The organism is Klebsiella sp. K-3 (genome assembly GCF_051207495.1).
Taxonomy (GTDB): Bacteria; Pseudomonadota; Gammaproteobacteria; order Enterobacterales; family Enterobacteriaceae; genus Klebsiella; species Klebsiella aerogenes.
Map to the genome: position 1 here is coordinate 111,970 of NZ_JBPNXF010000009.1, position 115,343 is coordinate 227,312.

Annotated in this window: 99 protein-coding genes, 1 tRNA gene and 2 pseudogenes (2 of these 102 only partly in view); 37 read left to right on the forward strand and 65 right to left on the reverse strand. The window is 54.7% G+C overall.

From position 1 onward, the window contains the following. From flhB to flhD, 13 genes are all read right to left on the reverse strand, one after another. On the reverse strand, positions 1-160 hold the start of the coding sequence (gene flhB, locus ACSEMK_RS16395) for a flagellar biosynthesis protein FlhB (RefSeq protein ID WP_430914992.1). Its footprint begins 992 nt before the window's first position; only the first 160 of its 1,152 coding nucleotides appear in the window; it begins with the start codon at positions 158-160; its stop codon lies off the left edge, out of view. Between the two features lie 150 nt (positions 161-310). After that, on the reverse strand, positions 311-955 hold the full coding sequence (cheZ, locus tag ACSEMK_RS16400) for a protein phosphatase CheZ (protein ID WP_087858106.1): 645 nt from the start codon (positions 953-955) through the stop codon (positions 311-313). A gap of 10 nt (positions 956-965) precedes the next feature. Next, positions 966-1,355: a chemotaxis response regulator CheY gene (gene cheY / locus ACSEMK_RS16405; RefSeq protein WP_213793862.1), complete on the reverse strand. Its 390-nt coding sequence runs from the start codon at positions 1,353-1,355 to the stop codon at positions 966-968. A gap of 71 nt (positions 1,356-1,426) precedes the next feature. Continuing rightward, entirely contained in the window at positions 1,427-2,476 is a 1,050-nt protein-coding gene (locus ACSEMK_RS16410) for a protein-glutamate methylesterase/protein-glutamine glutaminase (protein ID WP_045397782.1), read from the reverse strand. Continuing rightward, on the reverse strand, positions 2,476-3,348 hold the full coding sequence (cheR, locus tag ACSEMK_RS16415) for a protein-glutamate O-methyltransferase CheR (protein WP_113374266.1): 873 nt from the start codon (positions 3,346-3,348) through the stop codon (positions 2,476-2,478). The genes ACSEMK_RS16410 and cheR overlap by 1 nt, the downstream gene beginning before the upstream one ends. 28 nt (positions 3,349-3,376) lie before the next feature. Beyond that, on the reverse strand, positions 3,377-4,987 hold the full coding sequence (locus ACSEMK_RS16420) for a methyl-accepting chemotaxis protein (protein ID WP_213317018.1): 1,611 nt from the start codon (positions 4,985-4,987) through the stop codon (positions 3,377-3,379). 83 nt (positions 4,988-5,070) lie between these two features. Further along, positions 5,071-6,741: a methyl-accepting chemotaxis protein gene (locus tag ACSEMK_RS16425; protein WP_047065481.1), complete on the reverse strand. Its 1,671-nt coding sequence runs from the start codon at positions 6,739-6,741 to the stop codon at positions 5,071-5,073. 132 nt (positions 6,742-6,873) lie between these two features. Beyond that, positions 6,874-7,374, reverse strand: a complete 501-nt coding sequence (gene cheW / locus ACSEMK_RS16430; RefSeq protein WP_316424494.1) for a chemotaxis protein CheW — start codon at positions 7,372-7,374, stop codon at positions 6,874-6,876. 33 nt (positions 7,375-7,407) lie between these two features. Continuing rightward, a complete protein-coding gene (gene cheA / locus ACSEMK_RS16435) occupies positions 7,408-9,366 on the reverse strand; it encodes a chemotaxis protein CheA (protein WP_430914991.1) in 1,959 nt (652 codons plus the stop codon). Then, complete coding sequence (gene motB, locus ACSEMK_RS16440; protein ID WP_042892855.1) at positions 9,363-10,286, reverse strand: flagellar motor protein MotB; 924 nt, start codon at positions 10,284-10,286, stop codon at positions 9,363-9,365. The genes cheA and motB overlap by 4 nt, the downstream gene beginning before the upstream one ends. After that, a complete protein-coding gene (gene motA / locus ACSEMK_RS16445; protein ID WP_015704927.1) occupies positions 10,283-11,173 on the reverse strand; it encodes a flagellar motor stator protein MotA in 891 nt (296 codons plus the stop codon). The genes motB and motA overlap by 4 nt, the downstream gene beginning before the upstream one ends. Positions 11,174-11,314: 141 nt before the next feature. Continuing rightward, the gene (gene flhC, locus ACSEMK_RS16450; RefSeq protein WP_045397765.1) at positions 11,315-11,896 is read right to left on the reverse strand and encodes a flagellar transcriptional regulator FlhC; all 582 of its coding nucleotides are present in this window, start codon (positions 11,894-11,896) and stop codon (positions 11,315-11,317) included. A gap of 2 nt (positions 11,897-11,898) precedes the next feature. After that, complete coding sequence (gene flhD, locus ACSEMK_RS16455) at positions 11,899-12,249, reverse strand: flagellar transcriptional regulator FlhD (protein WP_015367348.1); 351 nt, start codon at positions 12,247-12,249, stop codon at positions 11,899-11,901. A 1,236-nt stretch (positions 12,250-13,485) separates the two neighbouring features. On the opposite strand from flhD, the gene ACSEMK_RS16460 reads away from it, so the two are divergent. The 4 genes from ACSEMK_RS16460 to ACSEMK_RS16475 all read left to right on the forward strand — a co-directional run bounded on the left by ACSEMK_RS16460 (position 13,486) and on the right by ACSEMK_RS16475 (position 18,337). Beyond that, positions 13,486-14,409, forward strand: coding sequence for an aminoimidazole riboside kinase (locus ACSEMK_RS16460; RefSeq protein ID WP_430914990.1), 924 nt, complete (start codon positions 13,486-13,488; stop codon positions 14,407-14,409). Positions 14,410-14,523: 114 nt separating this feature from the next. Further along, complete coding sequence (locus tag ACSEMK_RS16465; protein ID WP_430914989.1) at positions 14,524-15,894, forward strand: sucrose-specific PTS transporter subunit IIBC; 1,371 nt, start codon at positions 14,524-14,526, stop codon at positions 15,892-15,894. Then, positions 15,894-17,294: a sucrose-6-phosphate hydrolase gene (locus ACSEMK_RS16470; RefSeq protein ID WP_308958557.1), complete on the forward strand. Its 1,401-nt coding sequence runs from the start codon at positions 15,894-15,896 to the stop codon at positions 17,292-17,294. The genes ACSEMK_RS16465 and ACSEMK_RS16470 overlap by 1 nt, the downstream gene beginning before the upstream one ends. A 29-nt stretch (positions 17,295-17,323) precedes the next feature. Then, positions 17,324-18,337 carry a LacI family DNA-binding transcriptional regulator gene (locus tag ACSEMK_RS16475; protein ID WP_045397754.1) on the forward strand — a complete coding sequence of 338 codons (1,014 nt, stop codon included), beginning with the start codon at positions 17,324-17,326 and terminating at the stop codon, positions 18,335-18,337. Between the two features lie 51 nt (positions 18,338-18,388). On the opposite strand, the gene cynS is transcribed toward ACSEMK_RS16475, so the two are convergent. Next, on the reverse strand, positions 18,389-18,859 hold the full coding sequence (gene cynS, locus ACSEMK_RS16480; RefSeq protein ID WP_015704922.1) for a cyanase: 471 nt from the start codon (positions 18,857-18,859) through the stop codon (positions 18,389-18,391). Between the two features lie 33 nt (positions 18,860-18,892). Then, positions 18,893-19,543 (reverse strand): carbonic anhydrase, encoded by a 651-nt coding sequence (locus ACSEMK_RS16485; RefSeq protein ID WP_113374301.1) that lies wholly within the window; start codon positions 19,541-19,543, stop codon positions 18,893-18,895. Positions 19,544-19,652: 109 nt separating this feature from the next. On the opposite strand from ACSEMK_RS16485, the gene cynR reads away from it, so the two are divergent. The 4 genes from cynR to ACSEMK_RS16505 all read left to right on the forward strand — a co-directional run bounded on the left by cynR (position 19,653) and on the right by ACSEMK_RS16505 (position 23,623). Continuing rightward, on the forward strand, positions 19,653-20,540 hold the full coding sequence (gene cynR, locus ACSEMK_RS16490; protein ID WP_308958558.1) for a transcriptional regulator CynR: 888 nt from the start codon (positions 19,653-19,655) through the stop codon (positions 20,538-20,540). Positions 20,541-20,760: 220 nt separating this feature from the next. Beyond that, on the forward strand, positions 20,761-21,198 hold the full coding sequence (locus ACSEMK_RS16495; protein WP_021463497.1) for a DUF2231 domain-containing protein: 438 nt from the start codon (positions 20,761-20,763) through the stop codon (positions 21,196-21,198). After that, on the forward strand, positions 21,191-22,495 hold the full coding sequence (locus tag ACSEMK_RS16500; RefSeq protein WP_430914988.1) for a PQQ-dependent sugar dehydrogenase: 1,305 nt from the start codon (positions 21,191-21,193) through the stop codon (positions 22,493-22,495). Before ACSEMK_RS16495 ends, ACSEMK_RS16500 begins: the two co-directional genes overlap by 8 nt. A 195-nt stretch (positions 22,496-22,690) precedes the next feature. Then, on the forward strand, positions 22,691-23,623 hold the full coding sequence (locus ACSEMK_RS16505; RefSeq protein ID WP_430914987.1) for a LysR family transcriptional regulator: 933 nt from the start codon (positions 22,691-22,693) through the stop codon (positions 23,621-23,623). 610 nt (positions 23,624-24,233) lie between these two features. Here the strand turns inward: ACSEMK_RS16505 and ACSEMK_RS16510 are convergent. The 3 genes from ACSEMK_RS16510 to ACSEMK_RS16520 all read right to left on the reverse strand — a co-directional run bounded on the left by ACSEMK_RS16510 (position 24,234) and on the right by ACSEMK_RS16520 (position 26,128). Beyond that, positions 24,234-24,740 (reverse strand): SRPBCC domain-containing protein, encoded by a 507-nt coding sequence (locus tag ACSEMK_RS16510; protein ID WP_136343398.1) that lies wholly within the window; start codon positions 24,738-24,740, stop codon positions 24,234-24,236. A gap of 133 nt (positions 24,741-24,873) precedes the next feature. Continuing rightward, positions 24,874-25,782, reverse strand: a complete 909-nt coding sequence (locus ACSEMK_RS16515) for a LysR family transcriptional regulator (RefSeq protein ID WP_136343399.1) — start codon at positions 25,780-25,782, stop codon at positions 24,874-24,876. 220 nt (positions 25,783-26,002) lie between these two features. Next, on the reverse strand, positions 26,003-26,128 hold the full coding sequence (locus ACSEMK_RS16520) for a hypothetical protein (protein WP_259678439.1): 126 nt from the start codon (positions 26,126-26,128) through the stop codon (positions 26,003-26,005). Positions 26,129-26,150: 22 nt separating this feature from the next. Here ACSEMK_RS16520 and ACSEMK_RS16525 point away from each other — a divergent pair. Next, positions 26,151-26,396: pseudogene (locus tag ACSEMK_RS16525) on the forward strand (integrase); the annotation flags it as partial. A gap of 57 nt (positions 26,397-26,453) precedes the next feature. On the opposite strand, the gene ACSEMK_RS16530 reads toward ACSEMK_RS16525, so the two are convergent. The 4 genes from ACSEMK_RS16530 to ACSEMK_RS16545 all read right to left on the reverse strand — a co-directional run bounded on the left by ACSEMK_RS16530 (position 26,454) and on the right by ACSEMK_RS16545 (position 29,360). Beyond that, positions 26,454-26,612 carry a hypothetical protein gene (locus ACSEMK_RS16530; RefSeq protein WP_180807160.1) on the reverse strand — a complete coding sequence of 53 codons (159 nt, stop codon included), beginning with the start codon at positions 26,610-26,612 and terminating at the stop codon, positions 26,454-26,456. 139 nt (positions 26,613-26,751) lie between these two features. Then, a complete protein-coding gene (locus tag ACSEMK_RS16535; protein ID WP_430914986.1) occupies positions 26,752-27,315 on the reverse strand; it encodes a hypothetical protein in 564 nt (187 codons plus the stop codon). A gap of 185 nt (positions 27,316-27,500) precedes the next feature. Next, positions 27,501-27,588 (reverse strand) — tRNA-Ser (locus tag ACSEMK_RS16540). Positions 27,589-27,731: 143 nt separating this feature from the next. Beyond that, positions 27,732-29,360, reverse strand: coding sequence for an ABC transporter substrate-binding protein (locus ACSEMK_RS16545; RefSeq protein WP_430914985.1), 1,629 nt, complete (start codon positions 29,358-29,360; stop codon positions 27,732-27,734). A 265-nt stretch (positions 29,361-29,625) separates the two neighbouring features. Between ACSEMK_RS16545 and yccA the strand changes: the two genes are divergently transcribed. Together yccA and tusE are read left to right on the forward strand one after the other, a co-directional pair. Continuing rightward, positions 29,626-30,285, forward strand: a complete 660-nt coding sequence (yccA, locus tag ACSEMK_RS16550) for an FtsH protease modulator YccA (protein ID WP_430914984.1) — start codon at positions 29,626-29,628, stop codon at positions 30,283-30,285. An 87-nt stretch (positions 30,286-30,372) separates the two neighbouring features. Continuing rightward, positions 30,373-30,702, forward strand: a complete 330-nt coding sequence (gene tusE / locus ACSEMK_RS16555) for a sulfurtransferase TusE (protein ID WP_045360166.1) — start codon at positions 30,373-30,375, stop codon at positions 30,700-30,702. On the opposite strand, the gene yccX is transcribed toward tusE, so the two are convergent. Beyond that, a complete protein-coding gene (yccX, locus tag ACSEMK_RS16560) occupies positions 30,699-30,980 on the reverse strand; it encodes an acylphosphatase (RefSeq protein WP_113374274.1) in 282 nt (93 codons plus the stop codon). The two genes, tusE and yccX, sit on opposite strands and share 4 nt — an antisense overlap. Before the next feature lie 182 nt (positions 30,981-31,162). Between yccX and rlmI the strand changes: the two genes are divergently transcribed. Together rlmI and hspQ are read left to right on the forward strand one after the other, a co-directional pair. Continuing rightward, the gene (rlmI, locus tag ACSEMK_RS16565; RefSeq protein ID WP_430914983.1) at positions 31,163-32,365 is read left to right on the forward strand and encodes a 23S rRNA (cytosine(1962)-C(5))-methyltransferase RlmI; all 1,203 of its coding nucleotides are present in this window, start codon (positions 31,163-31,165) and stop codon (positions 32,363-32,365) included. A 98-nt stretch (positions 32,366-32,463) separates the two neighbouring features. Further along, positions 32,464-32,781 carry a heat shock protein HspQ gene (gene hspQ / locus ACSEMK_RS16570; RefSeq protein ID WP_015367415.1) on the forward strand — a complete coding sequence of 106 codons (318 nt, stop codon included), beginning with the start codon at positions 32,464-32,466 and terminating at the stop codon, positions 32,779-32,781. Positions 32,782-32,837: 56 nt separating this feature from the next. Here hspQ and ACSEMK_RS16575 read toward each other — a convergent pair whose 3' ends face one another. Then, positions 32,838-33,251 carry a CoA-binding protein gene (locus ACSEMK_RS16575; protein WP_087858124.1) on the reverse strand — a complete coding sequence of 138 codons (414 nt, stop codon included), beginning with the start codon at positions 33,249-33,251 and terminating at the stop codon, positions 32,838-32,840. Positions 33,252-33,408: 157 nt separating this feature from the next. On the opposite strand from ACSEMK_RS16575, the gene mgsA reads away from it, so the two are divergent. After that, complete coding sequence (mgsA, locus tag ACSEMK_RS16580; protein ID WP_015367424.1) at positions 33,409-33,867, forward strand: methylglyoxal synthase; 459 nt, start codon at positions 33,409-33,411, stop codon at positions 33,865-33,867. A gap of 30 nt (positions 33,868-33,897) precedes the next feature. Here the strand turns inward: mgsA and helD are convergent, their stop codons facing one another. Beyond that, positions 33,898-35,952 carry a DNA helicase IV gene (gene helD / locus ACSEMK_RS16585; RefSeq protein ID WP_316424485.1) on the reverse strand — a complete coding sequence of 685 codons (2,055 nt, stop codon included), beginning with the start codon at positions 35,950-35,952 and terminating at the stop codon, positions 33,898-33,900. Positions 35,953-36,075: 123 nt separating this feature from the next. Between helD and ACSEMK_RS16590 the strand changes: the two genes are divergently transcribed. Both ACSEMK_RS16590 and yccS read left to right on the forward strand, forming a co-directional pair. Then, on the forward strand, positions 36,076-36,522 hold the full coding sequence (locus tag ACSEMK_RS16590) for a YccF domain-containing protein (protein WP_430914982.1): 447 nt from the start codon (positions 36,076-36,078) through the stop codon (positions 36,520-36,522). 17 nt (positions 36,523-36,539) lie between these two features. Then, positions 36,540-38,675 carry a YccS family putative transporter gene (yccS, locus tag ACSEMK_RS16595; RefSeq protein ID WP_213317011.1) on the forward strand — a complete coding sequence of 712 codons (2,136 nt, stop codon included), beginning with the start codon at positions 36,540-36,542 and terminating at the stop codon, positions 38,673-38,675. Here yccS and ACSEMK_RS16600 read toward each other — a convergent pair. Beyond that, positions 38,663-39,286 (reverse strand): TfoX/Sxy family DNA transformation protein, encoded by a 624-nt coding sequence (locus ACSEMK_RS16600; RefSeq protein WP_435336611.1) that lies wholly within the window; start codon positions 39,284-39,286, stop codon positions 38,663-38,665. The two genes, yccS and ACSEMK_RS16600, sit on opposite strands and share 13 nt — an antisense overlap. 449 nt (positions 39,287-39,735) lie before the next feature. Between ACSEMK_RS16600 and sulA the strand changes: the two genes are divergently transcribed. Then, on the forward strand, positions 39,736-40,245 hold the full coding sequence (gene sulA, locus ACSEMK_RS16605) for an SOS-induced cell division inhibitor SulA (RefSeq protein ID WP_087858128.1): 510 nt from the start codon (positions 39,736-39,738) through the stop codon (positions 40,243-40,245). A 352-nt stretch (positions 40,246-40,597) separates the two neighbouring features. Beyond that, on the forward strand, positions 40,598-41,650 hold the full coding sequence (gene ompA / locus ACSEMK_RS16610) for a porin OmpA (protein ID WP_087858164.1): 1,053 nt from the start codon (positions 40,598-40,600) through the stop codon (positions 41,648-41,650). A gap of 93 nt (positions 41,651-41,743) precedes the next feature. On the opposite strand, the gene matP is transcribed toward ompA, so the two are convergent. Then, positions 41,744-42,196: a macrodomain Ter protein MatP gene (gene matP, locus ACSEMK_RS16615; RefSeq protein ID WP_087858129.1), complete on the reverse strand. Its 453-nt coding sequence runs from the start codon at positions 42,194-42,196 to the stop codon at positions 41,744-41,746. Positions 42,197-42,381: 185 nt separating this feature from the next. Between matP and ACSEMK_RS16620 the strand changes: the two genes are divergently transcribed. After that, positions 42,382-44,139, forward strand: coding sequence for an AAA family ATPase (locus ACSEMK_RS16620; protein WP_430914981.1), 1,758 nt, complete (start codon positions 42,382-42,384; stop codon positions 44,137-44,139). A gap of 69 nt (positions 44,140-44,208) precedes the next feature. Then, positions 44,209-44,727, forward strand: a complete 519-nt coding sequence (gene fabA / locus ACSEMK_RS16625) for a bifunctional 3-hydroxydecanoyl-ACP dehydratase/trans-2-decenoyl-ACP isomerase (protein WP_015704907.1) — start codon at positions 44,209-44,211, stop codon at positions 44,725-44,727. 93 nt (positions 44,728-44,820) lie between these two features. Here the strand turns inward: fabA and rmf are convergent, their stop codons facing one another. The 6 genes from rmf to rlmKL all read right to left on the reverse strand — a co-directional run bounded on the left by rmf (position 44,821) and on the right by rlmKL (position 52,742). Next, the gene (gene rmf / locus ACSEMK_RS16630) at positions 44,821-44,988 is read right to left on the reverse strand and encodes a ribosome modulation factor (RefSeq protein WP_015704906.1); all 168 of its coding nucleotides are present in this window, start codon (positions 44,986-44,988) and stop codon (positions 44,821-44,823) included. A 255-nt stretch (positions 44,989-45,243) separates the two neighbouring features. Next, on the reverse strand, positions 45,244-45,807 hold the full coding sequence (gene pqiC / locus ACSEMK_RS16635; protein ID WP_049051536.1) for a membrane integrity-associated transporter subunit PqiC: 564 nt from the start codon (positions 45,805-45,807) through the stop codon (positions 45,244-45,246). Continuing rightward, positions 45,804-47,444, reverse strand: a complete 1,641-nt coding sequence (gene pqiB / locus ACSEMK_RS16640; protein WP_113374276.1) for an intermembrane transport protein PqiB — start codon at positions 47,442-47,444, stop codon at positions 45,804-45,806. Before pqiB ends, pqiC begins: the two co-directional genes overlap by 4 nt. Continuing rightward, entirely contained in the window at positions 47,434-48,702 is a 1,269-nt protein-coding gene (pqiA, locus tag ACSEMK_RS16645) for a membrane integrity-associated transporter subunit PqiA (RefSeq protein WP_032711301.1), read from the reverse strand. The genes pqiB and pqiA overlap by 11 nt, the downstream gene beginning before the upstream one ends. Positions 48,703-48,716: 14 nt before the next feature. Then, positions 48,717-50,624, reverse strand: a complete 1,908-nt coding sequence (locus ACSEMK_RS16650) for an ABC transporter ATP-binding protein (protein WP_020079244.1) — start codon at positions 50,622-50,624, stop codon at positions 48,717-48,719. A 12-nt stretch (positions 50,625-50,636) separates the two neighbouring features. Continuing rightward, on the reverse strand, positions 50,637-52,742 hold the full coding sequence (rlmKL, locus tag ACSEMK_RS16655; RefSeq protein ID WP_087858132.1) for a bifunctional 23S rRNA (guanine(2069)-N(7))-methyltransferase RlmK/23S rRNA (guanine(2445)-N(2))-methyltransferase RlmL: 2,106 nt from the start codon (positions 52,740-52,742) through the stop codon (positions 50,637-50,639). A 98-nt stretch (positions 52,743-52,840) separates the two neighbouring features. Between rlmKL and ACSEMK_RS16660 the strand changes: the two genes are divergently transcribed. Next, on the forward strand, positions 52,841-53,950 hold the full coding sequence (locus ACSEMK_RS16660; protein ID WP_113374277.1) for a YcbX family protein: 1,110 nt from the start codon (positions 52,841-52,843) through the stop codon (positions 53,948-53,950). On the opposite strand, the gene zapC is transcribed toward ACSEMK_RS16660, so the two are convergent. Continuing rightward, positions 53,947-54,489, reverse strand: a complete 543-nt coding sequence (gene zapC / locus ACSEMK_RS16665; protein ID WP_087858134.1) for a cell division protein ZapC — start codon at positions 54,487-54,489, stop codon at positions 53,947-53,949. The genes ACSEMK_RS16660 and zapC overlap by 4 nt on opposite strands. Positions 54,490-54,658: 169 nt before the next feature. Beyond that, a complete protein-coding gene (gene pyrD, locus ACSEMK_RS16670) occupies positions 54,659-55,669 on the reverse strand; it encodes a quinone-dependent dihydroorotate dehydrogenase (RefSeq protein ID WP_042892893.1) in 1,011 nt (336 codons plus the stop codon). Positions 55,670-55,917: 248 nt separating this feature from the next. Here pyrD and ssuE point away from each other — a divergent pair, with 248 nt between their 5' ends. Genes ssuE through ssuB form a run of 5 tightly spaced genes read left to right on the forward strand, consistent with a single transcriptional unit; the run spans position 55,918 to position 60,162 of the window. Further along, positions 55,918-56,493, forward strand: a complete 576-nt coding sequence (gene ssuE / locus ACSEMK_RS16675; RefSeq protein WP_087858135.1) for an NADPH-dependent FMN reductase — start codon at positions 55,918-55,920, stop codon at positions 56,491-56,493. Next, positions 56,486-57,448, forward strand: a complete 963-nt coding sequence (locus ACSEMK_RS16680; protein ID WP_411325380.1) for a sulfonate ABC transporter substrate-binding protein — start codon at positions 56,486-56,488, stop codon at positions 57,446-57,448. Before ssuE ends, ACSEMK_RS16680 begins: the two co-directional genes overlap by 8 nt. Further along, positions 57,445-58,590, forward strand: coding sequence for an FMNH2-dependent alkanesulfonate monooxygenase (gene ssuD / locus ACSEMK_RS16685; RefSeq protein ID WP_015367446.1), 1,146 nt, complete (start codon positions 57,445-57,447; stop codon positions 58,588-58,590). Before ACSEMK_RS16680 ends, ssuD begins: the two co-directional genes overlap by 4 nt. A gap of 10 nt (positions 58,591-58,600) precedes the next feature. Further along, complete coding sequence (ssuC, locus tag ACSEMK_RS16690) at positions 58,601-59,392, forward strand: aliphatic sulfonate ABC transporter permease SsuC (RefSeq protein ID WP_015367447.1); 792 nt, start codon at positions 58,601-58,603, stop codon at positions 59,390-59,392. Then, entirely contained in the window at positions 59,389-60,162 is a 774-nt protein-coding gene (gene ssuB / locus ACSEMK_RS16695) for an aliphatic sulfonates ABC transporter ATP-binding protein (RefSeq protein WP_430914980.1), read from the forward strand. The genes ssuC and ssuB overlap by 4 nt, the downstream gene beginning before the upstream one ends. Before the next feature lie 97 nt (positions 60,163-60,259). Here ssuB and pepN read toward each other — a convergent pair whose 3' ends face one another. Continuing rightward, positions 60,260-62,875: an aminopeptidase N gene (pepN, locus tag ACSEMK_RS16700; protein WP_087858139.1), complete on the reverse strand. Its 2,616-nt coding sequence runs from the start codon at positions 62,873-62,875 to the stop codon at positions 60,260-60,262. 328 nt (positions 62,876-63,203) lie between these two features. Between pepN and pncB the strand changes: the two genes are divergently transcribed. Then, positions 63,204-64,406: a nicotinate phosphoribosyltransferase gene (pncB, locus tag ACSEMK_RS16705; protein ID WP_430914979.1), complete on the forward strand. Its 1,203-nt coding sequence runs from the start codon at positions 63,204-63,206 to the stop codon at positions 64,404-64,406. A 44-nt stretch (positions 64,407-64,450) separates the two neighbouring features. On the opposite strand, the gene ACSEMK_RS16710 is transcribed toward pncB, so the two are convergent. The 4 genes from ACSEMK_RS16710 to dpaL all read right to left on the reverse strand — a co-directional run bounded on the left by ACSEMK_RS16710 (position 64,451) and on the right by dpaL (position 69,522). Continuing rightward, on the reverse strand, positions 64,451-65,614 hold the full coding sequence (locus ACSEMK_RS16710) for a M20 aminoacylase family protein (RefSeq protein WP_100631484.1): 1,164 nt from the start codon (positions 65,612-65,614) through the stop codon (positions 64,451-64,453). 18 nt (positions 65,615-65,632) lie between these two features. Next, entirely contained in the window at positions 65,633-66,871 is a 1,239-nt protein-coding gene (locus ACSEMK_RS16715) for a Zn-dependent hydrolase (RefSeq protein ID WP_049059584.1), read from the reverse strand. Between the two features lie 24 nt (positions 66,872-66,895). Further along, positions 66,896-68,185: an aromatic amino acid transport family protein gene (locus tag ACSEMK_RS16720; protein ID WP_430914978.1), complete on the reverse strand. Its 1,290-nt coding sequence runs from the start codon at positions 68,183-68,185 to the stop codon at positions 66,896-66,898. A 122-nt stretch (positions 68,186-68,307) separates the two neighbouring features. Beyond that, positions 68,308-69,522: a diaminopropionate ammonia-lyase gene (gene dpaL, locus ACSEMK_RS16725; RefSeq protein WP_228302372.1), complete on the reverse strand. Its 1,215-nt coding sequence runs from the start codon at positions 69,520-69,522 to the stop codon at positions 68,308-68,310. A gap of 369 nt (positions 69,523-69,891) precedes the next feature. Between dpaL and ACSEMK_RS16730 the strand changes: the two genes are divergently transcribed. The 4 genes from ACSEMK_RS16730 (at position 69,892) to ACSEMK_RS16745 (ending at position 74,977) form a co-directional block, all read left to right on the forward strand. After that, complete coding sequence (locus tag ACSEMK_RS16730) at positions 69,892-70,353, forward strand: Lrp/AsnC family transcriptional regulator (RefSeq protein ID WP_045395698.1); 462 nt, start codon at positions 69,892-69,894, stop codon at positions 70,351-70,353. Between the two features lie 174 nt (positions 70,354-70,527). Beyond that, positions 70,528-71,928 carry an asparagine--tRNA ligase gene (gene asnS / locus ACSEMK_RS16735; RefSeq protein ID WP_047045619.1) on the forward strand — a complete coding sequence of 467 codons (1,401 nt, stop codon included), beginning with the start codon at positions 70,528-70,530 and terminating at the stop codon, positions 71,926-71,928. Between the two features lie 592 nt (positions 71,929-72,520). Continuing rightward, positions 72,521-73,600, forward strand: a complete 1,080-nt coding sequence (ompK35, locus tag ACSEMK_RS16740; RefSeq protein ID WP_063447558.1) for a porin OmpK35 — start codon at positions 72,521-72,523, stop codon at positions 73,598-73,600. 186 nt (positions 73,601-73,786) lie between these two features. Continuing rightward, the gene (locus ACSEMK_RS16745; RefSeq protein WP_430914977.1) at positions 73,787-74,977 is read left to right on the forward strand and encodes an amino acid aminotransferase; all 1,191 of its coding nucleotides are present in this window, start codon (positions 73,787-73,789) and stop codon (positions 74,975-74,977) included. 67 nt (positions 74,978-75,044) lie between these two features. On the opposite strand, the gene ACSEMK_RS16750 is transcribed toward ACSEMK_RS16745, so the two are convergent. The 7 genes and pseudogenes from ACSEMK_RS16750 to cmoM form a co-directional block, all read right to left on the reverse strand. After that, entirely contained in the window at positions 75,045-75,692 is a 648-nt protein-coding gene (locus tag ACSEMK_RS16750) for an MBL fold metallo-hydrolase (RefSeq protein WP_015367455.1), read from the reverse strand. A gap of 13 nt (positions 75,693-75,705) precedes the next feature. After that, positions 75,706-76,257 (reverse strand): YcbK family protein, encoded by a 552-nt coding sequence (locus tag ACSEMK_RS16755; protein WP_015367456.1) that lies wholly within the window; start codon positions 76,255-76,257, stop codon positions 75,706-75,708. A 252-nt stretch (positions 76,258-76,509) separates the two neighbouring features. Next, positions 76,510-78,306, reverse strand: coding sequence for a L,D-transpeptidase (ldtD, locus tag ACSEMK_RS16760; protein WP_271032272.1), 1,797 nt, complete (start codon positions 78,304-78,306; stop codon positions 76,510-76,512). Between the two features lie 184 nt (positions 78,307-78,490). Next, positions 78,491-82,939 carry a chromosome partition protein MukB gene (gene mukB / locus ACSEMK_RS16765; RefSeq protein WP_435336609.1) on the reverse strand — a complete coding sequence of 1,483 codons (4,449 nt, stop codon included), beginning with the start codon at positions 82,937-82,939 and terminating at the stop codon, positions 78,491-78,493. Beyond that, the gene (mukE, locus tag ACSEMK_RS16770) at positions 82,939-83,643 is read right to left on the reverse strand and encodes a chromosome partition protein MukE (protein ID WP_015367459.1); all 705 of its coding nucleotides are present in this window, start codon (positions 83,641-83,643) and stop codon (positions 82,939-82,941) included. The genes mukB and mukE overlap by 1 nt, the downstream gene beginning before the upstream one ends. Beyond that, on the reverse strand, positions 83,624-84,946 hold the full coding sequence (gene mukF, locus ACSEMK_RS16775) for a chromosome partition protein MukF (protein ID WP_087858143.1): 1,323 nt from the start codon (positions 84,944-84,946) through the stop codon (positions 83,624-83,626). Before mukF ends, mukE begins: the two co-directional genes overlap by 20 nt. Then, positions 84,943-85,747: pseudogene (gene cmoM, locus ACSEMK_RS16780) on the reverse strand (tRNA uridine 5-oxyacetic acid(34) methyltransferase CmoM). The gene mukF and the pseudogene cmoM overlap by 4 nt, the downstream one beginning before the upstream one ends. A gap of 121 nt (positions 85,748-85,868) precedes the next feature. On the opposite strand from cmoM, the gene elyC reads away from it, so the two are divergent. Then, entirely contained in the window at positions 85,869-86,648 is a 780-nt protein-coding gene (gene elyC, locus ACSEMK_RS16785) for an envelope biogenesis factor ElyC (RefSeq protein ID WP_430914976.1), read from the forward strand. Here the strand turns inward: elyC and ACSEMK_RS16790 are convergent. The 12 genes from ACSEMK_RS16790 to serC all read right to left on the reverse strand — a co-directional run bounded on the left by ACSEMK_RS16790 (position 86,625) and on the right by serC (position 100,724). Continuing rightward, on the reverse strand, positions 86,625-87,518 hold the full coding sequence (locus ACSEMK_RS16790) for a YcbJ family phosphotransferase (protein WP_087858167.1): 894 nt from the start codon (positions 87,516-87,518) through the stop codon (positions 86,625-86,627). The genes elyC and ACSEMK_RS16790 overlap by 24 nt on opposite strands. A gap of 130 nt (positions 87,519-87,648) precedes the next feature. Next, a complete protein-coding gene (kdsB, locus tag ACSEMK_RS16795; RefSeq protein WP_045375627.1) occupies positions 87,649-88,395 on the reverse strand; it encodes a 3-deoxy-manno-octulosonate cytidylyltransferase in 747 nt (248 codons plus the stop codon). Next, the gene (gene ycaR, locus ACSEMK_RS16800) at positions 88,392-88,574 is read right to left on the reverse strand and encodes a protein YcaR (protein WP_042892909.1); all 183 of its coding nucleotides are present in this window, start codon (positions 88,572-88,574) and stop codon (positions 88,392-88,394) included. The genes kdsB and ycaR overlap by 4 nt, the downstream gene beginning before the upstream one ends. 62 nt (positions 88,575-88,636) lie before the next feature. Beyond that, positions 88,637-89,866: a winged helix-turn-helix domain-containing protein gene (locus ACSEMK_RS16805; RefSeq protein WP_308959148.1), complete on the reverse strand. Its 1,230-nt coding sequence runs from the start codon at positions 89,864-89,866 to the stop codon at positions 88,637-88,639. A gap of 54 nt (positions 89,867-89,920) precedes the next feature. Then, entirely contained in the window at positions 89,921-90,901 is a 981-nt protein-coding gene (gene lpxK, locus ACSEMK_RS16810) for a tetraacyldisaccharide 4'-kinase (RefSeq protein ID WP_430914975.1), read from the reverse strand. After that, positions 90,898-92,646, reverse strand: coding sequence for a lipid A ABC transporter ATP-binding protein/permease MsbA (msbA, locus tag ACSEMK_RS16815; protein WP_032707692.1), 1,749 nt, complete (start codon positions 92,644-92,646; stop codon positions 90,898-90,900). The genes lpxK and msbA overlap by 4 nt, the downstream gene beginning before the upstream one ends. 36 nt (positions 92,647-92,682) lie before the next feature. Then, positions 92,683-94,947: a ComEC family protein gene (locus tag ACSEMK_RS16820; RefSeq protein WP_430914974.1), complete on the reverse strand. Its 2,265-nt coding sequence runs from the start codon at positions 94,945-94,947 to the stop codon at positions 92,683-92,685. A gap of 205 nt (positions 94,948-95,152) precedes the next feature. After that, on the reverse strand, positions 95,153-95,440 hold the full coding sequence (gene ihfB, locus ACSEMK_RS16825; protein ID WP_004100704.1) for an integration host factor subunit beta: 288 nt from the start codon (positions 95,438-95,440) through the stop codon (positions 95,153-95,155). Positions 95,441-95,590: 150 nt separating this feature from the next. Next, positions 95,591-97,264 (reverse strand): 30S ribosomal protein S1, encoded by a 1,674-nt coding sequence (gene rpsA, locus ACSEMK_RS16830; protein WP_015367470.1) that lies wholly within the window; start codon positions 97,262-97,264, stop codon positions 95,591-95,593. Positions 97,265-97,401: 137 nt separating this feature from the next. Next, a complete protein-coding gene (gene cmk, locus ACSEMK_RS16835; protein ID WP_045375636.1) occupies positions 97,402-98,085 on the reverse strand; it encodes a (d)CMP kinase in 684 nt (227 codons plus the stop codon). A gap of 193 nt (positions 98,086-98,278) precedes the next feature. Next, a complete protein-coding gene (gene aroA / locus ACSEMK_RS16840) occupies positions 98,279-99,562 on the reverse strand; it encodes a 3-phosphoshikimate 1-carboxyvinyltransferase (RefSeq protein ID WP_213317001.1) in 1,284 nt (427 codons plus the stop codon). 73 nt (positions 99,563-99,635) lie between these two features. Next, on the reverse strand, positions 99,636-100,724 hold the full coding sequence (gene serC, locus ACSEMK_RS16845) for a 3-phosphoserine/phosphohydroxythreonine transaminase (RefSeq protein ID WP_087858151.1): 1,089 nt from the start codon (positions 100,722-100,724) through the stop codon (positions 99,636-99,638). 448 nt (positions 100,725-101,172) lie between these two features. Between serC and ACSEMK_RS16850 the strand changes: the two genes are divergently transcribed. The 5 genes from ACSEMK_RS16850 to pflA all read left to right on the forward strand — a co-directional run bounded on the left by ACSEMK_RS16850 (position 101,173) and on the right by pflA (position 107,803). Further along, entirely contained in the window at positions 101,173-101,400 is a 228-nt protein-coding gene (locus tag ACSEMK_RS16850) for a hypothetical protein (protein WP_015367475.1), read from the forward strand. A 137-nt stretch (positions 101,401-101,537) separates the two neighbouring features. Then, positions 101,538-103,298: a 30S ribosomal protein S12 methylthiotransferase accessory factor YcaO gene (ycaO, locus tag ACSEMK_RS16855; RefSeq protein ID WP_430914973.1), complete on the forward strand. Its 1,761-nt coding sequence runs from the start codon at positions 101,538-101,540 to the stop codon at positions 103,296-103,298. A gap of 381 nt (positions 103,299-103,679) precedes the next feature. Then, positions 103,680-104,537: a formate transporter FocA gene (gene focA / locus ACSEMK_RS16860; RefSeq protein ID WP_015367477.1), complete on the forward strand. Its 858-nt coding sequence runs from the start codon at positions 103,680-103,682 to the stop codon at positions 104,535-104,537. A gap of 51 nt (positions 104,538-104,588) precedes the next feature. Continuing rightward, positions 104,589-106,871 (forward strand): formate C-acetyltransferase, encoded by a 2,283-nt coding sequence (pflB, locus tag ACSEMK_RS16865; protein ID WP_316424472.1) that lies wholly within the window; start codon positions 104,589-104,591, stop codon positions 106,869-106,871. 191 nt (positions 106,872-107,062) lie between these two features. Next, a complete protein-coding gene (pflA, locus tag ACSEMK_RS16870; protein WP_015367479.1) occupies positions 107,063-107,803 on the forward strand; it encodes a pyruvate formate lyase 1-activating protein in 741 nt (246 codons plus the stop codon). Positions 107,804-107,960: 157 nt separating this feature from the next. Here the strand turns inward: pflA and ACSEMK_RS16875 are convergent, their stop codons facing one another. The 6 genes from ACSEMK_RS16875 to rarA form a co-directional block, all read right to left on the reverse strand. Further along, positions 107,961-109,109: an MFS transporter gene (locus ACSEMK_RS16875; protein ID WP_045389472.1), complete on the reverse strand. Its 1,149-nt coding sequence runs from the start codon at positions 109,107-109,109 to the stop codon at positions 107,961-107,963. Positions 109,110-109,382: 273 nt separating this feature from the next. Further along, positions 109,383-110,246, reverse strand: a complete 864-nt coding sequence (locus ACSEMK_RS16880; protein ID WP_271032263.1) for a dimethyl sulfoxide reductase anchor subunit family protein — start codon at positions 110,244-110,246, stop codon at positions 109,383-109,385. A gap of 1 nt (position 110,247) precedes the next feature. Beyond that, entirely contained in the window at positions 110,248-110,865 is a 618-nt protein-coding gene (locus tag ACSEMK_RS16885; protein ID WP_015367482.1) for a DMSO/selenate family reductase complex B subunit, read from the reverse strand. Positions 110,866-110,875: 10 nt separating this feature from the next. Beyond that, on the reverse strand, positions 110,876-113,314 hold the full coding sequence (gene dmsA, locus ACSEMK_RS16890) for a dimethylsulfoxide reductase subunit A (protein WP_430914972.1): 2,439 nt from the start codon (positions 113,312-113,314) through the stop codon (positions 110,876-110,878). Between the two features lie 194 nt (positions 113,315-113,508). Then, the gene (serS, locus tag ACSEMK_RS16895; RefSeq protein WP_015704878.1) at positions 113,509-114,801 is read right to left on the reverse strand and encodes a serine--tRNA ligase; all 1,293 of its coding nucleotides are present in this window, start codon (positions 114,799-114,801) and stop codon (positions 113,509-113,511) included. 92 nt (positions 114,802-114,893) lie between these two features. Continuing rightward, positions 114,894-115,343: the end of a replication-associated recombination protein RarA gene (rarA, locus tag ACSEMK_RS16900; protein ID WP_113374875.1), read on the reverse strand. Its footprint extends 894 nt past the window's final position; the window shows 450 of its 1,344 coding nt (coding positions 895-1,344); the start codon falls outside the window, past its right edge; its stop codon occupies positions 114,894-114,896.

The window sequence follows — 115,343 nt, forward strand, 5'->3', positions numbered from 1 at the left end:
TGATATTGCTGCCGGACATCAGAATAATGGCGAGCCCGGCCACCAGCATCAGCACCGAGGTCAGCTCGCGCGAGCGCGGGATCTGGCCCTCTTCACGCGCCTTCTCCAACCGGTGGGCGGTGGGGGCCTCGCTTTTTTCCAGATCGCTGTCTTCGGCCAAGCCTGCAGTTCCTGTGTCGGGAGGGTAAAGAATGGCGGTCAGCATGCCAAAAAATTGGCGAAGTCATTGGCGGAACAACGGCGAAAAAGAGGGGTTATTTCACGGATGAGGGAAAGGAGGCTGGGGCGCAGCATCCTGCGCCCCGCCTGGTCAGAAACCGAGACTATCGAGCAGATCGTCAACCTGCGCCTGGTTGGCGATGACACCGACGCCGTTCTGGTCAAGCTGCGGGCCGTTGAGCAGGCTATCGTTGGCCCGTTTCTCTTTCACCGGCGGTTCCGGCATGTTTTCCATCAGCACCATCAGCAGCTGCTTTTCAATTTCCTGCACCACGTCCATCATGCGCTTGATAACCTGACCGGTCAGGTCCTGGAAATCCTGCGCCATCATGATTTCCATCAGTTGGGCGTTGGTAAAGGAAGTATGGCCCGGCACCCGATCCAGATACTCACGGGTGTCAGTCACCAGCGCGCGCGCGTCGTCCAGTTCGATCGGATTAGCGAACCACTCATCCCAGCGCGATTTTAGCGCGCTGGCGCCGGACTCCAGTTCGGCCTGGCGCGGCTGCGCCGCCTCCACGCAGCTCAACGCCCGTTCCGCCGCCTGCGCCGTCATGGTGACAACGTAATCAAGACGGTCGCGGGCATCCGGGATCGCCTCGGCCGCCTGGGCAATCGCCTGATCGAGCCCCAGCTCGCGCATGCTGTCGCGCAGCATGCGGGTGAGCTGGCCGATACGGGAGATTATCTCTCCCGCGGTCGCTGCATCGCTGGCAGGCATTGGAATCTCTCTCATCGCCCTCTCCTTACATGCCCAATTTTTCGAAAATCTTGTTGAGCTTTTCTTCCAGCGTCGCCGCCGTAAAAGGTTTCACCACATAACCGCTGGCGCCTGCCTGCGCGGCGGCAATAATATTTTCTTTTTTCGCTTCCGCCGTCACCATTAGTACCGGCATCGCCGCCAGCGCGCTATCTGCACGAATGGTTTGCAACAGTTCCAGACCGTCGACGTTGGGCATATTCCAGTCGGAGACCACGAAATCAAAGCTGCTGGCCCGCAGCTTATTTAGCGCGTCTGCGCCATCTTCCGCCTCTTCGACGTTGTTGAAACCGAGCTCTTTAAGCAAATTTCTGATGATACGACGCATGGTGGAAAAGTCGTCGACGACCAGAAAACGGAGATTCTTATCTGCCATTACTACCCCTGAACAGTGTCATTTTTAACTCACGTCACACCACGCCGCCGGGACATCCCGGCGGCGTGAAATTAAATTCGCAGCGCCTGGCCGCCGGCTATCTGCGCCAGCATGCGTTGGCTCATGCGCTCCAGCTCAACCACTTCGCTGACCCCGCCGCTGGCGATGGCCTCGCGCGGCATGCCGAACACCACGCAGCTCGCTTCGCTCTGCGCCAGGGTATAGGCCCCGGCGCGATGCATCTCCAGCATTCCCTGCGCGCCGTCGTTGCCCATGCCGGTGAGGATCACCCCCACCGCATTGCGCCCGGCGTGGCGGGCCACCGAGCGAAACAGCACATCCACCGATGGGCGATGGCGATTCACCGCCGGGCCGTCGTGCAGCTTGACCTGATAGTTAGCGCCGCTACGCGCCAGCTCCAGATGGCGATCCCCAGGTGCGATATAGGCGTGTCCCGGCAGCACGCGTTCGCCCTCTTCCGCCTCTTTCACCGTGATCTGGCACAGCTTGTTCAGCCGTTCGGCGAACGAGCGGGTAAATCCCGGCGGCATATGCTGGGTGATCAGCAGCGCCGGGCTGGTGGCCGGCAACGGTTGTAGCACTTGACGAATGGCTTCGGTGCCGCCGGTGGAAGCGCCAATGGCGATCAGCTTCTCGCTGCTCAGCAGCGGTCCGTGGCTTAAAATAGCCGGCGGCTGGCCATTGGCGCGCTGCGGCAGCCGCGCCCGCGCGGCGGTGCGGATCTTTTCACCGATCAGTTCACTGTAGGCCAGCATGCCTTCGCGGATCCCGAGCTGCGGTTTGGTGACGAAATCCACCGCCCCCAGCTCCAGCGCGCGCAGGGTAATTTCCGAACCTTTACCGGTCAGCGACGAAACCATCACCACCGGCATCGGCCGCAGGCGCATCAGTTTTTCGAGGAAATCGAGGCCGTCCATGCGCGGCATTTCGACGTCCAGCGTCAGCACCTGCGGGTTAAATTTTTTGATCAGATCCCGTGCGACCAGCGGGTCCGGGGCCACCGCCACCATCTCCATATCGGCGTGGCCATTGACGATCTCGGTCATCAGCTGGCGCATCAGGGCCGAATCATCAACACATAACACTCTGATTTTACTCATTACTTCTCCTTGGTCAGCCCATACACGGTCTGTCCACGCAGGTAGAAATCCCGGCTGATCTGGCTGAAATTCTCGGAGTGACCGGCAAACAACAGTCCCCCCGGTTTAAGCAAGGGGACAAAGCGGCGCAGGATGCGTTCCTGCGTCGGTTTATCGAAATAGATCATCACGTTGCGGCAAAAAATCGCGTCGAACGGCCCCGGCAGCGCCCACTCCGGCGCCAGCAGATTCAGCGGCTGGAAGTTGACCCGCGCCGCCAGCTCCTGACGCACGCGCACCAGCCCCTGATGCGGCCCGGTGCCGCGCAGAAAATAGCGCTGCATCTGGATTGGCGTCAGAGTGCGCAGATCGTCATGGCGATAAATCCCCGCTTCGGCTTTTTCCAGTACCTGGGTGTCAATATCGCTGGCCCAGACCTGGCAACTGCCCGCACGTTCCCCGAGCGCATCGCCGAGCGTAATGGCGATGGAATAAGGTTCTTCGCCGGTCGAGGCGGCGGTGCTCCACACGCTATAGTTCCCGGGACGCGAGCGCGCATGCTCCGCCAGAATCGGAAAGTGGTGCGCCTCGCGAAAAAAGGCCGTCAGGTTGGTGGTCAGCGCATTGATAAACGCCTGCCACTCGGCGCTGTGCGGGTCGCTTTCCAGCAGCGCCAGGTAGTCGCCGAAATCATGAATGCCCAGCAGACGCAAACGGCGCACCAGCCGGTTGTACACCATCTCGCGCTTATGCGCCGCCAGCACGATCCCGGCGCGCTGATAGATAAGCTGGCTGATGCGGCGAAAATGCGCGTCGGAGAGCGGCAGACGCTGGGCCATCTGCGCCAGCGCCGAGCCGCTTTCGCGCGGCGCGGTTGATGTTGTCTGCTTCATGCCGACGCACCGGCAAAATACGAGCGGTTTATGCGGTTTGACAATCCAGGGTCTCCTTTACCGTGGATGAGGTTTCCGGCGCGACGAAGTTGTCGTCCGCCAGACGGAATACCGCCACTGCATCGGCGAGGGTAATCGCCTGCTCTTCCAGCGCAGCGGCGGCGGAAGCCGATTCCACCACCAGGGCGGCGTTCTGTTGCGTGACCTGATCCATCTGGGTAACCGCCTGCGTCACCTGCTCAATGCCGCGGCTCTGCTCGTCAGAGGCGGAGGCGATTTCACCCATGATGTCGGTGACCCGGGTTACCGAGCGCACGATGTCCTGCATGGTGGCGCCGGAATTTTCCACCAGCACCGAGCCATGTTTGACGCGGCTGACGGATTCGTCGATCAGCAGCTTAATTTCTTTTGCCGCCTGGGCGCTGCGGCTGGCCAGGTTACGCACTTCACCAGCCACCACCGCAAAGCCGCGCCCCTGTTCACCGGCGCGCGCCGCTTCTACCGCCGCGTTAAGCGCCAGAATATTGGTCTGGAAGGCGATGCCGTCGATGACGCTGGTAATGGCGCCGATTTTTTGCGAACTGTTGGCGATGTCGTGCATCGTGGTGACCACATCATCCGCCAGCTCGCCGCCTTTGGCGGCGGTTGAAGAAGCATCACGCGCCAGCTGCGATGCCTGGCGGGCATTATCGGCATTCTGTTTTACCGTCGCGGTTAGCTGCTCCATACTGGCGGCGGTTTCTTCCAGCGAAGCCGCCTGTTGTTCGGTACGCGAGGAGAGATCGTTGTTGCCTTCTGAAATCTCCTGCAGGCCGATAAGAATTGACTCCGCACCGTCGCGCACCGCGCCGACGGTACCAATCAGCGAGTGTTGCATGCGCTGCAGGCTGGCAAATAGCTGGCTGATTTCGTTGCGGCCATAGACCTCAATCGGCGCGGAAAGATCGCCGCTGGCGATACGTTCAAAGTGGCCACGAATAATATTCAGCGGCTGCACCAGCATGGTTCGCAGCCACCACATCGCGCTGAGGGTGACCACCAAGAGCATCAGCACCGCCCCGGCAACCAACCAGATTGACCAGCCGTAGGCCCGCTGGCTGGAGGCGCTGGCTTCATCGGTCGTCGCCTTCGCCAGCTGCAGATATTGCACAAAGTCGGCCTCGAAGCGGTCCTGTATTTTCTGCGTCGGCTGGTCCATAAAGGCCTGCAGGTTGCGATTTTCGAGGAACACGATCAGTTCGCGCAGCGCGCCGCGTAGCTTTTCGTAGCTTTCACGCGTGGCATCGGCCAACTGCTGCTCCTGCTCATCCACGCGAGGCGTGTCGAGGAACTGGTTAAAGTAGAGATCGGCTTTTTGCAGCGAGCTGCGGGCGCCGCCCATCAGCGCATCCACCTGCTCCTGCGGCACCTTCAGCGCCGCGCGGGTACCGGCACGGTTAAGGGTATTTCGCGCCTGTAGCAGCGATACCCAGCTGAGGCTAAGCGCATCGCGCTGCTGGCTACTGACGGTAATACGTTCAAGATTGTGGTTGTCGGCGCGCAGCGCGACGTAAGAGAGCCCGGTGCTGATCAGTTGCATGATGCAAAAGGAGATCAGCAGCAGGAAAAGACTGGTAGAGATACGGATTCGGTTAAACATAGCAATCTCCTTGGTAGCCGGTCTTGGCCGGCTTACAACGCAAGAGAGGCCGCCGCGTGTAGGGATGCGGCGGCCGGTACCCGTTAGAACGTCTCCCAGTTATCCTGGTAGTCGCTGGCGCTGGTTTTTTTATGCGTAGCGATGGCGGCAGGCGCGGTTTTATTGCTGACCGGCGCTTTATACTCTTCCTGCCCTTCCGACTTCAGACGGAAGACGGCAACCGACTGCGTCAGCAAGCTGGCTTGCTCTTCCAGCGCGGCGGCGGCGGAGGCCGACTCTTCCACCAGCGAGGCGTTCTGCTGGGTGACGCGATCCATTTCCGCTACCGCCTGGCCGACCTGGTCGATACCGCGGCTCTGCTCATCGGAAGCAGAGGCGATTTCGCCCATGATGTCGGTCACGCGGGTGACCGCATTGACGATGTCGCCCATGGTGTCGCCGGCGCTTTCCACCAGCACCGAGCCCATATCCACACGGTTGACCGAGTCCTCGATCAGCGCTTTGATCTCTTTGGCCGCTTGGGCGCTGCGCTGCGCCAGGTTGCGGACTTCACCCGCCACGACCGCGAAACCGCGGCCCTGTTCACCAGCGCGCGCCGCTTCTACCGCGGCGTTAAGCGCCAGGATGTTGGTCTGGAAGGCGATACCGTCGATAACGCCGGTGATATCGGCAATTTTCTGCGAGCTGCTGGCGATGTCGTGCATGGTTTCCACCACGTTGGCCACCACTTTGCCGCCCTTCTGCGCAGTTTCGGAGGCGCTCAGCGCCAGCTGGCTAGCCTGACGCGCGTTTTCGGCGTTCTGTTTCACCGTCGCCGTCAGCTGTTCCATACTGGCGGCAGTCTCTTCCAGCGATGCCGCCTGCTGTTCGGTGCGCGAAGAGAGATCGTTATTCCCGGCGGCGATTTCCGATGCGCCGCTATAGATGGCATCCGCCCCCTGACGCACGCCGCTTACCGTTTCGATAAGCTCGTTCTGCATGTGCTTGAGGCTGGCGGCCAGCACGCCGATTTCATTACGGCTGGTCACCGGGATAGGCTGGGTCAGGTCGCCGGAGGCAATACGTTTGATGTGTTCAATCATGCGGTTCAGCGGGCGCACCAGGATATGGTGGATGCCCATCCATACGCCGACGATCGCCGCCAGCACCACGATGATGACCACAATTAAGGTCCAGATCGCCGAGCTATAAGAGCTGTTGCTACCGTCAACGGCGATTTGGTACAGCTTGCCGTTTTGCTGCAGATAGGCGTTATAAGTCTGCTCGAAATCGTCCTGGTATTTTTGCGTCGGCTGGTCGAAGAAGGCGTTGATTTTACCCTCGCCCAGCAGCTGGATCAGCTCCGACAGCGCGCCGTACAGGATGCCATACTGCTGCTTAAGCTTTTCCGTCGCCTGCGGATCCTGACGCGGGTCCTGCGGGATTTTTTCATAGGCGGCGTAGTTACGTTCGGCGCGCGCCAGCTCTTCTTTCGCTTTCGCCAGCAGCTCGTCGATAGTCGCGCCGCTGCCGATTTTGTTGGTATCCATCATGTAGCGGATCCCTGCGCGGTTCAGGGAGTTACGCGCCTGCAGCAGATCGACCCGGCTTTCACTTAGCAGCAACTGCTGCTGACGGATGGTTTGCAGAACGGTGAAGTTCTCTTTATCGCTTTTCAGCGACGAAAAAAACAGACCGCCCGAAATCAGCTGCAATGCGCCAAATAGCACCAGCACTAATAAGAGACTGGTGACGACCTTAATACGATTAAACATGTTTCCCCTTCCTGGAAGCCTGAACGGCCAGGCTTTACGTATGTGACTGAAAGGGTTATCGGCGCGCGGGAGGGGAACTTTATGCCAGGCGGGGACTATTTTTACCGGGCGCGGCAGAGCGCGCCCGGTAGATTAGTGGCTTTTGGCGACGTTATCGACCAGCGCCATCTCTTCGCTGCTGAGCAGCTTTTCGATATCCACAAGGATCAGCATGCGCTCGCCGAGCGCGCCAAGACCGGTGAGATACTCGGTCGCCAGCGTCACCGCGAATTCCGGCGCCGGGCGGATCTGTTCAGCGGTGAGAGACAGCACGTCGGAGACGCCGTCGACCACAATCCCCACCACCCGCAGGCCGAAGTTAAGCACGATAACCACCGTGTTTTCATCATAAGAGACGCCCTGCTGGGCGAATTTTACCCGCAGGTCGATAATCGGCACGATCACCCCGCGCAGATTGGTGACACCTTTGATGAAATTCGGGGTGTTGGCGATACGCGTCACCTGGTCATAGCCGCGGATCTCCTGCACCTTGAGAATATCGATGCCGTATTCTTCATTACCGAGGGTAAAAATTAAAAACTCCTGACCTACCGTTTCGCCAGCCAATTTGCTGACGGTTGCTAATCCTGCCATGGTCTGCACCTGTTAATTTTATGAGATGAGTCGTTATGCGGCCGCTGCGCTCAGCAGCTTTTCCCGGTTGAGCATTTGCAGCGCCGACACATCGACAATCAGCGCCACGCTGCCGTCGCCGAGGATCGTCGCCGCGGAAATTCCCGGCACTTTGCGATAATTGCTTTCCAGGTTTTTCACCACTACCTGATGCTGGCCAATCAGTTGATCCACCAGCAGCGCGTAGCGGCGGCCGGCGCTTTGCAGAATCACCACGATGCCCTGAGTAGCCTCGGTTTTCGCCCCGGCGACATCAAACACCCGGTAGAGCTCCACCAGCGGTAGATACTCGCCGCGAACCTGCAGCATCCGCTCGCCGCCGGCCATCGGATGCAGGTCTTCGGCCTGCGGCTGCAGCGATTCCATCACCGCGTTGAGCGGCAGAATAAAGACCTCTTCATTGACCTTGACCGACATGCCGTCGAGGATGGCGAGCGTTAGCGGCAGCAAAATACGAATCGAGGTTCCTTTGCCCGCGCGGGAATGGATTTCAACGTGACCGCCCATCTCCTGGATGTTCCGTTTCACGACGTCCATGCCGACGCCGCGGCCAGAGACGTCGGTCACCTGTTCCGCGGTCGAAAAGCCCGGCGCGAAAATGAGCATTCCGACCTCTTCATCACTCATGCTGTCGCTGACCGCCAGCCCCTGCGCCGCCGCTTTGGCGAGAATTTTTTCGCGATTGAGTCCGGCGCCGTCATCGATCACTTCGATGCAGATATTGCCGCCCTGATGTTCAGCGGAAAGAATCAGATTGCCCACCTCAGACTTACCTGACGCCAGACGGGTTTGCGGATCTTCAATACCGTGGTCGAGGCTATTACGCACCAGGTGGGTTAACGGGTCGATAATGCGCTCGATCAGGCTCTTATCAAGTTCGGTAGAGCTGCCCTGTAGCGTCAGTTCCACCTGCTTATTGAGCTTGCCGGCCAGGTCGCGCACCAGCCGCGGGTAGCGGCTGAATACATATTCCATCGGCATCATGCGAATCGACATCACCGATTCCTGCAGGTCGCGAGCGTTACGTTCCAGCTGGCTCATGCTATTGAGCAGATCGCCATGGGTTACCGGATCCAGGTTACCTGAGCGCTGCGCCAGCATGGACTGGGTGATCACCAGTTCGCCGACGAGGTTAATCAACTGGTCAACTTTCTCCACCGCCACGCGAATGCTGGTCGATTCGCTGGCCTTCGCTCTCGGCGCTTTAGGCGGCTCGACGGCAGCAGGCTGCGGTTGGACGACCGGCGACGGCACAGCTTCGGCCAACGGCGATGGTTTAGCGGCAGTGGTTGGCGGCGTGGTAAAGCTGATCTGTTCCGGCTCAAGAACGAAACAGAGCACCGCGCAGATATCCTCTTCGCTGGCGGTGGTCAGCAGGGTCACCTCAAGGCTATTGTCAGTTTGCAGGGGATCCTGAACCTCGCCGAGGTTGCCAAGCTCTTCCAGCATCAGCGGAATTTCATTGGCTTTAAGCCCGGTTAAGCTCACGCGCATACCGCCAGCGATGGCCGTCGGCGCAGGCTGGGCCACGACGGGCGGCGCGGCAGGCGCGTCCTGCTGCTGCGCTTCCAGCGCCAGCTGCCGCAGCGCCTGGCAGATATAGTCAAAGCTCTCAGCGTCAGGCTGCTGCGAGGTTTTATAGGCGTCCAGTTGCTCCTGCATAATATCTTTGGTTTCCAGAAACAGATTGATAATTTCGGTGCTCAAGCGCATCTCCTCGCGCCGGGCGCCGTCGAGCAGGTTCTCCAGCAGATGGGTGGTTTCCTGCAATACGGAAAAGCCAAACGTCGCCGCGCCGCCTTTGATCGAGTGCGCCGCGCGAAAAATAGCGTTTAGCGGTTCGATATCGGGGGCCTGCGGATCCAGCTCCAGCAGGTGTTGCTCCATGTCTGCCAGCAGCTCATCTGCTTCATCAAAAAAAGTCTGATAAAAAGCGCTAATATCCATGCTCATGGGGTCACCTCAGGGTGTGAATCGCGGTTAACCGGCGCGGGCGCGACCAGCTTTGGCAGCGCATCCGGCTGGCTAATCTCCAGCGCATTGCTTTCGCCATTTTCATGTTCGATGCTCTGCTGGGTCTCTTTGTTAAGCACCAGTACGGTAATGCGGCGGTTGATGGCATCATCAGCGCCGTGCTGCTTCAGGCTCATGGTTGCCGCCATACCGACCACCCGAAGCACCTTCCCTTCCGCCAGGCCGCCGGCAATCAGCTCGCGGCGCGAGGCGTTGGCGCGATCCGCCGACAGCTCCCAGTTGCTGTAACCGCGTTCGCCGCTGGCGTAGGGGATGTCATCGGTATGCCCGGAGAGGCTTATCTTGTTCGGCAAATCATTGAGGATTGGCGCAATCGCTCGCAGGATATCGCGCATATAGCTTTCAACCTGAGCGCTACCGGTTTTAAACATCGGGCGATTCTGGCTATCGATAATCTGAATGCGCAGGCCTTCGTCCATCATGTTGATCAGCAGATGCGGACGAAGTGCCTTCAGGCGCGGGTCTGACTCAATCAACTGATCGAGCTTGTCACGCAGTTTGTTAAGCCGTAGCTCTTCGGCGCGTTTATCCGCGGTATTGATCTGCTTGCTGACCAACCCGACTTCACGGGTCGGGTCTTCGCCGCCGCCGGGGATCGGGCTGCTTTCCGAGCTGCTTTTATCGCCGCTGGTCAGCGCCACTTTCAGCGGCGTACGGAAATATTCGGCTATTTGCGTCAGTTCCTGCGGGCTGGCGATCGCCAGCAGCCACATCACCAGAAAGAAGGCCATCATCGCCGTCATAAAATCGGCATAGGCAATCTTCCACGAGCCGCCGTGATGCGCAGGCTGGTGCGATTTTCGTTTTCTGACCAGTACCACCGGGTGATTATGTTTCATGCTTCTTCGCTTTCCGTCGCCTGCGCGGCGGGCGCTTTGACCTGGCGCACGTGCTCTTCGAGCTCAACAAACGACGGGCGCTCGGTGGTGTATAACGTTTTGCGGCCGAATTCGACGGCGATTTGCGGCGCGTAGCCGTTGAGGCTGGAGAGCAGCGTGACCTTGATGCACTGCATCATCTTGACGGTCTCGGCGCTTTTTTGCCGCAGCAGCGTCGACAGCGGCGAGATAAATCCATAGGCCAGCAGAATGCCGAGGAAAGTCCCCACCATCGCGTTGGCGATAAGCGCCCCGAGCTCCGCCGCCGGGCGGTCCGCCGAGGCCAGCGCATGCACCACCCCCATTACCGCCGCGACAATACCAAATGCCGGCAGAGAGTCGCCGACCATCGCCAGGCTGCCGGCGGGCACTTCGCTCTCCTGTTCGAAGGTTTCGATCTCTTCGTCCATCAGCGCTTCAATTTCAAAAGCATTCATGTTGCCGCTCACCATCAGGCGTAAATAATCGGTTATGAACTCCACCAGATGGTTATCGGCAAGGATGCGCGGATAATTAGCGAAAATTTCACTTTCCTGAGGATTGTCGATATCGAACTCAAGCGACAACATCCCCTGTTGACGGGATTTAGCGAGCAGCAGGAACAGCAGCGCCATGAGATCCATATACAGCGCCTTGCTGTATTTGGAGCGACGTACCATTTTGGGCAACGCCCGCAGCGTGGATTTGATGGCTTTGCCGTTGTTGCCGACGATAAACGCGCCGATGCCGGCGCCGCCGATAATCAGGAATTCCGCCGGCTGGTACAGCGCGCCAAGGTGGCCGCCCACCAGCAAATAACCGCCAAATACCGCTCCCAGGACCACGAGATAACCCAATATCACTAGCACACGCATACCTCAAATTAACAATGTGGATGGCGGGCGAGGCAAACGCGCCCTGGCGTAAACCAGGCGTGGAATGGGGGGCGGCATGCCGCCCCTGCGTATTACACGTCGAAATGGATTGCCGTAAGTCGTCGGAACGGCGACTTACATGACGCGTTTAGCCTGCTCGTCCAGCAGTTGAGAGGTTATATCGGCCAGTTGCGGAGAAAGTTTACGTCTTTTTACGGCGCGTGAAGGCGGTTGGCATAATGTGCAGACGAAATCGTGCTGCGGATGATGCGCGTGGGTGATAAATGAGCCGCCGCAGCTATTGCAGGCGGAGAGCTGCAGCATACCGCTATCAACAAAGCGCACCAGCGTCCAGGCGCGGGTCAACGCCAGTAGCGGCGCTTCGCCCGCTTCTTGCGGACACTGTTCGAGATACAGGCGATAGGCTTTGATCACCGCTTCCACTCCGCTGCATTTACCGCTCTTCAGCAGGAACAAATAGGCGTTGTAGAACATCGACGAATGAATATTCTGCTCCCAGGTCATAAACCAATCGGTCGAGAACGGCAGCATCCCTTTCGGCGGCGGGCTTCCGCGCAGCTCCTTGTAAAGTTTGATTAAGCGCCCACGGCTGAGCTGAGTTTCACTCTCCAGCATCTGCAGACGCGCGCCGAGAGATATCAGCTCCATGGCGAGCTGAATATCCTTCGCTTCCTGAACAATACTTTTCTCAGCCATTATCAAACACTTTTCTTCGCTGCAGCGCCTTCTTTGGCGCGGAGCTCTTGCAGCAGGTGACTGGAAAGCAGGATACCGGTATGGATCTGCTGGAGGTCATCAACGCGCGACTCTTTGGTCAATTGCTCGATAGTCTGATGGTCGCTGAAGCGCAGATTGCACACCAGCTGATTAGTTTCAGCCAGTTTCACCATCTGCGGTAACGTCAGTTGCGCCAGGGTATCAACCATGGTTTCGTCAATTCCCAAACGAAACATCGCGGACACTTTCTCATCGTTGATCAGCCGCTGTGCTAAAAATAAATACGACAGGTTGAAGTCATAAATATGCTTAAGTAATTCGGAGGTACCCATAATCCCTATCCCGATAAGCCATGTTAGAAAACATACACGTGGCGTGTTACTTAATCGCCCGTGACCTCAGTTATTTCCCCAAGAGGCAATTAAAACACTCACTCGCGATAGCTAAAAATTCAGCTAATCGTCAAATTCGCCCCACTGTTAATAGTTTGTTACAGGTGCAAACCGGAGTGGAGGATGTAAAGAATTTGCTTCGAGAGAGTTGAATTGCCATGAAACTATTTTTAGAAATTCTATAAGAATATTCTTAAGGCGGCGCAACTCTACTCCCGAATCATTAGCACACACAATTAAGTATGGGGAAATTTTGAATGTAATGAGATATAGATCACAAAAATAAAAAATAATACCGGTAACAACACCTCATTTCGATCACTTTATAACCAACATTCGATCATTTAACGATCACAAGTAAATGAATTACCTTAAAAAAAGTGTTATCAACCATTACTATTAGTTTTTTTTGGTACATTTAGAACAAAAAAATAACATTATAAAAATTGAAGAATAAAAATCTGAACAAGCGGTAAATTCAACGCAAATCATTAGTTTTCACCGTAAAAAATAACCATGGTGTAATACAGGGATATTAGATCTAATACTCGAATAGCATCTATGGAAAAAGTATAAAAAACGTACAATAAAGCGATGGTATCGGCTAGTCTTTCAGCGCGGATGATTGTACAAAATACAATCTAACAACCTCATATCGCGGCGCCTGACGCTATTTTCCCGCATCTTCTCGTGGCTGAACTCCTGCAGATATGGATAAAATTTCGATAACAATTACGGCCTGGCGCATTACCCAAAATGGGTATTTCCGCCGGGTTACTTTTCTAACATTCCTTTAACGAAACGAGTTTATTAACACGTTGTAATAATAAAAATCGAGAATTAATTAACGACGTTGAGCCCAAGTTTAAAGCCATCAAGAATATATTTTTAAACCGTATAAATACGGCGAAGTAATAATAATAAATAGATATATGAGGATTTTTCCTCGGCAATAAGCGACCTATCGCTCTGCCCCCTCCCCCTTATTATTGGTAGGTGAAAATGACAAAGACATTTGCAGCGCTGTAGTAAAGCGCTAAGCGCGCAATATCGCGGCTGGATCACATTTTATCGTTGCCGATCGCATTTTCATCACTTCCGCGTTCCGTTGGATTTTCGGTTATGTTTAAATTAGCTAAACCGGTTTAACAAAGTTTAGCTAAAAGGATTATAAGTATGACCAGTAAAGTATGGGTACTCGGCGATGCGGTCGTCGATCTGCTGCCTGAGGGCGATGGCCGCTTATTACAATGTCCGGGCGGCGCACCGGCTAACGTTGCGGTCGGCGTCGCGCGTCTTGGCGGCAATAGCGGATTCATCGGCCGGGTCGGCGATGACCCTTTTGGCCATTTTATGCGCCAGACGCTACGACAAGAGAACGTGGATATCAGCCACCTTTCTTTAGACCCCGCACAGCGCACCTCAACCGTCGTGGTGGCGCTGGATGAACACGGCGAACGAACCTTTACCTTTATGGTTCGTCCGAGCGCCGATCTTTTTTTACAACCAGGCGATCTCCCTCAATTCGCGGCCGGGCAGTGGCTGCACGTCTGCTCTATCGCCCTTAGCGCCGAACCCAGCCGTAGCAGCGCCTTTACGGCGATGGAACAGATTAAACGCGCCGGCGGCAGCGTCAGCTTCGACCCTAATATCCGCAGCGAACTGTGGCAGGATCCCCAGCTGTTACGCCGTTGTCTCGAACGGGCGCTGGCATTGGCTGACGTGGTGAAACTGTCGGAAGAGGAACTGGCCTTTATCAGCGGTAGCGATGATATTGCCAGCGGTATTGCGCGAGTCCGCGAGCACTTTCAGCCAAAACTGCTGCTGGTCACGCAAGGAAAAGCCGGAGTACAAGCAGTGTTCCATCAGCAGCATATTCACTTCCCGGCCCGTCCGGTGGTCAGCGTTGATACCACTGGAGCCGGCGATGCCTTTGTTGCCGGGCTACTCGCCAGCCTCTGCGCACACGGCTTTCCTGACAATGTCACCGCGCTGGAGCCGATCGTCGCGCTGGCGCAAACTTGTGGCGCGTTGGCGACTACCGCCAAAGGCGCGATGACCGCCTTACCGTACCAGGCCGATGTGAACCGCCAGTTTTAACGATGCAGGCAGGCAAAATAATTAAAACGTTTTAGCAAAATTAGCAAAGCGGCGGTTCGGGGATTCGGACATCCCCAATTGCCCATGATGATGACAGACTTTGTAGAGGGTACTATGGATTTTCAACAGATTTCTCGCACGCTGCTGCCGCTGCTTGGCGGCAAAGAAAATATCGCCAGCGCCGCGCATTGCGCCACCCGCTTGCGTCTGGTACTGGTCGATGACGCGCTCGCCGACCAGCAGGCCATCGGCAAAATTGAGGGGGTAAAAGGCTGCTTTCGCAACGCCGGGCAGATGCAAATCATCTTCGGTACCGGCGTGGTTAATAAAGTGTATGCCGCCTTTATTCAGGCCGCCGGTATTAGCGAGTCGAGCAAATCCGAGGCCGCAGACCTGGCGGCGAAAAAACTGAATCCGTTCCAGCGGATCGCTCGCCTGCTGTCGAACATCTTTGTGCCCATTATCCCGGCTATCGTCGCCTCCGGCCTGCTAATGGGACTGCTGGGAATGGTGAAAACCTACGGCTGGGTCGATCCGGGCAACGCCATCTACCTGATCCTCGATATGTGTAGTTCGGCCGCTTTTATTATTCTGCCAATCCTGATCGGGTTTACCGCCGCGCGTGAATTCGGCGGCAACCCTTATCTTGGCGCAACCCTCGGCGGTATTCTTACCCACCCGGCGCTGACCAACGCCTGGGGAGTGGCTTCGGGCTTCCACACCATGAATTTCTTCGGCCTCGAGGTGGCGATGATCGGATATCAGGGGACGGTATTCCCGGTGCTGCTGGCGGTATGGTTTATGAGCCTGCTTGAGAAGCAACTGCGACGCCTGATTCCCGACGCGCTGGATCTGATCCTCACGCCGTTCCTGACGGTTATTATCTCCGGTTTTATCGCCCTGTTGATTATCGGCCCGGCCGGTCGCGCACTCGGCGACGGCATCTCCTTTATTCTCAGCACGCTCATTGCCCACGCCGGTTGGCTGGCGGGGCTGCTGTTCGGTGGGCTGTATTCGGTGATTGTTATTACCGGTATTCACCACAGCTTCCATGCCATCGAAGCCGGGCTGCTCGGCAACCCGTCGATCGGCGTCAATTTCCTGCTGCCTATCTGGGCGATGGCTAATATTGCCCAGGGCGGCGCCTGTCTGGCGGTGTGGTTTAAAACCAAAGATATAAAAGTGAAAGCCATTGCCCTCCCCTCCGCCTTTTCGGCAATGCTGGGCATCACCGAAGCGGCGATATTCGGCATCAACCTGCGCTTCGTTAAGCCATTTATCGCCGCATTGATTGGCGGCGCGGCGGGTGGCGCCTGGGTGGTCTCCATGCACGTCTATATGACCGCCGTCGGCCTGACCGCCATCCCCGGAATGGCTATCGTACAGGCCAGTTCCCTGCTTAACTACATCATCGGACTGGCTATCGCGTTTGTGGTCGCCTTTATCGTTTCGCTGACGCTCAAATACAAAACGGATGCTGAATAATGCCGCAGCCTTCTTTGTTACCGATGGTCCTGCAGGCCGTCATGAACCACCAGCCGCGCGCGCTGCGGGATAACCACTATCCGCAGTGGCATCTGGCGCCGGTATGCGGGCTACTGAACGATCCAAACGGTTTTATCCACTTCGACGGTCGCTATCATCTTTTTTATCAGTGGAATCCTCTTGCCTGCGATCACAGCTATAAAGGCTGGGGGCACTGGAGTTCGCCGGATCTGCTGCACTGGCGGCATGAACCGATTGCCCTGCTGCCAGACGAAGAATACGACCGCAACGGCTGCTACTCCGGCAGCGCGGTAGATAACAACGGCGTCCTGACGCTCTGCTACACCGGTAATGTGAAATTTAGCGATGGTAGCCGTACCGCCTGGCAGTGTCTGGCGACGCAAAATCCCGACGGTACTTTTCGTAAACAAGGCCCGGTGCTGGCGCTGCCAGCAGGTTATAGCGGCCACGTGCGAGATCCCAAAGTCTGGCGCGATGGCGAACGCTGGATGATGGTGCTGGGCGCGCGCGATCTGGCCGACCGCGGCAAGGTTCTGCTATTCAGCTCCGCTGATTTGATGCAGTGGAATAGCCATGGCGAAATAGCCGGTAGCGGACTTAACGGCCTGAAAGACGCCGGCTATATGTGGGAATGCCCGGATCTGTTCCCCCTCGGCGATCGATATATTTTACTGAGCTGCCCGCAAGGATTGCCGCGCGAGGCACAGCGCTTCCTGAACACCTATCCGGCAGTCTGGATGCAGGGCCATTTCGACCAAACCGCCGCCACCTGGCGCCATGGCGCGATCGAAGAGCTGGATAGCGGCTTCGAATTCTATGCGCCGCAAACCACCCTGGCGGAGGATGGCCGCCGTCTGCTGGTTGGCTGGATGGGGGTCCCCGACGGAGAAGAGATGCAGCAACCTACGCGGGCCCACGGCTGGATCCATCAGATGACCTGCCTGCGGGAACTCAGCTGGCGCCACGGCACGCTGTATCAAAATCCCGTGCGCGAACTGGCGGCGCTTCGCGGCGAGGCGCAGGACTGGCAGTCCGAACCGCTGGCGCTGCAGCCGATGGAACTCGCCTTCGAGGTTGCGCCAGGCGATGCGCTGACGCTGGATTTCGCGGGTGCGCTGCAGCTTTCGCTGGACAGCCGCGGCGTACGCCTGGCCCGTCGAAGCCTGATAGCTGATACTGTCGATTACCGTTACTGGCGCGGCGCGGCGCATAAACTGCAGATCCTCATCGATCGATCCAGCGTCGAGATCTTTATTAATGATGGCGCGGGGGCGATGAGCAGCCGCTTCTTTGCCGATTATCCAGGTAAACTGGTATTCGGCGGCGCGACGCCGGTGGCATTCTGCTGCTGGCCGCTGCGGCCATGCATGGTAGAATAAGCGTTTTGCTTTCAGGCGCCTGGCTCGTGATGAAACCCAAACGCATTACCATAAAAGATATCGCCGAACTGGCTGGCGTCTCTAAAGCCACCGCCAGCCTGGTCTTGAACGGTCGCGGCAAAGAGCTGCGCGTGGCGCAAGAGACGCGCGAACGGGTGCTGGCTATCGCCCGCGAGCAGCACTACCAGCCGAGTATTCACGCCCGTTCGCTGCGCGATAGCCGCAGCCATACCATTGGTCTGGTGGTACCCGAGATCACCAACTATGGTTTTGCCGTTTTTTCTCACGAGCTGGAAACCCTGTGCCGCGAAGCCGGCGTACAGCTGCTTATCTCTTGCACCGATGAGAATCCCGGTCAGGAGAGCATGGTGGTCAATAATATGATTGCCCGTCAGGTCGATGGTTTAATTGTCGCCTCTTGCATGCATAGCGACGCCGACTATCTGAAGCTCAGCGAACAGCTGCCGGTGGTGCTGTTCGATCGCAATCCAAACGATAGCGCCCTGCCGTTGGTGATGACCGATTCACTGGCGCCGACGGCGGAACTTATCGCCCGTATCGCCGGACAACATCCGGATGAGTTCTGGTTTCTCGGCGGGCAGCCGCGGCTCTCACCCTCACGCGATAGGCTGGCCGGATTTAGTCAGGGATTAGCCCAGGCAGGCGTTGAGTTGCGCCCGGAGTGGATTATCAACGGCAACTATCACCCAAGCTCAGGCTATGAGATGTTTGCCGCGCTGTGCGCCCGCCTCGGGCGGCCGCCTAAGGCGCTGTTTACCGCCGCCTGCGGCTTGCTGGAAGGGGTACTACGCTATATGAGCCAGCATAACCTGCTGGATTCCGGGATCCATTTAGCCAGCTTCGATGACCACTATCTGTATGATTCGCTGTCGCTGCGCATCGACACCATCCAGCAGGACAACCGCCAGTTGGCCTGGCACTGCTACGATCTCATCAGTCAGCTGATCGATGGTAAAACGCCACAGCCGCTGCAGCGTTATCTGCCCGCCACATTGCAAATGCGTTATCAACCCGCCAGATAACAACGGGCCTGGATCGTGGTTCAGGCCCGTGCTGTTAACGATTAATTGTCATCAGAAAGGTTTCGTTGGCAGATACTTTCCATCGAAAGTAATCACCGCACGATGTCCGCCTTCCGGATCGCTGACTTTTTTCACATCCAGCTTAAAATTAATTGCGCTGATAATCCCGTCGCCGAATTTTTCATGAATCAACGCTTTCAGGGTGGTGTCGTAGACCTGCAGCATTTCATAGAAGCGATACATGGTCGGATCCGTCGGCACGCGGTCCTCAATAGAGCCTCTGACCGGAATCGTTTGCAGCAGCAAAATATCATCATCGTTGAGTTCCAGTTTTGCCCCAACCATTTTCGCCACTTCAGCAGGCAGCGGGTGCTGCCCCAACAGCGCGGCCGTGACAAAGGCTTCTGATAAACCAGTGCCTTCAACAAGCTGTGCAAAGGAGAGATCCTTTTTGGCTTTAATCAGCAAAATTTTATTCGCTAACTCCAGACGAACTTCGCGGCTGACTTGTGACTGAATCATGGTGTTACCTCGTTATATCGTAGTGAAATGAAATTACTGACCGTAAACCGGCACCGCTCGGGTATCCGGATGACCGGCCAGCGAAATAAAAGCTCTGGTATTGCCGTCATAAGCGGCAATCTCCCCCGTTTCAATGTCATACACCCAGCCATGTAATGTCAGACGTCCTTCATCAAGCGCCAGGCGTACCGCAGGGTGAGTTTGAATATTCGCCAACTGGGCAATCACGTTTTCATGCACCATCGCCGCGGTTTTGGCCTGCGGGTCGCGATGCTCGCGAGCATCGTTGACCACTTTTGCCGAATCCGCATATTGCAGCCAGTGCTTAACGGCGGGCACATGATCCAGACAGCTACACTGCGCAATTGCCGTCATCGCCCCGCAATCGGAGTGGCCGCAAATCACAATATCCGCGACCTTCAGGACAGCTACGGCATACTCCACCGATGCCGACACGCCGCCGGGCTCCGGGCCGTAAGAAGGGACAATATTGCCGGCATTACGGATGACAAACAGATCGCCGGGTTCACGCTGGGTGACCAATTCAGGAACCATCCGGCTATCGGAACAGGAAATAAACAGCGTACTGGGACTCTGCCGGGAGGCTAAACTTTTAAACAGTTCAGCGCGTTCAGGAAATGCATCACGTTGAAATTTAAGAAAACCATCAATGATTTCTTTCATGATAATGTCTACCTCGCTGTGGAATGACAGGGAGGTTACGCGGCGCATGGCATAAAATAAAAGTCTTGTTTATAATCAAATTCATCCAAAAAACTTATGGATTGAAAGCGTGAATATTCGCTATGTTAGATACTTCCTGGCCGTCGCCGAACATCAGGGTTTTACCCGCGCGGCGGAAGCCCTGCATATTTCACAACCGGCGCTCTCACAGCAAATCAGGATGCTAGAAGAGAGCCTGGATGCGCAGCTTTTTGATCGTAGCGGCCGGCATATTCACCTGACGGATGCGGGCGAGGTGTTTTTGCAGTATGCCCGTCAGGCATTTCAGCTGCTGGATGAGGGCCAACGCGCCATTCATGATGTCGAAGACCTCAGTCGCGGTTCTCTGCGCATTGCCGTGACGCCCACCTTTACTTCTTATTTCGTCGTGCCGTTAGTGGCTGAATTTCATGCGCGTTATCCGCATATCACGCTGGATATACAGGAGATGTCGCAGGAGAAAATGGAGGGCATGCTGCTGGAAAATGAGCTGGATATTGGCATTGCCTTTGCCGAGGGAGTTACACCAGACATTGTTTCCACCCCGCTGCTACAGGAAGTGCTGGCGCTGGTTGTGGCGAACCATCACCCGCTGGCCCGCGAAGAATCCCTTTCGTTGCGCCAGCTGGCCGCGGAGGAATTTATTCTGCTCAACCACCATTTCGCCACCCGGTTGCAAATTGACCACTGCTTACAGCAAGCCGGTTTCCACCCGCGGGTGACCATTGAAATGCATTCGATCAATGCCATCCTCGATATCATCCAGCGAACCCAATTAGTGACCATTCTGCCGCTGAATGTCGCCGCCCAGCGCACTGGCCTGGTGACCCGGTTGTTGGAGGAAGCAACGCTTGAGAGAACCGCGGTGTTAATGCAGCGCAAAGGCACCCGACCAAAAGCCGCGGCGAGGATTTTCGCCGACATGGCCCAGCAGCTGGCTGCCCGAATAGAAAGTTAAGCGTACCATGGCGCGGTCAGCATCTGGCCCGCCTCCTCCCTACTGCAACAATCTTACCGTAGCCGGTATGACCATTTGCGCAAAACAGATTTCCCGCGATTGGCATACTGAAATTGTTAACGATATGTATAATTTTATCTGCTAAGCGGTATTCAATATTCCGGCTTGAACGTCAGCATTATTTTCACCCTACCTTATTCCCCCTGACAAGGAATTGACAATGAGTGAACGCTCTCATGACCGAGGTAATAGCCTTGCGATGGTCATATATAATCTACTCAATCCGGTGCCTTACGGCTTTTTTATCGCCGGTCTTATCTTCGATATTATTTACCTCTACAGCACTAACGTGATGTGGGGGAAATGCGCCAGTTGGCTTATTGCCCTTGGCCTTATTTTTGCCATCATTCCGCGGTTGATTAATCTGGCGCAGGTCTGGTTTTTTACTCCTCGACGCCCGGCTGCAAAAATTGATTTCTGGCTAAATCTCATCGCTATTATTGCCGCGTTGGTCAACTGTTTTGTTCATAGCCGCGACGCATGGGCAATTGCGCCGCAGAACGTTATCTATTCATCGATTACCGTTATCTGTCTGCTTGTCGCCAATATTATCAGCTCCACTTGCCTGGCTAATAATAAGGGGATTCGCCATGAATAAATTACTACTGCCCCTGCCCGTTATGCTCGCCACCGCGCTTGCCCTGTCCGGATGCGATGAGAAAGCGAAACTTAGCCCGGATCAACAGGTAGGGCCCGATCCCGTAATGCCGAAGGCCCAGGATTTCCTGATGCCGCCGATGCAGGTTCCCCGCGGCGTAGGCTGGAAGACAGATGGACAACCGGCGGTTGCCCAGGGGCTGAAAATAGAAAAAATAGCCGACGGATTCCTGCATCCCAGAATGGTCTATGTCCTGCCAAATAACGATGTGCTGGTCGTTGAAAGCAACGGTCCTGGCGAGGAGCCGCTGACTACACCGAAGCAGCTGATTGCCGGGATAGTGAAAAATCAGTCAGGTAAAGGCGGAAAAGGCGGGAATCGCATTACGCTATTGCGTAAAAACGCCAGCGGCTGGGAAAAACATATTTTCCTTGAACATCTGCACTCGCCTTTCGGTGTCCAACTAATCGGCAATAATCTTTACGTCGCCAATACCGGCAACATCATGCGTTATCACTACCAGCCGGGGGCGACACGTATCAGCGATGCGGGGAGCGAGCTGGCGGACCTGCCCAGCACCGTCAATCACCACTGGACCAAAGCGTTACTGGCAAGCCAGGATGGTAAGAAGCTGTATGTGGGCGTCGGCTCGAACAGTAATATCACCGAAAATGGCCTGGATATTGAATATCGTCGTGCCACCGTTCTGGAGGTTGATACGGCCACCGGCGCAAGCCGTATCTTCGCCAGCGGGATCAGGAATCCTACCGGACTCGGCTGGGAACCGCAGACGGGCAAGCTTTGGGCTATTGCCAACGAGCGCGATGAAATCGGCGCCGACCTGGTACCTGATTATTTGACTTCGGTGCAGGATGGCGGGTTTTATGGCTGGCCGTGGAGCTATTTCGGACAGCACGTTGACCGCCGCGTACAGCCGCCGCGCCCGGACATGGTCGCCAAAGCGATCAAGCCGGATTATGCCCTGAGTTCCCACGTTGCGCCGCTGGGAATGCTGTTTTATACCGGAAACATGTTGCCACAAACCTATCAGGGCGGCGTGTTTATCAGCGAGCATGGCAGTTGGGACCGTTCGCCGCTGAATGGCTATAAAGTCAGCTTCGTCGCCTTTAAAGACGGCAAACCCGTCGGTAAACCAGAGAGTGTAGTCACCGGTTTTGTCTCGCGCGATGAGAAAGAACTGTACGGCGCGCCGGTCGGACTCGCGCAGGATAATGAAGGGGCGTTAATCATTGCCGACGATGTCGGTAATACCGTCTGGCGCGTCAGCGCAAAATAAAATATCACTATCAATTATCCGGCTTCCCGCAGTCAGGGAAGCCTTTTTTATACCCTCATAATAATTATCCTTAGATATTGCCGGGAATAATTAGAGAAACAAAGTGATAAGCTTTGCCATCAGGACCGCTATTGTAGTTGGCTACACCAGAACAGGTTGCTGAGAAACATTCATCATCAATGAGACGTAGACCAGATGAACCATTTATCCGCAATCAGAACTTTCGTTAGCGCCGCTGACTATAAAAGTTTCAGCGCTGCCGCCAAAGCCTTAAATATCGAAGTATCCACCGTCTCTCGCCATATTTCCGAGCTGGAAGCGTATTTACAGGTGACGTTGTTTAACCGCTCTACCCGTGGATTAGCATTAACCGAAACCGGGGCATTTTTTTACTCGCACGCCCAACAACTGTTATTACAATGGGAGGAAGCCCGCCAGTTAACTTCCGCACTGGATAAACAGCCTTCCGGCCTGCTGCGGTTAAGCGTACCCAGTACCTTTGGCCGTCTGCACGTGATGCCTTTCGTGGATGAATTTCTTCGTCTGCACCCCAACATTTCGCTGGATATCAGTTTTAACGATGAAGTGCAGGACCTGATTGAAACGCGCATCGACCTGAGTATTCGCATCGGTGTTTTGCCTGACTCCTCGATTCATGCCCGTAAACTGGCTTCGCAAACGCGCTCAGCCTGGGCCAGCCCAAGGTGGATTGCGGAAAACCGCCCTACAGCAACACCAGGCGCCGATCAACAGCAGATCGATATCGTGATGTTTTCTCGTCTGCATGGCGCCGGTTGGTATACGCGTAAGATGGGTTCAGAAGATGAATGGCAGCGCATCCCGATTCACTACCGACTGAGCGTTAGCGATAGCGCCGCCATGCTTTATGCCTGCGTCAATCATACCGGGATTGCGATTTTACCGAACTGGCTATCGCGTCAGGCCGAAGAACAAGGGCTTATTCAACGCGTCTTCCCGGAGTGGGAATTTAGTATGTTCCCCAGCGAAACCGCCATCTGGATGCTCTACCCGCAAAACAGGAGAGTGCCGCATAAAGTCCGGGCATTTATCGACTTTATGGTTGAAAAGATTGGGATGCCGCCCTACTGGGAGGAGGCGATTCATTAATGACGAGAGAGGTTGAAGCAGGGATGTGCCGGAGGAACCCAAAGCAAAAAGGGGTTACCTTTCGGTAACCCCTTTTCATATTTGGCGGAAGCGTAGAGATTCGAACTCTAGAACCCTTTCGGGTCGCCGGTTTTCAAGGTTGTGGAAAAGTTATTTAAAATCAACACATTACCATAAGTCACTGGTATGTTTAGACATTTTCACGCCCATATTTTTCAGTTAGTTATCCACTTCTCTGCAGATAGTATACCTCTGTCATTTTCGGGGTTGAATACGGCTCGTTTTGCCCCAAAATCTGCCCCCAAATACCCCGGTATCGAAGACTATCCCCACCCGGTAACCCCTGCAGACGGTTACTGGGTGATAGCATGTCATTTAATGACATTATTTGTTGTATCTTAGATCTGATCTGACACTCTTAACTCACAGAGCCAAACATAATCTGAAAGTCCGCTCCGTGCCAGGAGGGGACATTACAGATATGGCCGCACGGTGTCACTTGCGGGGGTTACATGATTTACCTGTAATCAAGTGCAATAGCAAACGGGCAAATATTCTTGAGGCTGCGGGGAAGTGCAGCCTCAGTGATATGACTGCGGAAAGCGGTTTATTATTTCTTTGCTGCTCGAATCAGGCCGTCAAGCCATTCCTGATGACCATTAAGCATTGGGTTCGGACGGGTATTTGCCAGATCTTTTGCCGGGACTCCGTTCTGTGTTTCCTGCGTTAGGATACGGACCCTGTGACCGGAAAGATCCTCCAGTAGCCACGCATGATGGACATCGAGTCGTTGAGCGGTATCTTTTTCACCGGCCCATCCGTGCCATGCCAGACGAGCAGGTTTACCTTCAGCAGGTGGAACAAACTCCACAACCTGAGCTTCAACTGGGAAACCAAACGTGCTGAAGTAGAAGCGAACCCCATTTTCCAATTCTGGACCTTTGTTGTCATAAAAGCGCACATCGGCGGAATTTTTATAGTATTCCGGCCATAGCAATGGCTGACTCAGGAGCGGCCAGACATCATGGACGTTCAGACCTGAGATGATCATTTCATTAGAAACAAAGTTATCGGTAAAACCCGGAACAAAGCCTTCTGGCCAGTTAATCGCGTTCATAAATTTCTCCAATTGCTATAGTTGAGTGCACTGCGAGTGTCATTACGGCAGTAACGTAATGACAGTGATTATTGGTGCAATAGAGTTATAAGGCGAATTGTCATTGCTTATATTCTTAATAAGATAAATTATATCAGGACGCGGGATGTTGGCTTACTTCTGCGCATAAAGCACGAATCCACTGATGACTTGGGTCACGATGGGTTCGCTCATGCCAGGCCATGCTCTTGGTAAAGCCGGGTACTTTCAGGGGCAAAGGGAGAATGATGAGATCGTTGTTAGTCAGGACCATGCGGTGAGGTACAACTGCAATCATATCAGTCACTCGCAATATATCAGGTATCACCTGAAAACTATTAACTGACATGCCTACTCGTCGTGTCAGACTGAGCTTAGCAAGTGCTTCATCTGTAACACCGGTGAAGTTACCTTCTGAAGACACCAGAATATGTTCCTGTTTGCAAAATTGTTCGAGCGTCATTTCTGGACTCGCTGCCAAAGGATGATGACGTCGTGCTACGCAGACATAATCTTCTTCATAGAGCGCTCTTCCATGCAGGTCTTCGGGGGTTGTTTGTGGTGTTATCAAAGCCAGATCAACTTCACCCCGAGACAACTGCTGATACATTCGCTCATTGTCCACGGGCCGCACGGCGATTTTAATATACGGTGCACGTTGTTTTAGCTCAGCCATCAACGGAACGACAACAGCCTTAAGTGCATAGTCCGTTGCGACGATGGTATAAGTCAGTTCCACCGTCACCGGATCAAATTTCTTTGGTTTCAGCAGGATAGCGATATCGGTGAGGATTTGTTTTACCGGCGTAGAAAGTTCGTTGGCCCGCATTGTGGGGACCATACCGTGGCTGGTGCGAACAAAGAGTGGATCGTCAAAGTAATCACGCAAGCGAATAAGCATACCACTGACGGCAGGCTGCGTCAGGGAGAGGCGCTGTGCAGCCCGAGTCACGCTTCCCTCATCCAGTAATGCATCAAGGGCCTTAAGAAGGTTAAGGTCGAGGGTTCTGATATCATTTTTCATAATGAACTAGCCTGACAGATATTAAAATTTTAATTCAGGCTAAATGCTCGGGAAAAGGTTGTCTAGAAGGTTTGCGAGTGTTTTCCGTTTGGGGGAACTTCCATTTCTGGATGGTAAGCCTTGTACGGATAAGTCCGCTCTTCGCTCAAAGCGGACTGTCAGATTTGATTGCATTCTGCATGCACAAATTGTCAGTTGGGGTCTGGACAAATAAACACGATTACTGGATTTCTAATGCAGATAATTTCTCCTCCAGTTCGTCTACTCGCTTAATCAACACCTTTACCGCTGCCAGCGAGTCCATCATGATTACGTTGTTATCCAGCTGCAGGCGATCGTCGTTCACCCTCTCACCGTTGCGCATGTATGGGCGGATGAATAAAAAAACATTCAATACATGGTGGAATAATGCGAAAAAGCAAGCCGCGGTGAAACTGGGTCGCCCTGTTCCGGGTACATTCCACGATATTAAAGCCAAAGCAATTTCAGACTATGAAGGTAGTAGTAGAGACAAACAGCTATTCAGCGGACATAAGACGGAACTTCAGGTAACAACATACGACCGAAAAGTGAAAGTAACACCGTCTCTTGATGTCCCCCGCTCGATAAGCCAGATTAGTACATACACAAAAAAGCCCGCGGTCGCGGGCTCAATCAAAGAAACGATACCATCAGGCAGCTTTATGCTCTATAGGAGCACCAGAGTTATCCATCTCGGCGTCACACATATCCTCAAGCTTTTGAGGATCCAAGCTCTGCCAGAACTGTGTTGCCTGTGCAATCAAGGCCAGCGTATCGACAACATCGAACTTAGCGTCTTGATTTCTCATGAGGTGATTCCTTATGCCTACGTAATCAGTTGACGGATACGTCAACATGTTGGTTGCAGTATAAGGTTTGCGGAAATTTTTATCAAATTGCTAATCAACGAAAAATGCGGAAGTGCGGAGGAGTTGAAAGAGCACTTTTTCAGCGAGCTATGTTTCGTGTCATCTCATCGGTAATGGCTTGTTCAATTTCAATGAGATTCGCACATAAATGTGGCATGCAGAACGCATCTTCATAGAATCCGAATTTTCTGTATAGCGGCAGATAACGAGTCTTCGGATTCATGATGTACACTTCATCATGCCTAGTCGCTGTTGCCATCGAGTGAGCAAAAATCAATGTGGATAACCAAACTCGCTTTGTCAAAGGACTATCTTTGCTTTTAAGAAAGTTTTCCACCATACAAATTTCTAAACGATGCCGACGCTGATCAATCCGACATAAAGCTGCTCCACCAGGGAATGCATCATCAACCCCTTTAATTCTCATTGAAAGGTCGAGCACGTCTTCATTTAGCGGATTTCCGTATTGCTCAAAGGCCCATACCCATGGCAAATCTCCATACGAACCAGTCTGAAGCAAACGAAGATCATCTGGCCGTAACTTCCCATACCCTAACCCCCAACCAAATTGATCGGCGATACTTTGGACCGAGTTGATGCAAAAATCATGTATGTGGGAGTAAGTTAATCCAGGCATCTGCATACTTGACCAATCCATTCAAGAAATTACAGACAGTCTATCAAGAAAATAAATATTGGGGTAACTTGATTATGTAAAAGATATGTTAATTAAAGATAGGACACAGAATAGACCAAGTGAATATACCAACACTATACCAACAGCCCAAAGCAACAAGGGGCTACCTTTCGGTAACCCCTTGTTTAATTTGGCGGAAGCGTAGAGATTCGAACTCTAGAACCCTTTCGGGTCGCCGGTTTTCAAGACCGGTGCCTTCAACCGCTCGGCCACGCTTCCGGTATGGGGCGCACTATAAACACCTCTGCCGATGCTGTAAAGCATCATTTTGTTCAACTGCCTTAAAAACAAACAAATCTGTGTTATTCGTCTGAATTTCAGGCAGTTCGCGCAGAAATTCGGCGTTAAGAACGCCCTTTGACTCAGTGTTTTATGATGTACATATCTTTGGTGTAGTAATAGCCCAGCTTATCCGGCTCGAACCCACCGACCCACGGCTTCACTAGATGGGTACGCACGTAGTGATAAACCGGAATCGCGGGCACATCCTCAGCCAACAGATCCTCCGCTTGCTGATAGAATTTGCCTCGCGCGGCGGTATCCGCCGCCTTCGCCGCATCATGCAGCGCTTTATCATAGGCCGGGTTACTGTACTGACTGGTGTTTTCGCTGTCGCCGGTGCGGAAGTTATTGAGGAATGACGCCGCATCGTCATAATCCGCGATCCAGGCATAACGCACAGCATCAAAATTATGCGTATGCATGGTATCCAGCATGGTCTTCCACTCCTGATTCTGCAGCTTCGCCTCTACGCCAAGATTTTTCTTCCACATCGAACTGGCGGCGATGGCAATGCGCTGGTGCGTCTCCGAGGTGTTATAAAGCAGGTTAAAGACCAGCGGATGACTTTCGTTAAAGCCCGCCTCGTTAAGCAGTTTTTTTGCCTCGGCAATGCGTTTGTCGCGCGGCCAGCTGGCGTAATCCGGTTGTTTAAGCGTAACGCCGCCGATATCGGGCTGGCTAATCAGCCATGCCGGACGCTGCCCCTGCCCCATCACCTTCTCGGCGATGATATCTTTATCTAGCCCCATGTTGAGCGCCCGTCGCACTCTGGGGTCATTAAAGGGCGGTTTAGTGGTATTGAGTTCGTAATAGTAGGTCGCCAGCTGTGGAGAAACATTCAGCTGCGAGCCCATCGTTTTCTTGAGTAACGCAAACTGATTCACCGGCAGCGTATAAACAATATCTATCTCACCGGCTTTATAACGATTCACATCCGCCGCTTCGGAAGTAATCGGCAGATAGGTCACTTTATTGATTACCGTATGTTCATTATCCCAGTACTTAGGATTGCGTTGCGCCACGATGCGCTCGTTGACGACCCACTTCGAAAGCGTGTAAGGGCCGCTGGTGACAATATGTTCCGGTTTAGTCCATTTATCCCCAAAGCGCTCCACCAGCACCTTATCAATAGGCACCAGCGACGGGTGAGCAAGCATTGCGAGGAAGGCGGCGTTAGGCTGATCCAACGTGACCTGCAGCGTGGTATCGTCCAGCGCTTTTACGCCGAGAGTTTCCGGCGGCTGTTTTCCCTCCGAAATATCGCGGGCGTTAACGATATGCATATTACCCGGATAGCTGGCGTACGGCGAAGCGGTGGTCGGCGTGACCAGCCGCTGCCAGCTCCAGACGATATCCTGCGCGGTAATCGCTGTCCCATCGGACCAGGTGATGCCAGGGCGCAGATGGAAAGTCCAGACGAGGTTATCTTTATTCTCCCACTTCAGCGCCAGCCGCGGCTGAATCTCGCCCTGCGGCGAAACGCTCACCAACCCTTCGAACAGATCGCTGATGATATTATACTCAACGTCGCTTTCGACCTTATGCGGATCGAGCGAGGCGGGTTCATTACCGTTGTTCCTGACGAGCTCCTGTTTTGCTGCAAGTTCGGTACCCTGCGGGACCTGGGCGGCCATTGCCGCGGCCGCGCTGCCGAGTAACCCCAAAACCAGTAATGCGTGCGTGATGTGGTTATATTGTTGTAGTTTCATTTCCCTTGCCTTTATGCTTCGTTGATACCCCTTCCACACTTAGTCGCTGACTGACATTAAGGCAATATTTTTCAGTGACCTATAAGATTCAGATCTGCTTTCCACCGCTGAACGCATAAACATACTGTCGTAATCCATTTTTCCAGAATAAAAAGCTACCCCACCGGTGCCGGGATCTGAGTAAAGATGGGTAAAAGCATTATGGCTTTCGGCTCGCTTTTCTTATGCTTCATAACTAATTACATCTGTCATAAGAGAGTGACTCATGGAGCGTATAATTACCTCATCGCGTGACCGTTCATCGCTGCTCAGCACGCACAAAGTTCTGCGTAACACCTATTTTCTGCTCAGCCTGACGCTGGCGTTTTCGGCTATCACCGCCACCGCCAGCACCGTGCTGATGCTGCCGTCTCCGGGGCTTATCCTCACCCTGGTGGGCATGTATGGTCTGATGTTCCTGACCTACAAACTGGCTAATAAACCAAGCGGTATTCTGGCGGCCTTCGCCTTTACCGGCTTCCTCGGCTACATTCTGGGGCCAATGCTGAACGCTTACCTCTCCGCAGGCATGGGCGATTTGATCGGTCTGGCGCTGGGCGGCACCGCGCTGGTCTTCTTCTGCTGCTCGGCTTACGTATTGACGACGCGCAAAGACATGTCCTTCCTCGGCGGCATGCTGATGGCGGGCGTGGTGGTCGTTCTGATTGGTATGGTGGCGAACATCTTCCTGCAGCTGCCGGCTCTGCATCTGGCCATCAGCGCGGTGTTCATCCTTATCTCTTCCGGCGCGATTTTGTTTGAAACCAGCAACATCATCCGCGGCGGCGAGACCAACTACATTCGCGCCACCGTTAGCCTGTATGTTTCGCTGTACAACATTTTCGTCAGCCTGCTGAGCATCCTCGGCTTCGCCAGCAGAGACTAACCTTCTCTCCTGCAACACCAGGCCTCGCTTATGCGGGGCCTTATTTTTTGCTACACTGCGCGCAGTTTCCGCATTATGTGAAAAATCATGTTTATCTTTGAAGGCAGTGAAATAGAGACCGATAGCGAAGGCTATCTGAAAGAGACGACTCAGTGGAGTGAAGCGATGGCGGAAGTTATCGCCGCTCAGGAAGGGATCACCCTGTCCGTCGAACACTGGGAAGTAGTGCGCTTCGTGCGCGATTTTTATCTGGAATTCAACACTTCGCCAGCCATCCGTATGCTGGTCAAAGCAATGGCGAATAAATTCGGTGAAGAGAAAGGCAACAGCCGCTATCTGTACCGGTTATTCCCCAAAGGGCCGGCCAAGCAGGCGACGAAAATCGCCGGCCTGCCTAAACCGGTGAAGTGCATTTAATAGAGAATAGCGAATTTTTGCCACTCTCTGGTGGGTTGATGGGGCTCGGTTAACACCCTGTCGACCCTTGCGCTACGCGGACCGCCGGCCTTAAGCCAGGCAATCAGTTTTTCCACCTGTTCCGCTTGTCCGCAGGCCAGCACTTCCACGCTGCCATCATCCAGATTTCGCGCATAACCGGTCAGTCCCAGCTGCAGCGCTTCACGCTGCGTTGAATAGCGGAATCCCACGCCCTGAACGACTCCGTGAACCCACGCCATCGTGCATACCTTCGCCATTATTACCTCCTCAACTGCGCTATCCTGATGCAGAGCATAGCAAATTATCGCCAGCATACTCGCTTTTGCCTGACGCTAAAACATCCGCCCGACGGCGGTAGGAATGGTGCTTGCCCCAGCCAGTTATGCTAATCTACGCGCCATTTTTCGGTGCCGACGCTCCGTCGCTTAAAGGTAGCCCCATGACAGATTCCATTATCCCACGCTTAGTATTAGCCAAAGGACGCGAGAAATCCCTGCTGCGTCGCCATCCATGGATTTTCTCCGGCGCCGTCGCCCGGATGGAAGGTAAAGCTCGTTCCGGCGAGACGATCGATATCGTTGATTCGCAGGGGAAATGGCTCGCTCGCGGCGCCTATTCGCCCTCCTCGCAGATCCGCGCCCGCGTCTGGAGTTTCGATCGTCATGAAGCTATCGATAATGCTTTTTTTGAGCGTCGCCTGCAGCAGGCGCAAACCTGGCGTCAATGGCTGGCCGAACGCGATGGTCTTGACAGCTATCGTTTAATCGCCGGGGAATCCGACGGCCTGCCAGGCGTGACAATCGATCGCTTTGGCGATTTCTTCGTCCTGCAGCTGTTGAGCGCCGGCGCGGAGTATCAGCGTGCGGCTATCGTTAGCGCCCTGCAAACCCTGTTCCCGCAATGCTCGATTTACGATCGCAGCGATGTGGCGGTACGTAAAAAAGAAGGGTTGGATCTGGCGCAGGGCCCGGTAGTAGGCGAACTGCCGCCGGCGCTGCTGCCTATTACCGAACACGGTATGCAGCTGCTGGTGGATATCCAGGGCGGCCATAAAACCGGTTACTATCTCGATCAGCGCGATAGCCGTCTGGCGACCCGCCGCTACGTCGCCGATAAGCGCGTCCTCAACTGCTTCTCTTATACCGGCGGATTCGCGGTTTCTGCGCTGATGGGCGGCTGCCGTCAGGTCACCAGCGTTGATACCTCACAGGAGGCGCTGGATGTCGCCAGACAGAACGTTGAGCTGAATAAGCTGGATCTGTCGAAAGCCGAATTCGTACGCGACGACGTGTTCAAACTGCTGCGTAAATATCGCGATCAGGGGGAAAAATTCGATGTCATCGTCATGGATCCGCCGAAATTCGTCGAAAACAAAAGCCAACTGATGGGCGCCTGCCGCGGCTATAAAGACATTAATATGCTGGCGATCCAGCTATTGAACCCAGGTGGCGTACTGCTGACTTTCTCCTGTTCCGGCCTGATGACCACCGATTTATTTCAGAAAATCATCGCTGACGCCGCAATAGATGCCGGGCGTGATATACAATTTATAGAGCAGTTCCGTCAGGCTGCCGATCACCCGGTGATCGCAACCTACCCGGAAGGTCTGTATCTGAAAGGGTTTGCCTGTCGCGTCATGTAACTTGAAAAGCGGAACATCGCCCACACGTTATTCTCATGACTCAAGAACATTTGAAGATGATGGATACAGTGGGCGCCAGCGTTTCCCGGGAGGTGACTATGATTGCCAGCAAATTCGGTATCGGCCAACAGGTTCGCCATACGCTACTCGGCTACCTTGGCGTAATCGTTGATATCGATCCAGAGTATTCGCTTGACGAGCCCGCCGCGGATGAAATCGGCGCCAACGATGAACTGCGCGCGGCCCCCTGGTATCATGTTGTGATGGAAGATGAGGACGGCCAGCCTGTTCACACCTACCTCGCGGAAGCGCAGCTCAGTAGTGAAGCCAGCGATGAACATCCCGAACAGCCGTCGATGGACGAACTGGCGCAGACTATCCGTAAGCAGTTGCAGGCGCCGCGGCTGCGTAACTGACTGGCCTATGTTCCCGATGCTTTGTTAAAAACCCCGTTAACACGGGGTTTTTTATTTTACTTCGCCAGCCCAAGCCGCGGAATTTCAATCGCAGGACAGCGGTCCATAACCACATTTAACCCCGCTTCACGCGCCATTACCGCCGCCTGTTCATTAATAACGCCAAGCTGCATCCATAGCGTTTTCGCCCCGATGGCGACAGCCTCTTGCGCCACGCCCCACGCCGCTTCGGAATTGCGGAACACATCGACCATATCGACCTTTTCAGGTACCTCCGCCAGGGTGGCATAGCCTTGTTGACCGAGCAGCGTTTTGCCCGCCACCTTGGGCGAAACCGGGATGACGTGATATCCCTGTTCCAGCAGATATCGCATGACCCGATAGCTCGGGCGGTCTGGCTTGTCGCTGGCGCCTACCAGCGCAATTGTCCGGGTGGTAGTCAGAATGCCGGCAATATCGTTCTCTTTCATCATAATCCTCCTGCACTTTAGCCCTAGTGTAAGCTAATCCGGGTAAACCAGCCATCCAGCCTAACTCACAGATACGGCAAAATTTTTCTCCCCGACGCTTGCAGCATCAGTCACTTCCAGTAATCTGTCTGCAAGTTAATATAAGTGGAACCCCATTATGGAACTGACAACACGTACCTTACCCGCACGCAAACATATCGCGCTGGTAGCACACGATCACTGTAAAGATCTGCTGATGAAATGGGTCGAACGTCACCAGGCGCTACTGGCACAGCACCAGCTTTATGCTACCGGGACCACCGGCAATCTGGTTTCACGCGCCACCGGGCTGGAAGTAAAAGCAATGTTGAGCGGCCCGATGGGCGGCGACCAGCAGGTGGGCGCGCTGATTTCGGAAGGGAAAATTGATGTACTGATTTTCTTCTGGGATCCGCTGAATGCAGTGCCGCACGATCCTGACGTCAAAGCGCTCCTGCGTCTGGCGACGGTTTGGAATATTCCGGTAGCCACGAATGCCGCCACCGCTGACTTTATCATCCAGTCGCCGGACTTTAATCAACCGATTGAAATTCTCATCCCTGATTACCAGCGCTACCTTGCCGAGCGCCTGAAGTAATACCCGCGGCGGCCTCAAGGCCGCCGATGCTCAGGGCTTTCGCGCCACCGGCGCGCCCAACTCCTGCAGCATCTCAACAAACGGCGATGGTCGTTCTTTATTGAACAGCAGCCAGACCCGCAGGCGGGCGCGGGTTATCGCCACATACAGTAGCCGACGCTCTTCAGCATCAGGGAAATCTTCCGGCTGTGGCAGCAATGCCTGTTCCATTACCGACTCTCTGGCCGGCGCCGGGAAGGCGTCATCACCCTCCTGCAAGCCCAACACAATAACAAAATCGGCCTGCTGGCCTTTGCTGGCATGAATTGTCATAAAATCTAGCTGCAGATGCGGCCAACGCGTTGCGGCCTTTTCCAGCGCGGCGGGTTTCAGATGGTGATAGCGCGCCAGCAACAAAATCCGCTGTTCGGGTTTAACGTAGCCGCTTAGCTTGTCGAGCAGATCGTCGAGTTTATCATCGGGCAGCAGGGTCACCGCTTTCTTATCGCCAGCGGTCAGGCTATTCAGCGGCTTAGCCAACTGATGCGGGTTTTGCTGAATAAAACCGTTGGCGATCTCGCCGATACGACCGTTAAATCGATAGGTGGTATCCAGCGCGCAACAGTCCCCTTCGCCAAAGTAGTGGTTAAATGCCGTCGTTAAAGAAAGCTGCGCGCCGCTAAAGCGATAAATCGCCTGCCAGTCGTCACCGACGGCAAATAACGTCGTCTGCTTATTTTGCCGGCGCAGCGCCGCCAGCAGCTCAGCGCGCTGTGGAGAGATATCCTGAAATTCATCCACCAGAATATGTTTCCAGGGGCTCACAAAACGGCCTTTATCCAGTATGTTAACGGCCTGGTGAATAAGCCCGGAGAAATCAACGGCATTCTCCTCTTTCAACGCCGTTTTCCAGGCTTTCAGCAGCGGGGCCATCAGTTTCACACGCTTATTAAAGAGGTCGCGTACCTCTTCAGGCGCGCTGGCGATCATCTCCGCCTGCGAGCCGCCATGCATACGCATCAAACTAACCCAGCGGTCAAGACGACCGGCCAGACGACGCAGCAGCGCGCGATCCTGCCAGAAATCGCCTTCGTCAATCTGCCACTCCATCTCATCCATCAACCACTGACGCCAGCCTTTGGCCTGCGCTTTTTTCTCCTGACACTGCTGCTGCCAGGCCTTCAACAAAAGCTTTTGCCGGGCGGCGGTATCGTTTTCCAGCTTACTGATCGCCGGCACCTTCTTGCTGCCCTGCTGAATAATATGTAACGCCAGTGAATGAAAGGTCCGCGCAGCAATCTCGTCGGTTCCCAATCGCTCCTGAATACGTTCATCCATTTCCTGAGCCGCCTGACGGCCAAACGCCAGGAGCAGGATCTGATCGGCTGCCGCCTCGCCGCGATTTAACAGCCACCCTGCACGAGCAACCAGTACCGAGGTTTTGCCGCTACCGGCGCCGGCAAGTACCAGCAACGAACGCTCGCCGTTAACCACCGCCCGCGCCTGCGCCGGGTTAAGTGGCGAAGACTCAATCTTATCGAAGAAACCGCGATACTGTTCCAGCATGGCTTCGGTATAGGCTTGATTATGCGCCAGGCGAGCCTCGTCGATATCGCTAAGCCAGCACTGACACTGGCGCCACAGTTCGCGGCAGTTATCGAATTCATCCAGACGGCACTCAGGAAAAGGCAGTCCGGTTAAGGCCTGGCGTATCTTCGCCTGAACATCGGCGACCTGCTGGCGGGTCAGCCACTTACCTTCGGCGCTGGCGCGTTCAATTTCACTTAACTGTTGGCGCAGTAATTGCGCGGCAATTTCGCTCATCTCCGCGCTCCACTGCTGCCAGAGATTATTGAGATGATGATAGAAATGCTGCGTCTCAGCCCATTCGGTACCATGCAAACGCACAACTTTGCTTTCAGGCAGCGCGAACTCCAGCTCGCCCCACACCAGACCGCGCTTACATTGAACTGACAATAACTGATTGAAAGGTATAAGATACTCATGACGATCGCCGGAGACTTTAACCCCGGCATTCAGCAACTGCACCCTATCATAAGGATGCTGCGCCATGCGTTTGCCCAATGTTGTCGCTTTAAGTTCCATATATCGCCAAATTTCAATCAGTTTGAATGTTTTTAAGTTTAACCGCCCGCGAGCAGGTGCTCCAGCGCAAAAAAACGTTACAATTATCGGGTCTTATTATCCATAGGGTTAAACAGAGGGTTTATGCGTACCATTCTGAATATTTTGAACTTTGTTCTTGGCGGTTTCGCCACCACGCTCGGTTGGCTACTGGCGACGCTGGTCAGTATTATTTTGATCTTCACGTTACCGCTGACGCGTTCATGTTGGGAAATCACCAGGCTATCGCTGTTCCCCTACGGTAATGAAGCCATTCATGTTGATGAACTGGAACCTGAAGCAAAAAACAGCTTACTGAACGCGGGCGGCACTATTTTGAACATTTTGTGGTTCATGTTCTTTGGCTGGTGGCTATGCCTGATGCATATCTTCAGCGGTATCGCCCAGTGCCTGACCATCATTGGTATCCCTGTCGGGATCGCCAACTTTAAAATTGCCGCCATTGCGCTTTGGCCAGTAGGACGCCGCGTGGTCTCCGTTGAAACGGCGTGCGCCGCGCGCGAAGCCAACGCCCGCCGTCGCTTTCAGTAATTGTACGGAACACTGTTATGTTAAGCCCCCTGCTCCGCCGTTATACATGGAATAGCGCCTGGTTATATAACGCCAGGATATTTATTGCGCTTTGTGGCACCACGGTTGCGCCGTGGTGGATTGGCGAAGTCAAACTCACCATCCCGTTAACGCTTGGCGTGGTTGCCGCGGCGTTGACCGACCTTGACGATCGCCTTACCGGGCGGCTACGTAATCTCGCTATTACGCTGGTCTGTTTCTTTATTGCTTCAGCGTCGGTGGAATTATTGTTTCCATGGCCGTGGCTGTTTGCAATTGGCTTAACTCTGTCTACAACTGGGTTCATCCTGCTCGGTGGGCTGGGTCAACGCTATGCCACCATTGCTTTCGGCGCCTTACTGATCGCTATCTACACCATGTTAGGGGTCACTCTGTATAATAGCTGGTACCTGCAGCCGCTCTTTTTGCTGGCTGGGGCCATCTGGTACAACGTATTAACGCTCGCCGGGCATCTTATTTTTCCCATCCGCCCGCTGCAGGATAACCTTGCGCGCAGCTATGAACAGCTGGCGCAGTATCTCGAACTTAAATCCCGACTGTTCGATCCGGATATCGAAGATGAAAGTCAGGCGCCGTTGTACGATCTGGCGCTTGCTAACGGCAAGCTGGTCGCGATGCTTAACCAGACGAAAGCGTCTTTACTGACGCGCCTGCGCGGTGACCGCGGGCAACGCGGTACTCGTCGCACCCTGCAGTACTATTTCGTCGCCCAGGACATTCATGAACGAGCCAGCTCATCGCATATTCAGTATCAGACGCTTCGCGACCATTTCCGCTACAGCGATGTGATGTTCCGCTTCCAGCGGATGCTGTCGATGCAGGCGCAGGCGTGTCAGAAACTCTCCCGCGCCATCCTCTTACGCATTCCGTATCAGCACGATGCGCACTTCGAACGCGCCTTTATGCATCTCGACGCGGCGCTGGATCGCGTCCGCGCCAGCGGCGCGCCGCAAGATCAGGTCAAAGCGCTGGGTTTTCTGCTCAATAACCTGCGCGCCATTGATGCGCAATTGGCAACCATCGAATCGGTGCAAACCAGCGTGCTGGCCAGCAACCACCCCGAAAACCTGCTTGCAGACGATCGCCCCAGCGGGTTTAGCGACATTTGGTTACGGCTGCGCAGTAATATGACCCCGGAATCGGCGCTTTTCCGCCACGCGGTGCGGATGTCGCTGGTGCTGTGCGCGGGCTATGCCTTTATTCAGTTTACCGGCCTCAACCACGGTTACTGGATTTTGCTCACCAGCCTGTTTGTTTGCCAGCCTAACTATAACGCTACCCGGCATCGCCTGGCGTTAAGGATCATCGGTACATTGATTGGCGTCGCGATCGGTCTACCGGTGCTGCTGCTGGTTCCTTCGGTCGAAGGCCAGCTGCTGCTCATAGTACTAACCGGTGTGCTATTTTTCGCTTTTCGCAACGTCCAGTATGCGCATGCCACTATGTTTATCACGCTGCTGGTACTGCTGTGCTTTAACCTGTTGGGCGAGGGATTCGAAGTCGCTTTACCGCGTATCCTCGATACATTAATCGGCTGCGCTATCGCCTGGGCGGCAGTGACCTTTATCTGGCCAGACTGGAACTTCCGTAATTTACCTCGCGTACTGGATCAGGCTATCAACGCTAACTGCCGTTATCTGGACGCTATTCTTGAGCAGTACCATCAGGGGCGCGACAACCGTCTTGAGTATCGCGTCGCCAGGCGTAATGCACATAACCGGGATAGCGAGCTGGCATCAGTGGTATCCAATTTATCCACAGAGCCCAAAGCCGATAACACAATGCGTGAAACGGCATTCCGCCTGCTGTGCCTGAACCATACTTTTACCAGCTATATTTCCGCATTGGGGGCGCACAGGGAAAAGCTGACGACTCCGGAAATACTGGCGTTACTCGATGATGCCGTCTGCTACGTTGATGATGCGCTGCATCATTCTCCCGCGGACGAACAGCGCGTTCAGCTGGCGCTCAGCAATCTGCAATCGCGAATTCAGCATCTGGAACCGCGAGCCGACAGTAAGGAACCATTGGTCCTGCAGCAGATTGGGCTACTGCTCGCACTGCTGCCCGAAATATGTCGCCTGCAGCGCCGGATTGCCGGTCAACCGGAGTAATCCTCCACGCCGTATCCTTGCGTATTAGCCCACTCCCGTAGCTCCTGGCGCCGCTGCGCCGGGAGCGCGGCGGAATGGGTGCCGGCAATCGCGCCCGCCAGGGACTCGAGGACATTGATTGATATTCCTTTATTATGCTCCCTCAATTTTAACCAGCTTTTTTCCGCACCGATTGTACGCAGCATTTTCACATCGGTTATTCCAGCATGAATCAACATCAATTCCATGTGGAAGCTGATATTAGGCAAATCCTTTAGCCTGCAGGAATCACGCTGATGCTGCTTTTCGCTACGCGCCGTATGCAATGACAGTTTAGAGAGATGAAACAGCATTTTACTGTCCTGCCATAATGCTTCATCTATACGGTAATATTTTAGCGCCACCGGCCGACCATTTTTGCGCATGATTAGCATTGGGCTATGATGCTCGACCCGATATTCTGCGCTTTGCTCACACACTCTAAGATAGATTTCGCCCTCGGCCACCATGGCAAACACGGTATTCTCTATCGCCAGGCTGTATCCGCCAAATAAAGGCCGGCTACTGATTTTGCCTAAGGGGGAAAGGCACTCCTGAAACTGGAGGAACCGTAATTTTGAAATTTTCTTCATGATCATTCCTTTGGTAATCATGGACATAAAAGTAATTTTATTAACGGATCCGTTATTGAAGAAAATAAGTGAGTTCGTTTTGTGCAGCAAGATGAATTTTGGCTTCATTTCAACCAGCTCGCCGTTTTGCGAGGCGCTTTCAGGAAAAAGTTATTCTGCAAATCCTGTTGCAGAGACTCGCTGAATACTTAAGCAATGTTAATTGATGAACAGCATATCGGCCCCATTGACGACATGGTCGGCAGCCGTGAAGTAGAGATTAATGGAGGAGAATGTCTCCAGCGGGTTCAGCACAGAGACCGTGAATTCATATAAATAAGTCGCTGCGGCTCTGATTCATAGGCGAGGAGAGTGAATAAAATATATGCGAAAATGGGAAAATGAGGTTGACGTTAACCCCTGGCAGATATACTGTATATGCATACAGTAACTCACAGGCGGGATAGACTATGTTTACTTCAGCTCACGCAAATCGTTCACCACTGACTTCGGCTTCAGTACGTCGCCCTTCGCACAGCGTCGTCGAACATTCAGCCACTGGGCTGATTAGTGAAATCGTCTATCGCGAAGATCAACCCATGATGACGCAGCTTTTGTTGCTACCTTTATTACAACAGTTGGGCCAGCAGTCGCGCTGGCAACTGTGGCTCACGCCGCAGCAAAAGCTGAGTAAAGAATGGGTACAGTCGTCCGGCCTGCCGCTATCAAAAGTGATGCAAATTAACCAGATGTCGCCCTGCAACACTCTGGAATCGATGATTCGCGCTTTACGTACCGGGAATTATAGCGTGGTTATCGGCTGGCTGGCGGATGAACTCACTGAACAAGAGCATGAACGTCTGGCGCAGGCTGCAGAAGAAGGTCATGCGATGGGCTTTATCATGCGTCCGGTGAGAAATACAAGCCAGCCTGGGAGACAATTAAGTGGGCTAAAAATTCACTCAAATTTATATCATTGAGTGAAATTAGGATTAATCCTGGAATTTTTTTTGCCTCATCAAAAACCATTCTCACAAAGTGGTTAATTTCACTGAGATCCCGGTGTGGTGCGGTTTTGCGACTTTTTACCGTGTTCACAAATTAACCATATTTGTTAAATATTGTGTATACAACCCTTTTTTTTCATATGCCTGACCGAGTTCACACTTGTAAGTTTCTAACTAAGTTGTAGACTTTACATCGCCAGGGGTGATCGGCTTACGCTGCATGTATCAGCATAGTTAACAACGAGTCACGCCCCCGGTGAAGGATTTAACCGTGAGGTCTTATGTACCTTCATGGCGAATTTTGGATGATAATGAGGCGCAAAAAATGAAAAAGACAGCTATCGCGATTGCAGTGGCACTGGCTGGCTTCGCTACCGTAGCGCAGGCCGCTCCGAAAGATAACACCTGGTATGCAGGTGGTAAACTGGGTTGGTCCCAGTTCCATGACACCGGCTGGTACAACAGCAACCTGAACAACAATGGCCCGACCCACGAAAGCCAGCTGGGCGCTGGTGCGTTCGGTGGTTATCAGGTTAACCCGTACCTCGGTTTCGAAATGGGTTACGACTGGCTGGGCCGTATGCCTTACAAAGGCGACAAAGTTAACGGCGCATTCAAAGCTCAGGGCGTTCAGCTGACCGCTAAACTGGGTTACCCGATCACTGACGATCTGGACATCTACACCCGTCTGGGCGGCATGGTATGGCGCGCTGACTCCAGCAACAGCATCGCTGGCGACAACCACGACACCGGCGTTTCCCCAGTATTCGCTGGCGGCGTTGAGTGGGCTATGACCCGTGACATCGCTACCCGTCTGGAATACCAGTGGGTTAACAACATCGGCGACGCAGGCACTGTAGGCGTTCGTCCGGACAACGGCATGCTGAGCGTTGGTGTTTCCTACCGTTTCGGTCAGGAAGACAATGCACCGGTTGTAGCTCCGGCTCCAGCTCCGGCTCCGGAAGTCACCACCAAGACCTTCACCCTGAAGTCTGACGTACTGTTCAACTTCAACAAAGCAACTCTGAAACCAGAAGGTCAGCAGGCTCTGGATCAGCTGTACACCCAGCTGAGCAACATGGATCCGAAAGACGGTTCTGCAGTTGTTCTGGGTTACACCGACCGCATCGGTTCCGAGCAGTACAACCAGAAACTGTCTGAGAAACGTGCTCAGTCCGTTGTTGACTACCTCGTAGCTAAAGGTATCCCTTCTAACAAGATCTCTGCTCGCGGTATGGGCAAATCTGATCCGGTTACCGGCAACACCTGTGACAACGTGAAAGCTCGCGCTGCACTGATCGACTGCCTGGCTCCGGATCGTCGCGTAGCGATCGAAGTTAAAGGTTACAAAGACGTAGTAACTCAGCCGCAGGCTTAAGTTTTCTACGATAAAAAACCCCGCTTATGCGGGGTTTTTTTTGGCCTGATTTTGAGTTCAAAGGAAAAATAAAGAGCGACATCGTAGCGGGACTTACTCTTTTCCTAAGAGCACCTGCAGATCGTGCTTCAGGCTCGACATCTTGCTGGCATATTTTTCTTTATGCTCGGCGTCTTCAATCAGCTGTACGATGGTTTCTGATAATGTCTTTCCTCGCCGTTGGGCAAGCCCGGCCAGGCGTTGCCACACAACGAACTCCAGATCGATGGACTTTTTCCGCGTATGCTGATGCTCGGCGTTGAAATGACGCTTGCGTCGTGCGCGAATAGTCTGCTTCATCCGGTTAACCAGCTCCGGATTCATATGCTGATCGATCCAGGTATTCACCAGAACAGGTTCATTTTCGAGCGTCAGCAAGACATCGACCGCGGCTTGCGCAGCGCTGGCTTCAATGTAGCGGGTAATCAGCTCACCTTCCCGGTGCTTCTTTACCAGATATTTCCATTTCCAGCCGCTTTCAAGGTTTTCCAGTTGTTGATATTTCATTGCGATCTCAATGTGACCGTGTAACTCATTTCAGGATATCAGTTTTTTCTGGATGTGCTGAGAATAAATCATCTTTCGTGATGTGGACGATTCCATTATCAGCGTGATAAACGCAATCCTCCGTGTGCTCAGACGCGGCTTCGGGTATAATCGCTCGTTTTACATCTGACTAAAAAACAGCGACTTTGACCATTACGAAACTTACCCGAAACGACCTCGCTCCTGATACGGAAAGTTATCAGGCGCTGTTTACCCAGGTCAAACTCGCCGAGACAGAGGCATCCCTCGCCGGCGATCTACAGCCCCGTTTATTTTATGCGCTGGAACAGCTTCTGATCACGCCAGCCATTTCATCTTTTATGCTGGTAAAGGCGCCGGAAGAACCGGAATATCTGCATTGGGTAGCCGAAGCCGCCCGCAGCCTGCAGCAATCCACAACAGCGCTCTTCGGTGTACGCTATCAGGTCAACGGCGGCAACGTAACCATGTCGCCGGCACAAAGCGCGGAAGACAATTTTGCCAGCAGCGGTCCGGTTGAATCCGCCGACTGGATTGAAGCGGAGCAGCTCTTTGGTTGCGTACGCCAATTTAACGGCGAAATTTCGCTGCAGCCGGGTCTGGTGCACCGCGCGAACGGTGGCGTCCTGTTGCTCTCCCTGCGTGCGCTACTGGCCCAGCCGCTGCTATGGATGCGCCTGAAGAACATGGTGACCCGTCAGCGTTTTGATTGGTTGTCCATTGACGAATCCCGCCCTCTTCCCGTTAGCATTCCCTCCATGCCGCTGAACCTGAGGATCATTCTGATCGGCGAGCGCGATGCGCTGGCTGACTTTCAGGAGATGGAACCGGAACTCGCGTCGCAGGCCATTTACAGCGAGTATGAAGACAACCTGCAGATAGCCGATGCCGACACCCTGAAACTCTGGTGCCAGTGGGTCTGGCAGAATGCTCGTCAGCTTTCGCTGCCGGGGCCGGCGGCGGACGCATGGCCGCTGCTGATTGCAGAAGGCGCGCGAGACACCGGCGATCAGGAGACGCTTCCGCTTTCCCCTCTCTGGATTAGTCGCCAGCTGCGTGAAGCGGCAGCCTTCTGCGAAGGCGAATTGATTAGCGGCGCGGAGATGCAAACCATGCTTGAGCGCCGTGAATGGCGTGAAGGCTATCTTGCCGAGCGGATGCGCGATGAAATTCTTCTCGATCAGATAATGATTGATACCGAAGGCGAATGCATCGGTCAGATCAACGCCCTGTCGGTAATCGAGTTTCCAGGCCACCCGCGCGCCTTTGGCGAACCTTCGCGCATCAGCTGCGTAGTGCATATCGGCGATGGCGAATTTATTGATGTTGAACGCAAAGCTGAACTGGGCGGCAATATTCACGCCAAAGGCATGATGATCATGCAGGCCTTTATCATGTCCGAGCTTGAACTTGAACAGCAGCTGCCGTTTAGCGCATCACTGACCTTCGAGCAGTCCTACAGTGAAGTGGATGGCGATAGCGCCTCAATGGCTGAACTGTGCGCTCTCATCAGCGCGCTGGCCAATGTGCCAATCAACCAGAGTATTGCAATTACCGGTTCGGTCGATCAGTTCGGTCGCGTCCAGCCGGTCGGCGGACTAAACGAAAAGATTGAAGGTTTCTTCACCATCTGTCAGCAGCGCGGATTAACAGGCAAGCAAGGCGTCATTATCCCATCTGCCAACGTCCGCCATCTGAGCCTCGCCCAGGAACTTCGCCAGGCCGTGGCTGATGAGCAGTTCTTTATCTGGGCCATTGATGATGTTACCGAAGCCCTGCCGCTTCTCACCCAGCTGCAATGGGATGGTGAAGGACAAACGCTACGACAAACTATTCAGGAACGGATTGCGCAGGCGATGCAACAAGAGACTCGCCACCGTTTTCCATGGCCGCTACGCTGGTTAGGCGGATCAAATTCGAACTGATCGGACTTGTTCAGCTTACACGTGTTAGCTATCCTGCGTCCCGAACTCAAAATAAGGCTTACTGAAAACATGGTAGATAAACGCGAATCCTATACAAAAGAAGATCTTCTTGCCTCTGGTCGTGGTGAACTGTTTGGCGCGAAAGGCCCGCAACTGCCGGCGCCGAGCATGCTGATGATGGACCGCGTCGTCAAGATGACCGAAACCGGCGGCAACTACGACAAGGGTTACGTTGAAGCTGAGCTCGACATCAACCCGGACCTGTGGTTCTTCGGTTGTCACTTCATCGGCGACCCGGTAATGCCTGGCTGTCTGGGTCTGGACGCAATGTGGCAACTGGTTGGCTTCTATCTGGGCTGGCTGGGAGGTGAAGGGAAAGGCCGTGCGCTGGGCGTAGGCGAAGTGAAATTTACCGGTCAGATTCTGCCGACGGCGAAAAAAGTCACCTATCGTATCCACTTCAAACGCATTGTAAACCGTCGCCTGATCATGGGCCTGGCGGATGGCGAAGTGCTGGTTGATGGTCGTCTGATCTACTCTGCAACAGACCTGAAAGTAGGTCTGTTCCAGGATACTTCCGCGTTCTGATTTACCTTCCGTACTTATTCTGAAGTACAAAAGGTCCTGAAGCACAAAAGGCGAAGCCTTCGCAGAGCGAAGGCTTCTTTTTTAAAGAGACAGTCAGGCAGTTTGCACCCTGTCCTCCATGGCTTCTCGCCAACCTCCTAGCCAATGGGACCTCTGATTAAGGGTCTGGTAGGGACACATTTCTTTCGATCTGCCGGTAATGCCGGCCTGATATCCACGCTGATGTGCCCGTTCCAGGCGATCTCGTTTTTGTCTCTTCATGCCTCGTTTCCCTCATTATTTGATCTGGTGGAAAAGAAAACAGTGGTCACTAAATATGCAACCACGTATAACCTTTACCGCGAAACGCAGGCAGCGTCAATGCGCAAAATTCACGCCAGTGTCATATTTGTGAGCTATATGAAAGTTCATTTGTACAAAAATCGTGAGCCAGCACAACTATCAATCTGAAGCGACAAATAAAAAAAGCCGCGGCGATTTTTCAGGTCGCGGCGGCTTTAATTTTATTAATTTTACTTATGGCAGGCGGTTCAGCTCACTCGCAATCGCGGTGGCTTCCTGGCTCCAGGCCTGCGCCAGGGTCTTAACCATCGCGTCGTAGCCATCCTGCTGTTGCTTAAGTTCAATATTGAACGGACGCTTAATCAGCTGCCCCTGATGCTTAAGCAACCATTCACCGCTCACAATGACCCGGCCATCATAGCGGCCGTGGAAGCCGCTAACGGAGACATTAAGCGTATCCTGCTCGCTGCCTAATGGCTGTGATGCCACCACCCAACCCGGCAGTTGGTTACTCAGATTCGCCACCAGCGTGGTACGTAACTGCTGATCCAGCGGGCTGGCCCACAGGTTGTTATTAGCAATCACATACTGCACATCGGTCGTCTGATAAACCACGCCATTCCCGGCCAGATAATCAGGGATACTGACCTGCTCAACCCACAGCAAATTCTTGCTCTGATGGGCGGCGCTTTGCGCGCCGCTCTTTGCTACCGGTAATTGATAGTAAGTTTTACTCTCACCACCGCTGCTGCAGGCCGTCAGTACGCATACCGCTGCCGCCACTAACCACTTTTTCATTGTTTCGCTCCCTTCGGCTGCGGATCTTTTTTATCCTTGGCCTCAAATACCAGCGCATTGCTCTTGTCGTTGAGGGTTTTCAGTACCGGCTGCAGTTCACGAAGTACCTGATCCAGTCGCTGCATATCCGCAACCATCTTATTGTAGGCCGCCGAGCCCGGCTGGAAGCCCTGCATACTGCGGTTCAACTCGCGCAACGTGCTCTGCATATCGGCAGGAAGCTGCTGCATCGACTGGCTTGAGGTGATCTTATTCAAGTTGTCGAGCGTAGTCTGGACACGCTGCATGGTTTTCTGGCTCTGCGCCAGGGTACTGGTCGCCTGCTCCAGCAGTGGGTTAATCGGCAGATTGTTGATCTTATCGAGCGCATCCATCAGACGCTGCTGGATTTGCGCCAGACCGCCGCTGACGGTTGGAATGATCGGATAGCCGCCGAACTCCTGAATCTTGCCGCGCGGAGGCGCTTTCGGATAGAAGTCGAGATCGATATACAGCGCGCCGGTGACCAGGTTGCCGGTTTTCAGCGAACCGCGCAGGCCGCGATTGATCAGATCGTCAATATGCGCGCGAATATTAGGGTCGCCGCCCAGCTGGTTGATTAGACGTTCCGGCTCAATACGCACTTCTACCGGGATACGATAATCATCGTTCAGGCTCTGTTTCAAACCAGGGATAAAGAACGGTACTTTGCCGACGGTACCAAGGCGAATACCGCGGAATTCAACCGGCGCCCCCGGCTGGAGGCCACGCACAGAATCTTTAAAGAACAGGACGTAATCGATATGCTGGGTGAACACCGAATCCTGGATACTCCTCTGATCGTCAAACAGGTGGTATTCCGTTTTATTCGCCACCGGCTCGCCGAGATCTAATCCTTCCGGAATGTCAAAGCTTACACCGCCGCCAAACAGCGTCGACAGCGATCCCATCTCAACGCGCATCCCCGCGGACGTGAGGTCAACCGCGATACCGCTATCTTTCCAGAAGCGAACGTTAGTCGTCACCAGGCGGTCGTTCGGCGCGTTGATAAACAGCTGGTAAGTGATGCGACGCTTCTGCGTATCAAAGGTGCTGGTTTCAACAGAACCGACGCGATAGCCGCGGAACAGCACCGGATCGCCAGGCGAGAGTTGCCCGGCTTTGCTACTTTCCAGCAGAACACGGATACCTTTGGCATCCGGTGAAGCCAGAGGCGGCGAGTCCAATAATGGATACTGCGGCGCCACAGAACCTGCTTTACCTGGCTGCAATTCGATATAGGCGCCGGAAAGCAAGGTGCCGAGGCCGCTGATCCCCTCGCGCCCCACCTGCGGTTTCACCACCCAGAACACCGAATCTTTATGCAGTAGCTTCTGCATCCCCGAGTTCAGACGCGCTTTAATTTCTACGTGTTTCAGGTCATCAGTCAGGATAGCGCTTTCCACTACCCCGACATCAACGCTGCGGCTCTTGATACGCGTTTTACCCCCTTCAATGCCTTCGGCGTTGGTGGTGATAAGCGTCACCTCCGGCCCCTGATGGCTATAGTGGTAAAACAGTATCCATGCGCCGATGAGCACAGTCACAATCGGAAAGATCCAGACCGGTGACCAGTTCTTCACCTTCTGCACTTTCGCTTCTCCGCTCTTATTTTCCATGCTGTTGCATTTCCTCATGGCTTGGATCTGGTTCACGGTCCCACAATAGACGTGGGTCAAACATCATGGCCGAGAACATGGTCATAACAACGACCAGCGCGAACATCACCGCGCCTATCGCCGGATAAATATTCATCAAGCCTCCCATGCGCACCAGCGCCGAGAGTACCGCGATGACAAAAACGTCGATCATTGACCAACGGCCAACAAATTCAACCACTTCATAGATTAGGTGCATACGCTCTGAATCACGCGCGCCGTTACCATTCGCGCTCCAGCACAGCCAACCGATAGCGATCATTTTTAACGTTGGCACCATGATACTGGCGATAAAGATAACCAGCGCAACCGGGTAAGAGCCCTCACTCCACAGCAGAACGACGCCCGCCATGATCGTCGACGGCATTTTATCGCCCAGCAGATCGGTAATCATAATCGGCAGAATATTGGCGGGTAGATAGAGCACAAACGATGTCATCAGCAGCGCCAGCGTCCACTGCAGGCTGTTTTTACGCCGCGGGGTACCTTTGGTGTGACAGCGCGGACACTCTTTCTCATCCGCTGGCAGCACCGCCGTACAGCACGAGCAGGAGCGTAACCCCTGTCGCAGCCCCGGCACGCCAGGGCGAAGCGGCTGCTTAATGACCGGCATTGGCGCAATGTCGTCCCATAACCAGCGGCGATCGACGCACTGAAACGCCCGCAACTGCAGCAGGCAGAACAGACACCAGGGAACAAAGCTCAGCCCTACGCCGATATCACCGTAGGCCATAAGTTTAACGAAGCTGACCAGCACCCCGGCGAGGAAAATCTCGGCCATCCCCCAGCTTTTGAGGTGAAACAAAATCCGCGCCAGAAACGCCTTCAAGCGTGAAGGCATATGAACGCGATTGACCAACAATAAGATGGTTACCAGACAAAACGCCGGGACCAGTTGGACAAACAGTAAAAAGAACGTACCGAGGCTGGCGTAATCCTCGGTGAACAACACATTAGGTATTTCCAGCAGCTCAATTTCGCTGCTGATCCCGCCGACTTTCATATAAACAAAAGGAAACAGGTTTGCCAGTAGCAGCATGAACAGCGCCACCAGCGCATAGGCCGTGGGACGCTGCCGGGGCGCGTCCCACGATGTGGTGAGCGTGGTGCCGCAGCGTGGGCATGCGGCTTTCTGGCGATGCTCCAGCGGCGGCAAAGCCACCAGCAGATCACATTGTGGGCACAATATGTGCCGCGCAGCATGATGATGATCGCACATGAACACTCCTCAGCTTAAGCGCCGTTTTTGAGTCCTTCGAGATATTCCCAGCGTTCAAAGGCCGCTTCCAGGGCCTGTTCCGCTTCCGCTAACTGCGCCAGCACCTGCTGGGTCTGGTCATGCGGCTGGCCGAAGAACGAAGGATCGGCAACTTTTTCCTGCAGCGTCTGCAGTTGAGTTTCCAGATCTTCCAGCTTCTGCGGCAGCTGTTCCAGTTCGCGCTGCAGGTTATAGCTTAGTTTGCTGGCGGCGCGTTTGACACTTTCTGCTTTCGGTTGAGCGACTTCCGCCGTTTTTTTTACAATCGGCTGTTTATTCGCCAGCGACTGCGCTTGCTGTCCACGCGCGTCGTGATAACCACCGATATATTGGCCGATACGCCCGCCGCCCTCGAAGATCCAGCACTCGGTCACGGTGTTATCGACAAATTGACGATCGTGGCTCACCAGCATCACGGTGCCCTGGTAGCCATCGATCAGCTCTTCCAGCAGTTCCAGCGTTTCGACATCAAGGTCGTTAGTCGGTTCATCGAGAATCAATAAGTTACTGGGTTTCAGGAACAAGCGCGCGAGCAGCAGACGATTACGCTCCCCGCCGGACAACGCGCGTACCGGGGTCATCGCCCGTTTTGGATGGAACAGGAAGTCCTGCAGATAGCCCAGCACGTGACGCGGCTTACCGTTTACCATCACCTCTTGTTTACCTTCCGCAAGGTTATCCATCACCGTGCGGTCCGGATCCAACTCCGCGCGGTGCTGGTCGAAGTAGGCGACTTCCAGCTTGGTACCGACGTGGATACGCCCGCTATCGGCCTGTAGCTGGCCGAGCATCAGCTTCAGCAGCGTGGTTTTACCGCAACCGTTCGGGCCAATCAGCGCAATCTTGTCGCCACGCTGGATTTGCGCGGAGAAATCTTTGACCAGCACTTTGCCGTCAACCTGATAGTTGACGTTTTCCATCTCAAAGACGATTTTGCCGGAGCGAGAAGCCTCCTCGACCTGCATCTTCGCGCTGCCCATAACTTCACGGCGCTCGCCGCGTTCGCGACGCATGGCTTTCAGCGCGCGGACGCGTCCTTCGTTGCGGGTACGACGCGCTTTAATCCCCTGGCGGATCCACACCTCTTCCTGCGCCAGCTTGCGGTCGAATTCAGCATTCTGCAGCTCTTCAACCCGCAGCGCTTCTTCTTTATCCAGCAGATATTGATCGTAATTGCCCGGATAGGTCACCAGCTTGCCGCGATCGAGATCGACGATGCGCGTTGCCATATTGCGGATAAAAGAACGGTCGTGCGAAATGAAGATGATGGTGCCTTTGAAAGATTTGAGGAACCCTTCCAGCCAGTCGATAGTTTCGATATCGAGGTGGTTAGTCGGTTCATCCAGCAGCAGTACGCGAGGCCCGCTAACCAGCGCGCGGCCCAGCGCCGCTTTACGCAGCCAGCCGCCGGACAGCGACGCAAGCTGCGCGTCGGCGTTAAGGCCAAGCTGCTCGATCACTTCGTTGATACGGCTATCTAACTGCCACAGCCCCAGGTTATCCAGCTGTTCCTGCAGGCGGGCCAGTTCATTTAAATTTTTGTCGCTCGGATCGGTCATCACCTGATGCGAAACGTCATGATAGGCCTTCAGGTACGCCGCCTGTTCAGCGATCCCTTCCGCGACAAAATCGTACACCGTACCGGCGACGTTACGCGGAGGATCCTGCTGCAGACGCGCGACGATCAGATCCTGTTCATAAATAATACGCCCATCGTCAAGACCCTGCTCGCGGTTGAGGATTTTCATCAGGGTCGATTTACCCGCGCCGTTACGCCCAACCAGGCAGACGCGTTCGTTATCTTCGATATGCAGTTCAGCATTATCCAGCAGCGGCGCATCGCTGAACGAAAGCCAGGCGCCGTGCATACTAATCAGTGACATTCTTTATTCCTTTCAGGCCGCGGTAATCAGCCAGCAGTTGTGGATCTGACGGTTGCGAGCAAAATCCTGCGACAGCGTTTTTTGCGAAATTTCTTGCGCCTTCAGGCCAAGCGCCGCCAGCCCGTCATGATCCATACGGAAACCGCGTTTGTTATTCGAGAACATAATCGTGCCGCCTTTACGCAGCAGACGTTTTAGATCGGTCATCAGACGGATATGATCGCGCTGCACGTCAAAGGCGTCTTCCATTCGTTTGGAGTTGGAGAAGGTCGGCGGATCGATAAAGATCAGATCGAACTGCTCGGTACTTTCCCGCAGCCAACCCAGCACGTCCGCCTGCATCAGGCGATGCGCGCGGCCGGTTAAGCCATTGAGACGCAGGTTGCGTTCCGCCCACTCCAAATAGGTGCGCGACATATCGACGGTGGTGGTTGAACGCGCGCCGCCCAGACCGGCGTGGACGCTGGCGCTGCCGGTATAGGAGAACAGGTTGAGGAAATCCTTACCCTTACTCATCTGGCCCAGCATACGACGGGCGATACGGTGGTCGAGGAACAGACCGGTGTCGAGATAGTCGGTAAGGTTAACCCACAAACGCGCGTTATACTCCTGTACCTCAATAAAGTCGCCCTTCTCTGCCATCTTCTGGTACTGATTTTTACCCTTCTGCCGTTCACGGGTCTTCAGCACCAGTTTATTCGGCGCGATCCCCAATACCGCGATAGTCGCGGCGATAATATCGAACAGACGCTGGCGCGCTTTGTGCGCATCGACGGTTTTCGGCGGCGCGTACTCCTGCACCACCACCCATTCGCCGTAGCGGTCGATAGCCACGTTGTATTCCGGCAAATCGGCATCGTACAGGCGATAGCATTCAATACCTTCCTGACGAGCCCACTTTTCAAACTTCTTCAGATTTTTGCGCAAGCGGTTAGCAAAATCTTCCGCCAGCATCGCCGGCTTGCCGCCTTCGCTTTCCGCCAGATGATAGTTCTTCTGTACGCAGTCCAGCGGGCCGTTTTTGGCTTTAAACTGTTTATCGGCGCGCAGCTGCAGGCAGCTCAGCAATTCCGGCGAGGCGCTGAAGACCGACAGGTTCCAGCCGCCAAACTGGTTTTTCATAATCCGTCCCAGCAGGCTGTGCAGGGCAATCAGCGCCGGTTCGCTTTCCAGACGCTCGCCGTACGGCGGGTTGCTGATAACGGTGCCGTACGGGCCTTTCGGCAGCGGATTATTGAGCTGCGCGACGTCTTTCACTTCGAAATTGATGAGCTCGCCAATACCGGCGCGGCGGGCATTGCGGCGCGCGCGTTCAATTACGCGCTCGTCGACATCAGAGCCGTAGAAGCGTGATTCATAAGCCGCCAGCCCCTGGCGAGCGCGCGTTTGCGCCTCAGCTTTTACCTCTTTCCAGATAGCGTCATCGTGCTGCGCCCAGCCGCCGAAGCCCCAGTGGCCGCGGTGTAAGCCCGGCGCGCGATCGGTCGCCAGCATCGCCGCTTCAATCAGCAATGTGCCGGAGCCGCACATCGGATCGAGCAGCGGCGTTCCCGCCATCCAGCCGGAGCGCATGACGATTGCCGCCGCGAGGTTTTCTTTGATAGGCGCCATGCCGGTACCATCACGGTATCCGCGCAGATGCAGACCTTCGCCGCTCAGATCCAGCGAGATATGCGCCGTCTCTTTGTTCAGCCAGACGTTGATACGCAGATCGGGATTTTCACGATCGACATTCGGACGCGGCAGGTTTTTACGCGTGAAGCTATCGACGATAGCGTCTTTGACTTTTAATGCGCCATACTGACTATTGCGGATCTCATCATTGAGGCCGCTAAAATGCACCGCGAAGGTGGCGTCAGTGGTAAAGATCTCCGTCCACGGAATCGATTGAACCCCCAGGTAGAGATCCAGATCGCTATACACGCTGCACTCACCCAGCGGCAGCATGATGCGCGAGGCCAGCCGGCTCCACATCAGGCTTTGATACAGCAGGCGCGTATCTCCCTGAAAATGAACCCCGCCCTGGACGACCTGGCACTCCGTGGCGCCAAGTCCTTCCAGTTCAGTTTTTAACAGCTCTTCGAGACCGCGAGCCGTGCTGGCAAACAGAGATTTCATATCGTCACTTTTACTTAAAGAAAATTGGTGCGCATTATAGCCAATATGTGCCCTATGTCATAAAGTTAAAGGCTTATTTTTGAACCCAGGGGCAGCGTATGGTAACGCTATCGAAACTTTTTATTCATCCCGTCAAATCCATGCGCGGAATTGGCGTCACCCATGCCTTTGCCGATATTAGCGGCATGGCCTTCGACCGCATCTTTATGCTGACTGAAACCGACGGTACGTTTATTACCGCGCGCCAGTTTCCGCAGATGGTGAAATTCCTGCCTTCGCCGCTTCATGACGGCCTGCACTTGACCGCGCCAGATGGCAGCAGCGCGCTGGTGCGCTTTGATGATTTCGCTCCCCAGGGCGAGCCGACGGAGGTGTGGGGCAACCATTTCACCGCCTTAATCGCGCCAGCCGCCATCAACCAGTGGCTCAGCGGCTTCTTCAACCGCGACGTCCAACTGCGCTGGCTCGGGCCGCAGCTAACCCGGCGAGTAAAACGCCACGACGCGGTACCGCTCTCCTTCGCCGATGGTTATCCCTACCTGCTCGCCAACGAGGCCTCGCTTCGCGACCTGCAGCAACGGTGCCCTGCCAGCGTAAGCATAGAACAGTTTCGCCCTAATCTGGTGGTCACCGGCGCGGCGGCGTGGGATGAAGATAGCTGGAAAGTCATACGTATCGGCGAGGTGGTATTTGATGTTGCCAAACCCTGTAGCCGCTGCATTTTCACCACCGTCAGCCCGGAGCGTGGGCAAAAGCATCCGTCCGGCGAGCCGCTGGAAACGTTAAAGCGTTTTCGTACCGCGCAGGATAACGGCGATGTCGATTTTGGCCAGAACCTAATCGCCCGCAACAGCGGCGTAATCCGCGTGGGTGATGAGGTGGAAGTGCTGACGCGCGGCCCGGCTAAAGCCTATGGCGCTGGCGATAGCGACGATACGCTGGCGGCCGATGCGCAGCCAAAAGCGACGGTTGAGATTGAGTGGCAAGGGCAACAGTTTACCGGCAACAACCAGCAGGTGCTGCTGGAGCAGCTGGAACAACAGGGCATTCGTATCCCTTATTCCTGCCGCGCCGGGATCTGCGGCAGTTGTCGGATCCGCCTGGAAGAGGGTGAAGTGAGTCCGTTAAAGAAAAATGCGGTCGCCGCGGATGGCACCATTTTATGCTGCAGCTGCGTACCGAAAACCGCGCTGCGCCTGGCGCCTTAAACCGCCTGCCCCAGGCTGTAGCTGGCCGTGTTCTGCGCCGGCTGCAGTCTGTCATTCATAATTTTAATCACATCGCCCAACTGCATTACCCGGCCAGCCAGAGTTAGTCCTGGCTGCGCCAGCAGGCAAAGCGTGGCGTTTTCACCCGGTTCGACCACCAGCAAATTGACCTGCTCGCCGGTATCGCTGATCCACACGCTGGCGGCGTCGCCGCTGGCGGGTTGCCAGTTCTGCTGATGCGTGGTGAAATGCCAGCTCTTCGGCATCTGTGGTTTCAGAAAACGGATCGCGGTTAAGGCATTTAATACTAATTCGGCACGCTGCTCTTTGTTTAATTCAATTTCGCGGCATTTTTCTTCAAAAGAAAAATAGAGCGCCGCGTCATCGACGCAAAATCCCGATGGCGCGAAAGCATCAGGCGTTAACATGCGCCGGGCAAAACGTGAGCGAAATAACATACCATTGGCCAAGTCGAGCATCATGCGGTCATGCTCTTCGTCATAATACCAACGCCAGTTATCGTCAGGTTTAATCCGCATTTCTACCCCCGTCCTCTTCCACTTCCTTCTGCAAAGCAATGGCATCCTGCTACAGAATAATTTCTAAAATTAAGAAAAGACTAAAATGTCTAAATAAGCAACAATGAAGGAATATAAAACAACCAGGGCTGGAAATAAAGCCCTGGGGAAGATTCAGAGGCGGAAAAGATTAGATGTGTGTAACAATTTCTTTAATCAGCGGCGGGCCTTTAAAAATAAACCCGGAATAAATCTGTACCAGCGTGGCGCCAGCAGCCAGCTTTTCACGAGCGGCAATCACCGAGTCAATACCGCCAACTCCGATAATTGGCAAACGACCATTTAATTCCGTGGCCAGCATACGAATAATTTCGGTGCTTTTTAATTGTAATGGACGACCACTCAACCCACCGGTTTCATCACAATGCTTCATCCCCTGAACCAATGAACGATCGAGGGTGGTATTGGTAGCAATGACGCCATCAATATTATGGCGGACTAAGCTGTCGGCTACCTGGATCAATTCTTCGACAGAAAGATCCGGGGCGATCTTCACCGCCACAGGAACATATTTTTGATGTTTCTGTTGAAGTTCGAGCTGCTTATTTTTAATACCGCTGAGTAAATCATCCAGCGCTTCGCCATATTGCAGAGTACGTAACCCTGGGGTATTCGGCGAGGAGATATTAATGGCGATATATCCAGCGTATGGATAGACTTTTTCCATACAAATCAGATAATCATCTTTACCCTGCTCTACCGGAGTATCTTTATTTTTACCGATATTAATCCCCAGCACGCCGTCAAAATGCGCTTTTTTCACATTCTCGACCAGGTTATCAACGCCGTGGTTATTAAAGCCCATGCGGTTGATCAAACCTTCGGCATCGACGAGACGGAAGATCCTCGGCTTGTCATTGCCCGGCTGCGGACGCGGAGTCACGGTACCAATTTCGATTGAGCCGAAGCCCATCGCACCGAGCGCATCAATACACTCGCCGTTTTTATCAAGCCCGGCCGCCAGCCCCAGCGGATTCTTGAAAGTGAGCCCCATGCAGGTAACGGGTTTCGACGGTACTTTTTGTCGAACCAGCATTTCCAGCGGCGTGCCGGTGACGCGGCGTAATTGTTGGAAGGTTACTTCATGAGCGCGCTCAGGATCGAGCTGAAAAAGAGCTTTACGAACGAAGGGATAGTACATGAACTCTCCTGGATTCCCGGTGTGCAAACCGGGGGCGTATTATGTTCGATCCGCGCCCGAAAGGGAATTGACCTGCGACAAAAAATCACGCGACCAACGCAAACGTTTACTTCTCAGCCGCCTGTTATGCGCATTTTGGCAATTTAACGCCGGAAAAATCATTTAGGGAAATAAACGCCCTCTGTCACACTGCCATAAAATGTTATCAATTATAGATAAATGCAAACATTTGGTTATAAGGAGAGTGTATGCGCGTTATTACAATCGCGGGCAGCCCCCGCTACCCTTCTCGCTCAAGCGCATTGCTGGAGTACACCAGAGAGAAACTTACCGCGGCCGACATCGAAGTCTATCACTGGCATTTACAGAATTTCGATCCCGAAGATCTGCTTTACGCCCGCTTCGATAACCCCGCTCTGCATACCTTAAATGAACAACTGGCCGGCGCTGATGGCCTGATTATCGCCACTCCCGTCTATAAAGCCTCTTTTTCCGGCGCGCTGAAGACGCTACTAGACTTGCTCCCCGAACGCGCTCTGGAAGGCAAAATTGTCCTGCCGCTGGCGACAGGCGGCACCATCGCCCATATGCTGGCGGTCGATTACGCGCTTAAACCAGTGCTTAATGCTCTCAAAGCGCAGGAGATCCTCCACGGCGTATTCGCCGATGACAGCCAGGTCACCGATTATCAACACAAGCCGCAGTTCACACCGAATCTGCAAAACCGTCTCGACCAGGCGCTGGAGACCTTCTGGCAGGCGCTGAATCGCCGCAACAGCCGCATCCCCGGACTAAAGACGTTACAGGGGGTTGAGCATGCTTAATCCTCTGCGTGCCCTAACCCTCGGCGGGCTACTCATGCTTTCCTTTATTACGCATGCGGCCCCGCAGGCGCCGGAAGCGTTACGCATCGGCTACCAGAAAGGCAGCGTCAGTATGGTGCTGGCGAAGAGCCATCAACTGCTGGAGCAACGCTATCCGCAAACTAAGATTTCATGGGTCGAGTTTCCCGCCGGGCCGCAAATGCTGGAAGCGCTGAACGTCGGCAGTATTGATATCGGCAGCACCGGCGATATCCCACCGATTTTCGCTCAGGCTGCCGGCGCCGACCTGGTCTATATCGGCGCTGAACCAGCGAAACCGAAAGCGGAAGTGATTCTGGTTGCCGATAACAGCCCAATCAAAAGCGTGGCTGAACTGAAAGGCCGTAAGGTGGCGTTCCAGAAGGGCTCAAGCTCGCACAATCTGCTGCTGCGCGCTCTACAGCAGGCAGGTCTGAAATTCAGCGATATCCAGCCGGTGTATCTCGCCCCCGCCGATGCCCGCGCCGCTTTCCAGCAGGGTAATGTCGACGCCTGGGCCATCTGGGATCCCTATTACTCTGCGGCGCTGCTGCAAGGCGGGGTACGGGTACTGAAAGATGGTAGCGACCTAAAGCAGACCGGTTCGTTCTATCTTGCCGCTCGTCCTTATGCCGAAAAGAACGGCGCCTTTATCGAAGGGGTGCTGGAGACCTTTAGCCAGGCGGATGCCCTGACCATTAGCCATCGCCAGCAAAGTATTGCCCTGCTGGCCAAAACGATGGGTCTACCCGAAGCGGTGATTGCCAGCTATCTAGACCATCGTCCGCCCACTGCGATATCACCGGTAAGTGCTGAAACGGCCGCTCGCCAGCAGCAAACCGCCGATCTCTTCTATGAAAACAAGCTGGTACCGAAAAAAATCACTATTCAAAACCGTATCTGGCAGCCTGCCCCCGCACAAGGAGCGAAATCATGAGTCTGAATATGTTCTGGTTCTTACCCACCCACGGTGACGGCCGCTATCTGGGCACCGATGAAGGCGCGCGCCCGGTAGATTACAGTTATCTGCAGCAAATCGCCCAGGCCGCCGACCGGCTCGGCTTCACCGGCGTACTCATTCCTACCGGACGCTCGTGCGAAGATGCCTGGCTGGTTGCCGCTTCAATGATCCCCGTCACCCAACGGCTGAAGTTTCTTGTCGCGCTGCGCCCAAGCGTGGTATCCCCCACCGTCGCCGCGCGCCAGGCTGCCACGCTTGACCGGCTCTCTAATGGCCGGGCCTTGTTCAATCTGGTCACCGGCAGCGATCCAAATGAATTAGCCGGCGATGGCGTATTCCTCGACCACACCGAACGCTATGAAGCCTCCGCCGAGTTCACCCATATCTGGCGCAAACTGATGGAAGGTGAAACCGTGACTTTCCACGGCAAGCACCAGCACGTGCGCGGGGCGAAACTGCTCTTCCCGCCGCAGCAACAGCCGCGACCGCCGCTCTACTTTGGCGGCTCCTCGGACGTTGCACAGGATCTGGCCGCCGAACAGGTCGACCTCTACCTGACCTGGGGCGAACCGCCAGCGCAGGTGGCGGAAAAAATTGCCCAGGTGCGTGAGAAAGCCGCGCGCCTCGGCCGCAGCGTCCGCTTTGGTATTCGTTTGCACGTCATCGTTCGCGAAACCAATGAAGAGGCATGGCAAGCGGCGGAAAGCTTAATCTCCCATCTGGATGACGAAACCATCGCCCGCGCGCAGGCAGCCTTCGCGCAAACCGATTCTGTTGGCCAGCACCGCATGGCGGCGCTGCACAACGGCCGTCGCGACAAGCTGGAAATCAGCCCGAATCTGTGGGCGGGCGTCGGTCTGGCGCGCGGTGGCGCGGGCACCGCGCTGGTGGGCGATGCGGCTACCGTCGCCGAACGTATTAATGAATACGCCGAACTAGGCATCGACAGTTTTATCTTCTCCGGCTACCCGCACCTTGAGGAAGCCTGGCGAGTCGGCGAACTGCTGTTCCCGCTGCTCGATGTCAACGTCCCGACGATCCCTCAGCCGCAAAACTTGCGCCTGCAGGGCGAAGCGGTGGCGAACGAATTTATCCCGCGTAAAGCGGCGCAAAGTTAGGGAGCGAACTATGGCAGCCTCTTCGCAAAAACTTCTATTACGCCTCGCTCCTTGGTTTTTACCGGTGGGCACCGTGCTTATCTGGCAATTGGCGTCATCAGTAGGCTGGCTCTCAACCCGTATTCTCCCCTCTCCGGAGGGGGTACTGAAAGCCTTCTGGACGCTCTCCGCCAGCGGCGAGCTGTGGCAACACCTGGCGATCAGTTCCTGGCGCGCCTTACTCGGCTTCGCCATTGGCGGCTCCATCGGCCTGACGCTCGGACTCATCAGCGGCCTCTCGCGCTGGGGCGAACGCCTGCTGGATACCTCCATCCAGATGCTGCGCAATGTGCCGCATCTGGCGCTAATTCCATTGGTGATTTTGTGGTTTGGTATTGACGAAAGCGCCAAAATATTTCTTGTCGCGCTGGGGACGATGTTTCCGATTTATATCAATACCTGGCACGGTATCCGCAATATCGATCGCGGTCTGGTGGAAATGGCGCGTAGCTATGGCTTATCCGGGTTCGCCCTCTTCCGCCACGTAATCCTCCCCGGCGCCCTGCCCTCGATTATGGTCGGCATTCGCTTCGCTCTCGGATTAATGTGGCTGACGCTTATCGTTGCTGAGACCATCTCGGCTAATGCCGGGATTGGTTATCTGGCGATGAACGCCCGCGAATTTCTGCAAACCGATGTGGTGGTGGTCGCCATTATTCTTTACGCCATTCTCGGCAAGCTCGCCGATTTTAGCGCGCAACTGCTGGAACGCGTCTGGCTGCGCTGGAACCCGGCGTACCGTCTTCAGGAGGCTAACGCATGAATACTGCTCGTCTTAATCCCGGGATCCCGCTGTTACTCAATGGGGTCAGCAAACGCTACGGCGACAATGTCATTCTCAATGAGCTGGATTTACATATTCCTACCGGGCAATTTGTCGCAGTGGTCGGCCGCAGCGGCGGCGGTAAAAGCACCCTGTTGCGCCTGCTGGCCGGGCTGGAAAAACCCAATGGCGGCGAACTGCTGGCAGGCGCGACGCCGCTTGCGCAGATCCAGGAGGATACGCGCATGATGTTCCAGGACGCGCGGTTGCTGCCGTGGAAAACGGTTATCGACAACGTTGGACTTGGGCTGAAGGGCCAGTGGCGCGATGCCGCCCGCCAGGCGCTGGCCAGCGTCGGGCTGGAAGAGAGAGCCGATGAGTGGCCGGCGGCCCTCTCCGGCGGGCAAAAACAGCGCGTTGCGCTGGCCCGCGCGCTGATCCATCGCCCGCGTCTGCTGCTGCTGGATGAACCGCTGGGAGCGCTTGACGCCCTCACCCGTCTGGAAATGCAGGAATTGATTGTTTCGCTCTGGCAAGAACACGGCTTTACCGTGTTGCTGGTAACTCATGATGTGAGTGAAGCGGTGGCGATGGCCGACCGGGTGCTGTTAATAGAAGAAAAGAAAATTGGCCTCGATTTGAGCGTGGATATTCCGCGTCCGCGGCGGTTCGGCTCGGCGAAGCTGGCGGAACTGGAAGCACAGGTGCTCGATCGGGTGATGAAGCGCAGCGACAGCGAGCGTGCGCCGCGTTTGTTTAGTCATGGCTAACTAATGTCCCCGGTCCGCGCTTCGCTCGGCCGGGCTACCAAATCGCACAGCGCTGTAGCCCCGGTAAGCGAGAGCGCCACCGGGGATTTTGCGGCCGTTACGCCAGCGCTTTGGTAATCTTCTCGAACAGATCGCCGGAGAGATTCTCCAGCCCTTTCAGCTGTTCCAGCGCCGCACGCATCTTGGCCTGACGTTTCTCATCGTAGCGTTTCAGACGAATCAGCGGCTCAATCAGACGCGACGCCACCTGCGGGTTGCGGCTATTGAGCTCGGTCAGCATTTCCACCAGGAACTGGTAACCGCTGCCGTCTTCGGCATGGAACGCCGCCGGGTTGCTACTCGCGAAGGCGCCGATCAGCGAACGTACCCGGTTCGGGTTACTCATCGTGAATGAACGGTGCTTGAGCAAGCCGCGTACCGTCTCAACCACATTGGCCGCCGGGCTGGTGGACTGCAGAATAAACCACTTGTCCATCACCAGGCCGTCCTGGTGCCACTTATCGTCATACTCCTGCATCAATGCATCACGGCACGGCAACTCCGCCGCCACCGCCGACGACAGCGCAGCCAACGCGTCGGTCATGTTGTCAGCATGATGATACTGGGCTTGCACCAGCTTATCTGCCAATTCAACATCGCCAAAAGCCAGATAGCGCAGGCAGGTATTGCGCAGGGAACGTTTACCGATATCGGCATGGTCTACGCGATAGCTGTCGAGCTTGTTGGCGTTGTAAACCACCAGCAGCTCATCGGCCAGTTCTTTCGCCAGCGTACGGGTCAGCGCTTCGCGCACCGCCGCGATGGCAATCGGATCGATGATGGCGAACAGTTCAGCAATTTCGTTGGCCGACGGCAGCGTTAAAATTTCCGCCGCCAGCGCCGGATCGATTTTCTCATCGAGCAGGATCGCGCGGAAGGCGTCAGCGACGTGGATAGGCAGCGACAGCGGCTGCCCCTGCTGATGACGGTTAACGTTGAGTTTGATGTAGGTCGCCAGCAGGCTCTGCGCGGCATCCCAACGCGAGAAGTCGTTACGCGCGTGGCGCATCAGGAACGTCAGCTGCTGGTCGCTCCACTTATATTCAAGCTTGACCGGCGCGGAGAATTCACACAGCAGCGCCGGTACCGGCTGGAAGTAAACGTTATCAAAGACGAATGTCTGTTCCGCCTGGGTGACATTCAATACGTGATGTACCGGATGACCGCCCTTCTGCAGCGGGATCGCTTTGCCTTCGTTATCGTACAGCTCGATACTGAACGGGATGTGCAGCGGCTGCTTGTCGGCCTGTTCCGCGGTCGGCGGCGTACGCTGGCTGATAGTCAGGGTGTACTGCTCGGTTTCCGGGTTATAGTCGTCATGCACGGTAACGACCGGCGTGCCGGACTGGCTGTACCAGCGACGGAAATGCGACAGATCCACGTTCGAAGCATCTTCCATCGCCTGCACGAAATCATCGCAGGTGGCGGCGCTGCCGTCGTGGCGTTCAAAGTACAACTGCATCCCTTTCTGGAAATTGGCTTCGCCCAACAGGGTGTGCAGCATACGGATCACTTCGGCGCCCTTTTCGTAGACCGTCAGGGTGTAGAAGTTGTTCATTTCGATAACCATATCCGGACGGATCGGGTGCGCCATCGGGCTGGCGTCTTCGGCAAACTGTAGCCCGCGCATGGTACGCACGTTATTGATACGGTTTACCGCACGCGAGCCGAGATCGGAACTGAACTCCTGATCGCGGAATACGGTCAGCCCTTCTTTCAGGCTGAGCTGGAACCAGTCGCGACAGGTCACACGGTTGCCGGTCCAGTTATGGAAATATTCGTGACCTATGACGCGCTCGATATCGAGGTAGTCTTTATCGGTCGCGGTATCGGTACGGGCCAGCACGTATTTAGAGTTAAAGACGTTGAGGCCTTTGTTCTCCATCGCGCCCATGTTGAAGAAGTCGACGGCGACGATCATATAGATGTCGAGGTCATATTCGAGACCGAAACGAGTTTCGTCCCACTTCATCGAATTCTTCAGCGAAGTCATCGCCCACGGCGCGCGGTCGAGGTTGCCGCGGTCAACGTACAGTTCAAGGGCGACTTCACGCCCGGAACGGGTGGTGAAGGTGTCACGCAGCACATCGAAATCGCCGGCTACCAGCGCGAACAGGTAACAGGGTTTCGGGAACGGATCCTGCCATTGGATCCAGTGACGGCCATTGTCCAGCTCACCCTGGGCTACGCGGTTACCGTTAGAAAGCAGGTAGGGGTATTTCGCCTTATCGGCGATGATTTTGGTGGTGAAGCGCGCCAGCACATCCGGACGGTCGAGGTACCAGGTAATATGGCGGAAGCCCTCTGCTTCGCACTGGGTACATAGCGCTTCGCCTGACTGATACAGGCCTTCCAGCGCGGTGTTCGCCGCCGGGCTAATTTCATTGACGATAGTCAGGGTGAAACTGTCCGGCAAACCGCCAATCACCAGCTGATTATTTTCTTCTTTATAGTCGTTCCACGGCTGGCCGTTCACCTGTAGTGAAATCAGAGTCAGGTCTTCGCCATCCAGACGCAATGGCACATCAGACGCAGCCGCGTGACGGGAAACCTTACTCTCGGCCGTGACAACGGTTTTCGCGGCATCCAGGTCAAAGGTCAAATCAATATCGCTAATCAGATAATCCGGCGCACGGTAGTCGTGGCGGTATTTGGCTTGGGGCTGTTGTGTCATAAAAAACCTTTAGCGTGTCTGTAAAGTATCGGCTCCAGTCTATTCCTGTTGCGCAGATCGCGCTATGCAGAATCTTCATCTTTTCAACGTTCAACACGAAAATCGCTACATTTTGATAACACATGAGGCACGAAATGCGCTCGACCCGGCGCAAAGCTTGTGGTGTGATCCGTGTTCAATATATTAAACTAGGCCTCGCAAATGACCGTCAGCGTTACCGTCGAGCCATCGCAGCAGGACAGCACCGGGTATTAAAGGTATACTCCGCCTCCTTTTTTCTGCTTTGGTTTGAATGGAACGCCCCAGTGAGAGGATGCTACTGCGCACCATGACACAATTCACTTCTCCTGTACTGCACTCGCTGCTTGATACGGATGCCTATAAGCTGCATATGCAGCAGGCCGTCTTCCACCGCTACTACGATGTGGAGGTAGCGGCAGAGTTCCGCTGCCGCGGAGACGATCTGCTCGGCATCTATGCCGACGCGATTCGCGAGCAGGTCGAAACCATGCGCGACCTGAAGCTGCAGGACGATGAGTATCGCTGGCTGTCCACCCTGCCGTTCTTCTCGCAGGACTATCTCGACTGGCTACGCGACTTCCGTTACGACCCAAGCCAGGTCACCGTTATCAACGATCATGGCAAGCTGAATATTCGCCTCGCCGGGCCGTGGCGCGAAGTGATCATGTGGGAAGTGCCGCTGCTGGCGGTCATCAGCGAACTGGTGCACCACTACCGTTCGCCGGAAATCGGCGTCGATCTGGCGCTGGAGACGCTCGAACATAAGCTTGCCGACTTCGCCGACATGACCGCCGACATCGATATGTCGGCATTCCGCCTGATGGATTTCGGCACCCGCCGCCGCTTCTCCCGTGAAGTACAGCAGGCTATCGTGCAGCGCTTGCAGCAGGAGCCGTGGTTTGTCGGCACCAGCAACTACGATCTGGCCCGCCGACTCAATTTAACCCCGATGGGCACCCAGGCGCACGAATGGTTCCAGGCCCACCAGCAGATCAGTCCAAACCTTGCCAGCAGCCAGCGCGCGGCGCTTGCTGCCTGGCTGGCGGAATATCCGGATCGGCTGGGTATTGCTCTGACCGACTGCATCACCATGGACGCTTTCCTGCGTGATTTCGGTCCTGAATTCGCCACCCGCTATCAGGGACTGCGCCATGACTCCGGGGATCCGCTGGAGTGGGGCGAGAAAGCTATCGCCCATTATCAGAAATTGGGTATCGACCCGATGAGTAAAGTGCTGGTGTTCTCCGATAACCTCGACCTCGGCAAAGCGGTCGATCTGTATCGCCACTTCTCCTCGCGGGTGAATCTCAGTTTCGGTATCGGCACCCGGTTAACCTGCGACATCCCACAGGTGAAACCGCTGAATATCGTCATAAAACTAGTAGAATGTAACGGCAAGCCGGTGGCGAAACTCTCCGATAGCCCGGGTAAAACCATCTGCCACGATAAGGCGTTCGTCCGCGCCCTGCGCGAGGCCTTCGACCTGCCGCCGATTAAAAAGGCGAGTTAAAAAAACGGCCCGGCGGCGTTACGCTGCCGGGCCGACCAACATCTCTACTGCGGCAATCTCGTCCTGATCACCTCGGCAAAATACTCCGCGCCGGTCAGTAAAATTTCATCATTAAAGTCGTAGCAAGCGTTATGCAGCGGCGTATTGCCCTGAGTATCAGACGCATCGCCGTTACCTAAAAAGATGAAACAGCCGGGAATCTCCTGCAGGAAGGCGCCGAAGTCCTCCGAAATCATCATCTGCGCGACGTTGCCGTCGACATTTTCCGCCCCCACGACGTTCACCGCCGCATTGACCGCGACATCAACGCATTGCTGCCAGTTCACCGTCGGGGCGAATTCATGGGTATAGCTAAACTCGCACTGCGCGCCGTGCATCGCGCAAATCGCTTCGCTGATGGTCCGCATGCGCGCTTCCAGCAGCGCCTGTACGTCAGCGGAGTAGCTGCGGGTATCCCCTTTAATTTCCACATGCGTGGGGATCGCATTGCGGATACCGTCAGTATGAAGCTCCGTACAGGAGATCACCGCCGGCACGTTCGGGTCGATATTGCGTGAAACGATGGTCTGCAGCGCCAGAATAATTTCTGCCGCAATCACCAGCGGATCCTTCGCCATATGCGGCCGGGCGGCATGCGCCCCCTGCCCCTTAATACGGATAATAAAGTTATCTTCGCTGGCCATAATGCCGCCGACACGGGTGGCGATGGTCCCGGCTTTCATACCCGGCATATTGTGCAGGCCGTAAATCTCCTCGATGCCGAAACGCTCGATAACGCCGTCCGTCATCATCGCATTGGCGCCATAACCGGGTTCTTCCGCAGGTTGAAAAACAAAACAGACGGTTCCGTTAAAGTTTTGCCGCTGCAATAGCAACTGCGCCGCGCCCAGCGCAATGCAGGTATGGCCATCATGCCCGCAGCCGTGCATCCGTTCGGCGGTCGTGGAGCGGTAAGGCCGTTCGCCCTGTTCGTTCAATTGAATAGCATCGATGTCGGCGCGGATGGCGATAACACCGTTACCGTCGCCGCATTTCAACACGCCCACCAGCCCGGTTTTACCTATATTACGGTGAACCTCAATGCCCATCGCTTCGAGTTTCTCGGCGATAAACTGCGAGGTTTTGACTTCTTCAAAGGCGCTTTCCGGATTGGCATGCAGGTGATGGCGCCAGGCAATAAGCTGCTGCTTTAACTGTTGTTGATTCATTCTTCACTCCTGTAAAAATTATGCCGCACGCTGCGCGCGCTGTAATACCACCTGCAGCAGCACATTGGCGCCGGCAATGAGATCTTTGGCTTCGCTATGTTCATTGACGTTGTGGCTAATGCCGTCAACACAGGGGACAAAAATCATCCCTGCGGGGCATACCGAAGCCATAAATTGCGCGTCGTGGCCGGCGCCGCTCGGCAGGCGCCGATAACTGAGGGCTTGACGTTTCGCCTCCGCTTCAACGGCATTGACGATTTCATCGGCAAAAATGACCGGGTTAAAACGCACCAGTGAACGGCTGGCTATCTCCACCCCCTCTTCCTGCGCCGTTGTGACGACAAACTCGGCTAAGCGCCGTTCCGCCTCAATTAAGATAGTGTTATCGGTATTGCGTAAATCCACCGACATCACGACGTGATTTGGAATGACGTTAATCAGGTTGGGTTTAACGCTCATATGCCCGACGGTAGACACCTGATTGCCGCCGAGGCCCATCGCCAGTTCACGGGCGAAAACGGCGATTTTCGCCGCTGCAAGGCCGGCATCGCGGCGCATGGACATAGGTGTCGTACCGGCATGATTCGACACGCCTGTTAGCGTAAATTCTTGCCATGAAATACCCTGCACGCCGGTGACGACGCCGATATCAATCCGTTCCTTATCGAGGATAGGTCCCTGTTCGATATGTAGTTCGACGTAGCTATCTACCGGCAGATTGCCCGGCTGATGTTCGCCTTTATAGCCAATCTCCCGCAGCGCCTCGTCAAGAGTAATGCCGTTGTGGTCTTTTGCCGCCAGGGCCTGCGCCAGTGGATACTCCCCGGCAAACACCACGCTTCCCATCATATCGGGCTGGAAGCGCACCCCCTCCTCATTGGTAAAGAAGGTTACGGCTAACGGACGTCGCGGACGAATCCCGGCATCCTGAAGGGCGGCAATCACCTCGAGACCGGCCATCACGCCGTAGTTGCCATCGTACAGGCCGCCAGTACCCACGGTGTCGATATGCGACCCCATCATCACCATCGGTAGCGCCTCTTCTCCGCGATAAACACCGGTAACGTTGCCGATAGCATCGATATAGATAGTCAGCCCCAGCGCTTTCATCCGGGCAACAACAAAGTCCCTACCGGCTTTATCTTCCGCGGTCGCCGCAAGGCGGCAGACGCCGCCGCCTTCCAACGCGCCGCATTCACCAAGCGCGAACAGGGAATCGATCAGCCGCTGGCCGTTTATCTGTAGATCATGACTCATAAAACATCTCGCTATTGTTCGGGGTTACTGGAACATGCCGTAAAAAATGGCGGATACGGTAATTAACCCAATCAGGGTGACGAAAACGTTGCTGGCTTTGCCGCGATACGGCGCCAGCACCGGTAACTTATGAATGGCATACATCGGCAACAGCAGTAGAATCGCCGCCCCGGTCGGGCCGCTGATGCACTCGATAATGCCGAGGATGCTTGGGTTCTTATAGGCGGCGAACCAGCAGGTGAGGACCATAAAAACCAGAATAACGGCGTCAACTGCGCGGATAGTCGGTTTTTTCCCCCGCGCGGCGGCGGCCTCGATAATCAGATCGCGCAGCGATTCATAAGCGCCGATATAGTGGCCAAGAAACGATTTCGTAATCGCGACAAACGCAATGATTGGCGATAGCCAGGCAATAATCGGCGTCTCAAACTGGTTGGCGAGGTACGACAGGATCGACAAATTCTGCGCTTTTGCTTCCGCTAACTGCTGCGGCGACAGGCTCAACACGCAGCTGAGAACGAAAAATAGCACCACCACGGTCATTAACAGGATGCCATAGCGCTGGATCTGCGCGCATTTGCGCTCGGCAAGCGCGAGTCCGTAGCGCTGCTTCTGGCGCACGACCATCGGCGAGACGATCGGATAGTGGTTAAACGACATAACCAGCACCGGAAATGTCATCCACAGCGTTAGTAAAATGCCGCGCCCATCGCCCATTGCGCTGAAGTTCACGGTGTGCAAAATCGCGCCGTTCCAGTGCGGGAACAAAAACAGCGCCATAAAAATAAGTGAAATAATGAAGGGATAAACCAGGGTGCTCATCACGCGCATAATCAAACGCTGCCCGAGGCGGACAATAAACATCAGCCCGAGGATCAGCACGATGGACACCACTGCCCGCGGCGGCTCCGCCAGTCCCAACTGATGGCTGATAAAACTCTGCGCTGTATTCGTAATAGCTACCGCATACATAATCAAAATGGTGTACACGGCGAAGAAATAGATAACGGTAAACACCTTCCCCGCTAGCGCGCCAAAATGCTCGCCAATGACATCGGTGATCGTGCTTTCCGGCGTGTTGGAAGAATAAATAAATCGCGCCAGCCCGCGATGCGCCAGATAAGTAATCGGAAAAGCGAGAGCAAAAACGATAAGCAGCGGCCAGAAACCGCCAATCCCGGCGTTAATCGGCAGAAACAACACCCCGGCGCCAATTGCCGTGCCGAACAGGCCAAGCACCCACACGGTATCTTCGCTATGCCACTTTGCGGCATCGCAACATCCTCTTTCTGTCACAGCATTTTCAGTATTCATCGGTCAGGTTCTCTCTATGCATTACGCGAATCCGCGTATGTTTTCGTTATTAGTCAGAACGCATGTCATACCGAGGGCTCGTAGGGTAGGTAAGATGGCCCTCTTGTTATTGCCGATGGCGATTAGCCATTACGGCCAAACCAGACGATGTCTTCATAGACATCCGGTGACGTGTCTCCTTCAGTGCTGATTAACAGGACCTGCGCATCGGCATTCAGGCGCAGCGCTTCGGCAAGTTCTCGGTATTCCGGCTGGGTCATCAGCGCATAAAGCACTCCCGCGCCGATGGCGCCGGATTCGCCGGAGATAAAGGGTTCATCGGTACCTGGCCGCGGCGCGGCCAGCAGGCGCATGCCGTTAGCGGCAAGACAATCATCGGCAGAGATAAAACAACGGGCATGGTCACGCAGCATCGGCCAGCTGGTGATATTGGGTTCGCCGCAAGCAAGGCCGGCCATTAACGTCGCCATGTCGCCGCCGACGCTGTGCGGTTGCCCGTCATTGATGGTTGCCGAACGGTACAGGCAGTTCGCTTTATGCGGTTCAAGGATCACTATCGTCGGCGCATCCTGCTGCATCTTCTCAACGAAATACCCCATAATGCTGCCGGCAAAAGAGCCGACGCCGGCTTGTAAAAACAGATGCGTAGGCATCCTGGCGCCGCTTTGCGCCAACTGCTGCCAGGTTTCAACGGCGAGCGTCATATAACCTTGCATGATCCAGGTAGGGATCTGTTCATAGCCCTGCCAGGCGGTGTCCTGCAGCAGTACCCACCCCTGCTCTTTGGCGGTTTTATCCGCCAGACGGACGGTATCGTCATAATTGAGTTCGGTTATTGTGCACTCAGCACCATGCTGGCGAATATTCTGCGCGCGTACCGGCGAGGAACCTTTAGGCATATAAACAACCGCCCGTAGCCCAAGCTGCTCCGCCGCCCACGCCACGCCGCGGCCGTGGTTGCCATCGGTGGCGGTGACAAACACAATATCTTTAATACGGGCTTTAATTTCTGGTGAATTAAGATCGCTAAAGCTCAAAGTATTAATATCGCGCCCAAGCTGTTCAGCGAGATATTTTCCCATCGCATAAGAACCGCCTAATCCTTTAAAGGCGTTAAGGCCGAAACGCTGCGCTTCATCCTTTATATGCAACGATCCCAGCCCGAGACGCTGGCTTAAATAATCCAACTTGCGCAGCGGCGTTACCCGATAGGCGGGGAATTTTTGATGGAATGCCAGCACTTCGTCGCCAACGTTTTCATTGAGCAGACTGAGGTCCACCCCCTGTTCATACGGCAGATGCCGGGCGTTGAGTTGATATTTAATCGTGTCCGTCATAAATAAACCTTTTATCCATATCGTCGTACGACGATGAATTAATCAACGACCAGCCCGGCCAAATAAAGGGCGCAGGGATCCGCGCGGCCAATAAAGAGATGGTCGAATAAATCGATGTATACCCGTCATACTCCAAGTTGCATGTGCGTTGGCTTTCTGCAACTCGAATTATTTAGGCTATAGAAATAACGTCAGTGGCTTTCTGTAGCGATTTCACGCTTTACCACTGTCTGAGATGGTACACTGCCGCCGATGGTTAAATGGCGCAAAATTGCCCATAGCTTCGCAATTTTCACTCTGATTCACCTCTATCACGCAACAAAGTTGCATACGTGAGGTCGATCACAGGTATTTAGGGCGACAAAGATAATGAAACTGGATAGTTGGGATAAAAAAATTCTCACCCTGCTACAGCGCAACAATCGCCTGTCGCAGCGGGAAATCGCCGATCGCGTCAGTCTTTCCGCTTCAGCGGTCAACCGGCGAATTGCCGCGCTGGAAGAGGCTGGCATCATTAAAGGCAGCGTGAGCGTGGTTGATGCCAGTAAAGTGGGCCGCCCAACCACCATCATGGTGCAGGTTACGATCGAGAATGAACGCCTTGACCTACTTGAAGAGGATAAACAGCGGTTTGTCAGTTGCCCGCAGGTGCAGCAGGTTTATTACGTCACCGGCGACTTCGATTTTCTACTGGTGATCAACGTCCGCGATATGGCGGAATACGAAGCCTTGACCCGTGAGCTCTTCTTTGCCTCGGGGAATATCAAATCCTTCCGCACCATCGTATCGATGCAAAACGCGAAGCAGGAAATGACGGTCATTATCGAATAATTCGCGTAAAAGAGGTAAACGGAAGGTAAAGAACGGCCCCGCGGCTAATTTATTTCCGAAATCCGCCCTCCCATGTGCGAATTCTGCTTGTCTGATGGAAGATGACAGGTAACATAGATATCCCCCCGTTGAAGGGGAAGAGACTTTTTTATTGGACTATATAGAGAGAATATTATGAGCGTTGTGCCTGTAGCCGACGTACTCCAGGGCCGCGTTGCCGTTGACAGCGAAGTCACCGTGCGCGGATGGGTGCGTACCCGCCGAGATTCTAAAGCTGGCTTTTCTTTCCTCGCCGTCTATGACGGTTCCTGCTTTGATCCTGTACAGGCCGTTATTAATAATTCTCTGCCCAATTACAATCAGGAAGTATTACGCCTGACCACCGGCTGCTCGGTTATCGTCACCGGCAAAGTCGTGGCCTCCCAGGGTCAGGGCCAGAGCTTTGAAATCCAGGCCTCCAGCGTGGAAGTCACCGGCTGGGTTGAAGATCCGGACACTTACCCGATGGCGGCGAAACGCCACAGCATCGAGTATCTGCGTGAAGTGGCGCACCTGCGTCCGCGCACCAACCTGATTGGCGCGGTAGCGCGCGTACGTCACACCCTGGCGCAGGCGCTGCACCGTTTCTTCGACGAACAGGGTTTCTTCTGGGTATCCACCCCGCTTATCACCGCTTCCGATACCGAAGGCGCCGGTGAAATGTTCCGCGTATCAACGCTGGATCTGGAAAACCTGCCGCGTAACGACCAAGGTAAAGTCGATTTCGATAAAGACTTCTTCGGTAAAGAGTCGTTCCTGACCGTTTCCGGTCAGTTGAACGGTGAGACCTATGCCTGCGCACTGTCCAAAATCTATACTTTCGGCCCAACCTTCCGCGCCGAAAACTCCAACACCAGCCGCCACCTGGCGGAGTTCTGGATGCTGGAGCCAGAAGTTGCCTTCGCGAGCCTCAACGATGTTGCCGGTCTGGCGGAAGCCATGCTGAAGTACGTCTTCAAGGCGGTACTGGAAGAGCGTGCGGATGACATGAAGTTCTTTGCCGAGCGTGTAGATAAGGACGCCATCGACCGTCTGCAGCGTTTTGTCTCTGCTGATTTTGCCCAGGTTGATTACACCGACGCCGTCACTATCCTGGAAAACTGCGGCAAGCAGTTTGAAAACCCGGTGTACTGGGGCGTGGATCTCTCCTCCGAGCATGAGCGTTATCTGGCCGAAGAGCACTTCAAAGCGCCGGTGGTCGTGAAAAACTATCCGAAAGACATTAAGGCGTTCTACATGCGCCTTAACGAAGACGGTAAAACCGTCGCCGCAATGGACGTTCTGGCGCCGGGCATCGGCGAAATCATCGGCGGCTCCCAGCGTGAAGAGCGTCTCGACGTGCTGGACGCGCGTATGGCCGAAATGGGTCTGAATAAAGAAGACTACTGGTGGTATCGTGATCTGCGCCGTTACGGCACCGTACCGCATTCCGGCTTCGGTCTGGGCTTCGAGCGTCTTATCGCCTACGTAACCGGCGTACAGAACGTTCGCGACGTGATTCCTTTCCCACGTACGCCACGTAACGCCACATTCTAATCGCGTTTCGTAAAAACACTGACAAGGTCGGCGCAAGCCGACCTTTTTTTATGTCAATTTTCGTGAACGAATTTCAACAAACTTAAACATCAACCTTCACATTTCGTAATTATGTTACTCACTATTTCCTTACCCTTAGTACGTAGATTTCGCACCTTATGTTAAGACACAAGTGAATACGCTGATTGAATTGGCTATTTTTTAATCATTCTGCGCACGTTATGCAAAAATAGCGCCTGAGCGAAAATGGGACGTAATTGAGTCAAAAAATAATCAAATCTGGCTTTATCGAAAATATTCATAACTAATTCATATAGATATATATGAGAAGGTGACAATCTTCGCAAAGTGGAACGGAATTTTGATTGAGTTCACAAAGTTCCTAAAAATACATATTTAGTTACATGTTTTTTCTTTTTGTAACCAATTTACGATATTGGTAGCATTTTCCGGCTAGCGAAACGGCACCACCGATGGAAAGATGCCTTCAGACACCAAACTATCTTCAATAGTTCTGTAAATTTTCATTGACGGAATTTATTGCTGGCGGTGGCAAGTGTCATATAAAAAATATTAATGAGGGTAATAAATAATGATGAAGCGCAATATTCTGGCAGTGGTGATCCCTGCCCTGCTGGTAGCCGGTGCGGCCAACGCTGCGGAAATCTATAACAAAAATGGTAACAAACTGGATTTCTACGGAAAAATGGTTGGCGAACATGTCTGGACCACCAATGGTGACACCAGCAGCGACGACACTACCTATGCCCGTATCGGCCTGAAAGGCGAAACCCAGATCAACGACCAGTTGATCGGTTACGGCCAGTGGGAATACAACATGGATGCGTCCAACGTTGAAGGTTCCCAGACCACCAAAACCCGTCTGGCCTTCGCCGGTCTGAAAGCGGGCGAATATGGTTCATTCGATTACGGCCGTAACTACGGCGCCATCTACGACGTCGAATCCGCAACCGATATGCTGGTTGAGTGGGGCGGCGACGGCTGGAACTACACTGATAACTACATGACCGGCCGTACCAACGGCGTGGCCACCTACCGTAACTCAGACTTCTTCGGTCTGGTGGACGGCCTGAGCTTCGCGCTTCAGTATCAGGGCAAAAACGATCACGACCGCGTTATTCGTAAACAGAATGGCGACGGTTTCAGCACCGCGGCAACCTACGCGTTTGATAACGGTATCGCGCTGTCCGCAGGTTATGCTAACTCCAACCGCAGCGCCGACCAGAAGCGTGACGGTAACGGTAACAAAGCTGAAGCATGGGCAACCTCTGCTAAGTACGATGCTAACAACATCTACGCCGCTGTCATGTACTCCCAGACTTACAACATGACGCCGGAAGAAGATAACTACTTCGCGGGCAAAACTCAGAACTTCGAAGCCGTGGTTCAGTATCAGTTCGATTTCGGTCTGCGTCCGTCCCTCGGCTACGTGCAGACAAAAGGTAAAAACCTGCAGGCTCGCGGCGGCTTCGGCGGCGGCGATGCTGACCTGGTTAAATACATTGAACTGGGTACCTGGTACTACTTCAACAAAAACATGAACGTGTACGCGGCGTACAAGTTCAACCAGCTGGACGACAATTCCTATACTCGTGAAGCTGGCGTTGCCACCGACGACCAGGCTGCGGTTGGTATCGTTTACCAGTTCTAATCTGTAGTACACCCCTTCGTGATATGCCTAAAAAGCAGGACTTCGGTCCTGCTTTTCTGCGTTACTAAGACGAAGATCGTAACTTGCAAAAACCTTCTCGCTTTTTGTCGCAAACGGTTGGCAATTTGTAAATCTACCGTTACCCTGATAGCGGATTTCCCTCAGTAATCACAATGGAACCTCGTCATGTTTGAGAACATTACAGCCGCCCCTGCCGACCCTATTCTGGGCCTGGCCGATCTGTTTCGTGCCGATGACCGCCCAGGCAAAATTAACCTCGGAATTGGTGTTTACAAAGATGAGACAGGTAAAACACCTGTTCTGACCAGCGTAAAAAAAGCCGAGCAATATCTGCTGGAAAATGAAACCACCAAAAACTACCTCGGTATTGATGGTATTCCGGAGTTTGGTCGCTGCACTCAGGAGCTGCTGTTCGGTAAAGCAAGCGCAATTATCAGCGATAAGCGCGCCCGTACCGCCCAAACCCCAGGCGGCACCGGCGGCCTGCGCGTAGCGGCTGATTTCCTTGCCAAAAACACCGACGTTAAACGGGTATGGGTAAGCAACCCAAGCTGGCCGAACCATAAAAGCGTTTTCGGCGCAGCCGGGCTGGAAGTGCGTGAATACGCTTACTACGATGCCGCTAACCACCAGCTTGATTTCGACGGTCTGCTGGCCAGCCTGAACGAAGCGCAGGCGGGCGACGTTGTGCTGTTCCACGGCTGCTGCCACAACCCAACCGGTATCGATCCGACGCTGGAGCAGTGGCAGCAGCTGGCGCAAATGTCCGCCGAAAAAGGCTGGCTGCCGCTATTTGACTTCGCCTACCAGGGCTTCGCCCGCGGTCTGGAAGAAGACGCTGAAGGCCTGCGCGCCTTTGCCGCACTGCATAAAGAGCTACTGGTCGCCAGCTCTTACTCGAAAAACTTCGGCCTGTATAACGAGCGCGTTGGCGCCTGTACGCTGGTTGCCGCCGATCAAGACACCGTCGATCGCGCGTTCAGCCAGATGAAAGCGGTTATCCGCGCCAACTACTCTAACCCGCCGGCGCACGGCGCCTCGGTGGTGGCGACAATTCTCAGCAACGACGCGCTGCGCGCCATCTGGGAACAAGAACTCACCGATATGCGCCAGCGTATTCAGCGCATGCGCTTACTGTTTGTGAATACTCTGCAGGAAAAAGGCGCCAGCCGCGACTTTACCTTCATCACCAAACAGAATGGGATGTTCTCGTTTAGCGGCCTGACCAAAGAGCAGGTACTGCGTCTGCGTGAAGAGTTCGCTATTTATGCGGTCGCGTCCGGGCGTATCAACGTTGCCGGCATGACGCCTGATAATATGGCGCCGCTGTGCGAAGCCATCGTCGCGGTGCTGTAATTCTCAGCCCTGACGCATAAGAAAAAGGCCGCAAACGCGGCCTTTTTTACTTCCTTGAGGTCAGGTATTACCAGACCGGCATTTCATCCTGCAGGAACGGATTATGCAGGCGCTCATATCCCAGCGTCGACAACGGGCCATGACCGGGGATAAACGTCACGTCGTCGCCCAACGGCAGCAGTTTACGTTTAATCGCATCAATCAGTTGTCCATGGTCGCCGCGCGGGAAGTCGCTGCGCCCTACTCCGCCTTTGAAAATCACATCGCCGGAAATCAGCAGACGAGAGGCATCGTCAAAGAAAACCACGTGCCCCGGCGTATGGCCAGGACAGTGCAATACCTGCAAAGCGATATTGCCGACGGTCACCACATCGCCTTCATTCAGCCAGCGGTCCGGTTGCAACGGCTGACACTCATCCAGCCCGAACATGCGGCTTTGCGCCGGCAATCCTTCCAGCCAGAACTCATCTTCTTTTTCCGGTCCAATAATTGGCACACCGTAATGTTGCGCCAGCTCGGCTGCCGCGCCGACGTGATCCAGGTGACCATGCGTCAACAGGATCTGCATCAGGCTGACGCCTGCCGCCGCCACTTCTTCCTTGATGCGCTCGGCATCGCCGCCAGGATCGACCAGAGCGGCAAGCCGGGTTTGTTCACACCAAATTAAAGAACAGTTTTGGGCGAACGCCGTGACCGGAATAATACGATAGTTCATGATGCTCCTTTCGTTACCAGTGCCGTACCGGACCGGTATCAATATGCACAAAGTTGCTACGTGGGTAGTATCCTACACCACCTGAGCGCATAGATAACGCCGCTTTGCGAATATTGCTTAAGGCAACGCCTTCAATGTGGAAATCCATCGCCTGGCCTTTGGTGTGATAGCTGTGTTTCGCTACACCACGGCTTCGTGCGCGAAGTTCATCGTTGGTATCGACGGAGCGATAACCGGAGATGAGCTGGACAGGCTTGTTGGTGCCGAGTAGTCCCTGCAGGCGGTAAAGCTGATCGAACAATCCTGGGTCAATAGACTTAATTTTGTTCGCGCGGAAATCACGGAAAAAGTGGTTAAGTCTTGCTAATTCATCCTGAATATAGCCTCTACCATCGAAAAACTCCGCCTTGAGTGATTCACCGGTGTGCAGGTTATTCAGCGTCAAAATACGCGGTCGGGGGGTCGAGAGGGTGGCAAATGCCGGCGCAGGGAGAATGGCGGCAGCACCGAGGGCAGCGCCACCCAACGCCAGCAATCTGCGGCGATTAGCGTCAAATTTGTCCATGATAATCAGGTCTACAGGTAAATGAATCGTAATATACTTTTCCGCTAAAACATTTTTGGCTGGGTCGTATTGACCGCCGCAATACATTTTTGCGGATTATATGTATATGCACTTCTGGCGCACGAAAGGCACCTTACCGGGCATTATTGCCAACGTCAAGGCAGCCTCACCCCAGGAAATACGGGCCTTGTAGACGACCAGGGCCCGATTTCGTTCAGTGCTAGGACAACATTTTTCGCAGAACTACTTCATTTACCTGATTAATTGTTCCGCTTTTGGCAGAATTTGTGCGCTGGATCGCGCGGTGAGATCGTAATTGTAAATATCTGTTCGATATTGTGTACGTCCATCAGCGCCAACAAAGGCGGTCAAATAATATAAATTAACCGGAATATTTTGCCGAATATTGACGTAGCGCGTATCCCCCTGCTTCAGCGCGTCGGAAATGCGTGAATCATTCCAGCCAGCATCCTGCAAAAGCATATTCGCCAGTTCAGAGGCTTTATTGACGCGAACGCAGCCCGAGCTCAACGCGCGAACATCTTTCTGGAACAGATTGTGGTTCGGCGTATCGTGGAGATAAATAGCATCCGAGCTTGGCATATTGAACTTATAACGTCCCAGCGAGTTGCGCGCGCCCGGCGCCTGCTGGAAACGGAACGGTAGATTCTTCTCGGTGATGGTAGACCAATCGACGCCATACGGATCGATAGCTTCTTTGCTGTTCCAGCCGCGCATCAACGTATAACCATGCTGTTCCAGATAGCCTGGATTGTTGCGCACCTTCGGCAGAATATCTTTGCGCGCCAGCGTCGGCGGCACGTTCCACGGCGGGTTGACTACCACGTTGTTCAACGCGCTGCTCATCATCGGCGTTTTACGATCCGGACGACCGACAATGACTCTCGATGCCAGCACCTGACTGCCGTCCTGGTAATAGACCAGCGAGAACGCCGGAATATTGACCATGATGCCGGTGGACAATTTACTCGGTAACAAACGCAGACGCTGGATATTCAGCGCCAGTACGCCGGCACGCTGCGCCGAAGAAACGTTCAGCCAGTCGCGGGTGGACTGGCCGATGACGCCATCAGCGCCCAGCCCTTGCCAGGCCTGAAAGCGCTTCACGCCTTCTACCAGTTGGCGATCGTAAACGCCGCGCGCGGCAGGTTTTGCTTTCGATTTCGGTTTCGCCGATGGGCTTACCACATCGCCCGGTAGGGCGATTTTCGCCGAATCATCCAGCATGCCGGTACGCTGCAGAATTTCACGCAGGGCGCCAATATCGTTGCTCCACTCGCCCGGACGCAGCGAGGCATTACTGGTCAGCTGCGGCCACGGACGGTTATCCGCCACCAGCGTCAGCAGCGCCTGATGCATTGCTTCATATTGTGAATGTTGTGGCGCCAGTCCGGCAATAAACTGCGGTAGCGAACCGTTATCCAGCGCCAGCTGCCACTGGTTAATCACCGACAGCGGCGGCGTCGCCATTTTGTACGGCGTTGAGCCATACAGCCAACGGTTCCCCTGCATCGGAATACCGCTAATAAAATGCAGATATCCCATCATGGCGTCGGAGAGTACGACATCGCGAGCCATGCCGCTGATGGACGGGTCCGTGAGTAAGCTTACCCATGTGGTGAACTGCGGCTGGAAGCCGGCGATAGCGACCTCTGCCAGCTGCTGCTGGAAGGCCTGTACCGCATCGCGGTTCTCCCACATTGGCTTCATGTCGCGGGCGGCGTATAGCGCCACCAGCGGGTTGATATAAACCGGGTGATAACCCGACGGCAGTAAGGCCTCGATTTCAGCGCGGCTTTTCGCCACGGCATCCGCCGCCAGCGGCTGCTCGCCGGCCATTTGCGCGACCGCAACAGACTGCCCGTCGCTTTGGACTAATGCCGACGAAAGATCGCCCACCGTCGCAGAGCTGTCGGTGGGTATAACTTCAGGCTCTGCGGCCTGGACATTGAACAGTGGAGCAAATGCAAAAGCCAGGCTCAAGCTGAGCACCGACAATTGTCGACCATACCGTTTCTTTAGCAACATCCCTTGCCCCCTGTTAACACATTGCTGCCCGCCTGATGGGGCTTATTCTCAGTATATAAAGGCGAAAACGCTTTTGCCTTACCAAATGTAAAGAAGTTTAAAGGCTATACCTTGTTAGCGTACTGTACAGAAAAACAAAAAGGGCGACAAATTGTCACCCTTTTTCCTATTAATCGACGCCCTTTCAGGAGGCGTCAGCGGTTCCAGGCAGCGCTTCCGGTACCGGCGCGGCAAAACCGCGCAGGCCGACAACGTGTACGTGTTCGTGATTATTAAACACTTTACGCACCAGTTTATAGGTGGTGCCTTTTTCCGGGCTGATATTTTCCGGGGCCGCGATAATCAGCTGCATCTCCAGACGTTCACACAGTTCGAACAGCGTGGCGATAGAGCGGGCATCAAGACGCGCTGCTTCATCGAGGAACAGCAGACGGCAAGGCGAGATATCCTTCCCGCGCAGACGACGGGATTCATCTTCCCAGCTCTGCACCACCATCACCAAAATCGACATCCCGGTACCGATCGCTTCACCGGTCGACAGCGCGCCGGACTCCGCGCGCAGCCAGCCGTCTGAACCACGGTTAACTTCCACTTCCATCTCCAGATAGTTGCGGTAGTCGAGCAGTTCCTCGCCGATGGTTTGCGGCGTACGTTGCCCCATATCAATCTGCGGGTTCAGGCGTTGATACAGTTTTGCCAGCGCTTCCGAGAAGGTCAGGCGATTGCTGTTAAACAGATCCTGATGCTGCTCATGCTGTTCAGACAGGACATCAAGCAGCGTCGAGTGGGTCTCGCGCACGTTGACGTTCAGACGCACGCTGTTGACCTGGCCGAACGACACGCTCTGCAGCCCCTGGTTGAGCATGCGAATACGGTTCTGTTCACGCTGGATGGTCTTGCGAATGATATTCGCCACGCTGCGGGAGCTGATCGCCAGCTTCTGTTCACGGTTGGTCAGCTCTTCGGTCAGACGGCTGAGTTCGATTTCCATCTGCTCGATCGCTTCTACCGGATCATCGGTGCGAATAATATCCTGGCGGATTCGCTCGCGCAGATGCTGATAAACGGCAACGAAGAACTGAATTTTGCGCTCCGGACGTTTCGGATCTTCCGAAATACGCAGGACGTCGCGCAGGTGTTCGTTATCGGCGACCGCCAGACGCAGCGCGCCCAGCGCCTTATCCGACATCGAACGCAGTTCGTCGGCGGAGAGATAGGCCAGCTCGCGGCGGTGAAGACGACGTTCCACGCCGTTGTCTTTCACCAGACGCATCACCGCGCACCATCCCGCTTTAGCGCTCACTACCTGCTCGCGCATTTCGCAGTAATCGCGCTCCAGCTTGCGCAGTTTGCGGGTCAGGTTGTCCATCTCCGCTTCGCAGAAGGTCAACGCTTTCTCCAGCTGATTACGGCGGGAGCGGTTGTTGCTCAGCTGCATATGCAGTTCATCACGACGCGCACGCGCACGCTCTTCCGCGCCGGCATCGGCGCGCACGCCGATATCCTGCAGCTCTTTATACAGATCGTTGAGCAGCTCTTTCTTGGTGTCATACGAGCTTTTCAGCGACGCCAGCACCTGGTTGTACTGGTTCAACTGCGCAACGTGGCTACGCATCGCTTCGCGAGCGCGGCTACGCTCAGATTCTGCTTGTTGCAGGCGCTGGCGCAGCTTCTCGTTGAGATCGCTGTTGCCGCTGAGCATCTCCGCCGAGTCAGAGTAGCTGAAGTGGGCGCGGCGCTGCACGACTTCCGCCAGCGCGAAAGCCTGCTGGCGCGCATCGCGCTGGATTTGCTGCGAATAGGCGTAGTCTTCTTTCAGCTGTTCAAACTGTTCCGGGTCGCTCTGCAGTACCGAGACGATCGGTTCCAGTTTCGCCAGCTGATTGCCATGCTGCTGGATAAAGCGCGCCGCTTCCTGCGCTTCGTCCAGGCGCTCCTGGATTTCATCTACGCGATCGGCCAGCGTCTCATCGGCCAGCAGATTCAGGCGCGGCAGCAGGCGGTTAAGCGCCGACACACCCTCTTTCGCCTGCTCGTACTGGACGCGGTTCTGTTGGTTATCGCTTTCATGCGCATTCAGCGCGCGCTCGAGTTCGCCGCGGCGGCTATTGAGTTTGCGGATCTCTTCTTCCGGGTCGTCATCAAAGGCAACCGCCAGATGGCTACCGATGAAGCGGCTGAAGGCCTGATGCAGGCGCTGCGTTTTCTGCACGTCAAACGACAGCGTAGCAAAACGCTCGGAGAGGCTTTCGCGCTCTGCGTGCAGCGTTTCGATGCGGTTTTCACGGGCGGCGCGGCCAAACAGCGGCAGCGTCGGGAAGCGCGAATAGCGCCACTGGCGGTCGGCAATTTTCACTACCACCGCTTTTTCCAGCTCATCGACGCTGAAAACGCTGTCATCGAAGGACTGCGGATCGCCTTCGATCAGATACAGGTCTTCCGGGCAATCTTCCAGCCCTTCGAGCTGCTCCGCCACCTGTGACAGATCCGGAACCACGATCGCATGGCGCGATGGGCCATAAAGCGCGGAGAAGTACGGGGCATCTTCGAGGCTAACGTCGTCGTAGATTTCCGACAACAGCACACCGCCAAAGCGCTCCGCCAGCGCGTTCAGACGCGGGTCTTCAGAACCGCCCGGCTGGCTGAGACGCTCGATTTCTTCGTCGATGGCGCGCTTGCGGGCGCCGACTTCATCACGCTCAACAATTGCTTCGCGCTCGCGCTCCAGCAGTTGCTGCAGGTACTCGGTGACATCCTGGCTTGATTCAAACTGCTCGCCGCTCTGCTCGCACAGCTGGTTGAGGCTGTTTTGCGCCGCCAGCCAAATCGGCGCCCGGCGCATCAGCGTCTGGGTACGCGACTGCAGCTGTTCCAGCTCCTGACGCAGAGCCATGCGCTGTTCCTGAGCGTTAGAAACGCTATCGGCTAACGAAGCGATACGCGCTTCCAGCTCCTGATGCAGCGTTTCCAAATCGTCGATATCGTAGCGTTTGCCCTGGCGCTTACAGAACTCGGCCAGCTGGCGCTCGGCGTCCTGTTGTTCACGCAGACGCTGTTCCAGCTCGTTGAGACGGCTACGCAGCCCATGAGCCTGCTCCGCCAGGTGGCGCTGGTTGACGCCGTCGCGTAATAATTCACGCGCCACATCCCAGGCTTCATTACGCGCCAGCGGACCGTTGATCGCCGCAACAAGCTGATACGCTTGTTCAAACTGGCTGTGCGCGGTTTGCGCCACGCTCATTTTCTGTTCCAGCGACAGCATTTTTTCCGTCGCTTCCAGCTCTTTCGCCTGGAAAGTTTCCAGCCATTCGTCGGCGCTGTCGGCGGTTAAATCCGGCAGGTGACACAGCGCACGCGCGCGTTCCAGCGCCTGTAGCGCCTGATTGTATTGAATGGCGCGAGTCTGCTGCACGTCGAGCGCCTGCTGGTAATCGGCGAGCTGGCTTTTCAGCTCATCCACTTCCAGTTCGGCGGCCTCGGCGCGGGCTTCGTTTTCTTCCTGCTGGTCGGCGGCTTCCGCCACCACTTCATTTTGCTCTTCCAGACGAATCTGCAGTTCGTCGAGATCCGCCTCGTAGCGCTCGATTTTTTCCTGCTGACGCAGCGCGGTTTGTACCAGGTTCAGGTGATCGCTGGCGGCCTGATAATCAGCTTCCAGATCGCCTTCTGCGCCGTTGTGTTCCTGCAGCTCGCGCGCCATATCGACATGTTTGTACTGCTCTGCCGCCAGCTGCGAACGCGAGGTAAAGAGCTCGCGACGGTACTCCAGCGCTTTATCCAGATGGATTCGCCGCTCGTTGGCGTGGCGCATGTAGTCCGCCGCCACGTAGTTGGTGGCTTCGCTGATAAGGTGCTTAAACAGATCGCGATCGGACTGAGTAACGCGAATCGCTTCCAGGGTCATACGGTTTTCACGCAGCGCCGCTTCCATATCCTGGAACGCCTTACGCACGCCGCTGTTCTCCGGCAGCAGGTAATCGCGCAGGGAGCGGGTAATGGTGCTGGAGATCCCGCCGTACAGCGAGGCCTCAATCAGGCGGTAGTATTTGCTACGATCGGATGCTGAACGCAGACGACGCGCTACCACGCCCAAATCAAACATCAGCGAGTGATATTCGGTAATCGAGTTGAACTGTTTGAATTGCACCCCTTCCATCGCGTCGAGCTTGTCTTTCAGCTCGTTGAGGCTCACGACGCGCGCCTGGCGCTCGTTAAGGGTTTCGGTCAGCAGTTGGGTCGGCTGGATCGAAGTTGGCAATCCCTGGATGGCAAATGGCTTAATATCGACTTTACGATCGCGCCCGGCAACCTGCTGCAGACGTACCCCGACGACCACGCGCTGGTGGCGTGAGTTGATCACATCGAGCACCGAGTAACAGACCCCAGCGCGCAGTTTACCGTGCAGGCCTTTATCGCGCGAACCGCTGGTGGCGCCCGCTTCGGTGGTGTTACGGAAGTGCAGCAGGGTTAAATCCGGGATCAGTGCCGTGACGAAAGCCGCCATGGTCGTGGATTTACCGGCACCGTTGCCCCCGGAAAGGGTGGTTACCAGCTCATCAAGATCGAAGGGCCGGGCAAAAAAACCGTTCCAGTTAACCAGCGTCAGCGAGCGAAACTTACCGCGTTCAATCATTATTCTTCCTCCCCGCTATCCGGCTGATTCTCTTCATTCTCATCATTGAGCTGCAGGTGATTCTCCAGCGCCATCGCTTCGCCGTCGCGGATCATGCGCAGCTGCGCTTCGCGCGGATCGTCGCCAACGCGCACGTCAGCGCCAAAGCGGAACACCGATTCGGTGATGCGGAATTTACTGCTGTCGTGGCCCATAAACCACACCATGCCGAGGCGGCGCAGGCGGTTGAGGGACGCGCGCATTTTTTCCTGCAGCTTCTGGCGGTCGAGGTCGGAACCGGTGGAACGGTTGTTCACCAGCTTCAGTAATTTACTTTCGTCCGCCAGCGTCAGCAGCTCATCGTAGAGCTCCTGCTGGGTGAAGATGCCTTCATTAGCCAGACGTTCGGGGCTGAGATAGAGGTAGCAAAGAATTTTGCCGACCATCATATCCAGCTCTGACAATACCGAGCGCGGGATCAAGGTCGTGGAGCGCGGGCGCAGGTAGAAGAACCCCTCCGGCGCGCGGATCAGCTCAACGTTGTAGCGAGCGTAAAACTCTTCCAGGTAATCCTGAAAATCCATCAAAAATGCGTGATTATCCAGCTCATCGAGGCCAATGTGACGGCCTGCGCGCAGGGCGCTATCCAGCGCCGGAAATAACGGATTGGCCAACGCCTGCGCCAGCTTAGCTGGCATCACTTGTTCAATATTTGTCAATGACATGCGCCTGTACCTTGGCTCCGTAATCATTAATCGGCTGCCATTTTGCCGGCAGTCCGGTGAAATCTGCCTGGGCGACGCCCAGCTGTACCGCCTGGTCAACGACGATTCGCGCGACGTCAAAGTGACGCGCGCGCGGATACTGCGCCAGGAACTCTCGCGCCACCAGGCCGAGATCCAGCGGCATACCCTTCTCTTTGTAAACCACCAGCTGCGCTTCAATCAGCGCGGCCAGCTGCTCGCGAATTTCGTTGAACTCTTCGAATTCGAGGTCTGCCGGCAGCTCGCCGGTGACTTCTTCATCGCGCAGCGCCATCTCTTCATCGCGCATATCCAGCAAACGGTCGGCGCTAGCGTAGGTCAGCGCCCACGGAGCATCGAAGTAGGTCTGCACCGACTGACGCAAACGCTGGGCGAAAACGCGGTTTTTATCCATATCGATGGCGGTACGGATAAATTTATGTACGTGACGATCGTAACCGATCCACAGGTCGATAGCCTGTTGGCCCCAGCTGACGATACGGTCGAGCTTGCTTTGCAGGTCGAACACCAGACGGTCGACAAAATGCAGATCGTCGCGCGCGATGGTGGCGTCCTGGATACGCAGCAGGTTGGCCTGCAGCTTGTCGCCCGCCGCATCCAGGGTATCCTGCAATTCGCGCAGGGTGCCGGAGGTTTCGGACAACAGCAGTTCACAGCTGGAAATCGCCGCGCGCCAGTCTTTGTTCAGCAACTGGGCGATATCATCTTTCACCTGCTGCTGCTGCTCATCCATGATGCGTTGAGTCAGATCGATACTATCGAAGATTTCCGCCACCGAATATTTCAGCGGCGCAAAAACGTTGCGATGCCAGTGGAATTCATCGCCGCCCTCATCCGCGGAATCTGCCGCCCGCTTCAGTTCGCCGGCCACAATCGACAGCTGCATCGACAAACGCAGGGTAGAAAATTCGCGCTGGCGAATGTAGTAGTCGGTAATGCCGATACCTAACGGCGTCAGGCGGTAGATCGCATTCCCTTCCGTTATTTCGCTGGTAAAGCGGTTCAGCAGACGCTGGCGCACCATATCGTTGATGGCGTTATTGGCGCGCTGGCTGATGGTTTCGCTGGTCTGCTCAAACGCATCACTAACGTGGCGGAACGCGTCCACCAGTTCTCCCTCGGTCATTTCCCCTTCCAGCCGCTCGCCGTTCAGCGTGGCGACAGCCAGCAGAAAAGAGAGTCTGTCGACCGGCAGCGAGATGGAAAAATCATTTTTCCTGGCCCAGGCAACCAGTTCGGGGACTGTCTGGGAAAATTCACTCATAGTTTATCCTTGCATCTGCGGCTGTGCGCCTGGATCTTTCTTAAGCGCGGTGACATGAATATAGCGGCCCAGGCTGATATACGGCTCCTGGCGACAGTAGCGCGTTTCCAGCTCCAGCAGCGCCGCAAAGCTGTCATGCTGTTTACGTTTCTCACGCAGATAATCATGAAACACCCGCACGCCGGTTTTACCGGTTATCTGCCAACCGAGATCTTCCAGCCAACCGTAAACCTGCTGCGGATCGCGCGGATAATCCGGCGATAGCGTGCGTTTTTTCTTTTTCGGCATGCCAATTTGCACGTAGTCGAAGTTTCCGGCGACCATATTGTGCATCAGCAGGCCGTTAGCATTGTAGAACATTAACGACAGCGCGCCGCCCGGGCGCAATACCGACCACAGCGTGCGCAACATTTCCTGCGGTTCCGCGACCCACTCAAGCACCGCATGAAACAGTATCAGATCGACGGGGCTTTCCAAATGCTGAGCAATATCCTGCGCCGCGCATTGTACAAAATGCATGTTGTCGATCACACCTTTATCGCGGGCCGCCTGCTGAGCGCGAGCCACCATTTCGGCGGAAAGATCGCATAGCGTGACGTGGTGGCCTAATTCCGCGACGCGGATCGCCGTTTGCCCTTCGCCGCCGCCGGCATCAAGCACCCGCAACGGCCCTGGCCCCATCTGCGTTAGCAGCGGTTCCAGATCCTGCCAAAGGATCGCCTGGCGCAGTTGGCCCTTGGTGGTGCCATAAATATTGCGCGAAAACTTTTCAGCGATGTCATCAAAATTGCGATCCTGCACGGACGACTCCACAAGCCAACACAAAACCGCTATTTTGTCATACCCACGGCGATAATGAAGCGATCTGTTATAAGATCCACGCAGAACTTTGCTTATATGGTTAAAAAAGGAACCATTTGGGATGCTTTTCACACTGAAAAAGGTATTGGGCGGCATGATGCTGCCGCTTCCTCTGCTGTTATTGCTGATGGCGATCGGCATCATCCTGCTATGGCGCAGCAGTTTTCAGAAAACCGGCAAAGCGCTGGTTACTCTGAGCTGGCTGTTGCTGGCGCTATTAAGCCTGCAGCCGGTGGCTGACGGGTTGTTAAAACCGATCGAGAAAAGCTACCCGACCTGGCGCGGCGGCAAATCCGTTGAGTATATTGTGGTGCTGGGCGGCGGTTATACCTGGAATCCACAGTGGGCGCCAAGCTCGAACCTGATCAACAACAGTCTGCCGCGGCTGGCTGAGGGGATACGCCTGTGGCGGGAAAACCCAGGCGCGAAAATGATCTTTACCGGCGCGGCGGCCAAAACCAACCCGGTTAGTACCGCCGAGGCGGGGGCGCGCGTCGCCGAAAGCCTCGGCGTACCGCGTAGCGCGATTATCGTCCTTGACCGACCAAAAGATACCGAACAGGAAGCGGCTGAAGTCAAAAAAGCCATCGGCGCGGCGCCATTCCTGCTGGTGACGTCCGCCTCGCACCTGCCGCGAGCGATGATATTTTTCCGCCATGCCGGACTGAATCCGTTACCGGCGCCTGCCAACCAGCTGGCGGTGGAATCGGCGCTTAACCCCTGGGAGCGCGCCCTGCCGTCACCGTATTGGCTGATGCACAGCGAACGCGCGATTTACGAGACCCTGGGACGAAGCTGGCAGTGGCTGAAGGGAGCGTCAGGCGATCCAGGGCAGGATTGATTTCGCGGCAAGCGAGAAACGGGCGCGATCGAAGCGCCCGGTATTCACCAGACTTTCGACTTCATCCCATAGCTGATACAGCCAACGCCGCCAGACGAAAGACTCCGCGACCGGCGCCCGCTGCAGGTAGCGCCAGAGTAACTGCTCCCCTAACCCGCCGTCGGCGAGGCGGAACAGTTCGTACTCGCGCGGCGCCCACAGCATCATCCCCGGACCGACCATCGCCAGCAGCTGATCGCTGCGCGCGTCTTTGAGCATACTACGTAGCGTAAAGCAGCCATGAACCAGCACGCAGTTATCGCTAAAATCACTAAACAGCTGCGGCAGGCTCTCACGACTGCGGAATAAAATGCGCTTATCCTGCATCGTCAGCCCGGTGTCGTGATAGAGGTTGAGCGTGCTCCACAGCATTTCTACCCGCTGGCGATACCAGTGAGGCCAGAGGTTTTCCTGAGTGCTATCGACCATCCCCACACAGCCGCCGCTATCGTGGCGATGCCACGCCAGTAACCCTTCGACAATCTGATCCTGCAGCTGCTCCCACCGCTCGGGCGTACGCGCCGGCGCTTCCACTGAAACGCCGCGTAACCGTTCAATCAGCAATACGTCAGGTCCAGGATGTTCTTCATGCGTCATGACGCCGTATACCACCGGCATACGAACGGTGCCGCTACGGGCAAGCAGCGAAATTTTCCACGCCAGCTGGCGCGCTACGCCGGGCGTAGTAAAGCTTTTCGCCAACAGCGGCATTGGGTTTCCCTGCGCATCATACAGCGACCATAGCGCTGACGAGGGTTTCTCGCTAACGCACTCCACGCGACTTAGCTTCTCGCCAAGCAGGTGGCTCAGTTCGGCTCGCAACTGTTCCATCATAGATACCCTCATGAAAACTACTGTTTTCATAATGAGCGTATGGGGGCGACTTGTCAGCGGATAAGATCAAAAATGGGCTAATTAGCGGCAGAAATATGTCCCCTCCAGGCGAAGGGGACGGTAAGGATTAACGCAATTCGGCGCGGACGCGCTCCAGATCTTCCGGCGTATCAACGCCGGTGCCAGGAACCACTTCCGCCACCGCGACGTGGATTTTTTCGCCATACCACAGTACGCGCAGCTGTTCGAGCATCTCAATTTGCTCAAGCGGGCTTGGCGCCCAGCTAACGTAACGACGAATAAAACCAGCGCGATAACCGTAAATACCAATATGGCGTAGCAGGGAATCACCAATTTCTTCGCGCGATTTTGCAAAACGATCGCGATCCCACGGAATAGTCGCGCGAGAAAAATAGAGCGCGTAGCCGTCGGCATCCATGACCACTTTGACCGCATTCGGGTTAAATGCTTCTTCGGCATCGTGGATAGGTACCGCCAACGTTGCCATCCCGCTGGTGCTGGCCGCGAGGTTTTCCGCCACCTGTCGCACGATCGCCGACGGGATCATCGGTTCATCACCCTGAATATTGACGATGATGGTGTCATCGCTGAAAGCGCATTTTTCAACGACTTCCGCCAGACGTTCGGTGCCGGATTGATGGTCCGCGCGGGTCATGCAAACCTCGCCGCCCGCGGCTTCAACCGCACGCGCGACATCTTCATGATCGGTGGCGACGATAATGCGATCCGCGCCAGATTCGCGGGCGCGCTCCAGCACGTGGACTATCATCGGTTTACCGTTGATATCCTGCAGAGGTTTTCCCGGCAGACGCGTGGAGGCAAAACGAGCAGGAATAATGACGACGAAACTCATGGCTGGCTCTCTTCTACCGCGAGTGAGCGCGCTTCGTTTTCAAGTAGTACCGGGATGCCTTCGCGCAGCGGGAAGGCCAGGCTGTCGGCTTTGCAGATAAGCTCTTGCTTATCCTGGCTGTAGTACAGCTTACCGTTGCAAACCGGGCAGGCGATAATTTCAAGTAAACGGTGATCCATGATTCCTCCTGATGGACCGAATAGATTTGGCAGCAGCATATCACAGGATGGTCGCCCGCGTATCACGCGGCATCAACGCCCCAACCTTGCCGCTGGTTAGCAAATAGCGTCGCGGGTAACTGGCGCAGCACAACCTCTTCTGCACCTTGCCAGCGCGCAAAATCATTAATTGCCCGCTGGAGCCCGCTTTCCAGCCCGGCAGTCACTTTCACGCCCTCTTCCAGCCACAGCGAAAAGATCTCCAGCATGCCTCCCTTACGGTGCAACTTGCTGTCCATCCTGCCAACCAGTTTGCCCTGATGCAGCAACGGTAGCACAAAGTAGCCATATTGCCGTTTCGGCGCCGGGGTATAGCATTCCAGCCGATAGCTGAAGTTGAATAACTGCTCGGCGCGTTTACGGTCCCACACCACCGGGTCAAACGGCGAGAGCACGGCGCTGTGGCTGGCGGTTAACTTCCCGCCGGGTGCCGATTCCAGCACAGCTTGCAGATCGCGATGCAGCCACATTTCACCCAGTTCCTCAACTATGACCGGCGTCACCAGCCCCTCATCCTGCCAGCCCTTCAGCAGCGCCGGTAATGCAGGCTGGCGTAGGCGATAATAATCGGCCAGCCACTGTGGGCGAAAAATGCCGAGGCTGCGCGCGCTGTTGCGCAGCATAATGGACTCGGCCTCCAGGCGGGAGAGCGCGTCGCGCTCATCATCCCAGTGCGGCATTGCCCGATGTGTTAAATCATAGACGCGATGAAAGTTACGCCGCTCAACGACCATCAGTTTGCCGGCGGTGAATAACCCTTCAAGATGACGTTTATGCGGTTTCCATTCCCACCAGCCGCTGGCGCCTTTACGCGGATGGGAAAAATCCGCCGAGCGAACCGGGCCATTTTGCGCGATATGCGCCAGCAACTCTTCTATGCTGGCGGCATGTTCGTGCATCCACTCTTTATGGTATTTCCAGCCCATCTTGTCGGGATTCAACATCCGATGGCGTACGAGGGCGAAATCGCTGCGCGGCAAAAAACAGGCCTCATGAGCCCAGTATTCCATCAGTTCGCCGCTACGCAGAGAATCATCCAGCCAGTGCTGCGGATAGCTGCCAAGACGGCTAAACAGCACCAGATAAGGGCTACGGGCGACCACGTTGATCGTATCGATTTGCAGCAGCGACATCTGCTGGATGGTAGAAAGGATGTCAGTCTGGCGTGCGCGACGCCGGGGCTTTTTTAGTAACCCTTGCGCCGCGAGATGAAGATGGCGAGCTTCTTTTAGCGACAGTTGCAATACCGACATGCAGGTTCTCCGTAGGGGATTCAAGCACAGCGGCGAGCAAAACCAGTACGCAGGTTAACGTTGCGCCAGCGTCACTAAGTCCGCGAGCAACCGCTGTGCGCGATCATCGGTCATTATGGCGTCAACCGGCAGATACCACCAGTTAGCGGCGGCGAATTCACGACATTTCACCGCGTCTTTCTCGGTCATCAACAGCGTCTGTCCCGAGGTTGCCAGTGCGGCGACTGCGCTTTGACTCAGCGCCTGATGATCCGCCAGCGCTACGGTTTTCACCGGCCGTACGCCGCAGCTTTCAAGCGTCGCGAAAAAGCGCGGCGGATGGCCAATACCGGCCATCGCCACTACGTTGTCGAGGGTCGCAACATCGCGACGCTCGCCGGTAAGCAGGTTCACCGCCATGCCGGGACGCAACTGCATCGGGATTTCCCCCGGGCGCGAGACGCCGCCGTTGACGATAACGGCATCGACGCTTTTCAGGCGGGATGCGCGCTCGCGCATCGGCCCGGCCGGCAACCACCAACCGTTGCCAAAACGGCGTACACCGTCTATCACGACGATTTCTTTATCCCGCGCCAGCTTGTAGTGCTGTAGACCATCATCGGTGACGATAATTTGCAAATCGTGAGCGGCTAATAAGGCTTTTACCGCCTCGCTACGCAGTGGAGCAACCGCCACCGGCGCGCCGGTGCGTTGATGAATTAACACCGGCTCATCCCCCGCCTGCGCGGTACTGGTTACATTATCCAGCAACAGCGGGTAGCGGTCGGCTTTGCCGCCATAGCCGCGAGACACCACGCCGACGCGAATGCCTCGCTGCTGCAGTTGCTCCACCAGCCATACCACCACCGGCGTTTTACCGTTGCCGCCGGCGGTCAGATTACCGACCACGACGACCGGCACCGGCGCGCGCCAGGCTTTTTTCCACCCTAGCCTATAGCTAAGACGAATGAAAGCGCTCACCAGGCCATACAGCCAGGAGAACGGCAGCAATAGCCGCCATAGCGGCGATTCGCCGGACCAGATGCGCGCTATCATTGACCGAATTGCATCTTGTGTAGCTGCGCGTAAACGCCTTTATGTTCCAGCAGATCAAGATGGCTGCCGCGTTCAACGATGCGACCATCTTCTACCACCACAATTTCGTCAGCCTGTTCGATAGTCGACAGACGGTGGGCGATAACCAGCGAGGTACGGTTTTTCTGCAGTTCATCCAGCGCCGCCTGAATCGCACGTTCCGACTCGGTATCCAGCGCCGAGGTGGCTTCATCGAGGATCAGGATAGGGCTGTTGCGCAGCAGCGCGCGCGCAATAGCGATACGCTGACGTTGACCGCCGGAGAGCATCACGCCATTCTCGCCGATAATCGTGTCCAGTCCATTATCCATCTTGTTGATAAAGTCCATCGCATAGGCCATACGCGCCGCTTCTTCAATTTGCTCGCGGGTGTACTCTTCGGTACGCGCATAGGCGATGTTATTGGCGACGGTGTCATTGAACAGGTGCACGTTCTGCGAAACCAGCGCCACCTGATCGCGCAGGGAGCTCAGTTTGTACTCGCGCAAATCGTGGCCATCCAGCAGAATCTGCCCCTCGTCGACGTCGTAGAACCGGGTAATCAGGCTGGCAATGGTGGATTTACCTGAGCCTGAACGCCCTACCAGCGCAACGGTTTTCCCTTCCGGGATGCTCAAATTAATGTTACGCAGCGCGGCAACTTCGCGGCCTGGATAGCTAAAGGTGACGTTGTGGAACTCCAGGTTACCTTTGGCGCGCTCAATCACGCGAGTGCCTTCGTCTTTCTCCTGTTCGGAATCCAGAATGGAGAAAAGCGTCTGACATGCGGCCATACCGCGCTGGAACTGCGCGTTGACGTTAGTCAGGGATTTCAGCGGGCGCATCAGCGCGATCATCGACGAAAAGACCACGGTGATGGTACCGGCAGTCAGGGTTTCCATGACGCTTGGGAAACTTGCCGCGTAGAGCACAAAGGCCAGCGCCAGAGAGGCAATCAGCTGAATGACCGGGTCGGAAATGGAGGACGCGGAGACCATTTTCATCCCCTGCAGACGCATCTTATTACTGACCTTGTCAAAACGCTTGGTTTCAACGGCCTGGCCGCCGAACATCAGCACTTCTTTATGCCCTTTGAGCATCTGTTCCGCGCTGGTGGTCACCTGGCCCATGGTGTTCTGCATATTCTTACTGATATTACGAAAACGCTTCGAAACCACCCGAATCGCGACTGAGACGATAGGCGCCAGCACGATAAGAATGAGCGACAGTTGCCAGCTGTAATAGAACATCATGGCGAACAGGCCAATAATTGAGGCCCCTTCACGCACTACGGTTATCAACGCGCTGGAGGAAGATGAAGCAACCTGTTCGGAGTCGTAGGTGATACGCGACAGCAACGTCCCGGTGGACTGTTTGTCGAAGAAGGCGACGGGCATGCCCATCATATGACCGAACAGGCGGCGACGCATCGTCATTACCACTTTGCCGGAAACCCAGGAGATACAGTAGCTCGATATATAGCTACTGATGCCGCGAAGCACCATCAAACCGATCACCACCAGCGGCATCCATAACAGCACTGAGCGATCCGTTTTACCAAAACCATCATCCAATAACGGTTTAAGAAGCGATAACATGAAGGTATCACTTGCCGCGTTAAGCACCAACGCCACGGCCGCTACGATTAGCCCGGCTTTAAACGGCGCTATCATCGGCCAAAGTCGGCGGAAGGTCTGCCACGTGGAGAGATCTTTATCGTTCTGCATTCAATAAACCAGCTTATGTTGAAATAGCCGCATATTCTACCCGTTCTGCGCGTCCCCGCCAAACCACTGATGATACCAACGAGGTAAAAGTTGATCTCGTAAGCTATGGATTTGCCAACCATCTGGAGAAAAAACAATCGTTATTTGCCCCGAGTGCGGTGTATCAAACCACTGATACCCTTGCTCACGATAACGCTGCTCGACTTTACTGGAAGGCATCTTCCATGCATTGTAACGCGCTGCCGAGGCGATAGCCGCCTCTCCTCCTACCCTCTGCAGCAACGTCAGACCAGATGAGGTATTGCTGCCGTGGTGCGGAACCTGAATAAGTGTAGACACAAGATGCTGCCAGTAATGGCTTATCATCCGCTGTTCGGCCGGGATTTCGATATCGCCGGTAAGTAAAACGCTACGCTTGCCGTCATCGACCCTAACTACACAGGAACCATTGTTCCCTTTATGTTCACCCGTAGGCAATGGCCAAAGTGCCTGAAATCGGAGCCCTCGCCAGCGCCAGGTTACCCCTCTGCGACAGGGTAGATGCCCGCGCGCTTTAAGCGGACTACGAATCACGAGATTTGGCCACGCCTGAATAATCGCATTCAGGCCACCGCGATGATCAAGATGCTCGTGGCTCAATATTACGCCTTCCGGGCGGAGGCCGCGCCAGCGTAACCAGGGTACGATAAGCTGCTGGCCGCTATCTCCTCCCGGCCAGGCAGGACCGGTATCGTAGAGCATTGCCGCCCCCTGACGCTCGATGACCACCGCCAGCCCTTGGCCGACATCCAACATCGTCACCCGCCACTCGTCCGGTGAGGCGGCGCGCCAGAAGGGCCAACTAAGGAGCGCCACGCCGCTAATACAGAGTAACGGCATCTGACGCCAGGCCTGAAAACGCCATACCAGGAACGCCAGCCACGGCAGTAAACTGACCGCCAGCCAGCGTTCGTCGAGCGATACCCATCCCGCAGGCAAATGGTGTAAGAACCAGAATAATATTGCCAGCAACCGATCGGCGAGTTGCCATAACGCCATTTCAAGCAACGCCGGACCGCTAAGATGCAGTAGCATGGCCGCTAAAATCAGCGGGACTATTAGAAATGTCACCAGCGGAACGGCAACCAGGTTAGCTATCAATGAAGTCAGGCTAATACCATGAAAAAGGGCTATCTGCAGCGGCGCAAGCAGTAACATCAGGCCGCATTGTAGGTGGCTTAGCGCCAGCAGCTGCCGCCACGGTGAACGACAGCGGTGCCGGCGAAGCGGCGCGAGCTGATACCAGAAAATCAACGCAGCAACCGCAAACACTGATAACCACAGGCTTTCTGAAATCATCGCCAGTGGATCGGCCAGCAGTATTGCCGCAATACAACAGCAAAATATTTGCCAGGGCGACCAGCGCCTGGCCTGTAGCCGCAACAGACATCCTGCGGTTAAGGCCGCACAGGTACGAAGCGCCGGGGGTTGCATGCCGGTAAGCCAGGCGTAAAATAGCGCGCAACTTAACCCGACAAGCAGCGGTATCCGCCAACCTATCCAGCGGCACGGAAGAAAGAACTGTATTCCGCGAACCAGCAACCAGCCAAGTGACGCCCCCAGCGCAATATGCAGGCCGGAGATAGCCATTAAATGGGACGTTCCCGTCTCCTGCATTAACTTTTTTATCTCATCCGCCACCGCGAGGCGCTCCCCCATTCCCAGCCCGAGCATCACCGTTCTCCATGGATACTCAGCGAGTGCGCGGTTCAACGAGGCCAGATAGCGGGCCCGGGAGCTACAACGTGAATCAAGCGATGAGGCATTTAGAAAACGTCCGCTAAGCGGACGATGCTGCGCAAGGGCGTAACGCTGGCTATCAAAGCCGCCCTCATTTAGCTGCCCATGTACCGGACGGGCGCGGATGGTCATCAGCCAGCGCTGCCCAACGCAGCCTGCTTCAGGCAGTTCGCCGCCGTAGAGGGTAATCCCAACCGCGGGATATAAACGCCGCCCCTCAAGACGGATTATCTTACCTTGCCAGCTCGTCAGGCCATCACCGCCTACCAGCTCAATAACGGCCTGCCGGCTGCGACCGGGAATATGCTCAGTGGGCCACAGCGCTTGCCGGGCATGTAATATTCCCCACGCGAACAACAGCAACGTCAATGCGGCATACGTTGTGTAAGGTTTGCGCAGCGTGGCAATAATTAGCGCAGCGCCAATAAGACACCAAACGCTTAACATATTCGGTAGGGCCGGTAGCCAAAGCAGCGGCGAGATTCCGATTATGGCGCAGCCTGCCAGATGTGGTAATCGCATAACTCCTCCCTGTTATCGGGGAGTGTCAGACAATTCGCCGCCGTGGTCATATTGAAAAGAATGGCGTTGCGTCGCGCTGTCCGGGAAATATTGTCTCTTGCTTTCAGATGACAAAAGTTTTGCGAGCGGACACGGAAAACGGGCATAAAAAAAGCACCCTCAGGTGCTTTTTTATTAAGTAAGTCTTTGCCTGATACGGTAAAACTTACTCTTCGTAAATATTGGCGCGGTCGCGTAGTTCTTTCCCCGGCTTAAAGTGCGGAACGTACTTACCTTCCAGTTCCACTTTATCGCCAGTCTTCGGGTTACGCCCGGTGCGAGGTGCTCGATAGTGCAGAGAGAAGCTGCCGAAACCGCGGATTTCAATGCGCTCACCTTGAGCAAGCGTTGAGGCCATATGTTCCAGCATTTCTTTAACAGCATCTTCCACCGCTTTCGCCGGGATATGAGATTGCTGGCTGGCAAGTCTTTCTATCAATTCTGACTTGGTCATTTTTCCTCCGGTTTCCTTCAAGGCAAAGTTAGCTTACAGCTTAAACAAGGGCGGCCGTAGCCGCCCTTTGTGCTTGATTACAGGACGAATCCTGCAATCTGTCAAGTAAACTCGTCATTATTCAGACCGTTGTGGCCTGAATAACTAAGATTACTCGCCTTTAGCTGCTTTGAAAGCTTCAGCCATTGCGTTGTTAGAGAAGTTTGCATCTTCCTGTTTGTTAACAGTTGCGATTGCATCTTTCTCGTCAGCTTCGTCTTTCGCACGAACAGACAGGCTGATTGCGCGGTTTTTACGATCAACGCCGGTGAATTTAGCTTCAACTTCGTCGCCAACGCTCAGAACCAGAGTTGCATCTTCAACGCGGTCACGGGATGCTTCAGAAGCACGCAGGTAACCTTCAACGCCGTCAGCCAGTTCTACGGTTGCGCCTTTAGCGTCAACTGCAGTTACTTTACCGGTTACGATAGCGCCTTTCTTGTTCAGAGCAACGTAGTTGTTGAACGGATCTTCCGCCAGCTGTTTAACGCCCAGGGAGATACGCTCACGTTCTGCGTCAACCTGCAGTACAACTGCAGCGATTTCGTCGCCTTTTTTGTATTCACGAACTGCTTCTTCGCCTGCAACGTTCCAGGAGATGTCAGACAGGTGAACCAGGCCGTCGATGCCGCCGTCCAGGCCGATGAAGATACCGAAGTCAGTGATAGACTTGATTTTACCTTCAACACGGTCGCCCTTGTTGTGGGTTTCCGCGAACTGCTGCCATGGGTTAGATTTGCACTGCTTCAGACCCAGGGAGATACGACGACGTTCTTCGTCGATATCCAGAACCATAACTTCCACTACATCGCCAACGTTAACAACTTTGGACGGGTGGATGTTTTTGTTGGTCCAATCCATTTCGGAAACGTGAACCAGGCCTTCAACGCCTTCTTCGATTTCAACGAAGCAGCCGTAGTCGGTCAGGTTGGTCACGCGACCGGTCAGTTTGGTACCTTCCGGATAACGCTTAGCGATAGCTACCCACGGATCTTCGCCCAGCTGTTTCAGGCCCAGAGATACACGGGTACGCTCGCGGTCGAACTTCAGCACTTTAACAGTGATTTCGTCGCCAACGTTTACGATTTCGCTCGGATGCTTAACGCGTTTCCAGGCCATATCGGTGATGTGCAGCAGGCCGTCAACGCCGCCCAGATCAACGAATGCACCGTAGTCAGTGAGGTTCTTAACGATACCTTTGACTTCCATGCCTTCCTGCAGGTTTTCCAGCAGCTGATCGCGCTCTGCGCTGTTTTCGGATTCGATAACGGCACGACGAGAAACAACGACGTTGTTACGTTTCTGGTCCAGCTTGATGACTTTGAATTCAAGCTCTTTGCCTTCCAGGTGCAGCGTGTCGCGCACCGGACGAACGTCTACCAGGGAGCCCGGCAGGAACGCACGAATACCATTCAGCTCAACAGTGAAGCCACCTTTAACTTTGCCGTTGATAACACCGACTACAGTTTCAGCGTCTTCGTAAGCTTTTTCCAGCGTGATCCAAGCTTCGTGACGTTTAGCTTTCTCACGGGACAGCAGGGTTTCACCGAAGCCGTCTTCTACTGCATCCAGAGCAACGTCAACTTCGTCACCAACCTGGATTTCCAGCTCGCCCTGGGCGTTTTTGAACTGCTCAGCCGGGATGGCGGACTCAGATTTCAGACCAGCGTCAACCAGTACGATATCTTTGTCGATAGCAACAACAACACCACGAACGATGGAACCCGGGCGGGTTTCGATTTCTTTTAAGGATTCTTCAAATAGTTGAGCAAAAGATTCAGTCATGTTTAATCTTCAGGTTTCATATTTAACGTCCACCTGGCTCCGTGCCGGATGGGGTTGTTTAACATACCCGCTAACACTCCGTTGCTGCGGGGGTACTGCTATAATTCGGAGGCTCGCAACGCTTTACCGGTTAACGGCTAAGCGACAGCCAGTTTTTCGCGCGCATATTGTAGCGCTTTTTCAATTACTTGCTCAATGCTTAGTTCGGTGGAATCAAGAACTAAAGCATCAGCGGCCGGGATAAGCGGCGCCACGGCGCGATTACGGTCGCGATCGTCACGCTCTTTTATCTCGGACAAAAGACGTTCAAAGTTAACACTAAAACCCTTTTCCTGCAACTGTAGCAGGCGGCGCTGCGCACGTTCTTCCGCCGACGCATCGAGGAAAATTTTAACCGGCGCATCGGGGAAAACGACGGTGCCCATATCGCGGCCGTCGGCAATCAGGCCAGGCAGTTCGCGAAAGGCGCGTTGACGGCGCAGCAGCGCTTCGCGTACCCGCGGGAAGGCAGCGACTTTCGAGGCGGTATTGGCCACTTCCTGGGTACGGATCTCCGCACTGACATCCTCACCTTCCAGCACCACTTCCAGATTGCCGTCAGTAGAAATAAAACGTACATCGAGATGGGCTGCCAGCGGAACCAGCGCCTCTTCTGACTCGACGTCAACGTGATGATGTAAGGCCGCCAGCGCCAAAACGCGATAGATGGCGCCGGAATCAAGCAGATGCCAGCCAAGCGCTTCCGCCATTGCCTTGCACAACGTGCCCTTACCCGCACCGCCAGGTCCATCAATGGTGATTACCGGAACATTTGCCGTCATCTTTTTCTCCTTTAGCAAGGCGCATGAATATAAACGCCGCGCATTATACGCATCAATGCGCCAGAAAGTGAGCCTTGCGTGCAAATTACGGAATAGTTGAAATTAAATGTAGAAGAATTGCGCAATTATAGCGGGCTGGCAGAATACCAGCCCGCAAGATGACAAAGCTTTACCTTATCGGACGAGACAGAATTTACGCCAGGGTACTAATTCGCGCCAGCTGCTCGAAATAGTCCGGGAACGTTTTCGCCGTGCATTTTGGGTCAAGGATAGTGACCGGCGTCGCCGACAATGCCACCAGCGAGAAACACATCGCCATGCGGTGATCGTTGTAGGTGCCGATTTCAGCGAATTTCAGCGTCGCAGGCGGCGTAATGCGAATATAGTCTTCGCCCTCTTCCACTTCGGCGCCGACTTTACGCAGTTCAGTTGCCATCGCGAACAGGCGGTCGGTCTCTTTCACCCGCCAGTTATAAATATTGCGCAGCACCGTGGTGCCTTTCGCAAACAACGCCGCGGTAGCAATGGTCATGGCCGCATCCGGAATATGGTTCATATCCATATCAACGGCATTCAACTCACCGCGGGTACAGGCGATAAAATCGTCGCCCCAGACAACCGTCGCGCCCATTTTTTCCAGCACGTCGGCAAAGCGAATGTCGCCTTGTACGCTATTGCGACCAATACCGGTCACTTTTACCGTCCCGCCCTTGATAGCGCCGGCAGCGAGGAAATAAGAGGCTGAAGAGGCATCGCCCTCCACCAGGTAATCGCCCGGCGACTGATACTGTTGCCCGCCGCGCACGACAAAGCGCTGATAGTTGTGGTTTTCAACGTCAACGCCGAAGGTTTTCATCAGGTGCAGCGTGATATCGATATAAGGTTTAGATACCAGCTCGCCTTTAATCGCAATCGTCGTATCCTGCGGCGCCAGCGGCGCAGTCATCAGTAAAGCGGTAAGGAACTGGCTGGAGACGCTGCCATCGACTTCTACCTGGCCGCCGTTGAAACCACCGCGCAGGCGCAGGGGCGGATAGTTTTCCTGCTCCAGATACTCAATCTGCGCGCCCCCCTGGCGTAACGCATCGACCAGGTGGCCTATCGGCCGCTCTTTCATCCGCGGTTCGCCGGTCAGCACAATATCGTTGTGGCCGAGACACAACGCCGCCGCCAGCGGGCGCATCGCCGTACCGGCATTCCCGAGGAACAATTCCAGCGCGCCGCTGGCCTGTAACGGGCCGCCGTTGCCGGTGACTTCACAACGAGTGCGGTCGGCGGACAGGGTGTAGTGAACTCCCAGGGCGTTAAGCGCATTAAGCATATGGCGAACATCATCGCTGTCCAACAAATTGGTCAGCACGGTGGTGCCGTGGGCTAATGCCGCCAGCAGCAAAGCGCGGTTAGAAACACTTTTTGACCCGGGCAGGTTTACGGTGCCATCAACGCGCGCAATGGGTTGTAACGTCAGGGATTCCATGGAACTCAACTCTCAAAATACAGAATAAAAACCCCGCAGACCAGCCGCGGGGATGAAAATAAGCGCTCAGCAATTAGCCGCGGCGACGTTCGAAGTCCTGCATGAAGTCGGTGAGCGCCTTGACGCCAGCCAGCGGCATCGCATTGTAAATAGAAGCACGCATACCGCCTACCACGCGATGGCCCTTCAGCGCATGCAAACCGGCCGCAAAAGACTCTTCGAGGAACAGTTTATCCAGCGCGCTATCCGCCAGCTGGAACGGCACGTTCATCCGCGAGCGGTTCGCAGCGGCTACATCGTTACGATAAAAATCGCTGTTATCAATCACGCCATACAGCAGATCCGCTTTTTGACGGTTGATTTTATCCATCGCGGCCACGCCGCCCTGCTCTTTCAGCCATTTGAATACCAGCCCCGCCAGATACCAGGCGAAGGTCGGCGGCGTGTTGAACATTGAATCATTGGCGTTCAGCACGGTGTAATCAAGAATCGATGGGCAGGCGATACTGGCTTTACCCAGCAGGTCTTCACGCACGATAACCAGCGTCAACCCTGCCGGGCCGATATTCTTCTGCGCGCCAGCGTAAATCACGCCATAGCGGCTGACGTCGATTTCATGGGACAGAATACTGGAGGAGTAATCCGCGGTGACGACGACATCTTCGTTAAAATTCGGCGTTTCATGGATAGCAATACCATCGATGGTTTCATTTGGGCAGAAGTGCAGATAGGCTGCGCCCGGCGTCAACTGCCATTCGCTCATCGGCTTAACGGCCCGCAGGCCGTCAACGGTGGTTTTCGCATCGATAACGTTAGGCGTGCAGTATTTTTGCGCTTCTTTCACCGCACTTGCCGCCCAGTAACCGGCGTCCACATAATCTGCTGTCGTTTTATCACCCAGCAGATTTAACGGGATCCCGGCAAACTGACCGCGACCGCCACCATGACAGAACAACACTTTATAGTTGGAAGGGATATTGAGCAGATCGCGGAAATCCTGTTCTGCCGTTTCAGCCACCTGGATAAACTCCTTACCACGGTGGCTGATTTCCATTACCGACGTCCCCAGACCGTGCCAGTCGCACAGCTCCTGTTGCGCCAGTTTGAGAACTTCTGCCGGCAGCATTGCCGGGCCCGAACTAAAGTTATAGACCTGAGCCATTTCCCCTCACCACGTTGCTATATTGTCTGCACGCGAACCGTCGCGGGCATAAGTTATTCCTGTGGCTATCGGTTTTATCATTCAGTGACACACACCGCAACGAGTAAAACTAAGCGGCCCATAAACGAGGCCATCGTCACACAAAAGAATCAACCAGCTTGACGTCATTAAACCGACATAATTGCTGCAAGAGAATCGCTTTTAGCCTGCGTTCCGTCACCCATTCCGGATTTGGACCCACGGCATTAAATAGTTATCCACTACATTCACAGGTAACGATCTCGCCATAGCGCAATCCGTCAACTCATTTAATACTTGAATATTATCTTAATTCTTCATGAATTCTGTTTCCGCGAGAGCATGGCCATTTACCGCCGCATTCCCCGATCATTAAAATTTTTAAACCAGCCGATGAAGACTGGTATTAATCACTTTTAAAGGAATATTTATGCGTGAATTAACCTATAACGAAATGTCTGATGTGAGCGGCGGCTTTGGCCTGTTATCCATTCCGGCGGCAATTGGTTTGCTGGTCAGCATCCCGACAATTGTCATCGGCGCGATTACCGGGCCCTTTACGCTGGGTGCAGGCTTCGCAGTGATGGCGGCAGGCATCGTCGGTACCAGTCTTGCCGGCGCCGCGATGATCGTTAGCATTTGTACGCCTATCCTGTAACTTGCTATGGCATGTGGAGTTTCTCCGCATGCCATTTACCGCTCTTCTCTTTTTATCCATTGCCGCGGCTAACGACATAGCCACTTACCGGTAAAACCCGTATCATTGCCCATCCTGCCAACAATAAACGAATTGCTATGACCCAGACATTTATCCCCGGCAAAGATGCCGCCCTGGAAGATTCCATCGCTCGCTTCCAGCAGAAACTGCTCGACCTCGGATTTGATATCGAAGAGGCCTCGTGGCTGAACCCGGTACCACACGTGTGGTCCGTTCACATTCGCGATAAAGAGTGCGCGCTGTGCTTTACCAATGGTAAAGGCGCAACTAAAAAGGCGGCGCTGGCTTCCGCGCTGGGCGAATATTTCGAACGTCTGTCTACCAACTACTTCTTCGCGGATTTCTGGTTAGGCGATACCATCGCCAATGGTCCATTCGTTCATTATCCGAACGAAAAGTGGTTTCCACTGACCGAGGACGATGAAGTACCAGAAGGCCTGCTGGATGCCCGCCTGCGCGCCTTTTACGATCCGGACGATCAGTTGACCGCCAGCATGCTCGTGGATCTGCAATCCGGTAACGACGAGCGCGGCGTTTGCGGCCTGCCGTTTACCCGTCAATCAGACGGCGAAACCGTCTATATTCCGATGAACATCGTCGGCAACTTGTACGTCTCCAATGGCATGTCAGCCGGTAATACCGCAAATGAAGCGCGCGTGCAGGGCTTGTCTGAAGTCTTTGAGCGTCATATTAAAAACCGCATCATCGCAGAAAGCATCAGCCTGCCGGAGATCCCGGCTGAAGTAATGGCGCGCTATCCGGGCGTCGTTGAATCTATCGCCAAACTCGAAGCCGAAGGTTTTCCGATCTTCGCCTACGATGGCTCCCTTGGTGGTAAATACCCGGTTATCTGCGTGGTTCTGTTTAACCCGGCTAACGGTACCTGCTTCGCCTCTTTCGGCGCCCATCCGGATTTCGGCGTGGCGCTGGAGCGTACCGTTACCGAACTACTACAGGGCCGCAGCCTGAAAGACCTCGACGTCTTTACCCCGCCGACCTTTGATGACGAAGAAGTTGCCGAGCATGCCAACCTGGAAACTCACTTCATTGATTCCAGCGGCCTGATCTCCTGGGATATGTTTAAACAGGATGCCGACTATCCGTTCGTGGACTGGAATTTCTCCGGCACAACTGAAGAAGAGTTCGCCACCCTGATGGCTATCTTCAAAGCTGAAGATAAAGAAGTCTATATCGCCGACTACGAACATCTAAGCGTCTACGCCTGCCGGATCATCGTTCCGGGGATGTCAGATATTTATCCAGCGGAAGACCTGTGGCTCGCCAATAACAGCATGGGCGCGCACCTGCGTAGCACCATTCTCTCCCTACCGGGTAGCAAGTGGGAAAAAGAAGATTATCTGGCGCTCATTGAACAGATGGACGATGAAGGCCTTGATGATTTCACACGCGTCCGCGAGCTGTTAGGCCTGGCAACCGGCAAAGACAACGGCTGGTATACCCTGCGCATCGGCGAACTGAAAGCAATGCTGGCGTTGGCCGGCGGCGATCTGGATCAGGCGCTGATTTGGACGGAGTGGACCATGGAATTCAATGCCTCCATCTTCAGCCCTGAGCGCGCCAACTATTATCGCTGCCTGCAAACGCTGCTGCTGCTTAGTCAGGAAGAAGAACGCCAGCCGCTGCAGTATCTGAATGCCTTCATCCGTATGTATGGCGCAGATGCGGTGGAAGCCGCGAGCGCCGCTCTGAGCGGCGAAGCGCCGTTCTATGGCCTTCAGGCGGTCGATAACGATCTGCGCGCTTTCCCGGCGCATCAGTCTTTACTGAAAGCCTACGAAAAGCTACAGCGTGCCAAAGCGGCCTTCTGGGCCAAATAATCCTTTAGGGGTAAAAAAATAATGTACGGAGCCGCCAGCGGCTCCGTTTTCTTATGATTTGTGGCAAAACCACGCCATTTTGTAGGATCAAAGTTAAATATACGTAAAAATCAAACTTTGGTGATATTTAGATTGTTAATTTTAATAAAAATACTCCATTTTAATTAACCGTAATCAATGGTCACCCATGGAAATTTTCAACATTATTTGCAAATATTAAAATTTAGTTTTTCCTTTAAAATCAAAAAGATAAGTCAATAACAAGCTAATTCCACACGCAAAATGGGCCTATGACTCCGGTAGGATATGATCTACATCAAATTCCCTTCTATAATGCTTTGTTAGTATCACACCGCCAACTTATATAAAGAGAGAGTTAGTGTGAAAGCTGACAACCCTTTTGATCTTTTACTCCCTGCCGCGATGGCGAAAGTCGCCGAAGAAGCAGGTGTCTATAAAGCGACGAAACATCCGCTGAAGACGTTTTATCTGGCGATTACCGCAGGTGTCTTCATCTCCATCGCTTTTGTGTTTTATATCACGGCGACCACCGGTACTGCCGCAATGCCTTTCGGGATTGCCAAACTTATCGGCGGGGTATGCTTCTCACTAGGTCTGATTCTTTGCGTCATCTGCGGTGCTGACCTTTTCACCTCGACCGTACTGATCGTCGTGGCGAAAGCCAGCGGACGTATTACCTGGGGTCAGCTGGCAAAAAACTGGCTTAACGTCTATGTTGGAAACCTGATCGGCGCGCTGCTGTTTGTACTGCTAATGTGGTTATCCGGCGAATATATGACTGCCAACGGCGGCTGGGGCTTAAATGTTCTGCAAACTGCAGACCACAAAATGCACCACACGTTTATTGAAGCCGTCTGCCTGGGTATCCTGGCTAACCTGATGGTATGTCTGGCCGTCTGGATGAGCTACTCCGGCCGCAGCCTGATGGACAAAGCGATGATCATGGTGTTGCCGGTTGCGATGTTTGTCGCCAGCGGCTTTGAACACAGCATCGCGAATATGTTTATGATCCCGATGGGTATCGTAATTCGCAACTTTGCGAGCCCGGAATTCTGGACCGCTATCGGTTCAACTCCGGAGAGTTTTTCTCACTTAACCGTTATGAACTTTATCACTGATAACCTGATTCCAGTCACTATCGGAAACATCATCGGCGGTGGTTTGTTGGTTGGGTTGACGTACTGGGTCATTTACCTGCGTGGCGACGATCATCACTAATGGTTGTCTCAGGCAGTAAATAAAAAATCCACTTAAGAAGGTAGGTGTTACATGTCCGAGCTTAATGAAAAGTTAGCCACAGCCTGGGAAGGTTTTGCGAAAGGTGACTGGCAGAACGAAGTCAACGTACGTGACTTTATCCAGAAAAACTACACCCCATATGAAGGTGACGAATCCTTCCTGGCTGGCGCAACTGATGCGACCACCAAGCTGTGGGACAGCGTAATGGAAGGCGTTAAACAGGAAAACCGCACTCACGCGCCTGTTGATTTCGACACTTCCCTCGCATCCACCATCACTTCTCACGACGCGGGCTACATCGAGAAAGCGCTCGAGAAAATCGTTGGTCTGCAAACTGAAGCTCCGCTGAAACGTGCGATTATCCCGTTCGGCGGTATCAAAATGGTTGAAGGTTCCTGCAAAGCGTACAATCGCGAACTGGACCCGATGCTGAAAAAAATCTTCACCGAGTACCGTAAGACTCACAACCAGGGCGTATTTGATGTTTACACCAAAGACATCCTGAACTGCCGTAAATCCGGCGTCCTGACCGGTCTGCCAGATGCTTACGGCCGTGGCCGTATCATCGGTGACTACCGTCGCGTTGCGCTGTACGGTATCGACTTCCTGATGAAAGACAAATACGCTCAGTTCCAGTCTCTGCAAGAGAAACTGGAAAGCGGCGAAGATCTGGAAGCAACCATCCGTCTGCGTGAAGAAATTGCTGAACAGCATCGCGCTCTGGGTCAGATCAAAGAAATGGCAGCGAAATACGGCTGCGATATCTCTGGTCCGGCGACTACCGCTCAGGAAGCTATCCAGTGGACCTACTTCGGTTACCTGGCCGCCGTTAAATCTCAGAACGGCGCGGCAATGTCCTTCGGTCGTACTTCCAGCTTCCTGGATATCTACATCGAACGTGACCTGCAGGCGGGTAAAATCACCGAGCAAGACGCTCAGGAAATGGTTGACCACCTGGTCATGAAACTGCGTATGGTTCGCTTCCTGCGTACCCCGGAATATGATGAGCTGTTCTCCGGCGACCCGATTTGGGCAACTGAATCTATCGGTGGTATGGGCGTTGACGGCCGTACTCTGGTAACCAAAAACAGCTTCCGCTTCCTGAACACCCTGTACACCATGGGGCCGTCTCCGGAACCGAATATCACCATCCTGTGGTCTGAAAAACTGCCGCTGAGCTTCAAGAAATTCGCCGCTAAAGTATCCATCGATACCTCTTCTCTGCAGTACGAGAACGATGACCTGATGCGTCCGGACTTCAACAACGACGACTACGCTATCGCATGCTGCGTAAGCCCGATGGTTGTTGGTAAGCAAATGCAGTTCTTCGGCGCTCGCGCTAACCTCGCGAAAACCATGCTGTATGCCATCAACGGCGGCGTTGATGAAAAACTGAAAATGCAGGTTGGTCCGAAATCTGAGCCGATCAAAGGCGACGTGCTGAACTATGACGAAGTCATGGAGCGCATGGACCACTTCATGGACTGGCTGGCTAAACAGTACGTCACCGCGCTGAACATCATTCATTACATGCATGACAAGTACAGCTACGAAGCCTCTCTGATGGCGCTGCACGACCGTGACGTTATCCGCACCATGGCGTGTGGTATCGCAGGTCTGTCCGTTGCTGCTGACTCCCTGTCTGCTATCAAATATGCGAAAGTTAAACCGATTCGTGACGAAGACGGTCTGGCTGTTGACTTCGAAATCGAAGGCGAATACCCGCAGTTTGGTAACAACGATGCTCGCGTCGATGACATGGCCGTTGACCTGGTTGAACGTTTCATGAAGAAAATTCAGAAACTGCATACCTACCGCAACGCTATCCCGACTCAGTCTGTTCTGACCATCACCTCTAACGTCGTGTATGGTAAGAAAACCGGTAACACCCCAGACGGTCGTCGCGCTGGCGCGCCGTTCGGACCAGGTGCTAACCCGATGCACGGCCGTGACCAGAAAGGTGCTGTTGCCTCTCTGACTTCCGTTGCTAAACTGCCGTTTGCTTACGCTAAAGATGGTATCTCTTACACCTTCTCTATCGTACCGAACGCGCTGGGTAAAGATGACGAAGTTCGTAAGACTAACCTGGCCGGTCTGATGGATGGTTACTTCCACCACGAAGCGTCCATCGAAGGTGGTCAACATCTGAACGTGAACGTCATGAACCGCGAAATGCTGCTCGACGCGATGGAAAACCCGGAAAAATATCCGCAGCTGACCATCCGCGTATCTGGCTATGCGGTGCGTTTTAACTCCCTGACTAAAGAACAGCAGCAGGACGTTATTACTCGTACCTTCACTCAGACCATGTAATTCCCTGTCTGACTGAAAAAGCGTACAATAAAGGCCCCACATCAGTGGGGCCTTTTTAACAAGTGATTCCCTGCCCCAGCCTGCTTTGCCAGTTATCTATACTTTGGGTACCTGTCAAAACAGACTTAACACAGCCGGTTTGAGCTGTGCATCACAGGCCCTGGAGGGCCGAACCCGGAGATATCACCGCAATGTCAACTATTGGTCGTATTCACTCCTTTGAATCCTGTGGCACCGTCGATGGCCCAGGCATCCGCTTTATTACCTTCTTCCAGGGCTGCCTGATGCGCTGCCTTTACTGCCATAACCGCGACACCTGGGATACCCATGGCGGTAAAGAAATCACCGTTGAAGAATTGATGAAAGAAGTGGTGACCTATCGCCACTTTATGAATGCCTCCGGCGGCGGCGTCACCGCATCCGGCGGCGAAGCGATCCTGCAGGCGGAATTTGTCCGCGACTGGTTCCGCGCCTGTAAAAAAGAAGGCATTCATACTTGCCTCGATACCAACGGATTCGTGCGCCGCTACGATCCAGTGATTGACGAGCTATTGGAGGTCACCGATCTGGTGATGCTTGATCTCAAACAGATGAACGATGAAATCCACCAGAACCTGGTCGGCGTTTCTAACCATCGTACGCTGGAATTCGCGCAGTATCTGTCAAAGAAAGGGATTAACGTATGGATCCGCTACGTTGTCGTTCCCGGCTGGTCCGATGATGACGATTCCGCGCATCGCCTGGGTGAATTTACCCGCGATATGGGCAACGTCGAGAAAATCGAACTCCTGCCCTACCATGAGCTGGGTAAACACAAATGGGTAGCGATGGGCGAAGAGTACAAGCTTGACGGCGTACACCCGCCGAAGAAAGAGACCATGGAGCGGGTGAAGGGTATCCTTGAGCAGTATGGTCATAAGGTGATGTACTAAACCGGCAGCGGGCCGGAGGTACTCTCACCACGGCCCGCAACTATAATAGTATCAATCCCGCCGATAACGCCTCATCATGAGCGCAATACCGTCTGCCCGCAGAAATATTCATTAATCAAAACGGACTACGCGCGGCCTTCGCCGCGCGCCAGATTGGTTACGCATGTGCCACCGGCGTCGGGTGATGTCCGGCTTTGCGCAGCAGCGTCAGCAGGTAGATAAACGATACGCTGGCGATCATGATAAACAGCAGGTTATCAGAAAAGTTCTGCATCAGCATTGCCGTCAGGGTCGGTCCCAGCAGGCTGCCAATGGTATAACTCATCAGCAGCGCCTGGTTCATCGCCACCAGTTGATGGTGTTCAACCTTCTCGCAGGCCCAGGCCATCGCCACCGGATACAAAGTAAAACCGGATGCGCCGAGCACAAAAAGCGCCGGCGCCATTGCCGCCTGGCTGAGCATCGCCAGACAGCCCAGAATCACCACAAAGACCTGAACGCGCAACACCAGAAGGCGGCCATAGCGGTCAGCCAAACGCCCTACCGGCCACTGCCCAAGGATCCCGGCGCTGACCATCACCGCCATCCAGAAACCAATACCGGAATCGCTGACGCCCTGGTGGTTCAGCCACAGCGGCATCAGGCCGTATAGTGAACCGAGTACAATACCGGATATAATGCAGCCATTCACACCGTGGCGAGCCTGACGCAGCTTCAGCATCGGCCAGATACGTACCGTTTCATGCGGCTCGTCGGCCTGGCTCATGATACGCGTAAACAGCAGCGGCAGGATCGCCGCCAGCGCCAGGCCGGTAACCCACGGCAACACGCTCATTAAATCGGTCGGTAATTTACTTACCATCAGTTGACCCAACACGGTACCGACGTAATAGACCATCATGTACGCCGCCAGCAGCCTACCGCGGCTGCGGGAAGTACCGCTGCACACCAGCGCGCTTTCCACCACCACCCAGATCATCGCGCAGCCCACGCCGGCGATAAAACGCCAGCTCAGCCATGTCCAGAAACCGAGTGTAATACCCAGGCCAACGCAGCCGACGGCAAAAATCAATGACGCCAGGTAATAGCTACGATTAAACCCCAGACGTTTAATGACCCAACCGGCAAATAAGGTTCCCACCAGGTTACCGGTGAAATAAGAGGAGCCGACCATCCCAACCTGCCAGGTTGGCATATTTTCATGGGCGAGCCAGAGCGGGACAAGCGTATTTAAAACCGCGATTGCCAGCGTCAACAGAAGCAGGCCACAGAGCAACATTTGCACTGGGCGAGTGTAGATGGTCATGGGTGTTAACCGTGAGGAAGTTCAGATTTCGTGCGCATCATGCCACTGCTGTAAACATTGTCAATCCGCCAGAATTCAGGCCTGACGCGGTTTTCAGAGCAACGATAGAAGTTTTTTATCCAGCGCAGCGGCAACGGAATTATTCTTTATATTATTCCATTGTTTTTATTAATTTATTGGAAAACCAGGAAGGAAATATCAGTAGAAAAATTTCATCAATCAACCGCATTTTTTCATCACGCCGGAATAGGCTTCCGGCGTGATTTCACGTTATTAACTGGCGATAGCCATACCGACGGTCATATGTAGACCATAGAATACGCCGCGGCCAATCATCTCGCCGGCCAGCACCAGCACAAGCGCCAGCCCCAGCAGCGGCAATGCGGGTTGATAACCTTTAAGCTGCGGTACAATCCAGCAGACCAACGCCAGCACTAACGCGACCGTCCGCCATGCCATTAAGGAACCGTAATTCGGCACCAGCGCCGAAGCCTGCTGAATCGAACTATGGATCGTCGCCAACTCGCTGCCCTGAATCAACGCGACGGTCACGCTAATCACCAACGCCACCAGCATAATCACCGGCAATAAACGCATCGCCCAACCGTCCACACCCGCGACACGCAGCAACAGGTAGCCCAACAGCGGCCCGCCGATAAACACGGTCAAGAAGAAGTTGAGCGGCGTCCAGATGGTATACCAGGTGGGTACGGTATCGATGGTGTTATATACGCGGATCATCATCCAGACAAAGATGACGCCGAGGATCATGGTGACGACCAGCCACAGATTGCGCAGCACAGACGGCAGTTTGTTTACCACCGCCAGCAGCCAGCCAATCCCGCCGACGGCAAAGAAAAGCGCGCCGCTGGCGATTTCATTGCTTAACGATGATGCGCCAACGCGGTTCAGCGAATTAAACGCGCGCATTGGAGAACCAAGGTGCATGGTGGAGGCAATAAAACCGATCCCCATTAGCACCCACAGCCCGAACATGCTCATTACCACCCGCTGCTGCCGCTCGCGCGAAAGTTCGCCCTTCATCAACGCCAGCGCGAGAACGATAAAGCCCCCGGCGACGCACTGCCCGAAGACCGTGAAAATCATCAGCGGCCATTCATGCCATCCATTTCCCATTTTAGACCTCCTTCGGATTGGCCAGATAGCCAGTGGTATCGCCGCACGGACGGCTGTTGGCGTTTGGTTTTATCACAATGCTCGGCCTGGTGAAGTGCGCTGACGGCAGCGGCGCCACGGCGGCCAGTTGGCCGTGCTTTTCACGCAGTTCGGCAATCGGCCCGAAGTCCAGCGCCCGCAGCGGGCAGGACTCGACGCAAATCGGCTTTTTGCCTTGTGCCACACGCTCGTGACAGCCATCGCATTTGGTCATATGCCCTTTAGCGGCGTTGTACTGCGGCGCGCCGTACGGGCAGGCCATATGGCAGTAGCGACAGCCAATGCACACCTCTTCATTAACCACCACAAAACCATCTTCGCGCTTGTGCATTGCCCCGCTCGGGCAGACCTTGGTGCACGCCGGGTCTTCGCAGTGGTTACAGGCGATAGAGAGGTAGTAGGCAAAAACGTTCTGATTCCAGACGCCGTTGTCCTCCTGCCAGTCGCCGCCGGCATACTCGTAGATACGACGGAAGCTGACGTCCGGCGTCAGGTTCTTGTAGTCTTTACAGGCCAGCTCGCAGGTTTTGCAACCGGTGCAACGGGCGGAATCGATAAAAAATCCATACTGAGTTGTCATCGGTTACTCCTTACAGCTTTTCAACCTGGACGAGGTTGGTATGCGATGGGTTGCCTTTCGCCAACGGCGACGGTCGTTGGGTGGTCAGCACGTTAATGCTGCCGGCCTGATCCACGCGTGAGGCATCCGGGTTATACCAGGCACCCTCGCCCAGCGCGACGACGCCAGGCATCATTCGCGGCGTCACTTTCGCTTCGATATGCACTTCACCGCGGTCGTTGAAAATGCGTATGCGATCGCCGTTGGCGATGCCGCGCCTCTGCGCATCGATCGGGTTAATCCACATCTCCTGACGGCAGGCTGCCTGCAGGACATCAACGTTGCCATACGTTGAGTGGACGCGAGATTTATAGTGGAACCCCGTCAGCTGTAGCGGATATTTAGCGGTCAACGGATCGTTGTAGTTTTCAAAACCAGGGGTGTAGATCGGCAGCGGATCGATCACATCGCCTTCAGGCAGTTCCCAGGTCGCGGCGATTTTGGCAAGCTCCTGGGAGTAGATTTCGATTTTGCCCGATGGCGTGGTCAGCGGATTGGCCTGCGGATCGTCACGGAAGGCTTTATACGCCACATGATGACCTTGTGGGTCACGCTGCTTGAAGATGCCCTGCTGGCGGAAAGTATCAAAATCCGGCAGTTCGGGAATCGCTTTACGCGACTGCTCATACAAATAGCGCATCCAGCCTTCCTGAGTGCGCCCTTCGGTAAACTTCTCCGCCACCCCCATACGTTTCGCCAACTCGGTGGTCATCTCATAGATAGTTTTGCATTCGAAACGCGGTTTAATAGCCTGGTCGGCAAAGATGACGTAAGACATATTGCCGCAGGAGGCATCCAGCGCGAAGTCCATCTGCTCCGAGGCGGTACAGTCCGGTAGCAGAATATCGGCGTATTTCGCAGACGACGTCATGTGGCAGTCGATTACCACAATCATTTCGCACTTCTTATCGTCCTGCAGAATTTCGTGGGTGCGGTTGATCTCGGAGTGTTGGTTGATAAGGCAGTTACCCGCGTAGTTCCAGATCATTTTGATCGGCACGTCGAGCTTATCTTTGCCGCGTACGCCATCACGCAGCGCGGTCATTTCCGGACCGAGTTCAATCGCGTCGGTCCACATAAACATGGAGATGCTGGTCTCTACCGGGTTTTCCAGCGTCGGCATGCGTTCGAAAGGCAAGCTATATGAACCTTCACGCGCACCGCTATTACCGCCATTGATGCCAACGTTGCCGGTCAGAATGGCGAGCATAGAGATGGCGCGGGTGGCGATTTCGCCGTTGGCGTGACGCTGAGGTCCCCAGCCCTGGCTGATATACGCCGGTTTCGCCGTCGCAATCTCACGGGCCAGCTTCACAATGCGCTCACGCGGGATCCCGGTAATGGTGGATGCCCACTCCGGCGTTTTAGCGATACCGTCGGAGCCCTGACCAAGAATGTAAGCTTTATAATGCCCATTAGCCGGCGCATCGGAAGGTAAGGTTTTCTCGTCGTAGCCGACGCAGTATTTATCGAGGAAGGGTTGATCGACCAGATTTTCAGTAATCATCACCCATGCCAGCGCTGAAATGAGCGCCGCGTCGGTTCCCGGACGAATCGGGATCCATTCATCTTCACGCCCGGCGCCGGTGTCGGTATAGCGCGGATCGATAATGATCATGCGGGCGTTGGATTTCTGCCGCGCCTGCTCAAGGTAGTAAGTGACCCCGCCGCCGCTCATTCGCGTTTCGCCAGGGTTATTGCCGAACAGCACCACCAACTGACTGTTTTCGATATCTGACGGACTGTTACCGTCTGCCCAACCGCCATAGGTGTAATTCAACCCCGCCGCAATCTGCGCCGATGAATAGTCGCCATAATGATTGAGATAGCCGCCGCAGCAGTTCATCAGACGAGCAATCAGGGTTTTACCCGGCGGCCAGGAACGAGTCAGAGTCCCGCCTAGCGTCCCGGTTCCGTAGTTCAGATAGATAGATTCGTTGCCATAATCTTTAATCAGGCGCTGCATATTGCTGGCGATAGTATCGAACGCCTCTTCCCAGCTAATTTGTTCGAATTTTCCTTCACCGCGTTTGCCAACGCGCTTCATCGGATATTTCAGCCGGTCAGGGTTATAGACGCGGCGGCGCATAGAGCGGCCGCGCAGACAGGCGCGGACCTGATGCAGGCCGTCGTAGTTATCGTCACCGGTATTATCGGTTTCTACGTACTTAATCGCGCCGTCAACCACGTGCATACGCAGCGGACAACGACTTCCGCAGTTTACGGTGCAGGCGCTCCAGACGACCTTCTCATTTTCCGGGGCCAACGTATCAGCGGCGTGCGCAATACGCGTAAAGGGCAAGGTCAATGCGTTACTGGCCATCGCCAGGCCGCCTATCGCCGTGGTTTTCATTAAACCACGTCGGCTAACTTCGGCAGCCAGTAAAGCATCGGGGGCTTTGATTTTCATAGATACTCGCTTTGGTTGCTCACAATAAGCTGACAATCGTTATATAATTTTATATATATCGGATTTTATTGGCTTTTTATGCTGTATTAATCCAAAGGGAGTATCACCGGATTCACTGAATGGATTATTGCCCGGTATCAATAAGGATATAAAAAAAGCGCCCACAGGCGCTTTTAAGGAAAGAGTAGAAAAGATTAACCGATATATTCGAGGCCGCGCATATACGGGCGCAGGACTTCCGGGATCTCGATACGGCCATCGGCCTGCTGATAGTTTTCCATCACCGCAACCAGCGTACGGCCAACCGCCAGACCAGAACCATTCAGAGTATGAACGAGACGAGTCTTTTTGTCGGACTTGCTGCGGCAACGCGCCTGCATACGACGCGCCTGGAAATCCCAGACGTTGGAGCAGGAAGAAATTTCGCGATAGGTATCCTGCGCCGGAACCCACACTTCGAGGTCATAGGTTTTACAGGCGCTGAAGCCCATATCGCCGGTGCACAGCGCTACCTTACGGTACGGCAGACCCAGCAGTTGCAGAACCTTCTCAGCGTGGCCGGTCATCTCTTCCAGCGCCGCCATGGAGTCTTCCGGACGTACGATCTGCACCATTTCAACTTTGTCGAACTGGTGCATACGGATCAGACCGCGAGTATCACGACCATAGGAACCCGCTTCAGAACGGAAGCACGGCGTATGGGCGGTCATTTTGATCGGCAGATCGTCTTCGTCGATGATTTCGTCGCGGACCAGGTTGGTCAGCGGCACTTCGGCGGTCGGAATCAACGCGTAGTTGCTGCTATCGGCTTCTTCTTCCAGCGGACGAGTATGGAACAGGTCGCCGGCGAATTTCGGCAACTGGCCAGTACCATACAGCGTGTCCTGGTTCACCAGATACGGAACATAGTTCTCGCTATAGCCGTGCTGTTCGGTATGCAGATCCAGCATGAACTGCGCCAGTGCGCGGTGCAGGCGGGCCAGTTGGCCTTTCATCACCACGAAACGGGAACCGGTCAGCTTAACGGCGGCGGCGAAGTCCAGACCGCCATGCATTTCGCCCAGCGTAACGTGGTCGCGCACCTCGAAATCGAACTGGCGCGGCGTACCCCAGCGGCTGACTTCAACGTTGTCGTTTTCGTCACGGCCAACCGGAACGTCATCGTGAGGAATATTCGGGATCGCCAGCGCGATATCGCGAATTTCCGCCAGCAGCGTTTCCAGCTCGGACTTTGCGGCATCCAGCTGTTCGCCAAGTTTGTTCACTTCCAGGCGTAATGGCTCGATATCTTCCCCGCGCGCTTTCGCCTGGCCAATGGATTTCGATCGGGAGTTACGCTCCGCCTGCAGGTTTTCGGTTTGAACCTGCAGAACTTTACGACGCTCTTCAAGAGCGCGCAGTTTATCTACATCCAGCTTAAAGCCCCGGCGTGCCAGTTTTTCTGCGACTGCGTCTGGCTCGGTACGCAGCAGATTGGGATCGAGCATGCTTATCCTGTGCTTATCGAATTTAAATAGGAAAAGTGGCCGCAAACTACGGCCACGGAAATATAGGTAATAACCTTACCGCAACGCCACAATTAGCGGTAGCGTTTTATCTGGCTATTTTGATCCAGTTCGGCAAGCCAGGCGAGCTTTTCAGCGATTTTGCCCTCGAGCCCCCTGTTTGTTGGCTGATAATAGCGCGTTTGCGCCATTTCCTGCGGGAAATACTGCTCGCCGGCGGCGTAGGCGTTAGGCTCATCGTGCGCGTAGCGGTATTCCTGACCATAGCCCATCTCTTTCATGAGTTTGGTCGGCGCATTGCGTAAATGAACCGGCACGTCGTAATCAGGGCGATCGCGGGCGTCGGCCAGCGCGGCCTTAAAGGCGGTGTACACCGCATTACTCTTCGGCGCGCAGGCCAGATAAACAATCGCCTGAGCGATAGCCCGTTCGCCTTCCGCTGGCCCGACGCGGGTAAAACAATCCCACGCGGAAATGGCCACCTGCATGGCGCGAGGATCGGCGTTGCCAACATCCTCAGACGC

Coding starts and splice junctions, on each gene's coding strand:
- lpxK (WP_430914975.1), bottom strand. CDS start 90,901: ATGATAGCGCGCATCTGGTCCGGCGAATCGCCGCTATGGCGGCTATTG.
- yccS (WP_213317011.1), top strand. CDS start 36,540: ATGTTAAGCCCCCTGCTCCGCCGTTATACATGGAATAGCGCCTGGTTA.
- ACSEMK_RS16485 (WP_113374301.1), bottom strand. CDS start 19,543: ATGAAAGAAATCATTGATGGTTTTCTTAAATTTCAACGTGATGCATTT.
- ACSEMK_RS16545 (WP_430914985.1), bottom strand. CDS start 29,360: ATGAAACTACAACAATATAACCACATCACGCACGCATTACTGGTTTTG.
- rpsA (WP_015367470.1), bottom strand. CDS start 97,264: ATGACTGAATCTTTTGCTCAACTATTTGAAGAATCCTTAAAAGAAATC.
- ACSEMK_RS16805 (WP_308959148.1), bottom strand. CDS start 89,866: ATGTCGGTATTGCAACTGTCGCTAAAAGAAGCTCGCCATCTTCATCTC.
- ACSEMK_RS16470 (WP_308958557.1), top strand. CDS start 15,894: ATGCCGCAGCCTTCTTTGTTACCGATGGTCCTGCAGGCCGTCATGAAC.
- fabA (WP_015704907.1), top strand. CDS start 44,209: ATGGTAGATAAACGCGAATCCTATACAAAAGAAGATCTTCTTGCCTCT.
- pncB (WP_430914979.1), top strand. CDS start 63,204: ATGACACAATTCACTTCTCCTGTACTGCACTCGCTGCTTGATACGGAT.
- elyC (WP_430914976.1), top strand. CDS start 85,869: ATGCTTTTCACACTGAAAAAGGTATTGGGCGGCATGATGCTGCCGCTT.
- mgsA (WP_015367424.1), top strand. CDS start 33,409: ATGGAACTGACAACACGTACCTTACCCGCACGCAAACATATCGCGCTG.
- ACSEMK_RS16660 (WP_113374277.1), top strand. CDS start 52,841: ATGGTAACGCTATCGAAACTTTTTATTCATCCCGTCAAATCCATGCGC.
- mukB (WP_435336609.1), bottom strand. CDS start 82,939: ATGATTGAACGCGGTAAGTTTCGCTCGCTGACGCTGGTTAACTGGAAC.
- ACSEMK_RS16475 (WP_045397754.1), top strand. CDS start 17,324: ATGAAACCCAAACGCATTACCATAAAAGATATCGCCGAACTGGCTGGC.
- ACSEMK_RS16500 (WP_430914988.1), top strand. CDS start 21,191: ATGAATAAATTACTACTGCCCCTGCCCGTTATGCTCGCCACCGCGCTT.
- ACSEMK_RS16410 (WP_045397782.1), bottom strand. CDS start 2,476: ATGAGTAAAATCAGAGTGTTATGTGTTGATGATTCGGCCCTGATGCGC.
- ACSEMK_RS16790 (WP_087858167.1), bottom strand. CDS start 87,518: ATGGAACAGTTGCGAGCCGAACTGAGCCACCTGCTTGGCGAGAAGCTA.
- ACSEMK_RS16875 (WP_045389472.1), bottom strand. CDS start 109,109: ATGACCATCTACACTCGCCCAGTGCAAATGTTGCTCTGTGGCCTGCTT.
- ACSEMK_RS16720 (WP_430914978.1), bottom strand. CDS start 68,185: ATGAATACTGAAAATGCTGTGACAGAAAGAGGATGTTGCGATGCCGCA.
- ACSEMK_RS16715 (WP_049059584.1), bottom strand. CDS start 66,871: ATGAGTCATGATCTACAGATAAACGGCCAGCGGCTGATCGATTCCCTG.
- ACSEMK_RS16820 (WP_430914974.1), bottom strand. CDS start 94,947: ATGCGATTACCACATCTGGCAGGCTGCGCCATAATCGGAATCTCGCCG.
- ACSEMK_RS16420 (WP_213317018.1), bottom strand. CDS start 4,987: ATGTTTAACCGAATCCGTATCTCTACCAGTCTTTTCCTGCTGCTGATC.
- asnS (WP_047045619.1), top strand. CDS start 70,528: ATGAGCGTTGTGCCTGTAGCCGACGTACTCCAGGGCCGCGTTGCCGTT.
- ACSEMK_RS16750 (WP_015367455.1), bottom strand. CDS start 75,692: ATGAACTATCGTATTATTCCGGTCACGGCGTTCGCCCAAAACTGTTCT.
- ssuC (WP_015367447.1), top strand. CDS start 58,601: ATGGCAGCCTCTTCGCAAAAACTTCTATTACGCCTCGCTCCTTGGTTT.
- ACSEMK_RS16755 (WP_015367456.1), bottom strand. CDS start 76,257: ATGGACAAATTTGACGCTAATCGCCGCAGATTGCTGGCGTTGGGTGGC.
- aroA (WP_213317001.1), bottom strand. CDS start 99,562: ATGGAATCCCTGACGTTACAACCCATTGCGCGCGTTGATGGCACCGTA.
- ACSEMK_RS16495 (WP_021463497.1), top strand. CDS start 20,761: ATGAGTGAACGCTCTCATGACCGAGGTAATAGCCTTGCGATGGTCATA.
- ssuB (WP_430914980.1), top strand. CDS start 59,389: ATGAATACTGCTCGTCTTAATCCCGGGATCCCGCTGTTACTCAATGGG.
- ompA (WP_087858164.1), top strand. CDS start 40,598: ATGAAAAAGACAGCTATCGCGATTGCAGTGGCACTGGCTGGCTTCGCT.
- cheA (WP_430914991.1), bottom strand. CDS start 9,366: ATGAGCATGGATATTAGCGCTTTTTATCAGACTTTTTTTGATGAAGCA.
- ACSEMK_RS16650 (WP_020079244.1), bottom strand. CDS start 50,624: ATGTCACTGATTAGTATGCACGGCGCCTGGCTTTCGTTCAGCGATGCG.
- cynS (WP_015704922.1), bottom strand. CDS start 18,859: ATGATTCAGTCACAAGTCAGCCGCGAAGTTCGTCTGGAGTTAGCGAAT.
- matP (WP_087858129.1), bottom strand. CDS start 42,196: ATGAAATATCAACAACTGGAAAACCTTGAAAGCGGCTGGAAATGGAAA.
- yccA (WP_430914984.1), top strand. CDS start 29,626: ATGGAGCGTATAATTACCTCATCGCGTGACCGTTCATCGCTGCTCAGC.
- flhD (WP_015367348.1), bottom strand. CDS start 12,249: ATGGGTACCTCCGAATTACTTAAGCATATTTATGACTTCAACCTGTCG.
- cheR (WP_113374266.1), bottom strand. CDS start 3,348: ATGAAGCAGACAACATCAACCGCGCCGCGCGAAAGCGGCTCGGCGCTG.
- pflA (WP_015367479.1), top strand. CDS start 107,063: ATGTCAACTATTGGTCGTATTCACTCCTTTGAATCCTGTGGCACCGTC.
- ihfB (WP_004100704.1), bottom strand. CDS start 95,440: ATGACCAAGTCAGAATTGATAGAAAGACTTGCCAGCCAGCAATCTCAT.
- ACSEMK_RS16510 (WP_136343398.1), bottom strand. CDS start 24,740: ATGAACGCGATTAACTGGCCAGAAGGCTTTGTTCCGGGTTTTACCGAT.
- hspQ (WP_015367415.1), top strand. CDS start 32,464: ATGATTGCCAGCAAATTCGGTATCGGCCAACAGGTTCGCCATACGCTA.
- ACSEMK_RS16505 (WP_430914987.1), top strand. CDS start 22,691: ATGAACCATTTATCCGCAATCAGAACTTTCGTTAGCGCCGCTGACTAT.
- ACSEMK_RS16730 (WP_045395698.1), top strand. CDS start 69,892: ATGAAACTGGATAGTTGGGATAAAAAAATTCTCACCCTGCTACAGCGC.
- ACSEMK_RS16600 (WP_435336611.1), bottom strand. CDS start 39,286: ATGAAGAAAATTTCAAAATTACGGTTCCTCCAGTTTCAGGAGTGCCTT.
- ycaO (WP_430914973.1), top strand. CDS start 101,538: ATGACCCAGACATTTATCCCCGGCAAAGATGCCGCCCTGGAAGATTCC.
- ACSEMK_RS16745 (WP_430914977.1), top strand. CDS start 73,787: ATGTTTGAGAACATTACAGCCGCCCCTGCCGACCCTATTCTGGGCCTG.
- mukE (WP_015367459.1), bottom strand. CDS start 83,643: ATGTCATTGACAAATATTGAACAAGTGATGCCAGCTAAGCTGGCGCAG.
- ssuE (WP_087858135.1), top strand. CDS start 55,918: ATGCGCGTTATTACAATCGCGGGCAGCCCCCGCTACCCTTCTCGCTCA.
- zapC (WP_087858134.1), bottom strand. CDS start 54,489: ATGCGGATTAAACCTGACGATAACTGGCGTTGGTATTATGACGAAGAG.
- ACSEMK_RS16575 (WP_087858124.1), bottom strand. CDS start 33,251: ATGAAAGAGAACGATATTGCCGGCATTCTGACTACCACCCGGACAATT.
- ompK35 (WP_063447558.1), top strand. CDS start 72,521: ATGATGAAGCGCAATATTCTGGCAGTGGTGATCCCTGCCCTGCTGGTA.
- ycaR (WP_042892909.1), bottom strand. CDS start 88,574: ATGGATCACCGTTTACTTGAAATTATCGCCTGCCCGGTTTGCAACGGT.
- ACSEMK_RS16535 (WP_430914986.1), bottom strand. CDS start 27,315: ATGCAGATGCCTGGATTAACTTACTCCCACATACATGATTTTTGCATC.
- pqiB (WP_113374276.1), bottom strand. CDS start 47,444: ATGGAAAATAAGAGCGGAGAAGCGAAAGTGCAGAAGGTGAAGAACTGG.
- pepN (WP_087858139.1), bottom strand. CDS start 62,875: ATGACACAACAGCCCCAAGCCAAATACCGCCACGACTACCGTGCGCCG.
- ACSEMK_RS16880 (WP_271032263.1), bottom strand. CDS start 110,246: ATGGGAAATGGATGGCATGAATGGCCGCTGATGATTTTCACGGTCTTC.
- ldtD (WP_271032272.1), bottom strand. CDS start 78,306: ATGTTGCTAAAGAAACGGTATGGTCGACAATTGTCGGTGCTCAGCTTG.
- ACSEMK_RS16460 (WP_430914990.1), top strand. CDS start 13,486: ATGACCAGTAAAGTATGGGTACTCGGCGATGCGGTCGTCGATCTGCTG.
- ACSEMK_RS16515 (WP_136343399.1), bottom strand. CDS start 25,782: ATGAAAAATGATATCAGAACCCTCGACCTTAACCTTCTTAAGGCCCTT.
- tusE (WP_045360166.1), top strand. CDS start 30,373: ATGTTTATCTTTGAAGGCAGTGAAATAGAGACCGATAGCGAAGGCTAT.
- ssuD (WP_015367446.1), top strand. CDS start 57,445: ATGAGTCTGAATATGTTCTGGTTCTTACCCACCCACGGTGACGGCCGC.
- msbA (WP_032707692.1), bottom strand. CDS start 92,646: ATGCAGAACGATAAAGATCTCTCCACGTGGCAGACCTTCCGCCGACTT.
- cheW (WP_316424494.1), bottom strand. CDS start 7,374: ATGGCAGGATTAGCAACCGTCAGCAAATTGGCTGGCGAAACGGTAGGT.
- ACSEMK_RS16465 (WP_430914989.1), top strand. CDS start 14,524: ATGGATTTTCAACAGATTTCTCGCACGCTGCTGCCGCTGCTTGGCGGC.
- rlmI (WP_430914983.1), top strand. CDS start 31,163: ATGACAGATTCCATTATCCCACGCTTAGTATTAGCCAAAGGACGCGAG.
- motB (WP_042892855.1), bottom strand. CDS start 10,286: ATGAAACATAATCACCCGGTGGTACTGGTCAGAAAACGAAAATCGCAC.
- pqiA (WP_032711301.1), bottom strand. CDS start 48,702: ATGTGCGATCATCATCATGCTGCGCGGCACATATTGTGCCCACAATGT.
- dmsA (WP_430914972.1), bottom strand. CDS start 113,314: ATGAAAATCAAAGCCCCCGATGCTTTACTGGCTGCCGAAGTTAGCCGA.
- pqiC (WP_049051536.1), bottom strand. CDS start 45,807: ATGAAAAAGTGGTTAGTGGCGGCAGCGGTATGCGTACTGACGGCCTGC.
- rlmKL (WP_087858132.1), bottom strand. CDS start 52,742: ATGAAATCTCTGTTTGCCAGCACGGCTCGCGGTCTCGAAGAGCTGTTA.
- cheZ (WP_087858106.1), bottom strand. CDS start 955: ATGAGAGAGATTCCAATGCCTGCCAGCGATGCAGCGACCGCGGGAGAG.
- ACSEMK_RS16885 (WP_015367482.1), bottom strand. CDS start 110,865: ATGACAACTCAGTATGGATTTTTTATCGATTCCGCCCGTTGCACCGGT.
- pyrD (WP_042892893.1), bottom strand. CDS start 55,669: ATGTACTATCCCTTCGTTCGTAAAGCTCTTTTTCAGCTCGATCCTGAG.
- yccX (WP_113374274.1), bottom strand. CDS start 30,980: ATGGCGAAGGTATGCACGATGGCGTGGGTTCACGGAGTCGTTCAGGGC.
- ACSEMK_RS16850 (WP_015367475.1), top strand. CDS start 101,173: ATGCGTGAATTAACCTATAACGAAATGTCTGATGTGAGCGGCGGCTTT.
- cheY (WP_213793862.1), bottom strand. CDS start 1,355: ATGGCAGATAAGAATCTCCGTTTTCTGGTCGTCGACGACTTTTCCACC.
- ACSEMK_RS16710 (WP_100631484.1), bottom strand. CDS start 65,614: ATGAATCAACAACAGTTAAAGCAGCAGCTTATTGCCTGGCGCCATCAC.
- ACSEMK_RS16680 (WP_411325380.1), top strand. CDS start 56,486: ATGCTTAATCCTCTGCGTGCCCTAACCCTCGGCGGGCTACTCATGCTT.
- dpaL (WP_228302372.1), bottom strand. CDS start 69,522: ATGACGGACACGATTAAATATCAACTCAACGCCCGGCATCTGCCGTAT.
- cmk (WP_045375636.1), bottom strand. CDS start 98,085: ATGACGGCAAATGTTCCGGTAATCACCATTGATGGACCTGGCGGTGCG.
- pflB (WP_316424472.1), top strand. CDS start 104,589: ATGTCCGAGCTTAATGAAAAGTTAGCCACAGCCTGGGAAGGTTTTGCG.
- helD (WP_316424485.1), bottom strand. CDS start 35,952: ATGGAACTTAAAGCGACAACATTGGGCAAACGCATGGCGCAGCATCCT.
- ACSEMK_RS16425 (WP_047065481.1), bottom strand. CDS start 6,741: ATGTTTAATCGTATTAAGGTCGTCACCAGTCTCTTATTAGTGCTGGTG.
- serC (WP_087858151.1), bottom strand. CDS start 100,724: ATGGCTCAGGTCTATAACTTTAGTTCGGGCCCGGCAATGCTGCCGGCA.
- sulA (WP_087858128.1), top strand. CDS start 39,736: ATGTTTACTTCAGCTCACGCAAATCGTTCACCACTGACTTCGGCTTCA.
- flhC (WP_045397765.1), bottom strand. CDS start 11,896: ATGGCTGAGAAAAGTATTGTTCAGGAAGCGAAGGATATTCAGCTCGCC.
- serS (WP_015704878.1), bottom strand. CDS start 114,801: ATGCTCGATCCCAATCTGCTGCGTACCGAGCCAGACGCAGTCGCAGAA.
- rmf (WP_015704906.1), bottom strand. CDS start 44,988: ATGAAGAGACAAAAACGAGATCGCCTGGAACGGGCACATCAGCGTGGA.
- ACSEMK_RS16530 (WP_180807160.1), bottom strand. CDS start 26,612: ATGAGAAATCAAGACGCTAAGTTCGATGTTGTCGATACGCTGGCCTTG.
- mukF (WP_087858143.1), bottom strand. CDS start 84,946: ATGAGTGAATTTTCCCAGACAGTCCCCGAACTGGTTGCCTGGGCCAGG.
- ACSEMK_RS16590 (WP_430914982.1), top strand. CDS start 36,076: ATGCGTACCATTCTGAATATTTTGAACTTTGTTCTTGGCGGTTTCGCC.
- kdsB (WP_045375627.1), bottom strand. CDS start 88,395: ATGAGTTTCGTCGTCATTATTCCTGCTCGTTTTGCCTCCACGCGTCTG.